Origin of the sequence: Ruegeria hyattellae (assembly GCF_041537925.1) — a bacterium.
Classification (GTDB): Bacteria; Pseudomonadota; Alphaproteobacteria; order Rhodobacterales; family Rhodobacteraceae; genus Ruegeria_C.
The window spans coordinates 1-114,784 of sequence record NZ_JBGOSH010000012.1 but is presented as its reverse complement, the minus strand read 5'-3'; the positions used below and the strand labels follow the sequence as shown (position 1 = coordinate 114,784).

Annotated in this window: 107 protein-coding genes, 1 tRNA gene and 2 pseudogenes (1 of these 110 cut by a window edge); 57 read left to right on the top strand and 53 right to left on the bottom strand. The window is 59.1% G+C overall.

All coding sequences use genetic code 11. The features are described 5' to 3' along the window. A protein-coding gene (locus AB1E33_RS22730) for a LysR family transcriptional regulator (RefSeq protein WP_372579536.1) crosses the window boundary here: on the bottom strand, positions 1–258 show its start. Its footprint begins 654 nt before the window's first position; only the first 258 of its 912 coding nucleotides appear in the window; it begins with the start codon at positions 256–258; its stop codon lies off the left edge, out of view. 139 nt (positions 259–397) lie between these two features. On the opposite strand from AB1E33_RS22730, the gene AB1E33_RS22725 reads away from it, so the two are divergent. The 3 genes from AB1E33_RS22725 to AB1E33_RS22715 all read left to right on the top strand — a co-directional run bounded on the left by AB1E33_RS22725 (position 398) and on the right by AB1E33_RS22715 (position 2,532). Beyond that, a complete protein-coding gene (locus AB1E33_RS22725; protein ID WP_372579535.1) occupies positions 398–700 on the top strand; it encodes a DUF1330 domain-containing protein in 303 nt (100 codons plus the stop codon). A gap of 69 nt (positions 701–769) precedes the next feature. Then, positions 770–1,738, top strand: a complete 969-nt coding sequence (locus AB1E33_RS22720) for an LLM class oxidoreductase (protein WP_372579534.1) — start codon at positions 770–772, stop codon at positions 1,736–1,738. Between the two features lie 11 nt (positions 1,739–1,749). Continuing rightward, positions 1,750–2,532, top strand: a complete 783-nt coding sequence (locus AB1E33_RS22715; RefSeq protein WP_372579533.1) for an SDR family NAD(P)-dependent oxidoreductase — start codon at positions 1,750–1,752, stop codon at positions 2,530–2,532. A 3-nt stretch (positions 2,533–2,535) separates the two neighbouring features. Here the strand turns inward: AB1E33_RS22715 and AB1E33_RS22710 are convergent, their stop codons facing one another. The 5 genes from AB1E33_RS22710 to AB1E33_RS22690 form a co-directional block, all read right to left on the bottom strand. Continuing rightward, entirely contained in the window at positions 2,536–2,736 is a 201-nt protein-coding gene (locus AB1E33_RS22710) for a Trm112 family protein (protein ID WP_372579532.1), read from the bottom strand. Continuing rightward, positions 2,733–3,374, bottom strand: coding sequence for an LON peptidase substrate-binding domain-containing protein (locus tag AB1E33_RS22705; protein WP_372579531.1), 642 nt, complete (start codon positions 3,372–3,374; stop codon positions 2,733–2,735). Before AB1E33_RS22705 ends, AB1E33_RS22710 begins: the two co-directional genes overlap by 4 nt. Before the next feature lie 27 nt (positions 3,375–3,401). Further along, positions 3,402–4,319, bottom strand: coding sequence for a tetratricopeptide repeat protein (locus AB1E33_RS22700; RefSeq protein WP_372579530.1), 918 nt, complete (start codon positions 4,317–4,319; stop codon positions 3,402–3,404). Between the two features lie 96 nt (positions 4,320–4,415). Next, positions 4,416–5,204 (bottom strand): exodeoxyribonuclease III, encoded by a 789-nt coding sequence (locus AB1E33_RS22695; RefSeq protein WP_372579529.1) that lies wholly within the window; start codon positions 5,202–5,204, stop codon positions 4,416–4,418. A gap of 257 nt (positions 5,205–5,461) precedes the next feature. Beyond that, entirely contained in the window at positions 5,462–6,148 is a 687-nt protein-coding gene (locus AB1E33_RS22690) for a response regulator transcription factor (protein ID WP_372579528.1), read from the bottom strand. A 162-nt stretch (positions 6,149–6,310) separates the two neighbouring features. On the opposite strand from AB1E33_RS22690, the gene ribA reads away from it, so the two are divergent. Together ribA and AB1E33_RS22680 are read left to right on the top strand one after the other, a co-directional pair. Beyond that, on the top strand, positions 6,311–7,396 hold the full coding sequence (gene ribA, locus AB1E33_RS22685; protein WP_372579527.1) for a GTP cyclohydrolase II: 1,086 nt from the start codon (positions 6,311–6,313) through the stop codon (positions 7,394–7,396). Beyond that, positions 7,393–7,893 carry a L,D-transpeptidase family protein gene (locus AB1E33_RS22680; RefSeq protein ID WP_372579526.1) on the top strand — a complete coding sequence of 167 codons (501 nt, stop codon included), beginning with the start codon at positions 7,393–7,395 and terminating at the stop codon, positions 7,891–7,893. The genes ribA and AB1E33_RS22680 overlap by 4 nt, the downstream gene beginning before the upstream one ends. Here the strand turns inward: AB1E33_RS22680 and AB1E33_RS22675 are convergent. Together AB1E33_RS22675 and AB1E33_RS22670 are read right to left on the bottom strand one after the other, a co-directional pair. Next, a complete protein-coding gene (locus tag AB1E33_RS22675; protein ID WP_372579524.1) occupies positions 7,877–8,536 on the bottom strand; it encodes a YggS family pyridoxal phosphate-dependent enzyme in 660 nt (219 codons plus the stop codon). The genes AB1E33_RS22680 and AB1E33_RS22675 overlap by 17 nt on opposite strands. Before the next feature lie 106 nt (positions 8,537–8,642). Further along, on the bottom strand, positions 8,643–9,608 hold the full coding sequence (locus AB1E33_RS22670; protein WP_372579523.1) for a porin: 966 nt from the start codon (positions 9,606–9,608) through the stop codon (positions 8,643–8,645). 280 nt (positions 9,609–9,888) lie between these two features. Here AB1E33_RS22670 and AB1E33_RS22665 point away from each other — a divergent pair, with 280 nt between their 5' ends. The 5 genes from AB1E33_RS22665 to AB1E33_RS22645 all read left to right on the top strand — a co-directional run bounded on the left by AB1E33_RS22665 (position 9,889) and on the right by AB1E33_RS22645 (position 15,150). Next, positions 9,889–10,386, top strand: a complete 498-nt coding sequence (locus tag AB1E33_RS22665) for a DUF3576 domain-containing protein (protein WP_372579522.1) — start codon at positions 9,889–9,891, stop codon at positions 10,384–10,386. 75 nt (positions 10,387–10,461) lie between these two features. Then, complete coding sequence (gene leuS, locus AB1E33_RS22660; RefSeq protein ID WP_372579521.1) at positions 10,462–12,996, top strand: leucine--tRNA ligase; 2,535 nt, start codon at positions 10,462–10,464, stop codon at positions 12,994–12,996. Beyond that, the gene (gene lptE / locus AB1E33_RS22655; RefSeq protein WP_372579520.1) at positions 12,983–13,468 is read left to right on the top strand and encodes an LPS assembly lipoprotein LptE; all 486 of its coding nucleotides are present in this window, start codon (positions 12,983–12,985) and stop codon (positions 13,466–13,468) included. Before leuS ends, lptE begins: the two co-directional genes overlap by 14 nt. Continuing rightward, positions 13,465–14,493 (top strand): DNA polymerase III subunit delta, encoded by a 1,029-nt coding sequence (gene holA, locus AB1E33_RS22650; protein WP_372579519.1) that lies wholly within the window; start codon positions 13,465–13,467, stop codon positions 14,491–14,493. Before lptE ends, holA begins: the two co-directional genes overlap by 4 nt. Before the next feature lie 66 nt (positions 14,494–14,559). After that, complete coding sequence (locus AB1E33_RS22645; RefSeq protein ID WP_372579518.1) at positions 14,560–15,150, top strand: glutathione S-transferase family protein; 591 nt, start codon at positions 14,560–14,562, stop codon at positions 15,148–15,150. On the opposite strand, the gene AB1E33_RS22640 is transcribed toward AB1E33_RS22645, so the two are convergent. Next, positions 15,147–16,331, bottom strand: a complete 1,185-nt coding sequence (locus AB1E33_RS22640; RefSeq protein ID WP_372579517.1) for a TIGR03862 family flavoprotein — start codon at positions 16,329–16,331, stop codon at positions 15,147–15,149. The two genes, AB1E33_RS22645 and AB1E33_RS22640, sit on opposite strands and share 4 nt — an antisense overlap. Positions 16,332–16,398: 67 nt before the next feature. On the opposite strand from AB1E33_RS22640, the gene AB1E33_RS22635 reads away from it, so the two are divergent. Beyond that, complete coding sequence (locus AB1E33_RS22635; RefSeq protein WP_372579516.1) at positions 16,399–16,689, top strand: HNH endonuclease; 291 nt, start codon at positions 16,399–16,401, stop codon at positions 16,687–16,689. Here AB1E33_RS22635 and AB1E33_RS22630 read toward each other — a convergent pair whose 3' ends face one another. The 3 genes from AB1E33_RS22630 to AB1E33_RS22620 are packed head-to-tail and all read right to left on the bottom strand — an operon-like array spanning position 16,690 to position 18,766. After that, positions 16,690–17,418, bottom strand: a complete 729-nt coding sequence (locus AB1E33_RS22630) for a VOC family protein (protein WP_372579515.1) — start codon at positions 17,416–17,418, stop codon at positions 16,690–16,692. Continuing rightward, positions 17,415–18,026 (bottom strand): enoyl-CoA hydratase/isomerase family protein, encoded by a 612-nt coding sequence (locus AB1E33_RS22625; RefSeq protein WP_372579514.1) that lies wholly within the window; start codon positions 18,024–18,026, stop codon positions 17,415–17,417. The genes AB1E33_RS22630 and AB1E33_RS22625 overlap by 4 nt, the downstream gene beginning before the upstream one ends. Next, positions 18,023–18,766, bottom strand: a complete 744-nt coding sequence (locus AB1E33_RS22620) for an SDR family oxidoreductase (RefSeq protein ID WP_372579578.1) — start codon at positions 18,764–18,766, stop codon at positions 18,023–18,025. Before AB1E33_RS22620 ends, AB1E33_RS22625 begins: the two co-directional genes overlap by 4 nt. A gap of 141 nt (positions 18,767–18,907) precedes the next feature. On the opposite strand from AB1E33_RS22620, the gene AB1E33_RS22615 reads away from it, so the two are divergent. From AB1E33_RS22615 to lpxK, 6 genes are all read left to right on the top strand, one after another. Then, positions 18,908–20,434 (top strand): DUF2125 domain-containing protein, encoded by a 1,527-nt coding sequence (locus AB1E33_RS22615; RefSeq protein WP_372579513.1) that lies wholly within the window; start codon positions 18,908–18,910, stop codon positions 20,432–20,434. Positions 20,435–20,562: 128 nt separating this feature from the next. Beyond that, on the top strand, positions 20,563–21,909 hold the full coding sequence (locus AB1E33_RS22610) for a TldD/PmbA family protein (RefSeq protein ID WP_372579512.1): 1,347 nt from the start codon (positions 20,563–20,565) through the stop codon (positions 21,907–21,909). Next, positions 21,896–22,693, top strand: coding sequence for an inositol monophosphatase family protein (locus AB1E33_RS22605; RefSeq protein WP_372579511.1), 798 nt, complete (start codon positions 21,896–21,898; stop codon positions 22,691–22,693). Before AB1E33_RS22610 ends, AB1E33_RS22605 begins: the two co-directional genes overlap by 14 nt. Before the next feature lie 81 nt (positions 22,694–22,774). Continuing rightward, positions 22,775–23,017 carry a DUF4170 domain-containing protein gene (locus tag AB1E33_RS22600; RefSeq protein WP_372579510.1) on the top strand — a complete coding sequence of 81 codons (243 nt, stop codon included), beginning with the start codon at positions 22,775–22,777 and terminating at the stop codon, positions 23,015–23,017. 3 nt (positions 23,018–23,020) lie between these two features. Beyond that, a complete protein-coding gene (locus tag AB1E33_RS22595) occupies positions 23,021–24,250 on the top strand; it encodes a 3-deoxy-D-manno-octulosonic acid transferase (RefSeq protein WP_372579509.1) in 1,230 nt (409 codons plus the stop codon). After that, positions 24,237–25,235, top strand: coding sequence for a tetraacyldisaccharide 4'-kinase (gene lpxK / locus AB1E33_RS22590; RefSeq protein WP_372579508.1), 999 nt, complete (start codon positions 24,237–24,239; stop codon positions 25,233–25,235). Before AB1E33_RS22595 ends, lpxK begins: the two co-directional genes overlap by 14 nt. A gap of 57 nt (positions 25,236–25,292) precedes the next feature. Here the strand turns inward: lpxK and AB1E33_RS22585 are convergent, their stop codons facing one another. After that, positions 25,293–25,937, bottom strand: coding sequence for a DsbA family protein (locus AB1E33_RS22585; RefSeq protein ID WP_372579507.1), 645 nt, complete (start codon positions 25,935–25,937; stop codon positions 25,293–25,295). Between the two features lie 13 nt (positions 25,938–25,950). Beyond that, the gene (locus AB1E33_RS22580; protein WP_372579506.1) at positions 25,951–26,457 is read right to left on the bottom strand and encodes a DUF721 domain-containing protein; all 507 of its coding nucleotides are present in this window, start codon (positions 26,455–26,457) and stop codon (positions 25,951–25,953) included. A gap of 81 nt (positions 26,458–26,538) precedes the next feature. Here AB1E33_RS22580 and mutY point away from each other — a divergent pair, with 81 nt between their 5' ends. Together mutY and AB1E33_RS22570 are read left to right on the top strand one after the other, a co-directional pair. Continuing rightward, on the top strand, positions 26,539–27,597 hold the full coding sequence (mutY, locus tag AB1E33_RS22575) for an A/G-specific adenine glycosylase (protein WP_372579505.1): 1,059 nt from the start codon (positions 26,539–26,541) through the stop codon (positions 27,595–27,597). 58 nt (positions 27,598–27,655) lie between these two features. Beyond that, positions 27,656–28,789, top strand: coding sequence for an alkane 1-monooxygenase (locus AB1E33_RS22570; protein ID WP_372579577.1), 1,134 nt, complete (start codon positions 27,656–27,658; stop codon positions 28,787–28,789). A 6-nt stretch (positions 28,790–28,795) separates the two neighbouring features. Here AB1E33_RS22570 and AB1E33_RS22565 read toward each other — a convergent pair whose 3' ends face one another. From AB1E33_RS22565 to AB1E33_RS22550, 4 genes are all read right to left on the bottom strand, one after another. Beyond that, on the bottom strand, positions 28,796–30,178 hold the full coding sequence (locus AB1E33_RS22565; protein WP_372579504.1) for an adenylate/guanylate cyclase domain-containing protein: 1,383 nt from the start codon (positions 30,176–30,178) through the stop codon (positions 28,796–28,798). A 157-nt stretch (positions 30,179–30,335) separates the two neighbouring features. Next, entirely contained in the window at positions 30,336–31,439 is a 1,104-nt protein-coding gene (locus AB1E33_RS22560; protein ID WP_249710769.1) for a site-specific DNA-methyltransferase, read from the bottom strand. Positions 31,440–31,546: 107 nt separating this feature from the next. Continuing rightward, on the bottom strand, positions 31,547–32,164 hold the full coding sequence (gene rnhB, locus AB1E33_RS22555; RefSeq protein ID WP_372579576.1) for a ribonuclease HII: 618 nt from the start codon (positions 32,162–32,164) through the stop codon (positions 31,547–31,549). A gap of 116 nt (positions 32,165–32,280) precedes the next feature. Next, on the bottom strand, positions 32,281–32,736 hold the full coding sequence (locus AB1E33_RS22550) for a hypothetical protein (RefSeq protein WP_372579503.1): 456 nt from the start codon (positions 32,734–32,736) through the stop codon (positions 32,281–32,283). A gap of 175 nt (positions 32,737–32,911) precedes the next feature. Here AB1E33_RS22550 and AB1E33_RS22545 point away from each other — a divergent pair, with 175 nt between their 5' ends. The 3 genes from AB1E33_RS22545 (at position 32,912) to AB1E33_RS22535 (ending at position 35,540) form a co-directional block, all read left to right on the top strand. After that, the gene (locus AB1E33_RS22545) at positions 32,912–33,202 is read left to right on the top strand and encodes a hypothetical protein (RefSeq protein ID WP_372579502.1); all 291 of its coding nucleotides are present in this window, start codon (positions 32,912–32,914) and stop codon (positions 33,200–33,202) included. Further along, positions 33,174–33,875 carry a winged helix-turn-helix domain-containing protein gene (locus AB1E33_RS22540; protein WP_372579501.1) on the top strand — a complete coding sequence of 234 codons (702 nt, stop codon included), beginning with the start codon at positions 33,174–33,176 and terminating at the stop codon, positions 33,873–33,875. Before AB1E33_RS22545 ends, AB1E33_RS22540 begins: the two co-directional genes overlap by 29 nt. A gap of 84 nt (positions 33,876–33,959) precedes the next feature. Beyond that, a complete protein-coding gene (locus AB1E33_RS22535) occupies positions 33,960–35,540 on the top strand; it encodes a DUF427 domain-containing protein (protein WP_372579500.1) in 1,581 nt (526 codons plus the stop codon). 27 nt (positions 35,541–35,567) lie between these two features. Here the strand turns inward: AB1E33_RS22535 and AB1E33_RS22530 are convergent, their stop codons facing one another. The 7 genes from AB1E33_RS22530 to AB1E33_RS22500 form a co-directional block, all read right to left on the bottom strand. Next, a complete protein-coding gene (locus AB1E33_RS22530) occupies positions 35,568–36,359 on the bottom strand; it encodes a DUF1217 domain-containing protein (protein ID WP_372579499.1) in 792 nt (263 codons plus the stop codon). Then, positions 36,356–36,760, bottom strand: a complete 405-nt coding sequence (flbT, locus tag AB1E33_RS22525) for a flagellar biosynthesis repressor FlbT (RefSeq protein ID WP_372579498.1) — start codon at positions 36,758–36,760, stop codon at positions 36,356–36,358. Before flbT ends, AB1E33_RS22530 begins: the two co-directional genes overlap by 4 nt. 1 nt (position 36,761) lies before the next feature. After that, positions 36,762–37,133, bottom strand: a complete 372-nt coding sequence (gene flaF / locus AB1E33_RS22520) for a flagellar biosynthesis regulator FlaF (RefSeq protein WP_372579497.1) — start codon at positions 37,131–37,133, stop codon at positions 36,762–36,764. A gap of 69 nt (positions 37,134–37,202) precedes the next feature. Further along, on the bottom strand, positions 37,203–38,456 hold the full coding sequence (locus tag AB1E33_RS22515) for a flagellin N-terminal helical domain-containing protein (RefSeq protein WP_372579496.1): 1,254 nt from the start codon (positions 38,454–38,456) through the stop codon (positions 37,203–37,205). A 202-nt stretch (positions 38,457–38,658) separates the two neighbouring features. Further along, on the bottom strand, positions 38,659–39,015 hold the full coding sequence (locus tag AB1E33_RS22510; protein WP_372579495.1) for a flagellar biosynthesis protein FlgN: 357 nt from the start codon (positions 39,013–39,015) through the stop codon (positions 38,659–38,661). Further along, entirely contained in the window at positions 39,008–39,412 is a 405-nt protein-coding gene (locus AB1E33_RS22505; protein WP_372579494.1) for a rod-binding protein, read from the bottom strand. Before AB1E33_RS22505 ends, AB1E33_RS22510 begins: the two co-directional genes overlap by 8 nt. Positions 39,413–39,460: 48 nt before the next feature. Next, entirely contained in the window at positions 39,461–39,664 is a 204-nt protein-coding gene (locus AB1E33_RS22500; RefSeq protein WP_372579493.1) for a hypothetical protein, read from the bottom strand. A 559-nt stretch (positions 39,665–40,223) separates the two neighbouring features. Between AB1E33_RS22500 and AB1E33_RS22495 the strand changes: the two genes are divergently transcribed. The 8 genes from AB1E33_RS22495 to AB1E33_RS22460 all read left to right on the top strand — a co-directional run bounded on the left by AB1E33_RS22495 (position 40,224) and on the right by AB1E33_RS22460 (position 47,632). Next, positions 40,224–40,733 (top strand): flagellar hook-length control protein FliK, encoded by a 510-nt coding sequence (locus AB1E33_RS22495; RefSeq protein WP_372579492.1) that lies wholly within the window; start codon positions 40,224–40,226, stop codon positions 40,731–40,733. Next, positions 40,730–41,413 (top strand): flagellar hook capping FlgD N-terminal domain-containing protein, encoded by a 684-nt coding sequence (locus tag AB1E33_RS22490; protein ID WP_372579491.1) that lies wholly within the window; start codon positions 40,730–40,732, stop codon positions 41,411–41,413. The genes AB1E33_RS22495 and AB1E33_RS22490 overlap by 4 nt, the downstream gene beginning before the upstream one ends. 48 nt (positions 41,414–41,461) lie before the next feature. Then, positions 41,462–42,325, top strand: coding sequence for a phosphotransferase (locus AB1E33_RS22485; RefSeq protein WP_372579490.1), 864 nt, complete (start codon positions 41,462–41,464; stop codon positions 42,323–42,325). A gap of 156 nt (positions 42,326–42,481) precedes the next feature. Beyond that, positions 42,482–43,582, top strand: coding sequence for an ABC transporter ATP-binding protein (locus AB1E33_RS22480; protein WP_372579489.1), 1,101 nt, complete (start codon positions 42,482–42,484; stop codon positions 43,580–43,582). A gap of 114 nt (positions 43,583–43,696) precedes the next feature. Then, on the top strand, positions 43,697–44,800 hold the full coding sequence (locus AB1E33_RS22475) for an extracellular solute-binding protein (protein ID WP_372579488.1): 1,104 nt from the start codon (positions 43,697–43,699) through the stop codon (positions 44,798–44,800). 59 nt (positions 44,801–44,859) lie between these two features. Next, positions 44,860–45,150 (top strand): DUF1330 domain-containing protein, encoded by a 291-nt coding sequence (locus AB1E33_RS22470; RefSeq protein WP_249710788.1) that lies wholly within the window; start codon positions 44,860–44,862, stop codon positions 45,148–45,150. Further along, positions 45,147–46,418: an ABC transporter permease gene (locus AB1E33_RS22465; protein WP_372579487.1), complete on the top strand. Its 1,272-nt coding sequence runs from the start codon at positions 45,147–45,149 to the stop codon at positions 46,416–46,418. Before AB1E33_RS22470 ends, AB1E33_RS22465 begins: the two co-directional genes overlap by 4 nt. Positions 46,419–46,423: 5 nt before the next feature. Continuing rightward, the gene (locus AB1E33_RS22460; protein ID WP_372579486.1) at positions 46,424–47,632 is read left to right on the top strand and encodes an ABC transporter permease; all 1,209 of its coding nucleotides are present in this window, start codon (positions 46,424–46,426) and stop codon (positions 47,630–47,632) included. A 59-nt stretch (positions 47,633–47,691) separates the two neighbouring features. Here AB1E33_RS22460 and AB1E33_RS22455 read toward each other — a convergent pair whose 3' ends face one another. Continuing rightward, complete coding sequence (locus AB1E33_RS22455) at positions 47,692–49,002, bottom strand: lytic murein transglycosylase (RefSeq protein ID WP_372579485.1); 1,311 nt, start codon at positions 49,000–49,002, stop codon at positions 47,692–47,694. A 62-nt stretch (positions 49,003–49,064) separates the two neighbouring features. Next, a complete protein-coding gene (locus AB1E33_RS22450; protein ID WP_372579484.1) occupies positions 49,065–49,784 on the bottom strand; it encodes a helix-turn-helix transcriptional regulator in 720 nt (239 codons plus the stop codon). Positions 49,785–49,897: 113 nt separating this feature from the next. On the opposite strand from AB1E33_RS22450, the gene AB1E33_RS22445 reads away from it, so the two are divergent. Both AB1E33_RS22445 and AB1E33_RS22440 read left to right on the top strand, forming a co-directional pair. Next, the gene (locus AB1E33_RS22445; protein WP_372579483.1) at positions 49,898–50,596 is read left to right on the top strand and encodes a glutathione S-transferase family protein; all 699 of its coding nucleotides are present in this window, start codon (positions 49,898–49,900) and stop codon (positions 50,594–50,596) included. Beyond that, a complete protein-coding gene (locus tag AB1E33_RS22440) occupies positions 50,593–50,979 on the top strand; it encodes a DUF1801 domain-containing protein (protein WP_372579482.1) in 387 nt (128 codons plus the stop codon). Before AB1E33_RS22445 ends, AB1E33_RS22440 begins: the two co-directional genes overlap by 4 nt. On the opposite strand, the gene rnr is transcribed toward AB1E33_RS22440, so the two are convergent. The 3 genes from rnr to dapE are packed head-to-tail and all read right to left on the bottom strand — an operon-like array spanning position 50,970 to position 55,044. After that, positions 50,970–53,228 (bottom strand): ribonuclease R, encoded by a 2,259-nt coding sequence (rnr, locus tag AB1E33_RS22435; RefSeq protein WP_372579481.1) that lies wholly within the window; start codon positions 53,226–53,228, stop codon positions 50,970–50,972. The two genes, AB1E33_RS22440 and rnr, sit on opposite strands and share 10 nt — an antisense overlap. A gap of 46 nt (positions 53,229–53,274) precedes the next feature. Beyond that, on the bottom strand, positions 53,275–53,850 hold the full coding sequence (locus AB1E33_RS22430) for a TIGR04282 family arsenosugar biosynthesis glycosyltransferase (RefSeq protein ID WP_372579480.1): 576 nt from the start codon (positions 53,848–53,850) through the stop codon (positions 53,275–53,277). Positions 53,851–53,898: 48 nt separating this feature from the next. After that, positions 53,899–55,044, bottom strand: a complete 1,146-nt coding sequence (dapE, locus tag AB1E33_RS22425; protein WP_372579479.1) for a succinyl-diaminopimelate desuccinylase — start codon at positions 55,042–55,044, stop codon at positions 53,899–53,901. A 275-nt stretch (positions 55,045–55,319) separates the two neighbouring features. On the opposite strand from dapE, the gene AB1E33_RS22420 reads away from it, so the two are divergent. From AB1E33_RS22420 to AB1E33_RS22410, 3 genes are all read left to right on the top strand, one after another. Then, entirely contained in the window at positions 55,320–56,894 is a 1,575-nt protein-coding gene (locus AB1E33_RS22420; protein WP_372579478.1) for a Hint domain-containing protein, read from the top strand. A gap of 1 nt (position 56,895) precedes the next feature. Continuing rightward, positions 56,896–57,990: a Hint domain-containing protein gene (locus AB1E33_RS22415; RefSeq protein WP_372579477.1), complete on the top strand. Its 1,095-nt coding sequence runs from the start codon at positions 56,896–56,898 to the stop codon at positions 57,988–57,990. 71 nt (positions 57,991–58,061) lie between these two features. Continuing rightward, a complete protein-coding gene (locus tag AB1E33_RS22410) occupies positions 58,062–59,120 on the top strand; it encodes a transporter substrate-binding domain-containing protein (protein WP_372579476.1) in 1,059 nt (352 codons plus the stop codon). A 12-nt stretch (positions 59,121–59,132) separates the two neighbouring features. Here AB1E33_RS22410 and AB1E33_RS22405 read toward each other — a convergent pair whose 3' ends face one another. Beyond that, entirely contained in the window at positions 59,133–59,480 is a 348-nt protein-coding gene (locus AB1E33_RS22405) for a DUF8846 family protein (RefSeq protein ID WP_372579475.1), read from the bottom strand. Positions 59,481–59,691: 211 nt separating this feature from the next. Between AB1E33_RS22405 and AB1E33_RS22400 the strand changes: the two genes are divergently transcribed. Further along, positions 59,692–60,597: an ankyrin repeat domain-containing protein gene (locus AB1E33_RS22400; protein ID WP_372579474.1), complete on the top strand. Its 906-nt coding sequence runs from the start codon at positions 59,692–59,694 to the stop codon at positions 60,595–60,597. A 173-nt stretch (positions 60,598–60,770) separates the two neighbouring features. On the opposite strand, the gene dapD is transcribed toward AB1E33_RS22400, so the two are convergent. The 6 genes and pseudogenes from dapD to AB1E33_RS22370 all read right to left on the bottom strand — a co-directional run bounded on the left by dapD (position 60,771) and on the right by AB1E33_RS22370 (position 64,522). Further along, a complete protein-coding gene (dapD, locus tag AB1E33_RS22395; protein ID WP_372579473.1) occupies positions 60,771–61,598 on the bottom strand; it encodes a 2,3,4,5-tetrahydropyridine-2,6-dicarboxylate N-succinyltransferase in 828 nt (275 codons plus the stop codon). Positions 61,599–61,690: 92 nt separating this feature from the next. Further along, positions 61,691–62,535, bottom strand: a pseudogene (locus AB1E33_RS22390) (radical SAM protein). Between the two features lie 17 nt (positions 62,536–62,552). After that, the gene (locus tag AB1E33_RS22385) at positions 62,553–62,729 is read right to left on the bottom strand and encodes a hypothetical protein (protein ID WP_372579472.1); all 177 of its coding nucleotides are present in this window, start codon (positions 62,727–62,729) and stop codon (positions 62,553–62,555) included. Next, complete coding sequence (locus AB1E33_RS22380; protein ID WP_372579471.1) at positions 62,726–62,947, bottom strand: biotin transporter BioY; 222 nt, start codon at positions 62,945–62,947, stop codon at positions 62,726–62,728. Before AB1E33_RS22380 ends, AB1E33_RS22385 begins: the two co-directional genes overlap by 4 nt. Before the next feature lie 8 nt (positions 62,948–62,955). Continuing rightward, positions 62,956–63,555: a GntR family transcriptional regulator gene (locus AB1E33_RS22375; RefSeq protein WP_372579470.1), complete on the bottom strand. Its 600-nt coding sequence runs from the start codon at positions 63,553–63,555 to the stop codon at positions 62,956–62,958. Between the two features lie 31 nt (positions 63,556–63,586). Further along, positions 63,587–64,522 carry a threonine/serine dehydratase gene (locus tag AB1E33_RS22370; protein ID WP_372579469.1) on the bottom strand — a complete coding sequence of 312 codons (936 nt, stop codon included), beginning with the start codon at positions 64,520–64,522 and terminating at the stop codon, positions 63,587–63,589. An 81-nt stretch (positions 64,523–64,603) separates the two neighbouring features. Between AB1E33_RS22370 and AB1E33_RS22365 the strand changes: the two genes are divergently transcribed. The 8 genes from AB1E33_RS22365 (at position 64,604) to AB1E33_RS22330 (ending at position 73,402) form a co-directional block, all read left to right on the top strand. Beyond that, entirely contained in the window at positions 64,604–65,449 is an 846-nt protein-coding gene (locus AB1E33_RS22365; RefSeq protein WP_372579468.1) for an LOG family protein, read from the top strand. A 481-nt stretch (positions 65,450–65,930) separates the two neighbouring features. Beyond that, positions 65,931–67,052 (top strand): aromatic ring-hydroxylating oxygenase subunit alpha, encoded by a 1,122-nt coding sequence (locus AB1E33_RS22360; RefSeq protein WP_372579467.1) that lies wholly within the window; start codon positions 65,931–65,933, stop codon positions 67,050–67,052. Further along, positions 67,049–68,584, top strand: a complete 1,536-nt coding sequence (gene betC, locus AB1E33_RS22355; protein ID WP_372579466.1) for a choline-sulfatase — start codon at positions 67,049–67,051, stop codon at positions 68,582–68,584. Before AB1E33_RS22360 ends, betC begins: the two co-directional genes overlap by 4 nt. Beyond that, the gene (locus AB1E33_RS22350) at positions 68,581–69,375 is read left to right on the top strand and encodes an SDR family NAD(P)-dependent oxidoreductase (RefSeq protein ID WP_372579465.1); all 795 of its coding nucleotides are present in this window, start codon (positions 68,581–68,583) and stop codon (positions 69,373–69,375) included. Before betC ends, AB1E33_RS22350 begins: the two co-directional genes overlap by 4 nt. Continuing rightward, the gene (gene kce / locus AB1E33_RS22345; protein ID WP_372579464.1) at positions 69,375–70,307 is read left to right on the top strand and encodes a 3,5-dioxohexanoate:acetyl-CoA acetone transferase; all 933 of its coding nucleotides are present in this window, start codon (positions 69,375–69,377) and stop codon (positions 70,305–70,307) included. Before AB1E33_RS22350 ends, kce begins: the two co-directional genes overlap by 1 nt. 10 nt (positions 70,308–70,317) lie before the next feature. Beyond that, entirely contained in the window at positions 70,318–71,736 is a 1,419-nt protein-coding gene (locus tag AB1E33_RS22340; RefSeq protein WP_372579463.1) for an aminobutyraldehyde dehydrogenase, read from the top strand. Beyond that, positions 71,736–72,470: an SDR family NAD(P)-dependent oxidoreductase gene (locus AB1E33_RS22335; RefSeq protein WP_372579462.1), complete on the top strand. Its 735-nt coding sequence runs from the start codon at positions 71,736–71,738 to the stop codon at positions 72,468–72,470. The genes AB1E33_RS22340 and AB1E33_RS22335 overlap by 1 nt, the downstream gene beginning before the upstream one ends. After that, a complete protein-coding gene (locus AB1E33_RS22330; protein WP_372579461.1) occupies positions 72,470–73,402 on the top strand; it encodes a 3-hydroxyacyl-CoA dehydrogenase NAD-binding domain-containing protein in 933 nt (310 codons plus the stop codon). The genes AB1E33_RS22335 and AB1E33_RS22330 overlap by 1 nt, the downstream gene beginning before the upstream one ends. On the opposite strand, the gene AB1E33_RS22325 is transcribed toward AB1E33_RS22330, so the two are convergent. Next, positions 73,380–74,411 carry a GlxA family transcriptional regulator gene (locus tag AB1E33_RS22325; RefSeq protein ID WP_372579460.1) on the bottom strand — a complete coding sequence of 344 codons (1,032 nt, stop codon included), beginning with the start codon at positions 74,409–74,411 and terminating at the stop codon, positions 73,380–73,382. The genes AB1E33_RS22330 and AB1E33_RS22325 overlap by 23 nt on opposite strands. 332 nt (positions 74,412–74,743) lie before the next feature. Here AB1E33_RS22325 and AB1E33_RS22320 point away from each other — a divergent pair, with 332 nt between their 5' ends. Together AB1E33_RS22320 and AB1E33_RS22315 are read left to right on the top strand one after the other, a co-directional pair. Continuing rightward, entirely contained in the window at positions 74,744–75,010 is a 267-nt protein-coding gene (locus tag AB1E33_RS22320; RefSeq protein ID WP_372579459.1) for a hypothetical protein, read from the top strand. Positions 75,011–75,312: 302 nt separating this feature from the next. Continuing rightward, positions 75,313–75,702, top strand: coding sequence for a hypothetical protein (locus tag AB1E33_RS22315; RefSeq protein ID WP_372579458.1), 390 nt, complete (start codon positions 75,313–75,315; stop codon positions 75,700–75,702). A 730-nt stretch (positions 75,703–76,432) separates the two neighbouring features. On the opposite strand, the gene AB1E33_RS22310 is transcribed toward AB1E33_RS22315, so the two are convergent. Further along, a complete protein-coding gene (locus AB1E33_RS22310; protein ID WP_372579457.1) occupies positions 76,433–77,497 on the bottom strand; it encodes a hypothetical protein in 1,065 nt (354 codons plus the stop codon). A gap of 233 nt (positions 77,498–77,730) precedes the next feature. On the opposite strand from AB1E33_RS22310, the gene AB1E33_RS22305 reads away from it, so the two are divergent. From AB1E33_RS22305 to AB1E33_RS22290, 4 genes are all read left to right on the top strand, one after another. Beyond that, positions 77,731–78,387 (top strand): PepSY domain-containing protein, encoded by a 657-nt coding sequence (locus AB1E33_RS22305; RefSeq protein ID WP_372579456.1) that lies wholly within the window; start codon positions 77,731–77,733, stop codon positions 78,385–78,387. Positions 78,388–78,425: 38 nt separating this feature from the next. Beyond that, positions 78,426–79,085, top strand: a complete 660-nt coding sequence (locus AB1E33_RS22300; protein WP_372579455.1) for a response regulator transcription factor — start codon at positions 78,426–78,428, stop codon at positions 79,083–79,085. Positions 79,086–79,135: 50 nt separating this feature from the next. After that, complete coding sequence (locus AB1E33_RS22295) at positions 79,136–80,434, top strand: ATP-binding protein (RefSeq protein WP_372579454.1); 1,299 nt, start codon at positions 79,136–79,138, stop codon at positions 80,432–80,434. 331 nt (positions 80,435–80,765) lie between these two features. Beyond that, positions 80,766–81,200 (top strand): RidA family protein, encoded by a 435-nt coding sequence (locus AB1E33_RS22290; RefSeq protein ID WP_372579453.1) that lies wholly within the window; start codon positions 80,766–80,768, stop codon positions 81,198–81,200. Positions 81,201–81,394: 194 nt separating this feature from the next. On the opposite strand, the gene AB1E33_RS22285 is transcribed toward AB1E33_RS22290, so the two are convergent. The 10 genes and pseudogenes from AB1E33_RS22285 to AB1E33_RS22240 all read right to left on the bottom strand — a co-directional run bounded on the left by AB1E33_RS22285 (position 81,395) and on the right by AB1E33_RS22240 (position 104,733). Beyond that, complete coding sequence (locus AB1E33_RS22285) at positions 81,395–81,601, bottom strand: alpha/beta fold hydrolase (protein ID WP_372579452.1); 207 nt, start codon at positions 81,599–81,601, stop codon at positions 81,395–81,397. Positions 81,602–81,854: 253 nt separating this feature from the next. Further along, positions 81,855–83,582: an adenylate/guanylate cyclase domain-containing protein gene (locus AB1E33_RS22280; protein ID WP_372579451.1), complete on the bottom strand. Its 1,728-nt coding sequence runs from the start codon at positions 83,580–83,582 to the stop codon at positions 81,855–81,857. 530 nt (positions 83,583–84,112) lie between these two features. Beyond that, positions 84,113–85,447, bottom strand: a complete 1,335-nt coding sequence (locus AB1E33_RS22275) for a hypothetical protein (RefSeq protein WP_372579450.1) — start codon at positions 85,445–85,447, stop codon at positions 84,113–84,115. Further along, positions 85,444–89,910, bottom strand: a complete 4,467-nt coding sequence (locus AB1E33_RS22270) for a hypothetical protein (RefSeq protein ID WP_372579449.1) — start codon at positions 89,908–89,910, stop codon at positions 85,444–85,446. The genes AB1E33_RS22275 and AB1E33_RS22270 overlap by 4 nt, the downstream gene beginning before the upstream one ends. After that, positions 89,910–92,594: a hypothetical protein gene (locus AB1E33_RS22265; protein WP_372579448.1), complete on the bottom strand. Its 2,685-nt coding sequence runs from the start codon at positions 92,592–92,594 to the stop codon at positions 89,910–89,912. Before AB1E33_RS22265 ends, AB1E33_RS22270 begins: the two co-directional genes overlap by 1 nt. 13 nt (positions 92,595–92,607) lie before the next feature. Further along, on the bottom strand, positions 92,608–96,042 hold the full coding sequence (locus AB1E33_RS22260) for a DUF6603 domain-containing protein (RefSeq protein WP_372579447.1): 3,435 nt from the start codon (positions 96,040–96,042) through the stop codon (positions 92,608–92,610). Next, complete coding sequence (locus AB1E33_RS22255; RefSeq protein ID WP_372579446.1) at positions 96,039–98,159, bottom strand: glycoside hydrolase domain-containing protein; 2,121 nt, start codon at positions 98,157–98,159, stop codon at positions 96,039–96,041. The genes AB1E33_RS22260 and AB1E33_RS22255 overlap by 4 nt, the downstream gene beginning before the upstream one ends. Before the next feature lie 401 nt (positions 98,160–98,560). Then, positions 98,561–98,809 (bottom strand): annotated as a pseudogene (locus AB1E33_RS22250) (IS5/IS1182 family transposase); the annotation flags it as partial. A gap of 148 nt (positions 98,810–98,957) precedes the next feature. After that, positions 98,958–99,637 (bottom strand): IS6 family transposase gene (locus tag AB1E33_RS22245; protein WP_372579445.1). Its coding sequence is split into 2 segments (ribosomal slippage): positions 98,958–99,055 and positions 99,055–99,637, totalling 681 coding nucleotides; the frame shifts between segments, so codons are not numbered across the junction. Between the two features lie 164 nt (positions 99,638–99,801). Beyond that, entirely contained in the window at positions 99,802–104,733 is a 4,932-nt protein-coding gene (locus AB1E33_RS22240; RefSeq protein WP_372579444.1) for a calcium-binding protein, read from the bottom strand. Between the two features lie 753 nt (positions 104,734–105,486). Here AB1E33_RS22240 and AB1E33_RS22235 point away from each other — a divergent pair. The 6 genes from AB1E33_RS22235 (at position 105,487) to AB1E33_RS22210 (ending at position 109,837) form a co-directional block, all read left to right on the top strand. Further along, positions 105,487–106,674, top strand: coding sequence for a site-specific integrase (locus AB1E33_RS22235; protein ID WP_372579443.1), 1,188 nt, complete (start codon positions 105,487–105,489; stop codon positions 106,672–106,674). A gap of 317 nt (positions 106,675–106,991) precedes the next feature. After that, positions 106,992–107,240 (top strand): helix-turn-helix transcriptional regulator, encoded by a 249-nt coding sequence (locus tag AB1E33_RS22230; RefSeq protein ID WP_372579442.1) that lies wholly within the window; start codon positions 106,992–106,994, stop codon positions 107,238–107,240. 124 nt (positions 107,241–107,364) lie between these two features. Beyond that, positions 107,365–107,583, top strand: a complete 219-nt coding sequence (locus AB1E33_RS22225; RefSeq protein ID WP_372579441.1) for a hypothetical protein — start codon at positions 107,365–107,367, stop codon at positions 107,581–107,583. A gap of 176 nt (positions 107,584–107,759) precedes the next feature. Beyond that, complete coding sequence (locus AB1E33_RS22220; protein WP_372579440.1) at positions 107,760–108,908, top strand: hypothetical protein; 1,149 nt, start codon at positions 107,760–107,762, stop codon at positions 108,906–108,908. Between the two features lie 50 nt (positions 108,909–108,958). Beyond that, positions 108,959–109,198, top strand: a complete 240-nt coding sequence (locus tag AB1E33_RS22215; RefSeq protein ID WP_372579439.1) for a hypothetical protein — start codon at positions 108,959–108,961, stop codon at positions 109,196–109,198. A 75-nt stretch (positions 109,199–109,273) separates the two neighbouring features. Continuing rightward, positions 109,274–109,837 carry a hypothetical protein gene (locus tag AB1E33_RS22210; protein WP_372579438.1) on the top strand — a complete coding sequence of 188 codons (564 nt, stop codon included), beginning with the start codon at positions 109,274–109,276 and terminating at the stop codon, positions 109,835–109,837. A 302-nt stretch (positions 109,838–110,139) separates the two neighbouring features. Here the strand turns inward: AB1E33_RS22210 and AB1E33_RS22205 are convergent, their stop codons facing one another. Beyond that, complete coding sequence (locus AB1E33_RS22205; RefSeq protein ID WP_372579437.1) at positions 110,140–110,598, bottom strand: tetratricopeptide repeat protein; 459 nt, start codon at positions 110,596–110,598, stop codon at positions 110,140–110,142. Between the two features lie 892 nt (positions 110,599–111,490). Between AB1E33_RS22205 and AB1E33_RS22200 the strand changes: the two genes are divergently transcribed. Next, complete coding sequence (locus AB1E33_RS22200) at positions 111,491–112,333, top strand: hypothetical protein (RefSeq protein WP_372579436.1); 843 nt, start codon at positions 111,491–111,493, stop codon at positions 112,331–112,333. 306 nt (positions 112,334–112,639) lie between these two features. Here AB1E33_RS22200 and AB1E33_RS22195 read toward each other — a convergent pair whose 3' ends face one another. From AB1E33_RS22195 to AB1E33_RS22185, 3 genes are all read right to left on the bottom strand, one after another. After that, positions 112,640–113,584, bottom strand: a complete 945-nt coding sequence (locus tag AB1E33_RS22195; RefSeq protein ID WP_372579435.1) for an aminotransferase class IV — start codon at positions 113,582–113,584, stop codon at positions 112,640–112,642. A 249-nt stretch (positions 113,585–113,833) separates the two neighbouring features. Continuing rightward, positions 113,834–114,205 carry a hypothetical protein gene (locus tag AB1E33_RS22190; protein WP_372579434.1) on the bottom strand — a complete coding sequence of 124 codons (372 nt, stop codon included), beginning with the start codon at positions 114,203–114,205 and terminating at the stop codon, positions 113,834–113,836. 436 nt (positions 114,206–114,641) lie between these two features. Beyond that, positions 114,642–114,718, bottom strand: a tRNA-Met gene (locus AB1E33_RS22185). Positions 114,719–114,784: the final 66 nt, after the last annotated feature.

Genomic DNA, 114,784 nt, shown 5'->3' with positions numbered 1-114,784 from the left:
CTGACGCAGCCCAAGTGCTGCGCGACCGGCATCCTCCTGCGCCAGCATCTCACGCGCGAAAGGCAGGAATTCGGACCCTTCCAGCGACAGCGATACCTTTCGGGTCGAGCGGTGCAGCAGATCGGCGCCCAGCGCGGTCTCGAGCTTTGCCAGCTTGGCGCTTGCCACCGCAGGGGCCAGCCCCAGCTCACGGCCCGCGGCGCTGATATTCAGTTTTTCTGCTGCAAGAACAAACAGGCGCAGGCCGTCAGTATCCATTTAATTATATCCATAGTCGGAATTCTGATCCAGAATTTGACCTGTTTATCACAAAATCACCGGCAATTATATGGGTTGCAGATGGTAGTGAACATTTCGATGGCGTTCCCCATCCCAATCCAACCAAAGGACACGACAGATGGCTTTCTACTCCGTTCTCGCTGTGACCCCCACAACCGAAGACTGGATTCCCTTCTATATCGGCCCGGCAAACGAACTGGTCGTTGAATATGGCGGCAAGTATCTGGCCCGAACCGCCAGTCATGAGCAACTGGAAGGTGGCGAGCAGCCCTCGGCCCTGCGTATCGTTATCGAATGGCCCACCCGCGAGGCTGCCGCTGGCTTCATGAAAGACACGCGCTATGCCCCGCATCTGCAGGCCCGCACCGCAGGATCGAACAGCGTGCACTTCCTGATCGAAGGCAAGGACGACCTCGCCTGACCGGGTTGCCCGGCATCCCAAAGCATCCGCGACACCAGCTTTGCCGTTCACCATCAGAAAGGAGCAGATATGCTGCAAAAAACCGAAGCGAAAGCGTTCCCAACGATCAACCGGGCCTATAACAGCGTCTTTCGACCGAGTGAGATGAGCCTCGGGCTGGTTGTACCGTTGGAAAGCTACCCGCAAGGCCCGGTTCCCGCGATGCGCGATCATGTCGGGCGCGCCAGACTGGCCGATGCGCTTGGCTTTGCGGCGCTTTGGCTGCGTGACGTGCCCTTCAACGTGCCCTCCTTCGGGGATGCGGGGCAAATCCACGACCCATTTGTCTATCTCGGCCTGCTGGCGGGGCAGACCAGCCAAATTGCGCTTGGGGTTGCCAGTATCGTCCTGCCGCTGCGCCACCCGGCCCACGTCGCCAAGGCGGCGGCCAGCGCCGATGTCCTGTCAGATGGACGGCTGCTGCTGGGCGTTGCCTCGGGTGACCGGCCTGACGAATACCCGGCGCTGAACATAGCCTTCCCGGATCGTGGCGCGCGATTCCGCGACAGTGTCGACTATATTCACGGAATTGCTGGTGATTATCCGGTATTCGCCAACGCCCATGGCGTGCTGGATAGTGGCATCGACATGCTACCCAAACCCTCGGGCGGGCGGCTGCCGATGCTGATCACCGGGGGCAGCCAGCAAAGCCCGGACTGGATCGCAGAGAACGGCGATGGCTGGATGACCTATCCCCGCAACATTGGGGCGCAGGCCAGTGTGGTCGCCGACTACCGTAGCCGAATCGCGTCCTTGGGTTGCGGCGACAAACCGGTCATGCAATCGCTTTATGTGGACCTTACTGACGATCCCGACACCTCGCCGCAACCGATCCATCTGGGCTTTCGCTCGGGCACGAACTACCTGCGGTCCTACCTGAATGAAATCAGGAGCATCGGTGTGAACCATGTCGCCTTGAATCTACGCTTCAATCAGGCGGATATCGAAACAACCATGAAACGTCTGGCCGACGACCTGCTGCCGGATTTCAGCAACTGAGGATCTCACGAATGCAAAAGACAATTCTGATCACCGGATCGACCGACGGCATCGGGCTGGAAGCCGCCAAACGGCTGGCCTCAGAGGGTCATCGCGTGCTGTTGCACGGGCGCAACCCGGCAAAACTCGACGCCGCAGCGGCAGAGGTCGGAGGCGATACCCAACGCTACGTCGCCGACCTGTCGCGCCTGTCCGAAGTCGTGGCGCTGGCAGATGCGATCGCCGACCAGCACGACCGTCTGGACGTGCTAATCAACAACGCTGGTGTCCTCAAGACCCCGCAGCCGGTTACCGAAGATGGGATGGATGTACGCTTTGTAGTCAATACACTGGCGCCTTATGTTCTCGCCCGCCGCCTGCTGCCACTGATGGAGGGCAGCGGCCGTATCATCAACCTGTCCTCGGCGGCGCAGGCCCCTGTCAACCTGCAGGCGCTGGCAGGAACCGCCCGCTTGGCGGATATGGAGGCCTATGCTCAAAGCAAGCTGGCCATCACCATGTGGTCGCGGGAACTGGCAGGCGAACTGACTGAGGGTCCCGTTGTCGTAGCGGTGAATCCCGGTTCTCTGCTGGCGAGCAAAATGGTGAAAGAGGGCTTTGGCGTGGCAGGGAACGATATCGGCATCGGCGCCGACATTCTGCATCGCGCGGCCCTGTCGGACGAGTTTGCAACCGCAACCGGGACCTATTTCGACAATGATTCAGGCCGGTTCGGACTGCCCCATGCCGATGCACTCGATGCGTCGAAATCCGCGGCGGTGATGCAGGCGATCGAGGCCGCTCTGGCAAAATAGGCGCTAATCCAACTCGCGCGCTTCATCGATCAGCATCACCGGGATGCCGTTGCGGATCGGAAAAGCAAGGCCCGCGGGTTTGGACACCAACTCGTGCCGTTCGGCGTCATAATGCAGCGTGGTCTGGGTCTGCGGGCAGACCAGCGCTTCGAGCATGTGGCGGTCGAAACCGGGTTCGGGGTTGGCGGGGTTGGCGTCGCTCATTGGAGAATCTCCTCGCTTGTCCCGCCCCTTAGCGAATATTCAATCAGGGTGACAAGCGTTTCTCTCCGCGTGGTCAGACAGGGCGCCTCCAAAAGGGCCTGTTTGTCCTCGGGGTCGAAATCCAGCAGCATCGATAACGAATTAACCAGCAATTCGTCATCCGCATCCTTCAGCGTATCCCAATCGGTCGACAATTCGCGGGCGATGAAGAAGCGGTGCAGCAGGTTCAGGAATCCGGCGCGGTCGAACTGATCATCCGCTTCGGGTCGGCCCAGATCGCGGTCAAACCCGGTCCAGGCGACCGCGCAACGGCGATAGGGGGTGAAGCCTTCAACCTCTTCGCGGATGCGAAACCGTGAGGCGCCCGACAGCGTGATCATATATCGGCCATCCTCGGTTTCCGAGAATTGCGTCACCCGGCCCGCGCAGCCGATGCTGTGCAGCTTGTCGACGTCGCGGTCGCACGGGTTGGGCTGCACCATGCCGATCACGCGATGCGAGGTTTTGAGCGTATCGTCCAGCATCTGCAGGTAGCGCGGCTCGAAAATATGGAGCGGCAAACGCGAGCGGGGCAACAGAAGCGCCCCGGGAAGCGGGAACACCGCAATCGTGTCAGGCAGGTCAGCGGGTTGAATCATGCCCAGAAGTGTAGCTCTGATACCGCGTCAGGCAAATATCATCGAGCTCAGCTTGCGGCGGCCATTCAGAACCACCGGATCATTGGGCTTGAGCGCGTCGAAAATGGTGAACAGCTGTGCCTTGGCCGCGCCGTCATTCCATTCGCGATCCCGGCGGAACAGGTCCAGCAACTGGTCGACCGCCTCTTGCACCTGCCCGCCCGCATGCAGCGCTTGCGCCAGATCGAACCGGGCCTGATGGTCATCCGGGTTGGCCTCGACCGCGGCCTGCAACTCACCGACCGGGCCGGCATCGGCGGCCTGTTTGGTCAGTTCCAGCTGGGCAAAGGCGGCCTCAAGCTCGGGGCTGGTGGAAATCTCTGCGGGGGCACCGTTCAGGATGGCCTCAGCCTGATCCAGATCGTCCAGCGCAATATGCGCGCGCACCAACCCGCCATAGGCCGCGGCATGGTTAGGGTCTTCGCCCAGAATGGCGGCAAAGGTCTGGGCGGCGTCCACCGCCGCGCCCTGCGCCAGCATCTCTTCAGCGGCCTCGACGGCCTCGTCCAACTGGCCACCGGGGCTTTCACCACCCGCTGCCGCGATCACCTTGTCGACAAAGGCCTTGATCTCGGAGCCGGGCAACGCGCCCTGAAACGCATCAATCGGCTGCCCCTTGTGGAACGCATACACCATCGGAATGGACTGGACCCGCAGTTGCGAGGCGATCATCTGCGCCTCGTCCACGTTGATCTTGACCATCTTCACGGCACCTTTGGCCGCAGTCACCGCCTCTTCCAGCAGGGGCCCTAGCGTCTTGCAGGGGCCGCACCAGGGCGCCCAGAAATCGACGATGACAGGCACTTGCTGCGAGGTTTCGACCACATCCGCCATGAAGGTCGCCTCGGACCCGTCCTTGATCAGATCTCCCGCAGGCGCCACGCCTGCCCCGTTCAGAATATCCATGCCTTAGTGCTCCTGTCCTTGTGCCGCTTCTATATGGAATCAGAACAGCGAAAGCCAAGTGTCGATTTGGCATTTCACCCGATTCACCCGCTGCGTTCAGAGATCGAAGCTGGCAAAGACCGGGGCGTGATCGCTGGGTTTTTCCCACCCACGCGCATCGCGCAGGATGCGGCTGGAATGGGCGGCAGTGCTGATATCGGGCGTGGCCCAGACATGATCCAGCCTGCGGCCCTTGTCGGCAGCATCCCAATCCCGCGCCCGGTAGGACCACCAGCTATAAAGCTTGCCGTCGGGGATATCGCGGCGGGTAATATCGACCCAGCCGCCAGCGTCTTGCGTCTCGGCCAGTTGCTCGACCTCGATCGGTGTGTGCGACACAATCTTGAGCAGTTGTTTGTGCGACCAGACGTCATCTTCTTGCGGGGCGATGTTCAGATCCCCCACGAGGATGGCCTTTTCGGGCCTCTCTGCGCGAAACCAGTCGCGCATATCGGTAAGGTAATCGAGCTTCTGTCCGAATTTTTCATTCACATCGCGATCCGGCACATCACCGCCCGCTGGAACATAGAAATTGTGGATCACGGTGCCGTTCTCCAGCCGCCCGGCCACGTGGCGAGCATGGCCGAGACCGGCGAAATCCTTGTCGCCGATATCCTCAATCGGCAGGCGCGACAGGATCGCGACCCCGTTATAGCCCTTTTGCCCGCGCGCGATCATGTGCGGGTAGCCCAGTTCAGCGAACCCTTCGGTGGGGATCTTGTCGACCGGTGATTTGCATTCCTGCAGGCAGAGCACATCCGGCCCTTCTTCGGTCAACAACTTCTGCACGATCGGTTCGCGCAACCGGACCGAGTTGATGTTCCAGGTGGCAAGAGTAAAGGGCATGGGACAGCTTTCGACAGGACTATTTCGGCGCACCCTATCGCGGCGCCGAAGCACACGCCATCCCCAAGCAGACACTTCCCGTCCGGGTCGGAGGCGCTGGTGAAACGCCACCATCATCCAAAAAAAAAGACCGGGCGCGAGGCCCGGCCAGTCCAACAGGGAGGATGCATGTCATAACCCGGACATGCGCGGGCTGAATTAACATTAACAGATTCGCCGGCCTCTCAATATGACATTTGTCACACAGTGAGCGGAAATCAGGCGACCAGACGATAGCCCCCGGATTCGGTCACCAGCAGACGCGCATTCGATGGATCAGGCTCGATCTTCTGGCGCAGGCGATAGATATGAGTTTCCAGCGTGTGGGTGGTCACCCCGGCATTGTATCCCCAGACCTCGTGCAGCAGCACGTCGCGCGCGACAACACCGTCGGTCGAGCGGTAGAGGAATTTCAGGATGTTGGTTTCCTTCTCGGTCAGCCGGATCTTGCGGTCATCATCGGTGATCAACATCTTCATCGCTGGTTTGAACGTGTAAGGCCCAAGCTGGAACACCGCATCCTCGGATTGTTCATGTTGGCGTAGCTGGGCACGGATGCGAGCCAGAAGAACGGGGAATTTGAAGGGCTTAGTGACGTAGTCATTGGCCCCGGCGTCCAGCCCTAGAATGGTATCGGCATCGCCGTCATGGCCGGTCAGCATCAGAATCGGGCTTTTGACCCCCTGCTTGCGCATCAGGCGGCACAATTCGCGCCCGTCGGTATCAGGCAGCCCCACGTCCAGAATGACGAGATCATAAAGCGCTTCTTTCACCCGCTCCATCGCGTTCTGGCCATCACTGGCCTCGAACACATCGAAATCCTCGGTCATGACCAATTGCTCGCTGAGCGCCTCGCGCAGGTCCTCATCGTCATCGACCAGCAGGATTTTCTTGAGCTGTGCCATCGCGGCGTCCTCCTTGAACTTTCCCTGAACTTGAGCCTGCAGCAGGCCCTCCACAAGATAGGCCGCCTTTTTTTCACGCCCTCGTGTCCGAGGCCGGGGAAATGTTTCACATTTGCAGCAAGCGCGACTAAGCAGGGGGCCGAACGTTACAGGAAACGGCCCATGAGTCTTCTTCCCGATACCACCGAACTGATGGCCCGTGCCCGGGCTGATCTGCGCATGGGTGTGCCGGTGGTGCTGTCCGACCGCGCGCAGGGCAGCGTTCTTGTCGCCTCGACCGAGACGCTGAGCGCCGCACGCCTTGCCGCTTTGCGTGCCCTGGGCGGTGATCTGTGCATTGCCATCACCGCGCGCCGAGCCGAAACGCTCAAGGTGCGTGCCTATGATGGCGATCTGGCGCGGATTGTGGTGCCCGGCGATGTCGATCTGGCCTGGATCGGGGCCATCGCCGACCCTTCCGACGATCTGAACGCGCCGATGAAAGGCCCGTTGCGGTCCCTGCGCGATGGACGGGCCGATCTGCACCGCCTGGCCATCGCGTTAATGAAAGTCGCGCGCCTGTTGCCTGCTGCCGTGATCGCCCCCCTTCCCGGATCTCTTCCCACCGAGGGCCTGACCCGGATCAGCTACGCCGCTGCTGCAACATTCATGACCGCGCGCAGCCCCCTGCAGGAAGTTGTCGCGGCCCGATTGCCCGTCCAGGTGTCCGAGGCTGGGCGGTTGCATATCTTCCGACCCGAAGACGGCGGAGAAGAGCATTATGCCTTCGAAATCGGGCGGCCCGACCGGCAGGCGCCGGTTCTGTCGCGGCTGCATTCGGCCTGTTTCACCGGTGACCTGCTAGGCAGCCTGAAATGCGATTGCGGTCCGCAATTGCGTGGCGCCTTGGCCCAGATGGGGGCCGAAGGGGCGGGTGTGCTGCTCTATCTCAACCAGGAAGGGCGCGGTATCGGGCTGGCCAACAAGATGCGCGCCTATTCGTTGCAGGATCAGGGGTTCGACACGGTCGAGGCCAATCACCGGCTGGGATTCGAAGATGACGAGCGCGATTTCCGGCTGGGTTCGGACATTCTGAAGACGCTGGGGTTTTCGTCGGTACGGCTGCTGACCAATAACCCCGCCAAGATCGCAATGATGGAGCGTACCGGCATCAGCGTCACCGAGCGGGTACCGCTCAAGGTGGGCGAAACCACCCATAACCGAAGCTATCTGGCCACCAAGGCGGCGAAATCCGGACATCTGCTGTGACGCCTCACGACCTTGTGCTGACGCCGACGGCGTTGCGCTATCTTGGGCGCAGGTTTCCCTGCACCATCGGGACGGGCGGGCTCATGGCGCAAAAACGCGAAGGGGACGGGGCGACGCCGATTGGCAACCACAGGATTGTCGGCATGTTCTATCGTCCCGACCGCCTGGCCCCTCCCACACCTTGGGCGCACCCGGTGGGCCCGGGTGATCTATGGTCCGATGACGGCAGTGATCCGGCCTACAACATGTGGGTCCGCGCCCCGCATGGCTACAGCCACGAGGCGCTGCGCCGCGCCGACCCGCTTTATGATTTGGTGATGGTGATGGACTGGAACCTGCCCGACGCCGTGCCCGGACGAGGCTCGGCCATCTTCATCCATCAATGGCGGCGTCCGGGTTACCCTACTGAGGGCTGTATCGCCCTGCGCCGCCAGCATCTGCACTGGATCGCCCGGCGGGTGAGCTATGGAACCCGCGTGATCATCCCTGCGGCTTGACCCTTTCGCCGAAGATCGCAGACCCGACCCGGACATGAGTGGCCCCCAGCGCAATGGCGGTCTCGAAATCGCCGCTCATGCCCATCGACAGACCCTCGAGCCCGTTGCGCGCCGCGATCTTGGCCAGCAAAGCGAAATGCAACGCCGGTTCCTCGTCGACAGGCGGGATGCACATCAGGCCCTGCACCGGCAGGTCGAGCGATTTACAGTCTTTCACGAAATCATCCGCATCGGCGGGCAGCACACCCGCTTTCTGCGCCTCGTTGCCGGTGTTCACCTGAATGAAAAGATCAGGGCATGCGCCCAGGTCCTGCGCCAGCCGCGCTAGGGTGTTGGCCAGTTTCGGGCGGTCGAGCGAATGGATCGCGTGACCCAGTTCCATCGCCTGCCGGACCTTGTTGGTCTGCAACGGGCCGATCAGATGCAGGTCGACATCCGCATACCGTGCCATCAACGCGGGCCACTTACCGGCCGCCTCCTGCACGCGATTTTCGCCAAAGATGCGGTGCCCCAGCCCCAACACCGCCTCGACCCGGTCTATGGGCTGAACCTTGGACACGGCAATCAGCTTGACCGATCCCTCTGCCCGTCCGGCAGCATTTTCGGCCTTGTGAATTCTGTCGGTGATTTCCTGAAGTGACATGCTCTGCCCCGATCCGTTTCTGGATTCGAGAAACACCATGTGAGCGCAAAAGAAAAGGGCAGGTCCGAAGACCTGCCCAAATCTGTAACCGTTAGGTCGTGATCGCTTAGAATGCGAAGTTCACACCCAGGTCGGCAACGGTGTCGCTGGAACCGCCACCTTCTTTGACGCTTGCAACACCGCCTTTGAGAGCAACGCCGCCACCGAGGTCCTGAACGAAGCCAATACCAAAGGCTTGGGTATCGCCGGAACCGGCACCGTCACCATAGGAGAAGTTCAGGTCAGTTGCAGTGCCCAGCTCATAGTTGGCGGACAGACCCCAGAAGGTGTCGAACTCATTGTTCACATCGTTGTCAGCGTCTTCGCTACCAACAAACAGTGTACCAGCGAATGCGCCGAAGGTCGCGCCTGCGGTCAGAACGTAGATATCGGTGTCGCCAATACCATCAGGGTCAGGGCCCGGCTCGTTTGACGCGTAAGCCAGTGCGACCGAGAAGGCATCGTTCGCCCAAGCACCGCTGACACCCCACTGTTCACCAGCGCCGGTTTCTTCAGGCGAGTAGGACCCCGAAATCGCGAAATCATTAATCGCGTACTGAGCGAAGATACCGTTCACGCCTGCGCCAGTCGAGGAGTAGCCATCCAGAGCAAAGTCAACACCAACGTACTGACCGGTGAAGAAGGTCAGACCTTGTTCGTAACCATAGTAGTCGGGAAGGTTGTCGAGCACGCCGGCGATGTTGCCAACGTCAACGCGGAAGCCTTCGTACTGTGTGGTGAAGCGCGCGCCGTTCAGGGACGCCGCGTTCGCGGTGCCGTCCTGGTTTGCGTCAGCCTGCAGACGAACACGTGCGGAGAAGGCAACGCCGCCATCGGTTTCGGCATTGGCGTCGATGTTCAGACGAAAGCGGCTGGTCAGGAAGGTTTCTTTTTCGTCACCTTCTGCGCCACCGTCATATTTCAGACCAAAACGGCCATAACCGCTGAACGCCATGTTTGCGATGTCCGCTGCCGCGAAATCGGCCACTGCCATCGCGGTCAGAGCGGTCGAAGCGAAGAGAATCTTTTTCATCGTTTTTTCCCTCGGGTTTCCTTTAGTGCCTCAAGCGCATCGCATTCACGGCTCTGGCCTGAGCATGGGCATCGTGTCGCCCGTTTCGACCTGATAGCGCAAGTATCGCAGCGCGCGTTCGACCAATTGTTCCCCGACGTGGTGCAAGGATGCCACAGTGATCGCGGCACCCCGGCAACGCCAAAGCAAAAAGAGCGAAATTGGCTCTGAAAATACGGCCTTGTTGCATCGCGGCGGCTTGTCTAAAACTCTGCCAACCGGATTATCAGGACGTAGACCAATGACCAGTGGCCCTTTCCGTTTTGCTGTGCTCGCCGCAAGCCTTGTGGCGCTGGCGTCCTGTAGTGGCCCCTCCGCGCTGAGTTCGGACGCGCCCAGCGACAGCGACCGCCTTGTCGGCGGCAAACCCGATGATGTTTCAAGTGACGACCAGAACCGATCGACAATCTGGGACATTTTCAAGCCGTCCAACACCGAAAACGTTGTTGATGTGAACAAATACCTCTGGGCGGCTTCGCTGGATGTGCTCAATTTCCTGCCCGTCGAAGCTGTTGATCCCTTCACCGGCGTAATCTCGACCGGATATGGAACCCCACCCGGTGGCGGGCGGGCCTATCGCGCGACGGTCCATATCAGCGACCCCGCACTTGAGGCGCGTTCGCTGAACGTGGCGCTTCAGTCCCGCAGCGGCCCGGTCAGCCAGGCCACCGCCCGTGCGGTCGAGGATGCGATTCTGTCGCGGGCGCGGCAGCTACGCATCGCTGATGGCAGGCTCTAGAATCCCGGACCCATAGACAGTATCAACGCGCCGGGCCAAACGCCCGGCGTTTTCATTGACCAAGGACCGCACCACATGTCGCGCTATTCCGCCTACGATATCGAAGCCAAGTGGCAGGACGCCTGGGACAACGCCGGCATCTTCACCGCTAGGCGCAGCGCGGACAAACCCAAGTATTATGTGCTCGAGATGTTCCCCTACCCCTCGGGCCGCATCCATATGGGCCATGTGCGCAACTACACGATGGGCGACGTGATCGCGCGCCACAAGCTGGCCACTGGCCATAACGTGCTCCACCCGATGGGATGGGACGCGTTCGGCATGCCTGCCGAAAACGCCGCAATGGCGATCGGTGGTCACCCCAAGGACTGGACCTATGGCAATATTGCCGACATGCGTGGCCAGATGAAGCCACTGGGCCTGTCCATCGACTGGTCGCGCGAGTTTGCCACCTGCGATCCGGAATATTACGGCCAGCAGCAGGCGCTGTTTCTGGACATGCTCGACGCGGGCCTCGTCTATCGCAAGAATGCCGTGGTGAACTGGGACCCGGTCGATATGACGGTTTTGGCCAACGAACAGGTCGAAAACGGGCGCGGTTGGCGCTCGGGCGCTTTGGTCGAGCGTCGCGAGTTGACGCAATGGTTCTTCAAGATCAGCGACTATTCCGAAGAATTGCTGGATGCGCTGGACACCCTCGACAACTGGCCCGCCAAAGTGCGGCTGATGCAGGAAAACTGGATTGGCAGGTCGCGCGGCCTGCAATTTGCCTTTGAGCGCACAGATGATGGCGACCCGATCACCGTCTACACCACAAGACCCGACACTCTGATGGGCGCAAGCTTTGTCGGCATCTCGCCCGATCATCCTATCGCGCGCGCATTGGAGGCCGAAAACCCCGAAATCGCTGCTTTTGTTGCCGAATGCCGCAAGGGCGGCACCACCGAAGAGGCCATCGAGACCGCCGAAAAACTGGGCTATGACACCGGCATCCTGGTCAAGCACCCTCTGAACCCAGAGTGGGAACTTCCGGTCTGGATCGCCAATTTCATTCTGATGGATTACGGCACCGGCGCGATCTTTGCGTGCCCGGCCCATGATCAGCGCGACCTTGATTTCTGCCGCAAATACGACCTGCCGGTGATCGACACGTTCTTTGCACTGGACGATGACACGCCAGTTGCCGCCGAAGCCTTTGTGCCACCGAAAGAGCAGAAAGTGCGCTGGGTCGATCACTTTACCGGTCTGACCGAGGCCACCGGGCAAGAGGCCATCGACGCTACCATCGACTTTGCCGAAAACGCCGGCTGGGGTGAAGGCGTCACCAAATACCGCCTGCGCGACTGGGGGCTGAGCCGCCAGCGCTACTGGGGCTGCCCGATCCCGGTGGTGCATTGCGGCAGCTGCGGGGTAGTGCCCGAAAAGAAAGAAAACCTCCCCATCCGCCTGCCCGACGATGTGAGCTTTGACAAACCCGGCAACCCGCTGGACCGGCACCTGACCTGGCGCGATTGCACTTGCCCGAGCTGCGGTGCCCCCGCGAAACGCGAAACCGACACGATGGACACCTTCGTCGATTCGTCGTGGTATTTCGCCCGCTTCACCGCCCCGCGGGCCGAAACGCCAACCGTGCTGGAAGACGCCGAATACTGGATGAATGTCGACCAGTATATCGGCGGTATCGAGCATGCGATTCTGCACCTGCTCTATTCCCGCTTCTTCGCGCGGGCGATGCAGATCACCGGGCATTTGCCGAAAAAAGCCATCGAACCCTTCGATGCGCTCTTCACGCAGGGCATGGTGACGCACGAAATCTATCAGACCCGCGACACCAATGGCCGCCCGGTCTATCACCTGCCCGAGGATGTGACCGACGGCAAACTGGCCGACGGCACCGAGGTCGAGATCATCCCCTCGGCCAAGATGTCAAAATCCAAGAAAAACGTCGTCGATCCGGTCAGCATCATCTCGGCCTTTGGCGCTGACACTGCACGCTGGTTCGTGCTGTCCGATTCGCCACCCGAACGCGACGTGGAATGGACCGCCTCGGGTGCTGAGGCGGCGCATAAGCACCTCAGCCGCGTCCACCGGATCGCCTCGGAGATTGCCGAGGCAAACGATCCGGCAAATGATCAGGACGAGGCGCTGCTGCGCGAGATGCACAAGGCGATCCATGATGTGACCGGCGGGGTTGAAAGCTTCGGCTTCAACGCCTCGATCGCCAAGCTCTATGCCTTTACCAACTCGCTGGCCAAATCCAAGGCCGGAACGGGAGCCAAGGCGCAGGCGGCCAAGGTTCTGGCGCAGCTCATGTCCCCCATGACCCCGCATTTGAGCGAGGAAATCTGGCAGATGCTGGGCGGCGACGGGCTGGTCGCCAACGCGCCCTGGCCGGTGGCAGATGCGGCGATGCTGATCGATGACACCGTCACGCTGCCGATTCAGGTCAACGGCAAGCGCCGCGCGGAAATCAGCGTTCCGAAAGATATGGACAAGGCAGAGGTTGAAAAGCGCGCCCTCTCGGAAGATGCTGTGCAACGGGTGCTGGACGGAGCCACGCCCAAAAAGGTGATCGTTGTCCCGGGCCGGATCGTGAATGTCGTCATTTAACCGCAGAACTCTGCTGATGCTGCCGCTGGCGCTTGCCGCCTGCGGTTTCTCTCCTGTCTACGCGCCGGGCGGCAATGCCAACCTGCTGGATGGCAAGATCGAGGTTTCGGCCCCCGATTCACCAAACACCTATCTACTGGTGCGCAACCTCGAGGGTAATCTGGGCCGCGCGGCGAACCCGGAATACCGGCTGAATGTCTCGCTTTCGACTAGAACCCAGGGCCAGGCGATCACCGCCGACAACTCGATCCTGCGCTATGCGATCGTGGGGCGGGTAGAGTATTCGCTGATCCGGGTTGCCAATGGCGAGGTTGTCTCCTCCGGTGATGTGTCGAATTTCGTGGGCTATTCGGCGACCGGCTCGACGGTCGAGACGCTGGCCAGCGAAAAAGACGCCAACAAACGCCTGATGGTGATTCTCGCCGATCAACTGACCACCGAGCTTTACAGCTTGCCGGACCTCGCCGCATGAAGCTGAGCCCGCGCGACGCCGAGGGCTACTTCGCACGTCCTGACGCATCAAAGACCGGCATCCTGATCTATGGCGCTGACGCCATGCGGGTGGCGCTGAAACGGCAGCAGGTCCTGGCCGCGCTGCTGGGCGCCAATGCCGATGAAGAGATACGGCTGACACGGCTTACGGGCTCCGATCTGCGTTCAGACCCGACGTTGCTGCTGGACGCGATCAAGGCGGTAGGGTTCTTCCCCGGCCCGCGTGGCGCGTTCGTCGAGGAGGCAACGGATGCCGCCGCCCCCGCAGTGCTTTCGGCGCTGTCGGACTGGGCCGAGGGCGATGCGCAGATCATCGTCACATCGGGGCAGCTGAAACCATCCTCCAAGCTGCGCAAGGCGTTCGAGAGCCATCCCAACGCCTATGCGGTGGGCATCTATGACGATCCGCCGACGCGCTCCGAGATCGAGCGCATCCTGTCCGAGGCCGGCATTCGCGGCGTTGCGCGTGAGCCGATGTCGGCGCTGGTCGATCTGGCGGGCGACATTGGACCGGGCGATTTCGCCCGCACGGTGGAAAAGCTGGCTCTTTACAAACGCGGCGACGAAGCAGAGTTGTCGCTGGACGACATCCAGACCTGCGCGCCACAATCCAGTGAGGCCGGACTGGACGATGTACTCAATATCGTGGCAGAGGGGCGTCCGGGCGATATCGGCCCACTGATGCGTCGGCTTGTGGCGCAGGGGACCACCGCCGTTTCACTCTGCATCGGGGCAACACGGCATTTCCGCACGCTTTACACCTGCGCCGCCGATCCCGGCGGTCCGGCGCAGGGGATCGGGCGGTTGCGCCCGCCGGTCTATGGCAAGCGCCGCGACCGCATCCTGCGACAGGCGAAGAATTGGGGTGCGCCACGGCTGGAAACCGCGCTGACGCTGCTGACGGACACCGATCTGCAACTGCGCTCGGCCGGGCAGACGGCGCCAGCCATGGCGCTGGTCGAACGTGCGCTGATCCGGCTGGCAATGTTGGCCCGGGCGCGGTAACGCGGTTTTTGCCTTGATCCTCCCCCGGATCGCGGCACATTTAGCCGCAATCGCACAGGAGCTGAGATGTACACTGTTTACGGAAAACCGATGACCAGAACCTTCAGGGTCCTGTGGATGCTGGAAGAGATCGGGGCTGAATACAATCTGGTACCCGCTGCCCCGCGCAGCCCCGAGGTCACGGCGCTGAACGCGTCCGGCAAGGTACCGGTGCTGCAGGTGGAAGGCGATTACGTCACCGATTCCACCGCCATCATGACCTTTCTGGGCGACCGGCATCGCGCATTGACCCACAAGGCGGGCACCGTTGCGCGGGCGCAGCAGGACGCAGCGACGCACTTGCTGCTGGATGAGTTGGACGCGGTTCTGTGGACCGCAGCCCGGCATTCCTTCATCCTGCCCGAGGAGCAGCGGCATCCGGGCGTCAAAGACAGCCTGAAATGGGAATTTGCAGGCAATGCGGCCCGGCTGGCCGAGCGGATCGACGGCCCCTATCTCTGTGGCGGTCAGATGACGATCGCCGACATCATCTGCGTGCATTGTCTGAACTGGGCGATCGGCGCGAAATTCCCATTGGAGAACCAGATACTGGCAGATTACGCAAAGGGCATCCGCGCACGCGAGGCGTTTCAACGGGTTAGGGCCATGGCCTCCTAGGCTTTGGTGTCCAGTCGGGCGGCGGCGGCGCGGCCCGCCCAGCGCCCGGTGGCCAGACAAGCGTTCAACAGATAGCCACCAGTCGGAGCCTCCCAATCCAGCATTTCCCCGGCACAATAGGTGCCGGGCACCGCCGTCAGCATCAGGGCCTCGTCCAGCGCCGCGTGCATCACGCCGCCCGCGGTCGAGATCGCCTGATCCATCGGCCGCAGCCCGGCATGCCGGACCGGCAGCGCCTTGATCAGCCGTGCCAGAGCCAGCGGCGCGTCTGGCAACGGACGGCCGAACTCCATCAACAAGGCGAGCTTCGCTGCATCCAGCCCCAGCCGCTTGCGCAGGTGGTTGCCAAGGCTAGCCTTGCCACGCGGTGCGGATAGCCGCTTGTGAATGGCCTCTTCCGAGGATCCGGCCAGTAGGTCTACGGTCAGCTCCGCGCCCTCGCGCACCGGTTTGCTGACCGTGTAAACGCCGCCGCCTTCCAGTCCCTGCGCGGACAGAACCGCCTCACCACGCGAGGTGATGTCCCCGGCCTTCCACGCCACGCCTTTCAGAGGCTGGCCCAGAACCGCCTCCATATGTACCGACCAGTCTACAAGCAGCCCGACATTTGCCGGAGCAAACGGGCTGAGCGCCACGCCCCGGTCGCGCAGAATTCCGGCCCAGTTCCCGTCGGACCCCAGCCGTGCCCAGCTTGCACCGCCCAGCGCGAGGATCACCGCATCGGTCTGCAGCACGTGCGGCCCGTCGGGGGTATCGAAACCCACCCGGCCCTCCTGCCAATCGGTCCAGCGCCAGCGGGTGCAGCGGGTCACGCCCAAACCGTCGAGCCGCACCAGCCAGGCCCGCAGCAGCGGCGAGGCCTTCATCACGTTCGGAAATACCCGACCGGAAGAGCCGGTAAAGACCTTCTGATCCAGCCCGCGTGCCCAGTCGATCACGTGGGCCGCATCAAACTCGGCGATCATGGGTCGCAGCCATTCGGCGGCCTCACCATAGGCTGCCAAAAACGGTTCGAGCGGCTCATCCTTGGTCAGGTTCAGGCCAGACTTGCCTGCCATCAGGAACTTGCGCCCGAAAGAGGGCTTGGCGTCGGCAAGCAGTACCGCGTGACCCGCGCGCGCCAGTTCCTCGGCCGCCATCAGCCCGGCAGGACCGGCTCCGATCACCACTGCCTCACCCATGCAACACCCTTGCGCGCGGCGATAGGCTCGCGGATGCTGTGCACCTGCTACAAGTCATTCGAGTTCCATGTCCGATCCTGTCTGTCCCCTGTGCGAGCGTCCAATACCTTCCGGCTCCGGTAGCCTGCATCATCTGATCCCAAAACTGAAAGGGGGCAAGGGCAGGCCGACGGTTTTGTTGCATGATATCTGCCACCGAGAGATCCATGCCACCCTGACCGAAGGAGAACTGGCGCAGTCCTTCGATACCATGGCCGCCCTGCGTGCGCATCCAAGGCTGGTGAAATTCATCGCATGGGTTGCAAAGCGACCGCCCGGCTTCCGTTCGAAAGTGCCGGGCAGACGCCGGATGCGGTGATCAGCCCGGTAAAACCGGTATCCCCGAGGGATCGGTACCGTCACGCTCCAGCCCCGCCACCTCGATCCCAAGCAGATCGGGCACCGGCGCAAACACCGCGTTTTCGACATGCTGGAACTCCAGCACCGTATAAGGCCGCCGCCACAGCCATTCACGATTGCCCGCAGACCAAAGATCGGGCAGCGGTGGGTGATCGTCGGTGAAGGCCAGGAAATGCAGGTCGAACCCGTAGGCGCTGACATCCTGCAACGAAAGCAGCCGCATACCTAGGTCTTTCCAATAGACGGTATCGGCCTGAACATCACCGCTGCGCAGGGTGATCTGGCCAATCCTTGCCTCGGCAAACGGTGCCTCGGGATCGCCCGCATCCGACGCCCTGTTGCCCTCGAAATCCCATTGCAGCAATTCGATCGCGAACCCTTCGGGATCGCTCAGATGCGCCATGTAACCAATATCGAGAAACTGTTTGGGATCGCTCACATCGACGCCTTTGTCCCAGAGCACGCGCACCGCATGATCGAGATTGGTCAGCGTGATGCCGATCTTCCAATAGCGCTGGCCGGGGTCATGGGTATAACCGCCGCCGCCGGGATGCAGCACCAGATCGGCATCCTCTCCGGCGTAACCGAAACGCCCGTCACCAAGCGCCCTCATGCCCAGCATATCACCATAGAACCCACCCAGCGTCGCAGGATTGGCGCAGCGCAGATGCAGGCCGGACAGCCTCATGGACAAAGCTCTGCGATGGCTTTGGCGATGGCCGGATCCGCCGCCACGCTGTCAACCACCAGATCCCGCGCGGTTTGCATAAGCGCATCCGGCTCAACGATCCGATCCACAAGACCGAAGGCATACGCCTCTTGCGCAGTGATCTTCTGCCCAGCCATCAGGATCAAGCGGGTGCGGGCCGGGCCAATCAGCGCCGCCATGCGTTTGGGATCAGATGGCTGGGGTCGAAAGCCCAGTTTCATCACCGGGTAGAAGAACTTTGCAGAGGGAACGGCGATACGCAGATCGCAGGCCAGCGCCATCCCGTTCGCCCCTCCCGCCAGCGTCCCGTTGAGCGCCGCGACCGTCAGGCACGGCAGCGCGGCAATCGCGCCCGACAGCTTCTCCCATAGGTCCGAGGTGGCAAGCCCCCCGGTCTTGGCCTCTTCCAGATCGGCACCGGCGCTGAACACCTTGCCCCTGCCGGTCAGGATCAGCGCCCGCGCTTCGGTGGCAGCCGCGGCGATTTCGACCAGATCACTCAGCATCTCGCCGGTCAGCGAGTTGGCTTTCTCGGGCCGGTTCAAGGTCACGGTCCAAAGCCCGTCCTTGCGATCCACTTCGATCATATCAGCCCGACCCTTTTACGGATGGCTTCCTGACGGAGCGAAACTTCGGTGCCGACAAATTCATCGGCATCGGTCGAACACATCCACAGCATCGCGCGCGCGGGCCAGTCCGGCGAGATGTGATCCTCCCAGTCCAGTTGGCTGACCGGGTTGATGCCCGAGGCCTTGATCTCGCGCTGCATCTGGGTGGCTACGGTGCCCGGCGACAAGCCCATGGCACGGATGCCGTTATGACGTTCCTCCAGATCGAGGCAGCCCGTCAGCATCGCGGCGCCCGCTTTCGAGGCGCAGTAATGGCTCCAGGCTTCGATCGGGTTATGGGCCGCGCCAGAACTGACCGTGATGATCGTGCCGCCGCCGGTCTGCCGCATCACTGGAACGGCTGCACGCATCCCGTAGAAGACGCCCTTGAGGTTGATGTCAATCATATGGCCCCAAGCGGCGGGCTCGGCGCCCGCAAGATGCGAGATCGGGTCGATCGCCCCGGCATTGCCGATCAACACATCCAACTGCCCAAAGCTTTGCATGCAGGTGTTCACGGCCATCTCGACCTGCGCGTAATCCGTCACATCGCAGACCACCGGCACTGCCCGGTGACCGATTTTGGCGGCCAGTTCCTCGATATGCTGACCGGTCCGCGCCGCCAGCACCAGATTCGCCCCCGCTTCGGCAAAGATGCGCGCGGTTTGGGCGCCGATGCCCCGGCTGGCCCCGGTAATCAATACTGTTTTTCCCTGCATTTCGGGCACTCTATCCTCCTGGTCGCGGCGCTTGGCAAACACTTAGTTGACCAGCAGGGGGCGGTCCAGCCCCAGCACCCCTTGACGCCCGGTCTCCAAGAACGGACGATGCGCGCAAAATTGATCTGGAAAGGTTCCCCGATGTCTACATTTTTGCGCCGCTCCTGCGGAGCCGCCTTCGTTTATGCCATTGCCGTACAGGGCGCGTCGGCGGATCTGACCGCCCAGGATGTCTGGGCCGACTGGCAGGCCTATATGGGTGGCATGGGGTATGAGGTCAGCGCCTCGGAAGCCACCTCTGGCGCGGTCACCACCATCACGGATCTGGCGATGTCGATGCATTTGCCCGAAGAGGACGGCAACTTCGTCATGACCATCCCGGAAATGACATTGACCGAAAACGGCGACGGTTCGGTTGCCATCGGCCTCCCCGACTCGTTTCCGCTGACCCTCGACTTCAACAGCCCGGACGAGGGCGAATTTCAGGTCGAACTGACCTATTCGCAGGAAAACCTGGAGATGACGGTCTCCGGTGTCCCCGATGACATGACCTATAACTATGCCGCCGATACGGTCACGGTGGAACTGACTTCGCTGACCGACGCGAACGAGGTCATGCCCCCCGACGCGCTCAAGGCGCTGATGACGATTAGCGGCGTCACCGGGTCATCGCAGATGAAAATCGGCGACATGCGCGACGTGGCCCAGACCATGAAGGCGGCGGCGCTGAGCTATGAGATGGCGTTCGACGACCCCGAAAGCGACGAGAAGGCCCTGATTGCCGGTCAAATGGAGGGCTTGGGCTTTACCGGCAGCGGCGTGCTGCCCAAGGAATGGGACGCGGCGGATTATCAGAGCCTGATGGAATCGGGTTTCAACTTCGCGGGCGGGTTCACCTTTGAGAAGGGCAACACCAATGTGAGCGGCAACGCCGAGGAAGGTCCGTTCACGCTTGCCAGCAATTCTCAGGGTGGGACGTTCGACGTCGCGATGACGGACGCGCAGATCAAATATGACGTGATGCAGAACGACACCAAACTTGCGGTGACATCGAGCGATCTGCCCTTCCCGATCGAAATGGCCATGGCCGGGGCCGGGCTGAGTTTTGAATTCCCGGTTCAGGCCGGTGACACTCCGCAGCCCTTTGCGTTTGGGATGGAACTGACCGACTTCACCATGTCCGACATCTTGTGGAGCATGTTCGACCCCGCAGGCGCGCTGCCGCGTGATCCCGCGACCGTGGCGCTGGACACCGAAGGCACCGCGACGGTGCTGGTCAACTTCATGGACCCGGCAGTGGCGGAAACGCTGGAGGCCACCGAAGCGGCACCAGGCCAGCTTGAAACGCTCAACATCAAGCAGTTGCTGGTCTCGATGGTCGGCGCCACGCTCTCGGGCACTGGCGCGTTTGCGTTTGACAACACAAACACCGAGGAATTCGGCGGGATGCCCGCACCTATTGGCGTGGCCAATCTGGAGTTGACTGGCGCCAACGCGTTGATCGACAAGCTGATCGGCATGGGGCTACTGAAGGAACAGGATGCCATGGGCGCCCGGATGATGATGGGTATGCTGGCGGTGCCGGGTGACGCGCCTGATACGCTGAAATCGGAAATCGAGATCAACAATGAGGGCCATATCTCGGCCAATGGGCAGCGGATCAAGTGATCCCCGCGCCATGACACCAGACGGGCCGCCTGCGCGGCCCGTTTCCATTCGGACCATCCCCGTCCCGCCTTGAAGCCGTGCACCTACGGGGCTAGGTCCGGGGAAAGCCAAAGTTGAAAGATCACCGAATGACACAGCATCCCGGAAATATCTGCCATGATCTGCTGAAGGCAGCGCGCGCCGCCGGTGCCGACGCGGCGGATGCGATCGTGCTGCAGGGCAGCTCGGTCTCGGTCGAGGTGCGCAAGGGTGCGCTGGAACATGCCGAGCGTTCCGAGGATGCCGATCTTGGTCTGCGGGTCCTGCTGGGCCAGCGGCAAGCGCTGGTCTCGTCTTCGGACATGCGCCCCGAAGCGCTGCGGATGATGGCCGAACGCGCCGTTGCTATGGCCCGCGAAGCGCCTGCGGACCCGTTTTGCGGGCTGGCAGACGCCAGCAATCTGGCTGCGGATGTCTCGGTCGATGCGTTGGATCTTGCCGACCCTTCCGATCCGCCCTCGCCCGAAGCACTGATGCAGGACGCGCTGGCCGCCGAGGCCGCCGCGATGGCGGTGGATGGGGTGAGCCAGGTCTCGGATGCGGCAGCGGGTTATGGCGAACACCGCGTGCATCTGGCCGCCAGCAACGGGTTTTCGGGCGGCTATACACGTACCGGCAGGTCGCTCTCCTGCGTGGCGATATCGGGCACCGGCACCGGCATGGAGCGCGACTATGACGGCGACAGCCGCACCTATCAAAGCGATCTGCGCAGCGCGGCCGAGATCGGGCGCCTGGCCGCCGAACGCGCCGTCAGCCTGCAAGGTGCGCGCAAACCGCAGACCGGCACGTTTCCGGTCCTGTTCGATGAACGGATTTCATCCTCGCTGATCGGCCATCTGATGGCGGCCTGCAACGGATCTTCGGTCGCGCGCGGCGCGTCCTGGTTGAAGGACGGGCTGGGAAAGCAGGTGTTGCCCGAGGGTCTGTCGCTAATCGAAGACCCACATCGCCCCCGCGTCTCCGGCTCACGCCCCTTTGATGCCGAAGGGCTGCCTACCCGCCGCCGCCTGGTTGTCGAAAACGGCGTGCTGACCGGCTGGACGCTGGATCTGGCCAGCGCCCGCAAACTGGGCATGGCCTCGACCGGGAACGCGACGCGCGGTGTTTCCTCACCGCCCTCACCCAGCAGCTGGAACCTGTCGCTGACGCAAGGGACGGCATCCCGCGCCGATCTGATGCAGGACATGAGCGCCGGTCTACTGGTAACGTCGATGATCGGGTCCACCATCAATCCCAATACCGGCGACTATTCACGTGGCGCGTCGGGCTTCTGGGTCGAAAACGGAGAGATCGCCTATCCTGTCAATGAATGCACCATCGCGGGCAATCTGCGCGACATGTTGTTGCGGATCATTCCGGCCGATGACGCGCGCACCTACCTGTCGCGCGTGGTGCCGTCCCTGCTGATCGAAGGGATGACCCTTGCCGGGAACTGACCTGCCCCTGCTGACCCAAGCCGCCCACGAGGCCGGGCGAATCGCCGTCAGCTATTTCAAACGCGACCATCAAAGCTGGGACAAGCCCGATGGCGCCGGACCGGTGACCGAGGCCGATCTGGCGGTAAACCGAATGCTTGAGGACACACTGCGAGCCGCGCGGCCCAACTATGGCTGGCTAAGCGAAGAGAGCGAGGATAGCGACGCGCGGCTGGACAAATCCCATGTCTTTATCCTCGACCCGATCGACGGCACCCGCAGCTTTACCGAGGGCTCCTCGACCTGGGCGCATTCCTTCGCCGTCGCGCAGGACGGGATCGTCACGGCCGCAGTGATCTATCTGCCGATGCGCGACTTGCTCTATTGTGCCGCCGCTGGTGAGGGGGCGACACTGAATGGCGAACCGATTGCGGTGTCAGAGACCGAAGAGCTTGCGCAAGCCGATATCCTGTCGGCGCGCCCCAACATGGGCGGGCGGCATTGGAAAGCGGGCCAGCCGCCTGGCTTCGAACGCAGCTATCGTCCTTCGCTGGCCTATCGTCTAGCGTTAGTGGCGCAGGGACGTTTCGACGGGATGCTGACCCTGCGCCGCAGCTGGGAATGGGATATCGCGGCGGGCGACCTGATCCTGCGCGAGGCAGGTGGCGGATGCACCGACCGCAACGGCGCGCCGCTCAGGTTCAACAGCCCGTCGGCGCAGGTCGACGGGGTTGTCGCGGGCGGCCTTGCAGTGCATCGAGAGCTGACCGGCGCGCTGATACCGACAGCCGGAAGCGCGGGCTGAAAACCCGCCATCCGCTTGACCCGACGCATGATTTCCTTAGGTTGCCGGGCGACCCCATGACCATGAGACAAGGATTTCCGCATGGCACAGCGACTGCATCTCGTGTTTGGCGGCGAGTTGGTCGACCCGACCAAAAGCGTTTTCAAGGATGTCGACGACATTCATATCGTGGGCATGTACCCCGATTATCAATCCGCTTATGACTCCTGGAAGGCCGAAGCCCAGCGCACCGTGGACAATGCCCATATGCGCTATTTCATCGCCCATATTCACCGCCTGCGTGACGAAGAGGCCGAAGCCTCGTCAACGGAAGAGCTGGGATAGGGTTTGGCCCGCTCACTCAGCCTTGCAGCATATCGCGTCCTGTCATGGCGCGGTGGGCAGGTGCCCGAAGGTGAATTACCGCCCCGGCCCCGAGGCGAGCTGTTATGGGTGCATGTCACGACGCGCAACCGGTTTACAGTGCTGGCTGAGATGTGTCGCAGGCTGCTGGCGCAGCGGCCGGAATTGCATGTGCTGTTTACCGCCCCGACCGAGAACGAGATCCGCGCCTGGGGCGGCGTCGGCGCGAATATGATCGCACTACCTTCAGACCAACCCACGGCAGCGCGCGCGTTTCTGGACCATTGGCAGCCGGATATGTGCCTCTGGGCGGGGGGCGGGTTGCAGCCGAACTTGATCAGCCTGGCCGCCACGCGGCAGGTGGCGTTGGTGCTGCTGGATGTGAACGAGGCCGAACTGACACTGCGCAAGCACCAGTGGCTGCCGGACCTGATGCGCACGACGCTGGATTGTTTTGGCACCGTCCTGGCCAGTGGGGAGCGCGCCGCCCGCGACATTAGGCGGCTGGGCGTCATCAGCTCAAAGGTGTCGGTCTCGGCCGAGCTGCGGGCCAGCCCCAATCCCACCCCGTGGCCCGAAGAAGAGCTGGTCAAGACCACCCAGCTTCTTGCCGGTCGCCCCGTATGGCTGTCGGCCTGGACCCAGAAAAGCGAGTTTCCATATGTCGAAACCGCCCATCGCAATGCGCTGCGCCTATTGCACCGGCTGTTGCTGGTGCTGCATGTGGCCAATCCCAAGGAATCGTCATACCTGCGCGCTCAGCTTGAGGCGGCAGACCTGCGCTGCGCCGATTGGGATGCAGGCGACGAGATCGAGGACAACATACAGGTCATCCTTACGACGGAACCCGACGATCTGGGCCTCTGGTACCGGATCGCGCCACTGACCTTCATGGGCAGTTCTCTGGTGTCGGGCGCGGGCGGCCGCGATCCGCTGACGGCGGTGGCGCTTGGCTCGGCCGTTCTGCATGGTCCCAATATCGGCACCCAGCGCAGCAGCTATGTCAGGCTGGCCGCTGCGGGCGCCGCGCAATCGGTACAGGACGCCACCGCGCTGGCGGATGGGATCGTGCGGCTGCTGTCGCCCGATTACGCCGCCGAGATGGCGCTAGCGGGCTGGCAGGTGGTGACCGAAGGGGCGCAGCTAACCGATCAGCTAATCGACCTGATCCAGGATAAACTGGACGAAAGCAGGCCTGATCATGCGCGCGCCTGAGTTCTGGAACACCGCGCCCGACGCGCTGGATTGGCGGGCGCGACTGCTGTCGCCGTTGGGTGCGATCTATGGCCGGATGACCGCGCGCCGTCTGAAGCAGCGACCCGGCAGTGCGCCCGGTGTTCCGGTGATCTGCGTCGGCAACCTGAATGCAGGCGGAACAGGCAAGACGCCCACTGTGATCTGGGTCGTGGATCAGCTACGCGATGCCGGGCATGAGCCACATGTGGTCAGCCGCGGCTATGGCGGCAGTCTGGTCGGGCCGGTCCGGGTCGAGCCGGCGCGCCATCGCGCAGGCCAGGTAGGCGACGAGCCGTTGCTGCTCGCCGCCTTTGCCGAGGTCTGGGTCGCCCGCGACAGAGAGGCCGGCGCTCAGGCTGCCGCCGCTGAAGGGGCCACCGTGATCGTGCTAGATGACGGGTTCCAGAACCCCGCGCTGGCCAAGGATTTCTCGATCGTGGTGGTAGATGCCGCGATCGGCTTTGGTAACGGTCTCTGCCTGCCCGCCGGGCCACTGCGCGAACCGGTGGATGAGGGGCTGAAGCGGGCTGACCTGGTGATGTCGATTGGCGAACCCGACGTGCAGGACCTCTTCGCTGCCAGTTGGGGCGCGGCATTGTCCGTGCCACATGCGCGCGGCACGCTGAAACCCTTGCAGACCGGAATGGACTGGACCGGGCTGCCGGTGCTGGCCTTTGCGGGCATCGGTCATCCCGAGAAGTTCTTTCGCACCCTGCGCGCGCAAGGTGCCAACCTGAAACGCGGCAAAGAGCTGGACGACCATCAGCCGCTGACCTTGGCGCTGCTTACACGACTGGAAAAAGAGGCGCAGCATCTGGGCGCGCAGCTTGTCACCACCGAAAAGGATGCCGCCCGGCTGCCCACTGCTTTTCGGCGCAAGGTCATCACTCTGCCGGTCCGGCTGCAGGTCGAGGCTGCCGAAGAGATTCGTGACCGGATGCTGAAAAAGGCGCCACCCCCCTGAATGACAAAACCCCGGACAATCGCCGGGGTTTTGCGTGAACAGGCCTGATTGCGGTGATCAGCTGCCCAGTTCTGCCTCAATCAGCGTCTTGAACGCGTCGTAAGAACCGGGGTTCTGCACCATCTCTCCATTGACGATAAAGCTGGGGGTCGCCCGCACATTGTCGCGCTTGAAATTGTCTTCATACCACCCATAAAGCGACTGCGCCTTCTCGCCATCCTGTAGACAGGCCTGCAGCTGTTCATCCTTGATCCCGGCCAGACGCCCGATCTTGGTCAGCTCTTTCACGATCTCCTGGGGGCCATCCGCCCGCGCCCAGCTGGATTGTTTTTCAAAGATCAGATCGGTGACGCCAAAGAACTTATCGGGCCCGCCGCAACGCGCAACCATCGAGGCCCAAAGGCCGGGACGATCAAAATAGGCCTCGCGATAGATGAACCTGACCTTGCCAGTATCAATGAAATCCTTTTTGAGCTGCTTATACGGCCCTTCGTGGAAATTGGCGCAATGCGGGCAGGTATAGGAGGCATATTCGATGATCTCGACCGGCGCATCCTGAGCGCCCTGGACCATATCGACGATGGTTTCTGTCTGTTGCGCCTCGGCGGCGCCGACCAGCGAGACAGTTGATTTCTGACTCAGCCATAGCCCTCCGGCGGCCAGCGCCGCGACGGCGCAGAGTGCGGGTGCAATTCGGGTCATTTCCAGCCCTTTCTTAGCGTTTCTGCCTGGTTAAAACGTTACGCCCCAATCGTTCGAGCGCATTGCGAAGGTCGTCATTCTCGACGCCCTGCGCGGCCTTGCTCGCCTCGGTGACGACCTCGGCGGGGATTTCTTCTTTCTTCGGAGCGGGGCGATGCGCGAAACTGGCCTGCCCTTCGGCAAAGCCGGTCGGAGCAGTTTGAGTAAGGCGGATACGGGCAATCGCGTTATAGCCATAGACCGCATTCACCTTCTCGCGCAGGCGTTCCTTCTGCATTTCCAGCATCGGAGCCTGCGCCCCGGTGGTAAGCAGCGAAAGCGTCGCGCCAAAGCCGCCGCGCCCGTAGCTGACATTCACAGGACGGCAAATCGCGGCGATATCCTGCCCGACGATCTCGGCCCAATGGGTGATCACCCGCGAGACGGCAAAGCCACGACTTTCACCTGCCCGGCGAATCTGGTCGTTGAGCAGGTTCGAAGTGCGTTTGAAGCCACGGGTCGTGGAACGTCTGGCCGGCATCTGGTATCCGCCTCCTTGCAGCCTATTGTAAAGCCCGCGCGAGGGTGCGCCAGCGAAACCGGACAATCGGAGACATAAATCTTGCGTGACTTAAAGCCACAGGCAGAGCTGAACCAAGCGTTGCTGAACTGGTATGACAGCCATGCCCGCGAAATGCCCTGGCGGGTCAGCCCAGCGGACCGGGCGGTGGGTATCCGACCCGATCCCTATCGGGTGTGGCTGTCCGAAGTGATGCTGCAGCAAACCACCGTGGCCGCCGTCACCGACTATTTCCAGCGGTTCACGCGGCGTTGGCCCACCGTGCGAGATCTGGCCGGGGCCGAGGATAGTGAGGTGATGGCACAATGGGCCGGGCTTGGATATTACGCGCGGGCGCGCAATCTGTTGAAATGCGCCCGGGTCGTGGCAGGTGAATTGGATGGGGTGTTCCCGGATAGCTACGGCGATCTGCTGAAACTGCCCGGCATCGGGCCTTATACCGCCGCTGCCATCGCCTCGATCGTATTTGACCGGCCCGAGACAGTGATGGACGGGAATGTGGAACGGGTCATGGCGCGCCTTTATGATCTGCATGACCCTTTACCCGGCTGCAAACCGGCGCTGAAAGCTTACGCGACCGCATTAACTCCCAATGAGCGGCCCGGAGACTACGCGCAGGCGGTGATGGATCTTGGCGCCACAATCTGCACGCCCAGATCTCCGGCCTGCGGCATCTGTCCAGTGATGGGATCCTGCGCTGCCCGCCTTGAAGGAACCGCCGCCGACTTGCCACGCAAATCGCCGAAGAAACCGAAACCCACACGATATGGATACGCCTATCTGGCACGGCTGCGCGACGGATCATGGGTGCTGGAGCGGCGCCCCGACAAGGGGCTGCTGGGCGGCATGTTGGGTTGGCCCGGGCCGGACTGGTCGGATGTGCCAGATGATGCGCCGCCCTTTGCAGGCGCGTGGGTCGACCTGCCCGGCGAGGTCCGCCACACCTTCACGCATTTTCATCTGATCCTGCGCCTGCGTACCACCATGCTGGCGCAGGCCCCGTCTGCCGAGGGGATCGAGGTGGTTGCCAAACACCGATTCCGCCCCGGCGACTTGCCCACCGTGATGCGAAAGGCGCATGCCCTCTGGCAGGCGCAATAGCAGGAGTTGCGGGCCGCAACCAAAACGCTAGGTTTTGCCTATAAGCTTCGAGTCGATGATGATCCCAAACGACACCGTGACGCGCTGGCAAAGCGCCCTGCCCTTCTGGATTTCCTTCCTGCTGATCCCGCTGGTCTGGATTGCGGCGGTTCGGGGCGGATACTGGCTGCTGGCGGTTCCGGTGGCGACCTGGTGGTCATTTGGCATTCTGGACCGCGTTCTCGGCCTCAACCTGGAAAATGCCGACCCCCAAACCGGGGATGGCGACCTGCGTTGGTATATCGTGCTGACCCAGATCTGGTTGCCGTTGCAATTTATCACCCTCTTTGGCCTGATCGCCTACACCGCCCAAAGCGACCATCTGAGCAGTGGCAGCAAGATCGCGCTGTTTTTCGGGGTGGGCGTGATCACCGGCTCGATCGGCATCAACTATGCCCATGAACTGATGCACCAGAAAAGCCGGATCGAGCGCTGGTCCGGCGACCTGCTGCTGGCGATGGTGCTTTATTCGCATTTTCGGTCCGAGCATCTGCTGGTCCACCACCGCCATGTGGGCACCCCGCGCGATCCGGTGACCGCACGCTATAACGAGGGGTTTCACAGGTTCTATCCGCGCGTGCTGCTGCAATCGCTGAAATCTGCCTTTGGTGCCGAAAAGGCGCTGCTGGCGCGCAAGGGGCAGCCTTGGACAAACCGGCGCAACCCGTTCTTTCGCTATTGGGCGCTGCAGGCGGGCATGCTGGCTTTGGCCTTGCTGTTGGGGGGGTGGTCGGGGCTTGGCCTGTTCCTGCTGCAGGCCGGGGTCGCAATCTGGCAGTTGGAGCTGGTAAATTACGTGGAGCATTACGGGCTAACCCGGAAACATCTGGGCGACGGCAAGTATGAGCATGTGAAACCGCGTCATTCCTGGAACGCGGCGCAGAAAGCTTCGAACTGGTTGCTGATCAACCTGCAACGCCATTCGGACCATCACTACAAACCCGACCGGCGCTTTCCGCTGTTGCAAAACCACACCGAGGCCGATGCGCCGCAATTGCCCTATGGCTATCCGGTCATGACCATCGCCGCGATGATCCCACCGCTCTGGCGGCGAGTGATGAACCCACGCGTGCGGGCCTGGCGGCGGCGGTATTACCCCGAGATCACCGACTGGACACCTTACAACAAGGCTCAGAACCCGTTGCCGCGCTAAAGCACTTCAGCGCGCCCAGACCGTCACCGGACCGTCCAACCCCCTGATCGTCTGGCTAGGATATTCCACCAACCCATCGACCGCAGCGGATGCCCCGCCATTTTCCGCCATGATCTGTGCCCGCGCCTCGGTGCTGATCGCGAAGGGTGCGGGCAACTGGCGGGTCAATGCCTCAAGCCGCGAGGCCACGTTCACCGCGGTACCGATCACCGCATATTCCAGCCGGTTCGCGCCGATATCACCCATCACCACCGGGCCGTAGTGCAGCCCGATGCCGATCTCGATGACCGGCAGCCCACTGCGCCGCCGCTGCAGGTTCCAGCGGTCAATTTCCTGCAGCATCGACAGCGCACAGCCATAGGCGTTGGTTGCATCGCGGTCGCCCGCAACCGGAGTGCCGAAGGTCGCCATCAACCCATCGCCCAGATATTTGTCCAGCGTGCCGTGATGGCGGAATACCTCGGTCTCCATCCTTGCGTGAAAGGCGCGCAGCATGTCCACCACTTCATAGGCGTCCCGCGACGCAGCAAATCTGGTGAAGCCGACGATATCGACAAACAGGATCGCGATATCCTCGCTGCGCACCTGTTTCAGCGGCTCGTCATTCTGCGAAAGCTGATCGACCACATTGGGCGAGAAGTAGCGAGACAGATTGGTCCTCTCACGTTCCAGTCCCGCATTGGTCATCAACAATCGGTTCAGCCGCCGCATCGACACCCCGAGTGTCACTGCGACCATCACAAAAACAATGACCTGCTGAATACGCTGAGGGATCATGAAGCTGTTCGGATCGAGCAATTCGACAACGTCAGGAAAGCCCACCAGCGCCTCGTTCACACGGTCGGTCAATCCGGGTATCGGCGTTGCAACCCACCAGGCAATCAACCAGCCAATCGTCCAAATCCCCGCTGTCCACGTCCCGATTGCGACAACCGTACGCCAGGAATAGGCCAGCGTTCCTGCGGCAAGGATAATGAAGAAATATTGAAAGTTATCGAACCGATACTGCATCGCCAACGGCCGGACATCATCGCTGAACGGGTTGGGAACAACCATACCCAGCGTCATGATCAGAAGATCGACAAAAATCAGCAGCAATTCGATTCGCGATTGCCCGACCCGACCCGCACGCCGGATCAGCCAACCATTGGCGCAGATAAGTAACAGGATGAAATGGTAATACAGGACCTCCCAATGCGGATTCAAAAGAACCAGCAACAACGCTGTTAGCCCCATCGCGATCCAGCGGGCGCGCACCGCAAGCTCAAGCCCTTCGCGTTTGTGCTGTTCCAGTGCGGCTTGAGTATACTTGTTATCCAGCTCGATCTCGTCCGGAAGCGAGAAGGAAAAGCGGTTCAAATCCGTTGTGTCCGCGCTGCTCTGGCTCATTTGTCGGGGGTCCTCGTTGCCGGTCGCAATCTAGGTATCATCCTGACAGCCATTGGTCTCTGCGACAAAAGAAAAGGCCCCGCCGGTATCGGCGGGGCAAGGTAGAGTGCCTTGTGTCAGGCCACAGGCACCGGCGGTATTCTGTATATTGGGTGGCTCAGTTCTGCATTTCGGCGCGGATCTGCTGGCGTAGCACGTCGATCGGCACGGTCTTGCCGTCGCGGCGGAAACACCAATAGGTCCAGCCATTGCACGATGGCGCGTTTTCCAGATGCGCCCCGACCTGATGGATCGAGCCCTTGATGTTGTCGCCCACCAGCGTGCCGTCGGCACGCACCTTGGCCTTGTGGCGCTGGTTCATCGAAAACAGCTCTTCGCCCGGACGCAGCATGCCGCGTTCAACCAGCTGGCCGAAGGGCACACGTGGTTCGGCGCGTTTGCTGGCGCTGACCTGCAGGGCGTCACGGTCGAACTTGCGCACTTTGGCGATACGCTTCTCGGCCACCTTGCGATAGGCTTCCTCGCGTTCGATCCCGATGAATTCACGGCCCAGCATCTTGGCCACGGCCCCGGTCGTGCCAGTGCCAAAGAACGGGTCCAGCACGACATCTCCGGGATTGGTAGAACCGACCAGAATTCGGTGCAGCAGGGATTCCGGCTTTTGCGTCGGATGCGCCTTGTCGCCCTTGTCGTCCTTGAGCCGCTCATGCCCGGTACAGATCGGCAGCACCCAGTCGCTGCGCATCTGCACGCCTTCGTTCAGCGCCTTGAGCGCCTCGTAATTGAACGTGTACTTCGCCCCTTCTGCCTTGGAAGCCCAGATCATCGTCTCATGGGCATTGGTATAGCGCTTGCCCCGGAAATTCGGCATCGGGTTCGACTTGCGCCAGACAACGTCGTTCAGAATCCAATAGCCTTCATCCTGAAGGGTCGCGCCAACCCGAAAGATGTTGTGATACGATCCGATCACCCAGATCGCGCCATTGGGTTTCAGCAACCGGCGTGCAGCCTTGAGCCAGGCTTTGGTAAACTGGTCATACGCCTTGAAGCTGGAAAACTGGTCCCAGTGGTCATCCACCGCATCAACCTGGCTGTTGTCGGGGCGATGCAACTGCCCCTTGAGCTGCAGGTTATAAGGGGGATCGGCAAAGATCAGGTCGACACACCCCTCGGGAAGACTGTTCATCACATCGATGCAGTCCCCGGAAATGATCGAGTTTAAAGGGAGCGCAACTGCGCCCTTTGTCTTGGTTTTCGTCATTTTCTGCCTCAAGTTCCGCGGCGCATTTTTGCGCTCATCTGGTTGTGTTCAGGATGAGTCAAAGCGGATTCGGCGTCAAATTCTTTTTTGAATCAAGAGGTTACGATTTACCCTTGATACAAGATATTGTGTACCGGCTTGAAGGAACGTCTATGATGTGGGGTAGGCCCAAGATTTTGGAGCGCCATTCTGTGTTCCAGCGTCGGATATCCCTTGTTTCGCGCCCACCCGTATTCCGGGTGCTGTTGCGCCAAATCCACCATGACCCGATCGCGGTGCATTTTTGCCACGATTGAGGCCGCCGCGATCGACACCGAGCGAGTATCGCCCTTGATCACCGGCTGCGCGGGCAGGGTCAGCCCCTTGGGGATCAGGTTGCCGTCGATCAGCAGAAAGTCAGGTGCCGGGTCGAGCGCCGCGATCGCACGCTCCATCGCCAGATGCGCCGCGAATAGGATGTTGTGAAACTCGATTTCCTCTACGCTGGCCTCTGCAACCGCGACCTGAGCACAATCCAGGAGCAGCGCCTCAAGCGCGGTGCGGCGTTTTTCCGACAGTTTCTTCGAATCGTTCAGCCCGTCGGGAATGTCCGATGGGTCCAGAATTACGGCAGCCGCCATGACTGGCCCAGCCAGTGGCCCGCGCCCGACCTCATCCACGCCTGCGATGCGCGTGTACCCGCGCTCGCGCAGAAACTCTTCCAACTGATAATTCGGCAGTGACATGCCCATGGCAAAGCGCGTTTGCCATCCGGACGCAAGCAAAATGGAGAGAGGGGTCGCCCCCTCTCTCCGCCTGTGCGGCCCGTTCTGCCGGGCCATCACTGCTCGATTACCTGGTATCAGCCCGCGATGCGGTAGCCTTTTCGGCGCAGGCAGCGCGGCTCATAGGCGTTGCGGGTGCGCTCACCGTTCCAATAGGTGATCTGGCATTGCTGCGGCAGCGACTTGGCGTGGTGATAATGGCGCTTCAAGCATTTCCGTTTCATCAGCGGGGCGTTCGCCGGATACCCCCTGACCGGCTTAAGGCACCGACGCGGCAGATCGTACTTTGCCACTTTTGGCGGCAAGGGCCGGACCGAATGGATCTGCGGCGCCTGCGGTACATAGCTCTGCGTTACCTTCGCGCGATCGCGTTTCTTCTTCTTGTTGTTGCGATGCAGGACCACGCCCAGAATGGTCAGCGCAGCCAGCCCGCCCAGAACCTTTGCGGTATCATCGGCGCGCGCAGGCGCTGCAGATATGGCTGTAATGGCGATGGCAAGAGAAACAATCAAAGCGATGAACCTGCGGTGCATGAGAGGGGTCCTTTCTGTCTGTACGTGCCAGCATCGAATGACGCGGGCTGTGATGCCTCGAGATTGGTGTGGGGGTGCCCGGCCAAGCAATATCGCCTGCGTGTTATTGGATATCAGCCAGCCCAGCGCCTTGTTGTTATTGAATAACCGCGCCGCCGCACGCAGGATGGGTCCCATGAAACAGATTGCATTCCTGACCCTCGTTCTGGCTCTGATCACCCTACCCCGCTCTGGCCACGCGGCCGAATGTTACGCGGATTACAAGGCCAAGCAGGACGCGCCCCTGAAACTGCATTACGGTGTGATGCAGGTCAGCGGCGCCTGTTCACAGGCCCAGGCCCAGACCGAATTGTCGCAGCGCCTGTCCGCCAATGGCTGGACGCTGCTCAACGTGATATCCGTATTCGGCCCGGACGGGCTGCAGCAAAGGAAGGCTGATGCCGGACCCTACTATCTCCGTTTCTGAAACAAGGCGGTCCGGCGCGCGCCTCGTCGGCTTCGGCATCGCCGCCATCGTCGTCATCCTTGCCACCGCAGCGGTCTTTCTGGTCCTCACCCTGCCCGATGCCAACGCCTTCAACTCGCGGGTCGAGCGGGTCTTTGTCGAAAACGACTTGACCACGCAGGCCGAGATCAAGCTGCTGGAGATCTTGGCCCAATCCGGCACCGCCTTTGGCGATACGCTGACCAGTTACCGAATGGTCATCTTCGTGCTGCTGGTCTTTGCCAGCGCCATGTTGATCGCCGCTTTGGTGTTCCTTGTCATGCTGACCCAGTTCAACCGCCGCATGGTGCAGATCGAACGTGCGGGCATTCAAGTCAACTCGCTGCTGATCAGCCGTGAGGAAAACACCGTTTACCTCAACAACATGGATTTCAAATTGACTGCAGCGGCGATCGAAACCCTGTCGGTGCTGGCCGAGGCACGACTGGATGACGACGTTCTGTCGGGCGCCGAGATCGAGGCGGTGATCTCGGGCCGAGACGCGAGTGATTGCGAAGAGGCCGCAGGCGCCACCCGCATCAAGCGGCTGCGCGATACGCTGGGCAACCAGATGATCAGCGCGTTGCTGGTCAAGAACATCACCCGTCGCGGCTATATGCTGGCCATCGAAAAAGACGTGATCCAGATGGTCTGAGCGACAAAAAAACGGGCCATCACACTTGGATTCCTTCCGATCTGCCCCCATCCTTATGGGCCTAGGCGACAGGGAGAACGAATTATGAACGTGCATGCCTCGCCACAAGTTGACGGATACCGCATCGAACTGGAAGAACTGTCGGGCCGGGTCACCCTTTGGCGCGACGGCGTCGAGCTGGCGTCGAGCACAAGCGCCAAAGTGATGTATGAGACGCGCCTGCCACCGACGATCTATTTTCCGCGCGAGGATGTGAAGGTACCGCTGAGCGAGGCCACCGATCTGCAAACATTCTGCCCATTCAAAGGGACCGCAACCTATAATAGCATCCTGTTGCCGGGCGAGACCCTGACCAATTCGGTCTGGGCCTACGAGGACGCGCTGCCCGAAAGTCGCGACATTCAGGGCTGTATCGGCTTCATGCCCAACGCCTATACCCACGCCGATTTGGGTGACAACACGCTACGCGACAGTAACGACGGCAATATCAGCGGGCCACTGATCGACTGGCTGATGCGCGGCACCTCATCGCTGAACACTCCCGAAGAATTCACACGCGAACTGGCAGAGAAGATGTGCGAACACGGGATCGCCGTGTCCCGGTTGAGCATTTTGGTCTGGTCGCTGCACCCGCTGATCGCGTGCAAACACTACATCTGGGATAAGGACGAGGATGAAATCTCGACCTATGCACCGACTTACGAAATCTACGATCACCCCGCCTATCAGAACAGCCCGCTGCGCCATGTGTCGAACGGGGCCGGCGGGGTTCGCCAGCGGCTGACCGATACCCATCTGGACAATTCTTTTCCGATCATGGAGGATCTGCGCCGCAAAGGGGCGACCGATTATGTCGCGATGCCGATGCCGTTTTCGGATGGTCGGACCAATGTGCTGACCCTGACCAGCGATCACCCGGACGGTCTAACCACCGCCAATCTCGGGCTTGTCTTCGAATGTTCGACGGTGATCGGGCGCTACTATGAAGTCTTCATGCAACGCGAAAACGCCCAGGCGCTGCTTGAGACCTATGTCGGCAAACGTTCGGGCGCGCGCGTTCTGGGCGGCGAGATTCGGCGCGGCGACGGCGACGAGATCGACGCGGCGATTATGTTCTGCGACCTGCGTGGCTCTGCCCGGCTGGAAGAGCAACTCGACAGGGGTGCCTATATTGCGCTGCTGAACACCTTTTTTGAAACCGTATCTGGTGTGGTTCACGAGCATGGCGGCGAGGTTCTGAAGTTTATCGGCGATGCGGTCCTTGCAGTGTTTCCCGCGGGCGATGATGCCGATCTTGCGCGTCGCGATGCCCTGCGCTCAGCCGCCGAGATAGTCGATTGCATGACCCGTGAGTGCGTTGCGGATACCGGCGTCACCTATGATTGCGCCATCGGGCTGGCCTACGGGCGGGTTACCTATGGCAATGTGGGATCGCGCGAGCGGTTGGATTTCACGGTCATCGGGCAGGCCGCCAATATCGCCGCGCGGCTCGGCGATCACGGCAAGACCATCGGTCACCGCATCGTGGTCGCCGAGGACATGCTGGTGGCGGATGCTGATTGCCTTTCGCTGGGTGCGCTGCAACTGCATAACGTGTCGCAGCCGGTTGCATCATATGCCTATGCGCCAAGTAACGCGGCCATGCATTGCGCGCCAAAAAAATGAGCGATGCCGCTGCTGTCCACGACCTGATCAGGCCTGCAACAGGCTGAGCGCGATGGCAGCCGGGGATTGCTGACTTGCCAAAGATGCGATCTGCGCACGCGCCAGATAGAGATGTGTTGTCTTCTCCATCGCTTCCGGGTCTGAAAGCTCGGACAAGTTCTTCAATCCGGTTGCCGAAGAAAACCGGTCCTGAAACACTTCGACTTGCTTATCGAGATCCACGGAAGCAAAGCTGCGCGGCAAGCCAAGTGCGGTTTCGAACATCGTCCGCAGCGGTGGCAGCCCGATGATATTCAACCATTTTGTCGTATCAGACCCATCATCTGCTGCAATCTCGGCCAGCTCATGCTGTGCGTAAAGCGCGATACGCATGGTTTCGTCGCTTTCCCCAATCGCGGTTTCGAATGTCTGGGTCTGGTATTTTCCCACCATCTCTTCCATGACGGTCGGCAAAGTGGTTTTGGGAGTTGCACTGGGTCCGAATCCAAATGCGTCGCTGAACGCACGATAGCGTTTATCCGCCAGTCGGTTGGCCAGCGCATCCTGGGCCGCAGTTCCATCCTCTAGGATTTTTTGCACGAAAAAACGGTTGTTCAAGTCAGATTCGAGACCAAAGGCCCCAAGCGCAACCTTCAGAAGTGTGCGATCGGCGACCAAGTCCTGCGCCGAAGAAATACTGCCAATTTCTTTCAGAAAATGCTGGGTTTCCCGCTTGATCAGAGGCGAGGCGGCAAGCGCCTCGCGTTGCTGCGTCTGCGTCCTTTGCAGAAACTGCCATCCGGCAATCCCGCCAAGGGGAACAACCGGGCGGAAGCTCACTGATGCCCCAACGCCAGCACGCGGTCTTCACGTGGCAGCAGCGCCCTCAACGCTTTCAGACAGCGGTAGTGATGCGCGCCGATCAACGCATCCGTGGCCTCGGCCAACGCCGAGCGGCTGTCATGGTCGGTGAAGACCTGGCTCAGCTCCTCAATCCGGCGCAAAAGGGCCTGTTTGGCCTCACCCGGATCGCAATCCCCGGACAATACCAGTTGCAGGGCATAGCAGGCTCGCCGGACCGGAGTGGTCGCGTCGGTCGGATGGATCGCATCCCGCAGCCGTAGGATATTTGCATCGGGCGTGACGATGGAGAGGCGCCCGCGCCGGTCCCCATTCTCGATCACGGCACCGTTGATCAGCACCCTTTCCTTGGGCGCAAGCTTCAGAACGAGGCCAGCCATATCAGGACGCCCCGCTGCGCAAACCGCGCAGGATCGAAGTGTTGATTTCAAGCAGTGGTGCAACACTCGCCATTTGGGAAAGGACAAGGCTGGTATGATGATCGACGAACTCGGCAAGGTAAAACAGCCGGGCCCGCAGATCGGCGGGCAGGCCATTCTCGGGGCTGGCCACGTCGGCGGCGAAAATCGTCCAGAGCCGCTTGTTGTCATGCAAGGCATGGGCAAGCTTGGGATAATCCACAGCGTCACCTTCCGCTGAGGCGCGAATGCGGTGCGTGATCCGCGCGAGTGTTTCATATTCCGCATCTCTCGGAGTGCGGGTCGCGGCCGAATTGCTCGAATAGGCCTGTTGGGCAGCTGCAAGCGCGTTCACTGTCGATCCTTACCTGATGATGTTCTGGGAAAGGCGGCCGGGGCGGAAACCACCCCGACCGTCAGAGATTTAGCGGAACAGCGACAGGATCGTCTGCGGCGCCTGGTTTGCGATCGACAGCGATTGAACCGCCAATTGTTGCTGGGTTTGCAACGCCTGTAGCCGGGCAGAGACCTCTTCCATATTGGCATCCACCATAGCGCCGATCCCCGATTTCAGCGAATCGGACAGGTTGCTGATGAAGTCCTTCTGCGTCGAAATCCGGCCCTCGACGGAACCGAAAGCCGCAGATGCGTCGATGGCGGTTCCGATTAGGGTTTCAACCGTGCCAAGTGCCGCATTCGCACCACCCCCTGTCGAGACATCGATCGACGCGAGCGCGCCCAACCCACCAGAACCGGCATTGGTGTACTGCGCGGTGATCACAAGATCCTGATTGGTGTCGTTGGTAAACGAGATCGTGCCAGCGGTACCGGAATCATAATCAACGTCCAGCGTCCCTCCGGCATCCGAAATCCCCAGCGCATCAATCTGGGTCTTCAGCGCGGTGGCAACTATGTCACCGGTGGTTGTCGATGCCGCATCCTCTGCCGTCACGGTATAGGAAACAGAGTGATCATTGATGTTCACCGTGACCTGATCCCCGGCCGCGAAGGTACCGGCCGTCGATGCGGGGGGACCAGTGACAGCACCACCTGCCTCGTCGGTAATAAGATCGGCCGTGCCACCGCCGCCATCGAGGCTGAACGCCGCGACATCGCCCAAAGCCGACACGCCTTGCGAGCCGGCAAAGACGTTCTTGGCCGCATAGCCACCTGTCGACAGGTTCTGTCCGGTCACGTTGATTGACGAGGGTGTGACACCGCCCACCGAGTCACGATCCAAAGACGCGAGGAAAGAAGTGGATGCGGTATTGCCATCGACAAGGTTCAACCCATTGAATTGAGCCGCCCCAACCACTGTTGAGATCTGATCGCGCAGCGCCACCACGTCAGCCTGGATCTTACCGCGATCGACGTTCTCTTCTTGCGCGGCGACGATCTTGCCCTTCATCTGGGTCAGCAGATCGGTAATGGTTTCCGACGCGTTCCGCGCAACGGATACCGAGGATTCACCAAGGCTCAGGCTGTCCTTGATGGCTTTGAAACCCTGAACATCGGATTCCATCACCTTCGAAATCGCCCAGACCGCGGAATTGTCTTTGGCATTGGAGACCGATTTACCGGTCGAGATTGCGTTCTGGGTTGCACCCAGGTTCTTATTGACCATTTTCAGGGTCTGCAGCGCAACCATTGCGCCGTTGTTCGTCAGAATGCTGGACATAGCATATCCTCTCAATGCGGGCATTTGCCCGGTTCACGTCACCCGAAGGGGTGGTTTGAAAACGTCTTTCTGACGGGTGCGGCATCCGGGAACCGAAGTGTCGCGCCACCTTCTGAAGGTGCGCTGCAACTTTCGCCCGCGATGTCCTAATGCTTTGCTAAACGCAGTATCCGGAATGGATCGACTTTGAGACAAACCTGCGTCATGCTCGCTTTTCCAATTTCGAAGCACCGCCCGGTTCATGCTGCAGGCGTTTGCCGGCCCGGTCATAGGTATCAAACCCCGACTGAAGTCGCTTGAGTTCCGACAGGCGCTCGACAACCGACCTCAGACCAGCCAACGCCGCATTAAAAAGGGCGCGATTCTGATTGGCCTTGAACCTGAGGGCATCTAGGTCGCCAACGGTTGCGACATCCTGCGCGACACCATCAAGCAGCGATTCTTTTTTCGACGACAGTGCGGCAACTTGGTCCAGCGCCCCTGAGATCAAAAGCTGCCGCTCCTGATCCAGTAGATCGTTCAGCCTAGAAATGGCGGGAGTCTGGTTTTTCTCACCCATCTTGATCAGCCACCAGTCCTTGCATCAGGATTTCGGTCAAGCCAATCCCGCCTGCGCGCGTGATTTGCAAAGCCTGTTCGCGAACCAGCATCGACGAAAACTGGTCCTCGCCCGCGCCACCGCCAAAGGAACTGCGCGCGGCTCCGAAGCCGGCCGACTTCAACATTTCCGCCAGAAACGTCGCTTCCAATTGAACCGCGGCCTCTTTCGCTGAGGCACGTGAAGGCGACGGCGTGGAAGATCCGATTCGGACGTTGTGCAGGCTTGCAGTAGCCATGATGCATTCCCTCAAATTGACAGCGTTTTTTTCAGACTGGCTTGAAACCGTTAAAAAAAACGCAACCGAATCCAGTTCAGTGTCATCAGCGACAACAATTGTTTGGTGCAACATGCTCATTGAAAACCTGACATCAATTGCCCCTGGCAAACCAGTGGGGACGGGCGACTACAGTTCCGATCCGCCTGTCTTGGACGCTGAGGATTTTGCCGATGTGGTCGCCTCGGTATCGCGCGATGGGGCCAATGCGGACAATGCGAGCGAGGGTGCCGTCCAGAACCAGGACGCGCAGGCCGAAGCGGATAGCGATCCCGAGATGCCGCCGAACGGGCAGGAGGATGCTGCAACGACGCCAGCGTCATTTTCGGTCACTCGAGCGGCGACTCAAGCAGATGATACAGTTCCCGGGCAGCAGATGCGCTCCAACACATTGTCCGGCCTGACCGGCGGGCAAGGCGCTACAGGGTCGGGGTCGAATTCTCCTGCTGGTCAAGTAACTACGACCGAGGCGCCACCCCGGGCGGATGCAATGCCCGACGCTCAGCCTCAGGGTAGGACAAACGTGCGTTTCTCGTGGGCAAATGAGGCCGGACAAGCAGGTCCTGCCAACGGGTCGACGCAAGAGGGGCGCGGCACAAGCCTTATGAATGCGGCAAGTGCGCAATTTGCCGGCTTAATGGGTCCCGCAGCAGGATCGACAAACGCAGCCCGGCCCGCACGGGCAACGAATACATCGCCAGCGCCGGAAGCCGGCGAAACTGGCCAGACAGCATCTGATGGACCTCTGGCGGGAGCGTTGCCTGTAACGGTGCGCCAGGTCCCAGCACTACAGACCACCCAAGGTTTGAACCGGATGAACGCAAACCAATCCGCTTCTGCTCTCCCGGCGCTTGCCGAGAGCTTGGCGGCGGATAGTGAGCAGTCACTCAGATTGTTCTCACTTGCGGGCGAGGACCTCTTTCCGACCCAGACCCGTCTGGAGACCATCAGCCTCGGTATCGATATAGCACGGGATGCGCCGAAACCGGGTCAGGCAGAAACCGCGCGGGCGGTCGCCTCGCAAATCAACGATGTTTTGTTGCGACGGAGTGATGGCAGTTTTGAACTTGCCCTGCACCCGGAGGAGTTGGGACGCGTACGGGTCGCGATGAAACCCGGCGACGGCATTATGACCTTGGCGATTGTCGCGGAACGGCCCGAAACCCTCGATCTGATGCGCCGTCACATAGATCAGCTTGCTTCTGAGTTTCGGGAAATGGGTTATAGTGCCGTACATGTCGATCTGTCCGGGGCGGATGACAGCGATCGCCAACCCGACCAAAGTTCCGAGACCGGCACAGTTATCGCCCGTGACGGTGATATGGACGCGCCCGAACCTGTTGCTGCCGCGCGCACGGCGCTGAGCCGCGGAACTTCGACCGGATTGGATCTGAGGCTGTGATCGAAACCACACCCATTACAAGCGCTACGTCACCCCAGGGCAAAGCAGCGGCTACCACGACGAAAGAACCGTCGGCGTTGACGTCCGACTTCGAGACCTTTCTTAAGATGCTGACGGCACAGGCTCGAAACCAGGACCCGCTGGAGCCGCTAAATTCATCGGAATACGCCGCGCAACTGGCGCAGTTTTCGATGGTCGAGCAGCAGGTTCGCACGAACGAATCACTCTCTGAATTGACTGGGCTGCTGGGGGGACCGAAGATGACCCAGCTATCAGCTTGGATCGGATCAGAGGTTCGCGCGGTCGCTCCGGCATTTTTTGACGGCACGCCGGTGCGGATCTCGACAACCCCAAATGAACTGGCCGACAGCTCCACTCTGGTAGTGCGGAACGGATCGGGAGAGGTTGTCAACCGACAGGCGCTTGCCCAAGGCGGCAGGGCCGCGATCTGGAATGGACTGGACGCTGATGGCGTCCCAATGGCTACCGGGCACTATTCCTTCTCGGTCGAAAACTATCGCGGTTCGGAATTGCTGAGTGAAGACGCTGCCGCAACCTTTAACCGCGTGACTGAAGCGCAGGTCGAAGGCGACGATGTGATCTTGATACTCGAGGGCGGACAGGCGATTTTGGCACAACTGGTCACCGCCGTTCGGTCCGGCGACCCGCAATCTCAATAGGGCCTGTCCAGACCGGGCGCGCCCCTCCCGCCGGAGCTCGCCCGACCCATGGCGCAAGACGACCCGCCCGATGACTTGCAGGCCGATTTGCTCCGCCGTGGGCTGATGGCACCGAGTGGCAAATTTCAGCCCTTGCTTGGGGGACGCACAAACCGGGTATGGAAACTGGTCGGATCCGGGCCGGACCGGGTACTCAAACTCTATCAACGCGCGGTTCCTAATCCACTGTTCGGCAACGACCCGGCGCTTGAAACGCTCTGTCTGAATGCTCTGGCCACGACCGGGTTATGTCCGAAATTCCGCGCCTCGGGCCAGATTCCCAATGCGGACTGGGTACTTTATGAACATACGGTCGGGCAGACCTGGGCCAGGGATACTGGCGCGGTTGCCGGGTTGCTGGGAAAGCTGCATAAGCTAACCCCCCCGCTTGCCCTTCCAAATGGATGCAATGGAAGCGCTGATCTTGAGGTCGCGACACATCGCATTCTATCGCTCTGCCAATCCGACGAGCGTGTGCGATTGAAGAACTTGCGACCTTCCGACACCATACCCCCGACGCAAGCAACGTGTTTGATCCACGGCGACCCGGTTGCTGGAAACATTCTGGTAAACGGCCCATCGCTGGTCCTGATCGACTGGCAATGCCCGGCGTTCGGTGATCCGGCAGAGGATTTGGCGTTGTTCCTGTCACCTGCAATGATGCAGGTTTATCGCGGCGTGCCGCTGGACCCGAACGAAACCCACGCCTTTCTGGCCGCGTATCCGGACCAGCAAACCACCGCGCGGTACGAGGCGCTGAGGCCGTGGTTCGCCTGGCGCATGGCTGCCTATTGCCTTTGGCGCGCTGAGAACGGCTCCGCCGAGTATTCCCATGGCCTGTCGCTTGAACGCGACCTGCTGGAGGCTGGCTGAATCTCAAATGCAAATCCCCCGCAATAGGCTTTGCCCCAAAAGCGATCCAGCGAAACCATCGCCCTGCGTCGCAATTCTGTTGCATTAAGCGGGTTTGCCCGCTTAACCTTGCGGGAAAGGCGGCATAGACCGCACAAAAAAACCGGGGAGTTTGCTTTGGCTGAACCAACCAGCGACGGCGCGTTTGTCGAATTCGAACGCGTTCAGAAAAGCTACGATGGCGAAGTACTTGTCGTCAAAGACCTGAATCTGACCATGCCGAAAGGCGAATTCCTGACAATGCTCGGGCCATCGGGCTCCGGAAAGACTACCTGCCTGATGATGCTGGCAGGATTCGAGACCGCCACCCACGGCGATATCAGATTGGGCGGGATTTCGATCAACAACATCCCGCCGCATAAACGCGGCATCGGAATGGTGTTCCAGAACTATGCCCTGTTCCCCCATATGACCATTGCCGAGAATCTCAGCTTTCCGCTGGAAGTGCGCAAGCTGGGCAAGTCTGAACGCGAAGAAAAGGTGAAACGCGCGCTGGACATGGTCGAAATGGGCGCCTTTGGCGGTCGCAGGCCCGCCCAGCTTTCGGGCGGCCAGCAGCAGCGTGTCGCCCTGGCCCGCGCGCTGGTGTTTGAACCGGAATTGGTTCTGATGGACGAACCGCTGGGCGCGCTGGACAAGCAGCTGCGCGAAAAGATGCAGTTCGAGATCACCCATCTGGCGCACAACCTCGGCATCACTGTGGTCTATGTGACCCATGACCAGACCGAAGCGCTGACCATGTCGGACCGCGTTGCCGTTTTCAACGATGGCGTGATTCAGCAACTGGCCCCGCCCGACCAATTATACGAATCACCCGAAAACAGCTTCGTCGCGCAATTCATCGGCGAGAACAACACGCTCGAAGGTCAGGTCAAGGAAATCACCAACGGAATTGCGGTTGTACAACTCGACGATGGCGGGTTGATCGATTGCAAGCCGGTCAATGTCGACAAGCCCGGCGAGCGGACCCGGGTGTCGATTCGCCCCGAACGCGTTGAATACAACAAGGACCGCCTCACTGAAGGCGCCCATACACTGAAAGCCGAAGTGCTCGAATTCATCTATATGGGCGACATTTTCCGCACTCGGCTGCGGGTCGCCGGCAACGACGAATTCATCATCAAGACGCGCAATGCGCCCGACCAGGTGCGCTTGCAGCCGGGACAGCAGATCGAGATTGGCTGGCTGCCCGAAGATTGTCGCGCGTTGGATGCGTGACGCCCCTTTTGTCGCTTCCGGTCCGCCGGAAGCGATGAGTATGGGAGCCGGAATTCGAGAACCCCGTGCGGCCGGTTCCCCCAGAGCAAAAAACGGGAAAACTGGGAGAGACTAATGACACTCACGAGAACTCTTCTCGCTACCACGGCCCTGAGCATGACCACCGGTCTTGCCTCGGCGCAGGACATGGCGAATGAGATGACGATTGTAAGCTGGGGCGGCGCCTATTCGACGTCGCAGCAGAATGCCTATCACACGCCCTATTCCGAAAATACCGGCGTGACCATCATCAATGACGAAAGCTCTGCCGAAGCGGTCGCCAAGCTGCGCGCGATGAACGAGGCAGGCAATGTGACCTGGGATGTGGTCGATGTTGTTGCCGCTGACGCGATCCGACTCTGCGATGAAGGTCTGGCGCTGGAAATCGACGCCGATACACAGCTTGCTGCCGCACCTGACGGCACCTCCGCTTCGGAAGATTTCGGCGAATTGCTGGTCAGCGACTGCTTCATCCCGCAGATTGTCTATTCGACCACTTTCGGGTATCGCACCGACATGGTTGGAGACAACCCACCGACCGAAATTTGCGCCGTGTTCGACACCGAGACCTATCCGGGCAAGCGCAGCCTGGAAAAGCGCGCCATCAACAACATGGAATGGGCGCTTCTGTGTGACGGTGTGGCCAAGGAAGACGTCTATGATGTGCTGGAAACGCCCGAAGGGCAGGAACAGGCGCTCGCCAAGCTCGATACCATCAAGGACGACGTGATCTGGTGGTCTGCCGGTGCAGATACGCCGCAGCTGCTCGCGGATGGCGAGGTTGTGATGGGATCGACCTATAATGGCCGTCTGTTCAGCGTGATCGAAGAGCAGAAGCAGCCGGTTGCGATGCTCTGGGACGCACAGATCTTCGATCTGGATGGCTGGATCATCCCCGCAGGCCTGAGCCCCGAGCGTCAGGCGCGCGCGCTTGACTACATCATGTTTGCGACCGACACCCAGCGTCTGGCGGATCAGGCCAAGTGGATCTCGTACGGTCCGGCGCGTGCGTCGTCTGCACCGCTTGTCGGTCAACATGCCGATCTGGGCATCGACATGGCGCCGCATATGCCGACCGATCCCGAGAACGCCAAGAATACGTTCCTCTACAACTACGAATTCTGGGCGGATTATCGCGACGACATCGAGGCCAAGTTCCAGGCCTGGCTGGCCAAGTGATCTAGAAAAACATCGAGGCGGGCCTGAGAAGGCCCGCTTTGCCACTCAGGGGAAAGACCATGCCAAAGGGCTACATCATTGCCCATATTACGGTCACGAACCCGGACGCTTATCAGGACTATGTGCGTCTGGATACCCCTATCCTGCTGCGGCATGGAGGGCGGTTCGTGGTGCGTGGCGGGCAGAGTGAAACGCCCGAAGGCAACAGTCTGGATCGCCATGTTGTGGTCGAGTTCCCCTCTTACGAGGCGGCAAAGACGGCCTATAGCGACCCCGAATATCAGAAAGTGGCAGAGATCCGGCGCGCCAATGCAGAGAGTGTAATCATTTTGGTCGAAGGTGCAGAATGAGTGATACCACCCAATCAAGTCCCGTACTTGCCGCCGATGGCAGGCCGCTCAAGCACAGCCTGAACCGGGCACTCAGGCGGCAGAAAATGCGGGCGATGGCCCTGATCCTGCCCTTGTTGGCCTTTGTGCTTCTGACCTTCATCGTTCCGATCGGACAGATGCTGTTCCGCTCGGTCCAGAACGATATCGTGCAAAACACGCTGCCTCAGACTGTGATTGCCATCCAAAGCTGGGACGCGAACAGCGGCGAAGCACCTGATGAGGCCGCATTTGCTGCCCTTGCCGCCGATTTCAAAACCGCCGTTGAAAACAAGACCCACACCCGTGTGGGAAGCCGGTTGAATTATGAGACCCCCGGTATCTCGTCGCTGTTTAGAAAGGCCGGGCGAAAGGCCAAGAGATGGGATCTCGAAACGGACGGTCCCTTCAAGGAACAGTTCCTTGATATCGATGAGGATTGGGGTGACCCCGCAATATGGCGCACGATCCAGAAGTTTTCGCCTCCGATCACAAGCGGGTATTTCCTGAATGCTGCTGACATGCAGTTGGGCGATGACGGGGTCGAGTTCCGGCCCGAGAACCAGCAAATCTATATCACGCTGTTCAAGCGAACGCTGTTCATGTCGCTGGTCATCATGGGGTCGTGCATTCTGTTAGGCTATCCGGTAGCCTGGCTGCTGGCAAACCTGCCTTCTGCCAAAGCCAATGTGCTGCTCATCCTGGTGCTGTTGCCATTCTGGACCTCGCTGCTGGTGCGCACCTCGGCCTGGAAGGTGATGCTGCAGCAACAGGGTGTGATCAACGATACGCTGGTCTGGCTGGGGCTAGTGGCCGACGATTCGCGGTTGGTGATGATCAACAACCAGTTCGGCACCATCGTGGCAATGACCCATATCCTGCTGCCCTTCATGATCCTGCCGATGTATTCGGTGATGCAGACCATCCCGCCCACCTATCTGCGGGCGGCCAAGTCGCTGGGGGCCACCAACTGGACAGCCTTCTGGCGGGTCTATTTCCCGCAATCGGTGCCGGGAATTGGCGCGGGCTCTATCCTGGTCTTCATTCTGGCCATTGGCTATTACATCACACCGGAACTGGTCGGCGGTACGAAGGGTGTCTTCATCTCGAACCGGATCGCCTTCCACATCTCGTCATCGCTGAATTGGGGTTTGGCCGCTGCGCTGGGCACCATCCTGCTGGCTGCGGTCCTGATCCTGTATTGGGCCTATGACAAGATCGTCGGCATTGACAACGTAAAGCTGGGATAACCGGAATGGCACTTACCCCCGTCACACCAAGCTCGACCTCGTTCACCGCCAGCACAACCGCTGCGGCTGGAGCCGTTGCAGGTCTGCTCATCGGCACATCCCAGGGCAATGCTTTCCTTGGCGTCATCATCGGAGCACTGCTGCTGGCGGCAGTCGCCTTTGTGGCACTGCAGATGCGCGACCGGGAAAAACCAATTCGCTGGATCATCCTCGCCGGGTTCGCGCTGGCCGGGTTTCTTATGGGCGGACTGTCCGCCGGGATCATAGGCGCGCTGTTCGGCTGGTTCTTCGGCTGGTTCATCTTCTGGATCGGTGAAACCCGCTACCGCTCAACGCTGGTACCCTACCTCACCCCGGGACAAGTGTTGTGGCATTACGGCTTCCGGGTGATATGCGGCGCGATCTTTGTCTTCCTGATCACGCCCATTTTGGTGGTGCTACCGCTGTCCTTCAACGCGCAGGATTTCTTTACCTTCACGCCAGAAATGCTGCGGCTCGACCCCGATGGCTATTCGCTAAAGCACTACAAGGATTTCTTCACCAGTCAGGACTGGCAGCTATCGTTCCGCAATTCCCTGATCATTGCGCCCATCGCGACCGTGATTTCAGTGACGCTGGGTACGCTGGCCGCCATCGGCCTCAGCCAGAGCCATGTTCCCGGGCGCCGTGCGATCATGGCCATCCTGATCTCACCAATGATCGTGCCCCTGATCATCTCGGCCACGGGGATGTTCTTCTTCTACTCGCAGATCGGTCAGGTGCTTGAGAACAATCTGGGCCTTTCCAAGACTTTTGTCGGTTATGTTAAAGTCGTGCTAGCCCATGCAGTGCTGGGCATTCCCTTCGTGATCATCACCGTGACCGCCACGCTGGTCGGGTTCGACCGGTCGCTGACACGGGCCGCCGCGAACATGGGAGCCGGGCCGGTGACTACTTTCTTCCGGGTGCAGATGCCGCTGATCCTGCCGGGCGTGATCTCGGGCGGGCTGTTTGCCTTCATCACCTCGTTTGACGAAGTGGTCGTGGTCCTGTTTGTCGGCTCTGCCCGGCAAAAGACGCTGCCTTGGCAGATGTTCACCGGCCTGCGCGAGCAAATCTCACCGACCATTCTGGCGGTGGCAACGATCCTTGTCGTGATCTCGATCGCGCTGCTGACCACGGTCGAACTGTTGCGCCGCCGGTCAGAACGGCTGCGTGGGATCAGCCCGACCTGATTGGAAGACAGTTTGAAGGGCGCGCTACCTGTGATGACAGGTCAGCGCCCTTTTTTTGCTTAGCGCAGGCGTTCCAATAGCCGCGGCGAGGCATAGCCATCCGGTACAAGCCCGTTGGCCGTCTGGTAGGACCGGACTGCATTGATGGTCAGTGGCCCGACACGTCCGTCGATTTTCTGCGTGTCGAACCCGGCACCGGTGAGGCGGCGCTGCAACTCCTTGCGTTCAGAGAAGGTCAGCGCGCGGTCGCCACGCGGCCAATCCGCCGCGATCACGAGGCCTCCGCCCAGACGATCGGCAAGATGGCCGACGCCAATTACATAGGCATCCGCCGTATTGTATTTCTCCAGCACCGTAAAATTGTCAAAGATCATAAAGGCTGCGCCCTCTGCCCCTGCAGGCAGCAGGATCGATGCGTCGCCGTGATCCGGAACCGGCTTGCCGGAGGTATCCAGCACACCCGCAGCCGCCCAGTCAGAGGGCGAGCGCGTCAGTTCACGACGCGCAAGGACATAATCGAACCCTTCGGGCAGCCGCACTTCAACGCCCCAGGGCTGACCCGTGGTCCAGCCGAACCCGGCCAGATAAGCGGCGGTCGAAGCCAGCGCATCGCGCGGATCATCCGACCAGATATCGCGCTTGCCATCGCCAGTGAAATCCACCGCGTAGAGATGGTAGGAACTGGGCATGAACTGCGTATGCCCCATCGCCCCGGCCCAACTGCCCTTCATGCCACGGGCCGAAACGTCGCCCGCCTCGAGTATTTGCAGTGCCGCCAGAAGCTCGGCCTCAAAAAACTCGGCGCGTCGCGTGTCATGAGCCAGAGTGGCCAGCGACCGGATCGTGTTGTTACCGCCGCGGAACGCGCCGAAGGAGCTTTCCAGCCCCCAGATCGCGGTCACCACCTCTTTCTCGACACCATAGCGCGCCTCGATCTGGCTGAGCGCGGCGTGGTGTTGTGCCAGCGCCGCCCGCCCATTCCTGACCCGCAGATCCGAGACCGCACTGTCCAGATATTCCCAGATCGTCTTGCTGAACTCCGACTGGTTGCGATCCAGCCGCACAACCTCGGGGTCAATGATCACATCGGCAAAGGCCTGATCCAGCGTAGCGCTGCTGATCCCCTCCTCCTGCGCCCTGTCTCGGAAGGCGGAGAGCCACAACGCGAAGGGCTCGTTTGAAGCAACTACCTGCACGACCTCCTGCCCGGTCTCGGGCACCGGGCGGGCCACCGGCCGCAGCGATGTCGTGACCAAAGCCAATTGAATAGATGCCTGTTTATTTGGATCAGGCGACGATTCCGCCACCGCGCCTGTTGATCCCAATGCCGCCATAAGGGTTCCGACGGCGCCCGACTTCCAGTTTATCATCTGAATTATCCCGACTGCCTGCTCGCCCTGAGTGTACCGCGAAACCGGCCGCGGACAAAGCGTCAGTCTGCGCTATTGCAATCTTCCGCTGTTTTGAACGGCTGGGCACGCAAATGCGTCAGAGCATCACGCAACAACGGAATGCGGCGGGGACGAAAGGACTGGCCGGTCAGGGCCAGATGGCGCATCCGGTCCAGCCGAAAAACCCGAAAGTCCCGACGCAAGTGGCACCATGCGATCAAAACGCTGGAGCGGTCCATATAAACAATCGATAGCGGATCGACGCTACGTTCAGTCTCGCTGCCATGCACATCCGTGTACCCGAATGCTACTGATTGCTCGTCCCAGGTGGCTTGCCGCAAAGCGCTCACATCGATGCTGGGCGGCTCTGGCCGGACGAACCGCGTCGCCGTCAGCACCGCATGGCTCAGCCGGTGGGATTGCCGCGCAGGTAGGCGGCCCTGCAGTTTTTTAAGTGCGTGCGACGCGGCCGAGGACAAGGCGGGATCACCGATCTGTTCTACCTCTCGCAGCCCCAGAACCAGCGCCTCAAGCTCATCATCGGTAAAGCCCAGCGGTGGCAGGGTCGCGTCCTCGATCAGGGTAAAGCCGAATCCCGCCTCACCATCGATCACCGCGCCCAGACCCCGCAGAGCGTCGATGTCGCGATGCACGGTCCGGGGCGACACGTGCAGGTCCTGCGCCAGTTGAACCGAGGTTCTGGGCGCCGGCCCTGAGCGCAGGGCCTGCATCAACTGGAAAAGCCGGGCGGTGCGCGACATCGGGTTTCATGCCTCTTGTTTCCGGGTTGGTCCAGACTACCCTAGCCCTGATGTCAAAAACTGTCATCAGGGCGGCATAATCTGAGCACCGATACCGAAATGGAGTGCTCCTGATGCTGACCCTGCTCACCTACCCCGCCGCGTTTGGCCAGTTCAGCGCCAGTCCGTTCTGTGTCAAGGCGGCCTATATGTTGCACCTGTCGGGGCAACGCTGGCAGCGCTCCGATCTTGTGAACCCAGGCAAGATGCCCCACCGCAAGCTGCCGGTGCTGCGCACGCCAGAACGGCTGCTTCCCGACAGTGACGGTATCCGCGCCTGGCTCGAGGCGCAGGGCACAGTTTTCGACGCCGGGCTAAGCGATGTGCAGAAGGGCCAGTCCCGCGCCCTGTGCCGAATGGCCGAGGATCACCTCTATTTCCATATCGTGCTGGATCGTTGGGGCAACGATCAGGTCTGGCCGGTCCTGCGCGAAGCCTTCTTCCATGAGGTTCCCGCCTTGATCCGGGGGCCTGTATCGCGCGCGATCCGCAAGTCAGTTCTGAAAGGGTTGGACAGTCAGGGCGTTGCCCGCTTCTCCGAGCCGGAGCGGCTGGACCGGGTCGAGCAGGACCTGCGCGCAATCAGCGCATACCTGAAGGATAGCCCGTTTCTGCTGGGTGAGGCACCCACATCCGCCGACCTGAGCGTCGCGCCCATTCTCGCAGCGATGCGGGCCACGCCCACCGACACGAAGCTGCGGTTGCGCATTGCCAACGACCCGCTTCTCACGGGATATATGGATCATGTGGATCAGACGATTGGCTTGCAGTGACGCCCTTTCAAACACCAGAGGTTGAGGCCGCTTTTGCCGCCTTCCCCCCATCGGCGCGGAACGGGCTTCTGCTCTTACGCGATCTGATCTTTTATACTGCATCGGCGTTGCCGACCCCTGCCAAGCTCAGCGAAGAACTGAAATGGGGCCAGCCCGCCTATCTCGCTCGCAAGGGAACAACGATCCGGCTGGGCATCCCGAAACAGGCCCGGTTCGGGCTGTTCGTGCATTGCCAGACTCGGTTGATTTCGGAGTTTTCCGAGATGTTTCCCGGTGCCGACCGGATCGAAGGCACCCGCGCGGTCTTGTTTGACGATCCGGGCGAGGTGTCACGCGAACGGCATGGCTGGTTAATCGCCCGTGCGCTAACCTATCACGTCTGACGACGTTTGCGGGTCAGTTTGCGATCGAGCTTGTCGCGTTTCTTCTTGCCCTTGACCGCCTTGCGCCGCGCGCCACGACGAGCAGGCGCGCGCGAACGGGGCATCACCTGATCTTCAATTGACAGCAGTTCCAACTCCAGCCCGCCGGTCACGGGTGTGGCTTGCGCCAGACGCACGGTCACCCGCTGCCCGATGGCGATGATCAGCCCGGTATCCGAGCCCATCAGCGTCCCCGCCTCGCGGTCGAAATGAAAAAACTCGCGCCCCAGCGAGCGCACCGGCACCAGCCCGTCCGCCGCGGTCTCATCCAGCTTCACGAAAGCGCCAAACCGCGCGATGCCACTGATCCGCCCGGAGAATTCATTGCCCACCCGCTCGCTCAGATATGCGGCCAGATAGCGGTCGGTGGTGTCGCGTTCCGCCATCATCGAGCGGCGCTCGGTATCCGAGATGTGATTGGCGGTGTCCTCCAGCCGATCGACTTCATCGGGCTGCAAGCCGTCCTTGCCCCAGCCATGCGCCGAGATCAGAGAGCGGTGCACAATCAGGTCCGAATAGCGCCGTATCGGTGAAGTGAAATGCGCATAGTTGCGCAGCGCCAAACCAAAATGGCCATAATTTTCAGGGCTGTAATAGGCCTGTGCCATCGACCTCAGCGTGCTGAGATTGATCAATTCCGCATCTTCGGTGCCCGCAGCTGCATTCAGCAGCGCATTCAGATGCCGGGTCTGCAACACCTGCCCCTTGGCCAGATTCAGCCCCGCCGCTTGCGCGGTCTCGCGCAAACTTTCCAGTTTCTCGGGGGCGGGTTCCTCATGCACGCGAAACAGCAGCGGCGAGCGTTTGGCGATCAGCGCTTCGGCGGCGGCCACATTGGCCAAAACCATGAATTCCTCGATCAGCCGATGCGCGTCCAACCGGTCGCGGAAGGCCACGCTTTCCACTTCGCCCGCCTCGTTCAGCACGATCTTGCGTTCGGGCAGGTCCAGATCCAGAGGCTGGCGTGCCTGACGCGCGACAAGCAGCGCCTTGTAGGCGGCATAGAGCGGCTTCAGAACCGGCTCCAACAGCGGTCCGGTGCGGTCATTGGGTTCGCCGTCGATGGCCTCCTGCACTTCGGCATAATGTAGCGAGGCAGCCGAGCGCATCAGGCCACGCACGAACCGGTGCCCGATCTTGTTGCCCTCTGCGTCGATTTGCATCCGGACCGCCAGGCAGGCACGCGGGACGCCTTCGTGCAGGGAACACAGATCGCCCGACAGACGATCGGGCAGCATCGGCACAACGCGGTCGGGGAAATAGCTTGAATTGCCGCGTTTGCGCGCTTCGCGGTCCAGCGCGGTGCCGGGCCGGACATAGGCCGCCACATCGGCGATCGCCACCCAGACCACATGCCCGCCGAGGTTCTTGGGGTCGTCATCGGCATGGGCATAGCACGCATCATCATGGTCGCGCGCATCTGCCGGGTCGATGGTCAGCAGCGGCATGTCGCGCAGGTCCTCGCGCCCGCTCAGACCGACCGGCTTAGCCTTGTCGGCCTCGGCGATCACCGCATCGGGAAAATCATCGGGAATACTATGCTGGTGGATGGCGATCAGCGACACCGCCTTGGGCGCGCTTGGATCACCCAACCGTTCAACGATGCGGGCTTTGGGAAGACCCAACCGCCCCTTTGGTCCGGCCTGTTCGGCCTCGACCAACTCGCCATCCCTGGCGCCCAGCGTTGCGCCTTCTGATACTTGCCAATCGGTGCCAGCGGCCTTGTCAATCGGCACGATCCGCCCGCCTTCGGCGCCTTTGCGAAAAACCCCCAGAACCCGGCGCGGGTTGGCACCGATCCGGCGGATCAGGCGCGCCTCGTAATTGTGATCTTCCTCGTGCACGACGCTCAGCCGTGCCAGGATCCGATCGCCCTCACCCAGCGCCGGATCAGAGGCGCGCGGGATGATCAAGACCACCGGCTCGACCCCCTCGCCATGCCATTCCAGCGGGCGCGCGAACAGGTCGCCATCGTCATTCGGGGCCTTGACCTGCAGCACGCTCACCGGTGGCAGCCGGTCCGGGTCGCGATAGGTCTTTTTGCGCTTTTCCAGATGGCCCTCGGCCTCAAGCTCTTTCAACACGCGCTTGAGATCGATCCGGTCAGACCCCTTGATGCCAAAAGCCTTGGCGATATCGCGTTTCGAGGTGAGGGTCGGATGCGCCGAGATCCAGTCGAGGATCTCCTGCTTGGAGGGAATTCGCGTCATATCCTCGGCCTAGCACGGCCAGTTGGCAACGTCATGGACAAAACGATCAGCCGGTCAGATCAGCCACCGTATCCACATCGCGCAAGCTGTTGATCAGCGCGATACGCTGACCCGGCAGCGTGGCAAGCGTGTCCTGCAACGCATCGGCGCTGGACCAGCGGACACCGTCAAAAACAGTGGGCGGAATTGCCACCACCCGCCGCGCACCAACCAGCCAATAGCCACCATCGGGGGCCGGGCCAAAGACCCAGTCCTGACGGGCAAGCCCCCTGAAGGCTCGGGCGATATGGGCGCGATCTATGCCCGGAATATCCGCCCCGATCACGCAAACCGGACCAGATGGCATCCCGCGCAATATCCGCCCCATCCGCAGGCCAAGATCGCCGCGCCCCTGCGGCGCGCGCGGCAAATCGGCGGGCCAAACCCGGCTCTTCATTCCCTCGCGGTCTGGAGACACGGCCAGTACGATCCGCCAGCGTGGGTCGCGCAGGCGACGGATCAAGGCTCGTGTCTGATGCCGGAACCACCAGGCCGCGCCAACCATGCCGATATCACGGCCCAGCCGGGTCTTGACCCGGCCCGGGCGCGGTTCTTTGACCATGATGACCAGCGTGGGAGTCACGAATGCCCCATCACCTTGAAGCACAGTGCAACGCACGGGGCAGGACCGTCACGCGAAATAGTCCCGCAAGATGCGCGCATAGACCTGTTTGAGCTGTTCGATCTGCCTAACCTCGACGCATTCATCCACCTGATGCATGGTGCGCCCGACCAGACCGAACTCGACCACCGGGCAGTGATCCTTGATGAAACGCGCATCGGAGGTGCCGCCGGTTGTAGACAGAACCGGCGCAACGCCGGTTTCGGCCTCGACCGCACGGGCCACCAGCTCGGAGAGTGGGCCGGGCGGGGTCAGAAAGCTCTCGCCCGAGATCTTCGCACGCATGTCGATCTCAACGCCGAATTTTTCGGCCACTCGATCCGCCTCGGCTTGCAGCCACTCCGTCACACTGGCCCCGCAATGCAGGTCGTTGAAGCGGATATTCACCGCAGCGCCGCATTGTGCCGGAATCACATTCGTGGCCGTGTTGCCGGTGTCGATGGTGACGATCGCCAATGTCGAGGCATCGAAATGATCGCTGCCCCGGTCCAGTTCATGCGTGGCCAGCTGGTCCATCAGCCGCGCCATGGCAGGCAGCGGGTTTCTGGCCCGGTGCGGATAGGCCGCATGTCCCTGCACACCGGTCACCGTGAACCACGCGGTCATCGAGCCGCGGCGTCCGATCTTCATCATCTCACCCATCTGGTCAGGGCAAGTAGGTTCGCCCACAAGGCAGACCGACATGCGCTCGCCCACTTCGGCCATGTGATCCAGCAATGCCGTGGTGCCGTCTGTGGCATCGCCCTCTTCGTCTCCGGTGATCGTCAGAATGACCGCACCATCCGGTGGGCTGTGCCGCACAAGGTCAATCGCTGCGGCGGCAAAGGCCGCAACCCCCGATTTCATGTCCGTCGCACCGCGACCGAAAAGGACGCCGTCCTTCACCTGAGCCCCAAAAGGCGGCATGGTCCAGGCCGCCTTGTCTCCGACCGGCACCACGTCGGTATGACCGTTGAAGCCGAATGTCCGCGCGTGGCCTTTCCGGCCCCACCGCGCGAACAGGTTACAGACACCGCCTCGGTCCACACGCGTGCAGTCAAACCCCTCGGCGGTCAGAAGATCGCCAAGCAATTTCAGTGCCCCGCCTTCAGCGGGCGTAACCGAGGGGCATCGGATCAGATCGGCGGTTAGTTGTACGGCGTCGGTCGTGGTCATGGGCCCTCGCGATGTATGAGTTCGTCCGCTTCGCGTCACAATTGTGACGAAAAAGTCGCGCTGCCAACCCCAAAACGCGGAAATCCGCTTATCAGAAACCCGACACCTGTGTTAACGAAAGGTTAATAATTGACCCGAGGCAGGGCACCGAGCACAAAAAGCCGCAAAAGGCTGCTGACAGACGTAACCGCGCAATTGGCGCGGCATGGATGTATTATGCGCAGGCATGACCTGCGACGGCGCACTGCTTCCAAAACAACGGGTTTGGGCAGTAGATGGCGACCGGGGCAGAACTCGACTATCAGACAAATGCCAGTGCAGTGGCAATGGCGCAGGCGATCTTTGGCGACGGCGCGACAGTGGTCAGCGCCAGCTATACCGGCGACAACCGGTCATCCGCCATATATGGGAACGGTGACGCGCTGGCCCCCGGGGCCACGCCCGGCGACAGCGGTGTGATCCTGTCCACCGGACGGGCCACCAGCTTCACACGGTCCTCTGGCGATCCGAACGTGTCGACCCGGACCACCACCAACTCAAATGGCCCTAACAACGATCCCGATTTCAACGCCGCGGCTGGTGCCAATACCTTTGACGCGTCGTATCTGGATGTCTCGTTTATTCCGACCTCGGAATACATGACGATGCAGTTCGTGTTCTCGTCCGAGGAATACCCCGAATTCCAGAACTCGATCTATCAGGATTTCGTCGGGGTCTGGATCAATGATACCCAGGTCGATCTGAGTATCGCGGGCGACGACGCCGACCCCGGCAATATCAACAGCAATTCCAACCAAAACCTGTTTCTGGACAACAGTGGCGACGACTACAACACCGAGATGGACGGGCTGACCGTTACGTTGTCGCTGACGATGAACGTCATCCCCAATCAGGTAAACACGATCCGCATCGGTATCGCTGACGTGGCCGACAACCGCTACGATTCCAACCTGTTGATCGCCGCCGACAGCATTCAGACCGAACTGGTTGCGATCACCGACACGGTCAATGTGAACCCGGACGGACGAAACACTGTCGACGTTCTGGCAAATGACCATAACCCTTCGGGGTCGACCCTGACGATCACTCATATCAACGGGCAGGCGGTCACCGCAAACAGCACGGTCTTGCTCAGCACCGGGCAGACCCTGCGACTCAACGCAAACGGTACAATCACCGTTTTTGGCGACGGTGATATCGAGGATTTCAACTTCACCTACACGGTGACGAACGGCACCAATCAGGATGTCGGTTTTGTCAATGCCAGCTCGATCCCCTGCTTTGTCGCGGGCACAATGATCGCCACGCCCGAGGGGGACGTACCTGTTGAAACACTGATCCCCGGCGATCTGGTGATGACCCGCGATGACGGCGCGCAACCGCTCAGATGGACTGGCAGCCGCAAAATCGAAGCCTCTGGCAATCTGACCCCGATCCGCATCCGGGCAAACACCTTTGGCAGCCACGGCGATCTGATGGTCTCGCCCCAGCATCGCGTTCTCGTCCGCGACAGCCTGGCAGAGCTGCTATTCGGCGAGGCCGAGGTTCTGGTGGCCGCAAAGGATCTGGTCAATGGCCGGACGGTCACACGCCAACCCGGCGGTACGGTCACATATGTCCACGTGATGTTCGACCGCCATCAGGTGATCTATTCCGAAGGCCTGCCGACCGAGAGTTTCCTGCCCGGCCCGCAGACCACCAACCTGTTCGAGCAACCCTTGATCGATGAGATTTGCACCATCTTCCCGGAACTCGACCCGCTAACCGGCCTCGGCTACAGCACCGCCGTGCGCCGAACGTTGAAAGCCTATGAGGCGCAATTACTGACATCCGCAGAGAGGGCCGCGTGACATGACCTGGATTGCACTTGCCGACACTGAAACGCAGCTTTTCTCACCTGCCGGTCTTGGGGCCGACCCGACCGCGCCCGACCTGATTGGGCACGACGACGACGATTTGCTGGCCCGTGGCACTTTGGTGCTGGAAACCGGTCTGCCGGATACCGGTCAGGCCCATACCCTGTTTCACTACAACCGCGACGGCGACTGGCCTTTTCACCTGTCGGTACAGGCGATCCCCGGCCGGGGGCTGATCTTTGTTCTCAATCAGGGCGGCGCGGTGATCCACCAGACGATGACCCTGCCCGATACCGGACGCATCGACCTGCTGCGCCTGTCCTATAGCTGGGACGCACCGGCGCGCCGGGCACAACTCGCTCTGGAACAGCATGACAGGGAACAGGTGCTGATACAGGACATCGCGGGCCCCTGCCCGCTGCGCGTCGGCGACCTGCGCGCGCTGTTCCGGCACGGGTCGCACCGCTTTGCCGCGCCCGAGACCATCTTTGCCGCGCTGTCCGACACGGTCGAGCCTGTGGGGGCCCTGCCCTCGATGCACCCTGAAACGCCAATTGCCACGCCAATGGGGTATCGCCCGCTGCGCACGCTGCGGCGCGGGGATACGGTGATCAACGCGCGTGGTGAGGTCGTGCCGGTGCTGCACCGCCTGACACGGACGGTGCCAGCGCGCGGCAGTTTCAGCCCCCTCTCCATCCGCAGCCCCTATTTCGGGCTGGATCGGGATATCGTAGTGGCCCCCTCTCAGCGGCTGCTGCTATCGGGCACCGAGGTGGAGTATCTTTTTGGCAAGCATTCAGTTCTTGCCCTGGCCCATCATCTGACCCGGGGCCGCGCGGTGACACCGGTTCCCTGGGGACCGCTGGTGACCTACTCACAGCTGCTGCTACCAGGTCACGAGGCTGTGCTTGCCGCCGGATCGGCGCTGGAAAGCCAGTTCATCGGCAGACTGCACAACAAGCCGCGCCTGCTGGCGGCCAGCCTGCTGTCCGGGTTGGAACGCAGCCGGCTGCCCGACCACGGAGCCTCGCGCATTCCGGTCCTCGGCGCATTTGACGCCCGCGTTTTGGCCGAACGCCGCGCGGCATGACCCGGCGACGCATCTTGTGCCAAACCCGTGACCTGCGCTAGGGAGCGCAGCAGCATAACCGTCTGGAATCAATGTCGCGGCGTCTTTATATCATTCTGTCTCTAGTCGCGTGCTTCTGCGCGACGGTGGGCTCGGCACAGGAGCTTGACGTTTCAACCGTGACGCGTCGGCCCTTTTCGATGGTCGAAGATGGCGATCAGACCGGGTTCTCGATGGATCTTCTGGCGGCGTTGGCCGAAGATCTCGGCTGGAACTATGACGTCCAGCGCAACGCGCAATTCGCCGATATGCTCAACTCGGTCACCGATGGCACCGCCGCTCTGGCCATCGCCAATATCTCGATCACCGCACAGCGCGAAACGCTGATGGATTTCAGCCAGCCGATCTTTGAATCCGGGCTGCAAATCATGATACCGGCGGACAATCAGGGGTCCCCCTCGCTGATGCGCGCGCTGCTGTCGCGCGAGCTGTTCATGGCGATTGGAATCGCCTTCGCGCTGTTGCTGACCGGTGGCATGCTGATGTGGTATTTCGAGCGCCGCGCACAGCCCTATTTTGACCGCAAGCTGAACGACGCCTGGTTCCCCTCGTTCTGGTGGGCGCTGAACCTGGTGGTCAATGGCGGATTCGAGGAGCGTGTGCCTCGCTCCGCCTTCGGCAAGGTCTTTGGCGTGATCCTGGTGATCTCATCGCTGTTCGTCGTATCGGTCTTCACCGCCCGGATCACTTCGGTCATGACGGTCGAGGCGATCACCAACTCGGTAAATTCCGTCAACGACCTTTACGGCAGGCGGATCGCCACGATCGAAGGCTCGACCTCCGCGACCTTTCTGAACCGACGCGATGTGAACTATACCGGTTATGACGGGCTGGAGGCAATGCTGGTCGATTTCGAGGCCGGAAACATCGACGCCGTCGTCTTCGATGCACCGATCCTGTCCTATTACTCCAGTCATCAAGGCAAGGGCGTGGGGGTTATGACCGGCACGGTGTTTCTGCGTGAAAACTATGGGATCGCCTTCCCTACCGGCTCGCCGCTGGTCGAGGATGTCAACCAGGCACTGCTGACCCTGCGCGAAAACGGCACCTACGACACGATCTACCGCAAGTGGTTCGGATCGCGGAACTAAAGCGGTGACGCGTCAGGCTTCCTTGGTTCCGTCGTCGAAAAACGGTGTCATCTGGGCGACGATCACCGCGTTTTCCTCAAGCGCGCGCTGCATCAGATCGCGTTCTTCGCCGCTGATCTCATGCCCCTCGGCCTCGCGCTCAGCCAGGGTGCCATAGCCGGTCACGTCCAGCGGCGCGGTATCGGCCTGCTTCAGGATCGCCACCGTCTCGCGCACGGCCTCGGCCTCGTCCACACCGCTGGCAAAACACATCAGAGCCGCGCCCGAGGCCCCCTCGGGCAGGCCATCGCCCTCCCTGCGTCCTATCTGAACGACAAGGGTATAGACCTGTTGGCGGGAGGGTTTTTTTGTCTTTTCCATGGGCGTCGCCATACTCACGCATCCAACGATGGTCAACCTTGGGGGATTTGATGGCTAGACTAAGAATGTCTGGATTGAGCCCAGAGCGGACCTGACCATTGAGCAGTCTAAGTCAACTGGTTTTGTAGAAACAGTAAAGTAAGGGCAGGGCGGCGAACTGCAGCGAGTTATGATATAGTTGGCGCAGCTACGACTGACGGAGGATTTCTTGATGCTACGTTTCAGTATCGCCAATTTGTTCCTTTTCCCGGTTCTAACGGTGGCTCTATTTTCGCAGGTTGCTCAGGCAGACGATATTTTGCAGGCGGCCAGTAATGGTGATGCCGAGGCGCTGGAGGCGTCGCTCGCTGCCGAAGGAAGCGTTGATCCCACCTTTTTGGAGCGGCCTTTGTTCTTCGCCGCTCAATCCGGCCATACCGACATTGTTGCAATCCTTCTCGAACATGGCGCAGACGCCAACACAATGCTCGACTTTGGTAGTCCTTTGCAAAAGGCTGCCCGTGGCAACCATAAAAAGACAGTTGAACTTTTACTGAAGGCGGGAGCCGACCCAAGCGCACAGGCCGGCGATAAAGACTATACGCCGCTTCATGATGCCGCCGAAAGGGGCGCACTGGACGCCGCCAAAGTTCTTGTCGCTTATGGTGCAAACGTTAATGCACGAGAGTTTTGGGGGGTGCCGCCAATCCATCTGGCCACAAAAAAAGATAGGGCAGAGATGATTTCGTTTCTCTCGGAAAGCGGTGCACAACCAATCGAACCGCCGCCCATTTCCGAAACTGAATTAGCGACTGCCGACCTGGAGCTCGGGCGGATTTCAGCGATTGGTTGCACGCAATGCCATATCATCGAAGAAGGAACCGCTCCAACCGGAGCGCACAATCACGGTCCGTCGCTCATAGGTGTGGTCGGACGCACCAAAGCCGGTGTTGAAGGTTACAAATACTCAAACGCAATGGCATCCCTATCTGGTGATTGGAACGTCTCAGAACTCAATCAATTCATCGCCGATCCCGCAGGGCGTGTTCCCGGGACAGAGATGGCATTGATGCCTGATCTGTCGGACGCCGAAAGGGTCGCTTTGATTGCGTTCCTTAGCACGCTTCGAGTGCAGTGAGCCAATATCAGTCAGTGCGCCAGTACAGGCAGTCGGGCTGAGGTCCGCTTTGTCTGCGCTGCCGACATTTGGCCAATTCAGATTGGCCGGAAGCAGAAGCCTCAGACCAAGGGCATGCCAAAACCTCAGGCTGCGGAGTTAAACTCCACAGCCCATCAGAGCGGTCTGTCAAGTCAGTCCCGCAGCAACTCGTTGATGCCAGTTTTCGAGCGGGTCTTTTCGTCCACGCGCTTCACGATCACTGCGCAATAGAGGCTGATGTTATTCTTCGACGGCATCGAGCCTGCGACGACCACCGAATAGGGTGGCACCTCGCCATAACTGACTTCGCCGGTCTCGCGGTCTACGATCTTGGTGGACTTGCCGATGAAAACACCCATGCCCAGAACCGAGCCTTCGCGCACGATGCAGCCCTCGACCACTTCGGAGCGGGCGCCGATGAAACAATTGTCCTCGATGATGGTCGGGCCCGCCTGCATCGGCTCCAGCACGCCGCCGATTCCAACGCCGCCCGAGAGGTGCACACTCTTGCCGATCTGCGCGCAGGACCCGACGGTGGCCCAGGTGTCGACCATGGTGCCTTCGTCGACGTAAGCCCCGAGGTTAACGAAAGACGGCATCAGCACAACACCGGGCGCGATATAGGCCGATTTGCGCACCACGCAGTTTGGCACCGCGCGGAAGCCCGCATCGCGCCACTGGTTGTCACCCCATCCTGCGAATTTGCTGTCGACCTTGTCCCACCAGCCGCCGATTTGCGGCCCGCCCTGCTGATGCTCCATATCCTTGATGCGGAAGCCCAGCAGTACGGCTTTCTTAGCCCATTGGTTCACGTGCCAGGACCCGTCGCCCTGTTTCTCGGCCACACGCAGAGAGCCGCTGTCGAGCGCGTTCAGCGTATCTTCGATCGCCTCGCGCTGTTCACCACCGGTGGCCGGGGTGATGGTTTCGCGCGCGTCCCACGCGGCTTCGATGGCCGTTTCCAGTTGCGTGTTGGACATCAGCTTACTCCCTGCAATATCTGGTCATGTCGATGTCGCCTATATTCAAACGGCAGCCATTGCGCAATGCGACGTGACACCGGCGCCTTGCGTCAGTCGCCAGTCAGGGCGCCGATCAACTCGAACATATCGCGGTCCTGACCGGTTCCGGCATTCGGCGCGGTCAGCAATACGTCGCCATAGAAAACCGAGTTCGCCCCGACCAGAAAACACAAGACTTGCTCCGCCGCCAAGAAATCCGAGCGCCCTGCCGACAGCCTGATACGGGTTTTCGGCATAATGGTCCGGGCCGTGGATCGAATCCGGCAAGCACCTGCAGCATCGACGCCCGGTCCCGAAGGTTTTCACCCATCCCGATGATGCCGCCGCAGCACAGGTCGATACCGGCATCCCGGCAGTAGGAGAGCGTTTCCAACCGGTCCTAATAGGTCCACGTTCCAATGATCTTGGCGTAGAATTCAGGCGATGTATCGAGGTTGTGATTATAGGCTGTCAGCCCCACATCCGCCAGTTTCCGGGCCTGCTGTGGTTGGAGCATTCTTAGCGTGACGCAGGCCTCCATCCCCAGTTCGCGCACGCCAGAGACCATCTCGAGGACGTTGTCGAACTTCTGCCCATCACGCACCTGCCGCAAAGCCGCGCCCATGCAGAACCGTTTGGCACACGCGGCCTTTGCTCGCTTTGCAAGCGACAGCACATGCGCCGGGTTCATTAGCTTGTCCTTGGTCAGTTTCAGCTTGCGGTGATGCACCGATTGCGGGCAATAGGCGCAATCTTCGGTGCTGCCACCCGTCTTGATCGACAGAAGGTTGGCCTGTTGGATGTCTTCGGGATCATGGTGTGACCGGTGACTTGCATTGGCCTGACCGACGAAATCCAGCAAGGGGAGGCCCAGCAGTGCCTCCATCTCGCTGACCGTCCAGTCGCTGCGCAGCACCTTGGAGGCGTCAAGCATCAGATCGGGTTCCACGGATGCGCGAAAGCAGCCCCGGCGGGCTGGCCCAGTACAACAACAATCGGCAGAGTGATCTTGACCAGATCCCCGAAAATGAACGGTGTGAACCCATAGGCGAGCACCTTGTCGCCCGGCACGAATTGCGCGAGCAAGCCAAGGCCAAGCGCATAGATCATCGCAATGCCCAGCAGGTATCCCCCGCGCCACCAACCATATAGGTAAGTCCGACACCTTTTTCAGGCGTTCCCGCAAAGACCGGGAAGCCAACGGCACCCACCATCAGATACCCAAGCACGGTCGCGGTTCCCAGACGCAGGCTGTAGGCGGCGGCAAGGGCCATGACGGCGCCTAGCTGCAGGGTCACCGGAACTGGCCAGAACGGGACCTTAACCATGGCGAGAGTCAGAGCATTCGACGGATGTGGCGTGCGAGAATTCCGCTGGCGGCCGCTGCGTTCCGGCCTTTCAGCGCCTGAAGGATGGCAGCGTGATCTGCATCGGTCCGCTGCACCCATTTCCGTTGCCAATGGGCAAAGAAATGGCGGGCGCTTGCGATGTGCAGATCGTCAATCGCATGCAGCAGGCGTGGCATGACGCACGGGGTGAGGATGACACGGTGAAAGACCCGGTTTCGGCCCTCCCAGGTGGGCATGTCCTCGGCGGCGTCACATTGCGCAAGCGCCTCTGCCGCAAGTTTGATATCCCTTGGCGTGAGGTTCTGAACCGCATGCTGCAACGCCAGTGTTTCCAGAACTACCCGCATTTCGATCACTTCGCGCACCTCTGACGGATCAAGGGCGGCGACACGCATACCACGCCGCGGCTCGCTAATCGCCAACCCGTGCGCCTCGAGTCGCAACAGCGCCTCGCGCACCGGAACATGGCTGGTCTCATGGGCGCGCGCTATGTGGTCCTGCCGCAGCTTCTCACCCGCTGGCAGGGCACCGGTGATGATCTGCTGGCTAAGGCTTTCGTAAATCGTGTCGGCAATCGTTGCTGTCATGGATTATGGATAAAACCCGCTTCGGCTGCCCTCAAGCGGAATTGTCCGGGTTGAGCGGGTCCGGTGCGATATTTGCGCCGCAGACCAGAACTGCCAGTTTCTCGCCCGGCTCAGGGCGATAAGCGCCCGACATCAGAGCCGCGAGGGCGGTGGCTCCTGCTGGTTCAACCAGAATGCGCCGTTCCTCCCAAAGTGCGGTCTGCGCCGACCGGATCGCCGCGTCTGAGACTAGCACGGCCTGCGTTTCGTTCTGCGTCGCAAGATCAAAGCAAATATCGCCGATCCGCCGCGCACCCAGCGCATTGGCTGCGATGCCCGAGACTTCGACATCAACCGGGTAACCTGCCACGCGCGCGGCATGCAACGCGCAGGAGGTTTCAGGCTCGACCGCCACCACCTTACGCGCGCCCTGCAGCCAGGCCAGAACCCCTGCGATCAGACCACCACCGCCCACCGCGATCAATACGGTGTCAGCCTGTAGCCCCTGCCGTTCCCATTCGCGCATCAGGGTGCCCTGCCCCGCGACCGTGGCAGGGGCGTCATAGGCGTGGATCTGCATTGCGCCCGAGCGCGCCTCGTGCTGTTGTGCCATGGCCAGCGCATTGGCGTATTCGCCGGGTACAACCGTCAGGTCAGCGCCGACACGCTCGATCAGGGAGATTTTGGAGGGGCCTGCCATTTCCGGCACGAAAATATGCGCGGGATACCCTAGCGCCTGTGCCGCGAAGGCCGCCGCAGCACCGTGATTGCCGCCTGAGGCCGCGACCACGCCTGCATCGGGCACGTCGCTGCAGAGCAACGTGTTGAACGCCCCGCGCGCCTTAAAACTGCCGGTATGCTGAAGCTGCTCAAGCTTCATCTCGACCGGGAAATCCAGGCCGAACCCCTCGCATGTCATCACAGGTGTTTCCACCACATGACCCGCGATCCGGCCCGCCGCCGCCTCGATCTGTTGCGTCCAACCCATTGCGATCATCCCGTCTCTGGCGCTCTGCCCACGAACCCTATAGCTGTTGGACAGACACGCAAGCCGGGACGAGACATCGCAATGAAAGAAGACCACCGCCTGAGCCCCTTCCGAGACGCCCATACTGACCGCAGCACTGCCCGCGAGGTGCCGGATACGCCGCAGACACGGTCACCGTCCTACCGGCTAGCCTTTGCGGATGACGATTTCCTGTGCCGTGACGAGCTGCGCCCGGTGCGCTTGCAGCTTGAGCTGTTGAAACCGCAGATGATGCTGGACGCACATGGCATCACCTCGACCATCGTGATGTTCGGCGGTGCGCGCATTCCCGAACCGTCGCAAAAGCACACCGCGCGCACCCAGACGCTGGCGGATCTGTCGGAATTTTATGACGAAGCCCGCACCTTTGCCCGGCTGATGACCGAGAAATCGAAAGAAAGCGGTTGCCGCGAGAACGTGATCGTCACCGGCGGCGGGCCCGGCGTGATGGAGGCCGGAAACCGCGGCGCCGAGGATGCGGGCGGATGCTCGATCGGGCTGAACATCGTGCTACCCCACGAACAGGCGCCGAACCTGCATGTGACGCCGGAGCTGGCCTTCAACTTCCACTATTTCGCGATCCGCAAGATGCATTTCCTGATGCGCGCCCGCGCCATCACAATCTTTCCCGGCGGTTTCGGCACGATGGACGAACTGTTCGAGGCGCTGACCCTGATCCAGACCGGGCGAATGGACCGCGTGCCGTTCCTGCTTTTCGGTCGCGCCTTCTGGGAAAAGGTCATCAATTGGGAGGCGCTGGCCGATGCGGGCACGATCTCGGACGAAGATCTGGGCCTGTTCCGCTTCGTGGACACGGCACAGGACGCGGTGGATCTGATCGAACGCTGGGAACCCGCCCCTCCCCGCGATGATATCCCCGGTCGCTGAACGACGGCGGGTCAGCATGTTGGTGCGGGGCAGTGCATCCGCATGGCTGATCATGCCAGACACCAGCCGAGGTCGCTAGGTGTTGATGCACTTCTTCATTATGAGCCCTCAAAGACGCTCCAAGACCGATGCAAACGGTCAGGCGCAGTGGGAGTGTTCCCTCGGGCGATGGACGGGTTGACGCTGAAGACACGGATCACATGGCAACCATGGTTGGCGCACTCAAACTCATTGCGCATCGCTGGACCGCCAAACTGCCGTTGAAGTTCGCAGAGCGAGAAAACGATTCTGCAGGTCGTTTTCCCGACAGGCGGGGCATGGATGACTGATCCGGTGCCCAGCAGTGCATTGAAGAGCGATGTGCGTTCGAAGCTTCGGGTTGACGTATCCCGACCATGCCAAAAAAGTTAAATATCCGGCGAAAATTGTATAGAGAGTATTCTGCGTGAGCGTAACCTTTGCCGATATCGGGAGGGGAACAATGACGAAGACAGACGCAATCAATTCAGGTTACGATCCTGACCCATCACGCTCAACTTCGTTGCATGCAACCGCATATACCAACGACAAATGGTATGATGTTGATCTCAAGTCGATCATCTCGAAAAATTGGCAATGGGTGTGCCATGTCGAGAAGACCCGAAAGCCAGGCTCATACACAACCGTTGATATCGCCGGTCACCCCATTGCGGTTGTTCGGGATAAGGACGGTGTCCTGAGAGCCTTCTACAACGTATGCAAGCACCGTGCGCACGCGTTGCTTTCGGGCGACGGCAATACCACCCGGATTATGTGCCCCTATCATGCTTGGGTCTACAAGTTGGATGGGCGGCTGGCCCGCGCGCCACACACTGAAAACCTGCACGACTTCAGTACGGATGAAATCTGTCTGGACAAAGTGCTAGTCGAAGAGTTTTGCGGATTTGTCTTCGTAAATCTGGACCGAAGCGCCGTTTCACTTTCTGAACTTTCTGATGATCTTGAGACTGAGGTGCGGCACTGGGCTCCTGATGTCGATCAACTTACCTTTGGCCATCGCCTTACATACGATATCAAGTCGAATTGGAAAAACGTCGTTGATAACTTTCTTGAGTGCTACCATTGCCCGACGGCGCACAAGGATTTCTGCGATCTTGTGGATATGGATACCTACAAGGTCACAACTTTTAGCATTTATTCCAGCCACATGGCGGATGCGGGAAAATCATCCAACAGTGCCTATGACGTGTCCAATGCAACCATAAAAACCCATGCGGTCTGGTGGCTCTGGCCTACGACCTGCCTAATGCGGTATCCGGGTCGTTCCAGCATGATTGTTCTGAACATCATCCCGGTCGGTCCGGACCGGACACTGGAAACCTACGATTTCTTCCTGGAAACACCCGAGCCGGACGCGATGGAGCTTGATGCGATCCGCTACCTGGATGAAGTGCTTCAGGTCGAAGACATCAATCTGGTCGAAAGTGTACAGCGTGGGATGAACACACCCGCCTTCACCCAGGGCCGGATCGTCAATGATCCGGACGGGTCTGGCAAATCCGAACATGCCGTGCATCACTTTCACGGGCTCGTCCTGGATGCCTATGCCAAAGGTGCTACGTGACGCCGCCCAACATCCTTGTAATCATGGCGGACCAGTTGGCGCCGCAGTTCATAGGGGCGTATGGGCACAGCATTGCAAAGACACCGCACCTCGATGCGCTGGCGATACGCGGCATGCGGTTCGATGCCGCCTATTGCAATTCACCGCTCTGCGCACCGTCGCGCTTTGCATTCATGTCGGGGCAGTTGATCAGCCGGATCGCCGCCTATGACAATGCGTCCGAGTTCAAGGCATCCGTGCCGACCTTTGCGCATTATCTCAAATCGCTGGGCTACCGAACCTGTCTGTCGGGCAAGATGCATTTTATCGGCCCGGACCAGATGCACGGATTCGAGGACCGGGTGACCACCGATATCTACCCTGCAGATTTCGCATGGACCCCCGATTGGGAAGCCCCCGACGAGCGGATCGACAAGTGGTATCACAACATGCAGACGGTCAAGGAAAGTGGCCTGGCGCAGGCGACGTTCCAGATCGACTATGATGATGAAGTTGCCTTTGCGGCAAAGCGCTGGTTGTTCGATACGGCCCGCGACAATGCACTTGGAAACCTGTCGCCCTTTGCGATGGTCGCCAGCTTTATCCACCCTCATGACCCATATGTCGCAAGGCCCGAATGGTGGAACCTGTATACCGATGATGAAATCAACCTGCCCGACTTCGTTCCCGCGCTTGAGTTGCAGGATCCTTTTTCACGCCGATTGATGGATGGGATCGAAGCGTCTTTTGTGCCGCTCTCTGAAGACGAGGTGCGCAGAGCCCGCCGCGCCTATCTAGCCAATGTCAGCTATTTCGATAGCAAGATCGGTGAGCTGGTTCAAACCCTTGATGAGATTGATGCGTTGGACAATACCATCATCATCGTCACCGCGGATCACGGTGACATGCTGGGGGAACGCGGTCTTTGGTACAAGATGAACTTTTTCGAGCATTCCGCCCGCGTGCCGCTTGTGATGGCCGGACCGGGGATCACAAGCGGTAGCGCGAGCAACGCCGTTTCCCTTGTTGATCTGCTGCCGACCCTTATCGACGTCGCAGGCGGTGACATCAGCATGGTTGGCGAGCCTATTGATGGGAGGAGCCTCATGCCGCTCGCGCGTGGCGAGGATGATCCGGTTGACGAGGCAATCGGGGAATACTGCGCCGAAATGACAGGATATCCTGTGATCATGATCCGGCGTGGATCGCTCAAGTTCGTTCATTGTGACAGCGATCCCCCACAGCTTTACGACCTCGTGTCTGACCCGCTTGAAACCACCAATCTCGCAACAGACCCGCATTACGCTGAGGCCGTAGCCGCGTTTGCGAAAGAAGTCGAGGATCGCTGGGACGGTGAGGATTTGCGGCAGAAGATCATCGCCACTCAGAAATCCAGGCGCGCCCTGCACGCGGCGATGGAGGCCGGGGCCAGCGAGTCCTGGGATTATGACCCACCCTCGAATGCCAGCCAGAAATATGTGCGAAACCACATGGATTGGACATTGGCTGCCAAGCGGTACCGTTACCCACCTTTGAAGGATCAAGGCCAATGATGCTCAACAATAAAGTCGCCCTTGTCACGGGCGCAAGAGGCGGGATCGGACGGGCCATTGTCACCCGCTTCCTGAAAGAAGGCGCCACGGTTTATGCCGCCGACCTCACCCCGGAAGGCACACTGGACAAGTACGACGATGATGGCAGTCATTTCGTGACGCTGGACGTGACGAAAGAGACGGATGCAATCGCCGCAATGGAGCGTGTCCGCGATGCGCATGGCAGCTTGGACATTCTCGTGAATGCAGCGGGCATTGAGATCGAAAAAACGGTCGAGGAAACCACTCTGGACGAGTGGAACCGGAGTTTTGCCGTCAACGCGACAGGTACCTTCCTGACCTCGAAATATGCGATCCCGCTGATGCGCGAAGCGGCGAATTCAGGACGCAGCGCCAGCCTGATCAATTTCGGCTCGTATGACGGGTTCATCGCGGATCCCGGACTCGCGGCCTATTGCGCGACAAAAGGTGCCGTTCACGCCCTGACGCGAGCCATGGCCTGTGACCACGGACCAGACGGCATCCGCGTCAACGCGATCTGCCCCGGATACATCGACACGCCGATGTTGCAAAGCTTCTTCAACGGCGACGGATCCGGCGGTGCTGGCGGCGATATCAAGACGCTGCAAAAGGCGGTGCGCGACGTGCATCCGATGCGGACCTACGGAACACCCGAGGATATTGCCAATCTGGTGAACTGGCTGGCCTCGGACGAAGCACGTTACGCATCGGGTCAGTTGTGGGTTTTGGATGGCGGCCTGTCGGCGCAAGTACAGCAGATGAAACTCTGATGTCCAAATCCGTCATCATCACCTGCGCACCAACGGGCGGTATCCATACGCCTTCGATGTCGCCTCATTTGCCGATCACACCCGCCCAGATCGCAACCGCAAGTATCGAGGCGGCAGAGGCCGGGGCCTCCATCATCCATCTTCATGCCCGTCACCCGGAAACCGGCAAGCCTGATCCTCGACCGGACCTGTTTGGCCAGTTCTTGCCGGTCATCAAACAGTCCACAGACGCCGTGATCAACGTCTCGACCGGTGGCGGACTTGGCATGTCGATCGACGACCGGCTGCAGGCCGCGACCGCGACCAGCCCCGAAATGGCGTCGCTAAACATGGGGTCGATGAATTTCGGCATCTTCCCGATGCTTCAGAAATACACCGAATTTCAACATGACTGGGAACGTCCGTTCCTGGAGATGACGGAAGATTTCATCTTCCCCAACACCTTCAAGACCATTCGTCACGCCATCGATAAGCTCGGTGGCGATCATGGCACGAAGTTCGAATTTGAATGCTACGATCTCGGGCATCTCTACAATGTCAAATGGTTCGTGGATCAGGGGCTGATCAAGCCCCCGTTCTTCATCCAGATGGTCTTTGGAATCTTGGGTGGGGTTGGTGCTGACCCCGATCACCTGACGCATATGCACAACACCGCGGACAAGCTATTCGGCGCAGAAAATTATGAATGGTCTGTTCTCGCTGCCGGGCGGCACCAGATACCTTTTGCCACGCAAAGCGCCCTGCTTGGTGGCAACCTACGTGTGGGGTTGGAAGACAGCCTGTTCATCGGAAAAGGCGAATTGGCAAAGTCCAATGCTGAGCAAGTTACCCGAATCCGGGCAATCATTGAAAATCTCGGCCTCACCGTGGCCACACCTTCGGAAGCGAGGGAACGCCTCGCCTTGAAGGGTGGCGATCTTGTTGGGTTCTAGGGAGGGGCGAATGCAGACAAAAATGTTAATCAATGGGGAAATGGTTGAAGGAACGGGCGAACCGCTGGATGTGATGAACCCGGCAACTGGCGAAGTTCTCGAATCAGTGAGCGAGGCAAGCCAAGAACAAATCGACGCGGCGGTTCGCGGCGCGGCCGAAGCCTTTGAGGCCTTCTCGACCACGACGCCTGCAGAGCGCGCGGCGATGCTGCTGCAAATCGCTGACGTGATCGAGGCCAACAGCCAGGAACTTGCCGGGTTGGAAAGCCTTGATGTCGGCAAACCTTGGCCGTCCGCCCATGATGATGAAATGCCGCTGACGATAGATGTGTTCCGCTTTTTTGCAGGCGCAACACGGACGATGATGAGCTCTGCCGCAGGTGAATACGTTGCGGGCCATACCTCCATGATCCGGCGTGATCCGGTTGGCCCTGTGGCTGCAATCGCCCCGTGGAACTACCCGCTGATGATGGCGTCGTGGAAACTCGCCGCCCCTATTGCAGCCGGGTGTTCCGTGGTGTTGAAACCGTCCGAGATTACGCCTCTGTCCACCTTGCGGCTGGCCGAGCTATTGCAGGATGTGCTGCCCAAAGGGGTTCTGAACGTCATCCATGGCCGCGGCTCCGGTGTCGGGAGTACATTGATCAACAGCCCTCAGATGGAAGCCATCAGCGTCACCGGCTCGCCCGCCACGGGCATGGCCGCGATGCGAGCAGCGTCACATCAAATCAGACTTGTGCATCTGGAACTGGGTGGCAAGGCACCCGTAATCGTTTTTGACGATGCAGACCTAAAGGCCGTGGCCGAGACGATCCGCTATGGCAGCTATTTCAACGCAGGTCAGGATTGCGCCCAGCCGTGCCGCATCATGGTTGCGGACCGCGCCTACGACAAGCTCGTCGATGCAATCTCTGACCAGATTGGCCAAATCCGGATTGGTGCACCCAAGGCCGACGGCACGGAAATGGGCCCGCTGGTATCTGCTGCCCAAAAAGATCGTGTCGCAGGTTTTGTCGACCGGGCGCGTGGCACGGCTCAAGTCGTTTCTGGTGGCGCGCCGGGCAAAGGAAGCGGGTACTTCTATCAGCCCACACTCATCGCCAATGTGGACAACACCGCCGAGATTGCCTGCAACGAGGTCTTTGGCCCGGTGGTTACAGTGTCGCGCTTCTCGGACGCGGAAGAAGCTCTAAACATTGCCAATGCGGGACCTTACGGGCTGGCATCTTCGGTCTGGACCCGCGATGTCGGGCGCGCCATGCAGATGACCTCGAGGCTGCGCTACGGATTCACCTGGGTGAACACGCATGGGGTCGCAACACCCGAAATGCCATGGGCCGCAATGAAGGGGTCCGGCACCGGCAGCGACATGTCCGTTTATGCTTTGGACGCCTATACCGCGATCCGCCATGTCATGGTTGCGCACTGATGCGGCTGGTTGGAAAAAAGGCTTTCGTCACTGGCGGTAGGCAGGGAATCGGACGCGGTATCGTGGATACATTCATCGCTGAAGGCGCTGAGGTCGTCACATGTGGCCGGGGTGCCGCCCCGGACGGCATTCAAGCCGGATGGCTGGCGCTGGATGTCTCTGACACGGATGCCGTCGCCAATGCTGCTGGTAAGCTTGGCGCAGTGGACATCGTCGTGAACAATGCCGGTGTGCAGGTCGAAAAGACCGTTGTGGACAGCACAGATGCTGATTGGAACCTGGTAATGGGTGCCAATGCCAAGGGGGTATTCAACGTCTGCCGCGCCCTGATCCCGCAGATGCGCGAGGGCGGCTCGATCATCAATATCGGATCGATCTCGGGGAGCGTCGCCGACCCGTCCATGGCTCTGTACAACGCCTCGAAAGCCTTTGTTCATGGCCTTACAAGGTCGATCGCGGTGGATCACGGGCCAGGACTACGCTGCAACGCCATCTGCCCGGGCTGGATTGAAACCGGCATGTTGGATGCTGGCTTTGACCTCGCCGATGATCCGGCGGCGGCCAAGGGCGATGCCCTGGCGCGTCACGCCGTCAGGCGCTTTGGCACCGCCGCCGATATCGCGTCGATGGCCGTGTGGCTGGCCTCTGACGAGGCGTCTTTTGCCACAGGTCAACTCTTCACGGTAGACGGGGGCATGACTGCCGCCTCGCCGCTTAATCCGGGACTGTTTTGATGTCGGCAATCGAACGGACCGCCATTTTGGGTGCAGGTGTTATCGGCGCAAGCTGGGCGGCCTTGTTTCTGGCGTCAGGTCGTCACGTGGTCGTGTTTGACCCTGATCCCAATGTCGAAACCGCCGTGCGCGGGTTTGTTGAAAAAGCCTGGCCTGCTTTGGAAGAGCTGAACCTCACCAAACGCGCCACACCGGATGCCATTGAGTTTGTCCAAACAGCCGCGAAAGCTGTGAGTAATGCGCAGTTTATCCAGGAAAACGTCCCAGAGCGACTGCCCATAAAACATGCAACCTATCAAGAGATCGAACCCGTCCTGGCAAAAGACGCGATCGTATCGAGTTCGACTTCGGGGCTAACCCTCGAGGCCTTGCAGGAGGGCTGGCATGATTCAGCCAGATTGATTCTGGGGCATCCGTTCAACCCTCCGCATTTGATCCCACTCGTGGAATTGACTGCAAATGCCGCCACGGCTCCAACCGTTCTGGATCGCACCGAAACCTTCTACAAAGACATCGGCAAAGTCACGATACGGATCAACAAGGGCTTACCCGGGCATGTAGCGAACCGTTTGCAGGCTGCGGTCTGGCGTGAAGCCGTCCATATGGCGGTCGAAGGCATTGCCAGCGTTGAAGACATCGACAAGGCGATGTGGGCGGGGCCTGGGCTGAGGTGGGCTGCAATGGGACCAACGACACTGTTTCACCTCGGGGCGGGAGAAGGTGGGCTTCAGGCGTTCTGCGATCACTTCAAGGACACGTTCAACGGTTGGTGGGATGATTTGGGTGACCCGCGGCTCGACGATGCTGTGATAAGACAACTGGTCGAAGGGATGGCCGAACAGGCACGCGGCCGGAACACAGAAGAGCTTTCAGCTGAAAGAGACAAAATGCTGACCGCCATGCAGACAGCTACACGGAGCCTTCGCTCTTGATATGCGGATCGAACATTGGCCAAGCGCGGAATTCGAACGGAACACGTCCTTCAATGCGATCTTCTCTGGGCGAAAGCCCAAACCGCTGCTTGTAAGCCCGACTAAAGTGAGCCTGACCATTGAAACCGGAAGCAGCGGCAATCTCGCTAAACTTCAATTCGGTTTGCGTCACCAGACCCCTTGCGCGATCAAGCCGGATTTTGCGGTAGTATTCGACCGGCGACTTGTGAACATATTGCCTGAACAATCGGCTGAGTTGTCTTTGTGAGATGCCCAGCCGCCTTGAGATCTCAGGGATCGAGACGACCGCTTCCAGATTTGCCTCCATCAGATCGATCGCTTCCCGAACCGCAGCCGATGTTGCATATCCCATCGGTTCAATTCCTTTGGGGTTCTGAGAGCGATCCTCTCCGCGTACATCGTGGTGGAACAGGTATCGTGCCGCGGCATTCGCAATGCTCTCTCCAGCAACTGAATGCACGAACCGCAACCCAAGGTCTGTCGCGGCCGTGCCGCCGCAACAGGTGAAAACTCTGCCTTCTAAAACAAACATTTGCTCCGATACGTTGGTCTCCGGTGCGATTTCGATAAAAGCATCGATGTGTTCATAATGAACTGTTGCGGTTTTGCCCTTCAGCAGACCGGCGTTTGCCAAGACAATTGCTCCGGTGTCCAGACCGCCAACAATTGTTCCTGCCGCCGCCCATTTCCGAAGCGCTGCCCTGAGCGAGGGCGACATGTGCCGCTCGGGCGTCCAGCTTGTGCTGACGAGGACGAGCCAGGGTTTATGGTGGGCAACCGTTTCGATCGTTTTCGTCTGAATAAGCAAACCGCTGCTCGATTCTACAATTCCGCCTGTTTCCGATGCGTAGGTCCAGGTGAAGCGCGCTGATCCCGACAGGTAGTTTGCCACTCTGAAAGGGTCGACAAAAGATGTCGTCGCCGAAACGTTAAAATGCGGGGCAACTAAGACAACGATTTCGAGGTTGTGCAGAGAATTTTCGGGCATGGCCAAATTTTTATAATTGTGGCCGGAACTGTCAATTCATTGGATTTGTATGAAAGCTAGCAGATGAGCGCCGTATGGCTGATCAGCCCCGGCTAAGTGGTCCAATTTGATTGTTAGTGCATTGTCGGTCCTGTTCCCATTGGGATAATGGTTTTGCGGGGCTGGCGGGCGGTAGCCCAATGCACTGGGGCTCTTGTAACTCCCCCCTCCACGAATATGAAAGCGAAGGCCAGAGCAAATGGATGCACCGATCCTGCATTTCGGATTTGTCCGCCACAGCCAGCAACCGCGCCCGCTGGCCCATTCGTAAGCTCCGGCATCAGGTTGAGGCCGTGATCGGCAACGATCTCTTGCATAACTGCGCGGGCGTTCTTCCCAGCGACGTCACCCAAGCCAACCGTACCGCAAAGATGCAGGAACTGGATACGCAGCTCGCCGGGTTGTTTGTCACTCGCGCGGCAATCTCTAATGTACCTGCGGACACATTCGATGACTTCTTGGAACTACATGTTGAAGCGCTGTCGTGGATAGCGAGGGAAAACGCAACGCCGATAGAAGAGCGGCTTGCACGGGTTCGAGCAAGGTATAGGCTAATCTAACAACTGAGAGATCACAGGCGGTGGACTGCCCCCAGAAGCTCCCTCATTCATTATGAGAGTTTATGGGCCTGAGTTTCATGGTTTTCGTCGCCCGCTTGGGCAAGCGCGTCGTGCACGGGCCCCTCAAATTGATCAAGCGCTCGACGTGCTTATGCGGGTGGCTTGATTGAGGCGTGTTCGGGCAGGCGGCAGTTTCAAGCGACATCCTGCCACTTCTGGCATGCAAGGGCTTAAATTCCATCGCCAACGGGCTAAGTCAGTCCTGCAGACGGATGGGCCAACGATCATTGGGGACGGGATAGATGAGACTTTTGGTTTCGATGCTGGCTGTGGTCACATTAGTGATGGCTCCGGCTGCCTTTGCAAATAACGGCAAGGGCAAAGGAAACAACAAAGCCAAGAGTCACAAAGAACATGCAGTGCAGTTGCCTGCGACGGTCAATCCTGGCCGTGCGCACTGTCCACCTGGGCTAGCGAAAAAGGCCGTTCCATGTGTCCCGCCCGGGCAGCTTAAGCGCTATGGGATCGGCGACTATATCTACAACGACTACTCCGCTCTCAGCGATCCGCGCCGATGGGGTTTACGACCGAATGGCTACTACGTGCAGGCTGGCGGCTATGTCTATGAGGTCAGCCGCGATTCCCACCAGGTTTTGAATCTGATAGGCGCGGTTGCGGACATCCTGAACTGACTCGTGAACAATGAATGCCATTGCTTGAGGTCTTGGCGGGTCAGCCGTCTAGGTTGCCGAAGCCCATGCGCGGGCATCAGCAGGATTGCGTCTTTCGGAATTTGAGTCTGCGTTGAGGATAGACCGTCGTGCTCATTCGAGGTGTTAACCAATACCGTCGATGCGTGAACAGCAATATTAACAGAACGTGAACGAAGTGTTCTGTGAGCGTTCAAGCAATTTCGAGCATACTGATATTCGTTGGGCCGGGTGAACCACCAAATGCTCGACTTCATGGAAGGGGAAACGCATGAACAAGAGCGCCATTGAGCTTCCGATGCAACGCACTCCCGCAGAACCACATCCCTCAAAGTCTGCGCTGTGCAGCGGAGTCTCAAAAACTACAAATTTGAGCAGTAGTCGCTTCCCTCCTATCGAAATCTCTCTCTCGGAAATCATTAAGAACAAGCGACTTGATGAGGCAAAAAGGGACGGCTGAGTTTGCGACGCAAGAATCTCAGTGTTCCCCGACTACTTTCTACTCGGGAAACCGCAGTGGCCAGAGCCCGCTCCTGATCGGAGCGGGCTGTTTCATGTATATTCAGGTGTAGTGGATCAGCCTGTCACCTATCCCACTTGAACTGACCAGGGTCGAACAAAAAAGGCCGGGTCAGCCGCGCTAATTCGTCATTGCTTGGCTGACCCGACCCGCTACGCCTCTGTGAGTGGCAGGGCGGATGGTATTGAGCGGCTAGAGGCCCAAAATTGATTTTACGGTGGCTTCAACCTCGTCGGTCACCGGCTTGTTTGCCGCGTTTTCGAGCGCCTCGCGTTCGATATCTGCCTGATCTTCTGCCAATTCGGTTAGGTCCTCGACCTCGGCCACCTTATCCTCGTATTCGACAGCAGATTTCCGTTCAGCGTTCAGGTCTTTGGCGGTATCAATGGAGTCCTCCAGATCAGCGTTGGCGGCATTGAGCTCTGCTTCGATCTCTGGATCAGAACCACCGGCATCGGCGAGTGCGTCTTCCAGCTCGGTTACTCTTTCCTTGTTCTGTTGGACATCGTTCAGCGCTGTTTCAAGATCGTCCTCGACTTCACTTGATGGCCGCTCAGGCGGTTCCAGGCTGTCGAGATGATCTTCGGCTTCCTGCAAGTCTTCGCGCAGTTCGTCCCCCTCAAGCACCGTATCGCGGTACGTCGCAATGCGGCCGACGCGTGAATTGGGAGACGCGTTCCGCAGTGCGGTTTCGCTGGCATTGGCGGCGTTCAGCGCGCCCAGTTCCGAGGGGTGCGCTCCAAGAAGCTCGGCCATTGTGTCTCCGGATGCCCGGGCTGCAGGTCGAATTGATTTGGTGACCGTGGCGGTTCTTGCGGTTTTTTGGATTGTACGAGTGGTTCTCTGGCTGGATTTCGCTTTCGTGGTGCGGGTCTTCTGGCCGCCAAACAAGCCCTTCAGAGAGAACCCCTTCCGCTTGGAGGATTTCGAGCCAGACCCTTTCGACTTGGAGCTTTTGCGGTCAGACCGTCCCGCGGTTTTTTGTCCATCACTCTTACCCGCAGCCGATCCGCCACTCTTAGCGCCTTTGCCGACGCCACTATTGCCCTTGCCGCCGCCCTTATCGCCACTGTTGCCTTTGCCACCGCCCTTATCACCACCGTTGCCTTTGCCACCGCCTTTGCCGCCACCATTCCCTTTACCCTCTTTTGCATATGCAAAATCGGGAACCGCGACCGTCGCGACAATCGCTGTTGACCCCAGAAGGGCAATTGCGATGGCGGAAGCTTTCAACGCGCTGGTTTTGGTGGTCTTCATAACAGGCCTCACATATCACGGGCTATATTTGGCGTTCCGGACCCCGCCAAAATCGGGTGTCGGGCGCAGAAGGCTGGCGTTCGAATCAGTGAACACCGCCATTTGAACGCATGCTCGTTGAACTGAGGCGGAACTGGCTGTTCATCGACAGTTCACATTGAAATCGGTAGCTTCGGGAGAGTTTTGCGCAGTAAAGAGTGTCAACGATGAGGAAGCTCTTGGCGATGATATGTATGGCCACTCTTCTCCTGGCCGGAGAGGGGAACGCTGCTGCTCGCGAACTGAAGCAATCCGAGCTGCGCAAGGCGACCACATCGGGTGGTGCCATCCGCTTGAAGAAAGTCATCAAAGGCGTCGAGAAGGTCTTTGGCGGAACCCCCGTCGACGCACGGGCCTTCAAGACAGACAAAGTTTATTATCGAATTCTGGTTAAGAAGCCGAACGGCAAAATCATCAGCGTCATCGTCAACGCGCAAACCGGCGCTGTTGTACCAAACCGGTCACGTGTCGGTCGCCAGATATCAGAGGCTGCACGTTCAAATCCCGGACACTCGGCCAACGCCAAATCCAACGGGAAAGCCAGCAACAAAGGCATCAAAGGCAATGGCGGAAATCGTAGCGCCAACGGGAACGGTGGCGGCAATGGCGGCGGAAACTCCGGTGGCAATGGCGGCGGAAACTCCGGTGGCAACGGTGGCGGCAACGGAGGTGGAAACTCCGGCGGCAACGGCGGCGGCAACGGAGGTGGAAACTCCGGAGGCAATGGCGGCGGCAACGGAGGTGGAAATTCCGGAGGCAATGGCGGCGGCAACGGAGGTGGAAACTCCGGAGGCAATGACGGCGGCAACGGTGGTGGAAACGGCGGCGGTAAGGGCGGAGGCAAAAAATGATAGAAATGCCCCCATCCGAGCCTCTATGATTTCATGGCATGAGACTATTACTGGCAGAAGATGAACCGCACCTTTGCGAGCAGATCAAAAAGCTCTTAAATGCTGAAGGTCGGGTCGTAGACGTTGTCCATAGCGGTGTTGAGGCCCTGCATCTGGGGTCGACCGAGCCATACGACATGATCATCCTCGACATTGGCCTGCCGGAACGCGATGGCATATCCGTTTTGCGCGAATGGCGCAGCGCTGGCATAAGAACTCCGGTGTTGATCCTGACCGCACGAGAGGGGTGGAGCGAGCGGGTAGATGGTTTGGATGCGGGTGCTGATGACTACATGACGAAGCCATTTCACATGCCTGAACTGGCGGCGCGCGTGCGTGCCATCTTGCGTCGCCAAAGCGGGCAGCTAAACTCGGTGATCGAGATGGGGAATGTCATTTTGGACACTCGAAATGGTCGGGTGACCGTAGACGGAATTCCAGTTGATCTGACCGCACAAGAAATTGCTGTGCTCACCTATCTGGCTCATAACGCCGGGCGCATGATTTCGAGAACTGAACTTTCCGAACACATTTACGAGTATGACGGGGATCGCGACTCGAATACCATCGCCGTCTTCATAACCCGCTTGCGCAAGAAACTGGGATCCAATCTCATCACAACGGCTCGCGGTCGTGGATATATGATAGATTCAGCCTGATGTTATCCCTGCGTCAACGGGCATTGTTAGGCGGGATAGCATCCGGGGCTTTGTCCGTTGGGGTAGGCACGCTCGCGGTATTCTCGTACATTGATACAAGGGTTTCAGACCGGTTTGACACCACGCTGCTGGATCGCCACACGCAGCTCGTCGTGGGGCTGAATGTGGCAACCGACAACCCCGAGGCGCTACGTGACCTGATGTTCGATCCGGCATATGGCGCGCCATATTCTGGGCGGTATTGGCAGGTTTCCAGCCGTGACGGCGAGATATTTGCATCCGCCTCGCTCTTTGGCGAAACCATAGCCGAGCCACGGGGTTCCCCGGACACGCCGACCATTTGGAACACTCTGGGCCCCGAAAACGAAGCAGTTCGCAGCGTCTATCAGCTAATCACCTATGAGGATGGAACGGTTTGGGGCGTAAGTGTAGCCGAAAGCCAAGACCAGCTGGTTGAGGAACGGCGTGTCACACAGCAGAGCCTGTTGCCGGTATTCGCACTGGTTGGGTTGATTGGCGTCGCCGGATCGCTGCTTCTGACGTCTGTAATCCTGAGGCCACTTCGAAAGCTGCGAAGCGATGTGGCCCACCGCTGGGACAGGGATGAAGACCTCAAGCCTTCAGACTACCCTGAGGAAGTGTCTCCTCTGGTTCGAGATCTGAATCAACTCCTGGGCCGCAATCGGGACATCGTATCTGGGTCCCGACGACAAGCCGCCGACCTGGCGCATGCGCTCAAGACCCCAACCGCGATTTTGCGCAATGAATTGGTGGCCTTATCCGATACCGGCACCCCGATCGACACCGCGCAAGAGGCCCTTGATCGGATCGACGCACAGCTTGCTCGGTCGCTTGCACGAATGCGGGCGATGAACACTGCGGAATTGACCCATTCCCGAACAGATCTGTCAAATTCCATCAACCGGCTGACGCGGCTGTTTTCCATAATGGCTGAACGGGAAAGCAAGACTCTGGGTGTCAGCTGTGATCCGGATCTGTGGATTCGCATGGACACGCAGGACATTGAGGAGGTCTTGGGAAACTTGCTGGATAATGCGGTGAAATGGTGCCGCAATTCCGTAAGATTAGCCGCCATTCAACAAGAGGGTAACATCGAAATTCGCATCGAGGACGACGGACCAGGAATTCCCGAAGCCGCACGACGGGAAGCCCTGCGATCCGGAGGGCGGCTGGACACCTCTGTCACTGGAAGCGGATTGGGGCTGGCAATTGCGGTCGATTTGCTGAACGCCTACGGGGCTAAGCTCGACTTGGGCAGATCAGGCGCACTCGGCGGGCTGGAATGCAAGGTGGTGATCCAGTCCGTGATCAACACCATGCCAGCATAGTTAATCGCATTTCACCCACTGATTGGAATTGCTACAGAGCGCAGCCCTTGATGGTTCACAGCGAGCAATTTCTGTTGCGCTTCCGCCACGGTCTGACTTCGTTCCATGAGCAGCCCAAGTCCAATACCTGTTCTGGACTACAACCGGTCAGCTAACCAAAACAGTCGGATGTCCGTTGCGGAACCCAAAGCGCAGGATAATACGCTGAGCATGAAGGTCGACTTTTCTGATTAAGCTGTATTAGGACATACCTTGCTTGGACGGATTTCGAGGGTCGAAGTAGTCTGAGAGTATTCAACCAAGTAGAATTTCAGGACTTGAAGGGCGCGACATGGCAAAGAGCTTCGATCCACCGAATGTCTGGCGTCCTTTCGGGGCTTTCTCCCAATCTGTCATTTCAGGCAATGGGCAAACGATTTATCTCAAAGGGCAAGTTGCGCTTGGACTAGACTGCCAGATTGTCGGCGTCGGCGACATGGAGACTCAAGTCGGTCAAGTCTTGCAGAATATATCCAGCATTCTTGGCGCGATGGGCGGAAGGATGAGCGACGTCGTATCGCTTCAGCAATTCACAACAGATATTCAGAAATTCATGCGCTGTGGCGAAGTACGAACGAGCTTCTTTGAAGCACCATATCCTGTAACGACCACTCTAGAAGTTTCATCGCTATACGATCCCAGGTTGCTGATCGAGATCACCGCCATTGCGGAGATCCCTTTGGACCGCTTCGCCATGCCAGAAACTGCTCAGGAGAAACATCAGTAATTCGAAAGGGGTGCCGGATGTCCGGATTGAGCCCAACTGCGACATTGGAAAACGCCGCAACATCTTCCAGTCAGGAGGTTAAGCGGCTTGTTCAAACAGGATTTCATCGGCAATCCGCAACATATCGCATAGAAACCCGTCGAAATTCTCGCGCTGGCTGCGGTGGTAACTAAGAACGCAGCGAAGCCCATGCTCTAATCAGGCCCAAAGGTGCTGATCCCGGACACATCCTCTATATGCGTGGCCAGATCGGTTTCGTCACTCACGAGGTGAGCACGTTCACCCAACCCTGTCAGTGTAGGGGTAAAAACGTCTTGGCCTTCCCTGCGCAGAAGCGCGGCTACGCGAGCCCAGCACCATCCCCCTTGCCACGCTCCATGGACCAATACAAATGTCGCCATAACCCGCCCAACTCCGCCGATACTGTAATGACATTAGATTCAACAGGGCCACCTCGTCCACAGCATCGATTGGACGTTCAGCACGAGCATCTGCAAAAGTACACTTCTGAAATGAGCCCAGAGTCACCATTATCTGCAATCCGTTCGATTGGCTTGGCGCAGCCCGAAGCGGACATTCAAATCCGTGCTTTGCATTTACTAAGATGCGCGATCAAGCTGCCGGTTTTGTCAGCGCGACTTGCTTCCGGCACCGTTATTCTGGCAACCCTGCCTGGCGAAGTGCCTCAAAGTAGCGTTCAGCGCCTTCAGAGCCGCCATAGTCCACGTTGCTACGCCACTTCGAAATCGTTTCACTAGGTTCCATTTGCAGCATTTGCGCCAAAGCCACGGACGCTTTCTCAGGTTCCCCAAGCATTGCGTGAGCAGCGGCCCTCGTGCTGTGGAGCGCGGCATAGTTTTTCGAGAAGCGCAGACCTGCTTCTGCAAAGGCGATAGCATCATGGTCTCGACCAAGCATTACGCAAGAGGTGGCGGCACCTCCGGAAGCACCCACGAAAACGGCTCCATATCGGCCCAACCGAAGCGCCGTCTGAAAGCAACTCAATGCCATCTTAGGAAACCCGGCCCAGTTGTATCCCCAACCCATAAACAAATGCAGGCGGGCATCTAATGGCGCTCGTTGCCGGATTTGCTCCAGCGCCACGGAAAGTCGATCCACATCCCCATCCACATTGTAGTCAGCCACTGCAACACTCAGATCAAGCGTTGGGCTTTGCCCTGCCATCTGCCGTCCGGCCTCGATCCAGCGTGGCAATTTCTCATAGTAAGATGACAGCTCGCGACGAAGATCATAGGTTCTTGCGCCATTCATTGTCCAAATGGCTTCGGCATAGGCGGCAGCGAGGGTTGGTTTGGCTTTGATGGCCCTGGCGTGGTACGACAATGTCTCTTCATAGCTGTCGATGCCGGCATCAGACCATGCGATCATGCCCATCAGGACGCACTGCTCGGCGGTCAGTTCGTCTTCTGGCAATGCGGAGAGTTTTGCGGTCTCAGACTGGATCAAGATCCCACTAACGGCATCCAACAGCTTTTCTACGACCTCGTCCTGCCAATCGAAGATAGCTTCGACCAAACCGTCGAACTTCTGAGTCCAGATTTCAGAACCAGAAGGATCATTTAAGCGGGCTTCCAAACGCAATCGGTCACCGTGTCCACGCAGCATGCCGCGAAGCGTATATCCCTCTGGTGGCTCCGTGGAGGATATCGCCGCGTTTAGCCAGTTGATCGTTCGTAAATAAGAACCGAAATCTGAAGTGAGAGCTGCGGCCATTTCCTTTAGTTCAGTGCGTTGGTCGCTGCACGTCACAGGATGGATGGAGAGCTTTGGCAAGCTCGTCTCTGTGAAAGAATGCGAGCTTTGCGATGCGCCCTGGTGCGGTCCATCGTGAATCCACACATCCAGGCTGCGCTCGATGTTCTTGAGCTTCTTCTTCCCTACAGCTTTAAACGCGTCTGCCAGAGTGTGTTCAATGTTCAAGTGTACGGGTTCAGAAATAGCGATGCCACCGGTTGGCGCAATGCTCTCAAGGCGCGCGGCAATGTTTACACCGTCACCCAAAATGTCGTCACCTTTTTCTGTGATGTCACCCACATGAACACCGATCCGCATGTTCATTAACGAGTGTTCAGCCAACTGCTCTTGTAGCTGCATTGCTGCGGTCACAGCTTGCGCCGCGCTGTCAAATCGCGCCAACCAACCATCACCCATGCTCTTCACGACCCGACCTGATTGGCCCGCTATTGTTGGGGTGACAATGTCACTTTCCAGGTGATCAAGCATTAGAAGTGTAGCTTGCTCATCTTTGTGCATGAGCGCCGAATACCCAACGACATCCGCGGCCAGTATTGCCGCCAATTTTCGTTGCAATTGTTGTCCCTTGCTCGACATGCTTTGACAATAGTAGATGCGGCTCTTCACTCCAACTGGCTGATTACGAAGCCCGCTCAGGGCTCTAGGACACCGTTCGCAACCCATAGCTGCCATTCGTGCAGCAACCGGAGAATGTATGTTCCGAGCCCGTTTTGGTCATAGTTTGATCGCAGCGATCGCCTCGTAATACGAACTTCCTAAGAGACGATCATGTAGTACTTCCGCAATTTTTCTGTGATCTCCCAGATCAACCTGCTCCCTTTTTTGATGAAAAACGTATCGCCAGCCGTGAAGGTCTGCGATAACCCCTGTCCGGTTCGCCGGATTGCAAGTCCCCAGCGCGCCCCGGTGGCAGGCGAAAGCCTAAACCGCAGCGACGCAGCGCGACCGCTTAACCCTTCCTCAATCAACTTTTGAGACCGCGCCCGAAGCGCATCCGGCAAAGGTGCTGACATGATCCATCCTCCCAAACAGGATGAATCACAAATCAGAACCAATGGGAATCCCAACGATTCAGGTTTTCGGCAGGACGCTTTAAATTGCCGCCCCTCAGGGTCCGCGGCGTGCATATCCCCAGCTCACTTATCGGCAGTGACCGGTAGGAGATCGTCGAAGGTCAGCTTCGGCTTTTTGGTTGGACCGGCGATATTCCGGTCGCGGCCAATCCAGAAGTATACCTCGTCATCGCTTCCTCGTGCAAAGCGATGGAGGCGCCGCACCCTGACTCCTGACCGTGGAACGTCTTCCTCGTTCAAATATAGGCTCTCGGCAATTATCTCGCCCCGGTATTGGGGATTTTTTGACGAGTAAGCCTCGCTCGACCGCGCCCTGCGAAGCGCGATGTCGCCATCGACCGCAGGGACACCGGCTGTCTGTCGCGGCAGGTACGGGATAAACGACCGGGCTGTTTCGGACTTCAACCGGAATCTAAGATCTGCGGTTGAGGCCAGCGCGTCAGCTTCATCCGCATGGATCGCCTCCCCGGGCTCCAGGACGGTTGCAAAGAGCCCGTCCGAGCCAGTCAGTTGCCGTTCCCAACCCCAGATCAAATTCGCGGCCTCGTCCCGCAGGAAGCGTACCTCTTCGATAAGATCATTTTCACCGACTCGCGCTGCAGTGTTGAGACACAACAGCGTCGAGGAATTTGTCCGCTCCTCGTCGCCCAGATTCATAGCGTAGATCGACCATGGATCGTCTCTGGGCGCTGACTGGGCTCCGACGGGGTCGACCGACGACACAACGCCAAAGCTGTCGACGACACGAACGTCTTCAATCTCGCGCACAGCGCCTGACGGCATTGGCGCGGGGATTGTGTACCAGTTTTTCATGTCGGTGTAGAAAAACTCCGGCAGCAGAAGGGAGAGTATGTTTGGTTCCGCACCCTCTCCTGAATCGAAGTAGGCTTCGCGATCCTCGATCTCCCAGAATCGTGGTTCGGGCACCCCTCGAATCTGAAGCTGACCGGGAACCATCTCTAGCCTTTGTTCTTCACCCGGCGACCCGCCCTGGAGCGTCAGGCTGAAATCATGCCAATCCATCGCGCGGCCATCGTAGCCCCGCGCCTCCATTTTGTGCCGATCGGTTGAGAGGCTAAAACCATACTCAAGCGCAGACGGCTTCCAGCCGTCGGGCCGCACCGTCTGGCCGGTTGGTTCGGATTCTACAAGGTATTCTAGCGGAGCGTGCGCCGAAACATCCACACTTCGGCCGCCAACCTGGCAGGTCTCCAGCGGATATATGCGGGCCTCTACGTGAATCTGCATCGGCAAACCGCCGGTTTCAGCCTCAAATTCCCCCAGCTGCCACTGCCGGGCCAGGTACCAGAGCGGGTCCTTGGTGCGCGCCTCCAAAGCCGTGTTCAGATCAGCCGATACATTGGTGCTGAAGAGCTGCTGTGATCCCGAGGCGCTCATGATCCCTGCTTCCTATTGCGGCCAAAGCGATTTGTTTGGTTCCAGTTCTCACCCATGGTATGCAGATTGCTCACGTCAACCACGTTGTGCACGCCGGGCGCAGAGAACCATTCGTGCAACACGGACTTGAATTTCGCCTCCGGAATGCGCGGGCGTTCGTTAGCACCGCTGCCGACATGGGCCACGAGGTTGGAGAGCGGAAGAATCGTGTCGGTCAGAGGTGTCGACTGCGTGGTGAGGGCGCGGATGCGCAAGAGGTCAATCATCTCGCCAACCATTGCAGCGGCGTGTGAAGTGTCCCAGCGCGGGGCAAATGGATCTTCTGGGACGGCGAGCACCAGTGCATTGGGCGCCTCCGCTTGCGGCGTGTCATAGTTGATTGCGATGGCGGCGTCCTGCTGGGTGCTGGGTCGTTTCTCGACCCATTCATCAACGACAAGTCCGCTGATCGTCGCCGCGCCCAGATCATCTGTTTTCGACAGAAAAATACCACGGTGGTAAGCGCGTGGTGCAAGGGACTCGTCGCGCGTATCACTCAACTCGTCGTCGGCGTCGTCCGCAGTCGCGCCAGCACTCACCGCATAGCCGGAATGGCTTTGACCAACCTCTTCAAGAAGCCCCGCAAGTCGTGCGCGGTACTGCGGCCAGGGACCAAGCGCATCACTCGCCGCCTGCTGTGCCTCCAGCAGCGGGCTCAACGGCGCGCTTTTGCCAAAAACCGGGAACAGCGCCAACGTCTCGACACCAGTGATCAAGCGCACTGCTGCCATCGAGGCGTTCAGTTCGGCCCGCGCCTCGGACAGGGTCGCTGCCGAGCCGGCCCGGCCTTTGCGTGCTTTTGACAGGTCGCGAAGCCGCGCATCGAGCGCTGACAAATTCTGCCTTAGGGCTGTTTCCCAACCGACCATGTCCTCGGTCAGACGTTCCGGTGCCGGACGCTGGCCGGCGCCGTTAACAGACCATCGTTCAAGCGCGGCGAGAGACCTATGCAGCTTTACCACCTGCAGGCGTAAACGCCGATCGTTCGACCGGGATTCGCCCCACGCCGATCCCGGCTTCTCGTAGCGCTCGGCAATAGCGAGAAACATGCGTTTCAGCAGCGAGGCATATTTTCTCCGTTCTACCCTCAGGGCCGTTTCCAACCGCTCGGCGCGCGCCCACATATCGACCGCAGCGCCCATCAGCGCAGAACTATGCTGAGTTTCGTCCAGCGGATGCGCGGGATCAGCGGCGTTGGACAGGTCGCCGGGCGATAGTGGCTGGCCTGCATGTGCCATGCGCCAGAGCCCCGCTGCCTTTTCCGTTGCCTCGGCCGCCTTGCCCAGTTCGGTTTCGATTACGATGCCTGCCGCCACGAAGCCCGGACGATCAGGCATCCAACCCTGTTTGTACATCACTTCGACCCGGGTATTTGCCACATAGTGAGCAATTGCATACGCCTCGATACGCCGTCGCAGTGCGTCCACGCCCAGCTTGCCCAGATGGACACCATCGAGTTCCAAGTGCTTGCCGATCGAAACGCTGACCTTGTGCAGAACCTCGCCATCCCGAATGAGCGATGCGGTGGCAAGGATCTCTTCCAGCCTCGGAACCGCTTGGTTGATCATCGTCGCCAGACCGTATTCCGCCATGGCCAGTGGCGGGCCCATCTTCGCCGGCGCCGTCTGTGGCAGAAGTAGTGAAACCCGGTAGTCTGATGCGTGACCGCTGCGTCGTGTCCGCAGAAATTCGGGTCGGTGCGGGATCGGTCCACCGGACAAGACGCGCAACCATGCCGCAGCGACCTCAGCCGAGCCGCCGGCACGGGCGTGCACGGCCTCGGCCACAACCACGTCCGAAAGCGCATCCAGATCATTTGCAAGCCGGATCTTGACATCTCTTTGCTCTGGCGTGAGCTCGCCTGTAGCCTCGACCAGAGCAAGACCGTCAAAGCACCGCCGCCCGATCGGGCCACGCTTGCCCTTTCCGTCCGCGTCGACATTTTCCAAGGGGAACTTCTCGCGCAGCTCGTAAGTCACCGGCGTCTTGCCTCGGTCGCGCAGGAAACGCTCGCCCCGCAGGCCAAGTGCTTCGGGCAGCGGCACGCCGTGACGGATGTGGTCCATCAGCTTCAGCGCAGACCGCGTGCGTCGGGCGCTGAGGTCAATCTCGAACGCTCCCTCTGCCCGGTTGCGCAGATATGCGGATCGCAGGATCGCCGCGCTCACGGCCTGCGCCTGCCCCGGCGCCTGAATGTAGCCGTCGCTGCCGCCGGTGGCCGAGGTTTCGCGCAACTTCCCGAGCATACCGTACCAGCCGAGTTTCAGCCCTGCCTCTGGATGATCGTCGCGCAGGTGCTTGAGCCGGATCGAAGCCAAACCGGTGATCCACGCGTCCAGGCGATGCTGGAACAAGTCCACCACCTCCATCATCAGTGTCTCGAGCTCTGCCGCACCATCATTGCGCGCCGCGACCCCCCGCAGAGTCAACAGCGCATCACCGAAGCGGGCATTCACCGAGCGCAACTGCGGCAAAATCGCACTCGGGATTGTATGCAGTGTCTGGTTTGAAGCCTGCCTGAAACTCGCAACCGAATGGCTCAGCGACGTGTTCACGGCGGCACGCTGCGAGGGGCTCAGGCCAGATTTCCAGCCACCCTGGACCTGGCGCAGATTGCCGCGCCCGACAAATCTGGTGGTGCCTTTCACCACTTCAAGTACGCGATTGCGCATCGCACTCAGATGCGCCAGTCGATAGAGCAGAGGCCACGTCGTGTCGTTTTCATCAGGCTCGGGCAGATCGTCCAGCCTCTCTTCGCCAAGATCGCGCAGATATGCGGATGGCTTGTGATCGTCGCCGACACCCTCCACATAGGGACAACCCAGGCCGCTCACCTCGTGCTCACCCTCGTCGGCCACGTCAAGCCGCCGCGACACCCGAGAGGTCTGGAGGATATCCGTCAGTTTTTCCGAAGCGTCCGGATCATCCGGTTCAATCCGCAGCGTCACCCCGTCCGAGGCCCGCATCAGCAGGGTTTTGACACCCTCTGCGTATTGTCGGATGAACTCTTGATACGCCTCTTCGGCGCTCGTCAGTTCGTAGTTGCCCGCCGGGCTTACGAGACTGTCGGTCACCGGCTGCACGCCATAGGCACCATTGCCCACTTTCAGGCTGGGAAGGAGGCCACGAACGTGAACGTGCTGCGCCAGAAGCTCAATAAAGCTCGTATCGGTCACGTCGTTCATTGTCGAAGTTGCGGCGAGCGCACCATCCACTAACGCCGGGCCGATGACGCGGATCATTGCCGCAGCCTCGGCGTGGCCGTCCTCGTCAGCGCCCCTGGCTTGCATCGCGGCGCTTTCCTCAATGCCGAGCGCGTCCGCGAGCAAGGACGCGCCAAGCCTTTCTTTTTGTAAGAGTCCGAGTTCCCACCTCGTGTGGGGGCTCAGTTTAGCGTAGGCGCTTTCGCCATCATCAGGACCCGCCAGCGCGTTCGGTGTGTTATTGGTGGGCGTGTCCTGCGGCAGGTAGCTGATCCCGCCACCAGCGACGCGGTCGGCCAGCCACTGGGTGATCGTCTCGGTTCCGCTTTCGTCGCTGAGGCCGACGCATACAAGCCAGCTCGCCTCAAACGCCTGTTTGATCGCGCTTGGATCGCGCAGCTTGACCCCCATACCAAGCGCCACGGCAGCTTCGAAATCCGATACCCAGCTTGCAGTACCGAGAGCGGCCGGAGAGTAGGACACCTGGCCTGTGCCCCAGTCCTTGTTTGGCGAGATCTCCGCTCCTTCGCCCAGCTGGATCATATCGCCCTGGATCATCGCGAACACCGCCACCCGGTTGGGTAACGCAGGAATGCGGCCGATCCGGCTTGTCCACAATGGATCGCCGCCTTGGCCCTGCGTGCGCATCAAATGTACGGCGCGCGCCATTCCGGTCATCGCGACCAGCTCTGACCAGACAGCCACCAGTCCGGGATCGTCGACCTTCGGCCAATCACCGACACGCGGATGGTCCAACACCGCCTGTAGCGCAGTCTTTTCGTCTTCGGAAATCGGCGCGATGCCAGCCTCGGCGAAATTGTCGTCCGGGTACCAGCGTATCCACAATTCGCGCTCGCCTTGAAGCTTGGCAGGCTCAATAACTGGCTTCGCCTCGCTGATCGCCGCCGAGAGCTCGGCGATATCCGCGCTCATTGCGTCCATCGCTTTCTCGTCCCTCGGATCCGTCAGGCTGAGATTCTCGCGCATCTCCATCAGCCTCTTAGCTTCAGGGTGCGGGCTCAGCACGTTCAGATTGTCCTGCTCGCTCACCAGCCGGTACTCGAGACGCATCGGCATCAGCATCAGAGGCGCCTTGACCAGTTCGGGTCCGTTGCCCCCGGGTTTGCGCTCGTCACCTGACAGCAATACGCCGCCTGTGGTTTTTCCGCCGGTCTGGGCTGGCTTTTTTGGGGAGTTCTGTTTGCGGTTCGGTCGTTTCATCACAAAACCCTCCCGAGCGGCAGCAGGGCGGCCAGCGGCTTTTGCCAGAACGAGCGCGCCAATCCGGCCGATTGCTTGCTCTGGTTCCAGTAGTTCTTCGTCTCTTGCGCTGGCTTTGTCAGCCTCTTGCTGAAATCCACGTAATCCGCGTCGGTGATCCGCATATGTGCCCAGGACATGTCATCCCAGGTTTCAAGCGCCGGCGGGGTCTCCATGGCAAGCACCTCGTCCGGAACCAGCGGACGAGAGGCGCGGATGCCTGTGTTGCCAACGTCGAGGCCGAAACGCAGCCTGGCTGGGGGTTCGTAGATGGCAAAATAGGCGCGGTCCCTGATCGAGTCGGACGTAATGAAGTCGCGGCTGACGTCGAACCCGTAATAGACGCAATCGCGCCCGATCTTTCCGAAAAAGACTGGGTCGTAATCCTCCGCCGTGTTCGGATCCCATTCGTCACCAGCCGCAATGCTGATCACGACCAGCGGGTCTTTAAGCTTGCGCACGACTTCGCCCTTGATAGCGGCGACCAGGTTGGCTTTGCCGTCGGCGTCCGCCGGGTTCGAGTGCGTGCCAAGTTTCTTGCTCCACTCCCGGATTTCGATGATGTCGTCCATTCCGGCATCTTCAGGCGCTGCGCCTCGGTTCCAGAACCGGGAAAATACGGTGCCGCGCATGTCTGTGGGGTACTCGCGCCAGCGCAGCTCTTCGTTCATCGCATGGTTCGCACCGACCATCAGCGCCTCGACGAAATGACGGTTTTCTTCGTAGAACGACACGGTGTTTTCGGGCAATGCCGCTGCGTTCGACAGCACACCGTCGCGGCTGATGCGCATCAGGTAGTCGATCAATGGCTCCGGCACGCGCGGCGCACGCCAGATAATGCCTCCGACCTCTTCCTCCGCCGCCGTGCGGCCGGCGATCAGGTGGTCGGCCTTCTGCCGGGGCAGGGCGACCAGTTTGTCGCCGACCAGCTTTGCCATCTCAGCCGACGCGTAGCTGCCGACCACAGCTCCAGGTACTTGCGGCCGCGGCTTTTGGCCAAGCGTTTCGGGGTTGAAGATCCCCTCCATCGCCTTCGCCACCTCGCCGCGTTCACCGCCCTCTGCCAGCCGTTGCTCGCGACGCCACAATGCGCCATCCTCGCGCGGCTTGGCGCTGGCGCTGGGGGTTTCATCGCCCGGCATCGCAGCCATCGGCACAACCCGTCCGCCCCCGTCACTGCGCTGGGGCTTGCGGGAGAGCGTGCGGCGCATCGACAGCGAGGTGAAGCCCTCGGGCAGCCGCATTTGCTCAAAACGCATCCTGACCGAAGGCGCGGTGTCATCTGACGGGTCCACCCGTACGAACGCCGTCAACGGCTGGGAAAGCTGGACCGCCGTCTCGGACGCCAGACGGCTGAAATGCTTGGCGTCCAGTCGCCTGGCCAGAATGCTTGCCACCTGTAACTGCTGCAAGGCCTGATTGGCGGCCAGGATTTCGTCGTACTGCTCCCAGCAGAGTTGTGCGAAATGCTCGTCATTGGCGCGAACGATGTCGTGACCCAGCCCTGCTGCGGCACGGAACTTGAGGTCCAGATTGACTCGGTCAAACCAAAACCCCAGCCTTGCCCGCTGTTTCGATACTTCTTCGGCTGCTGCGTAACGTGCGCCGTAGGCCGGGAAGGTCAGCAAAGGGTCCTCACCCTTGCCGTCGACATCTCCATCGCGATCTGCCAGTACGGTGGCAAGCGTGGCGACCATCCGATCCTCAAGATTGTCCGGCGTATCCGTCTTGGGCACGACCGCATCCGGCTGGCGCAGCGCCGCTTGGGCGGGAAAGATGTAGCCCGCCGAGACAAGCCCCTCATAATACCCAACATTCTCGCCAGAGACCCAGAGCGGTGCGCCCGCTTCGTCGGCCTCATCGGCACGGATGGCTCGGAGTTTGCGCAGCAGCGCCTCCAGATCCTGGCCGCCTTCGGTCTTGAACGTGTGTCGGTAGTAGTAGGGCAGGATCACCGCGTTACCACTCGCGTGATTCCAGGCCAGAGCGGCGCCATCACCGGGGTCGGGCTCTGCTCCAAGCGCCGCTTCGAGGCCGACCTTGTAGCTGGGAACCAGAAACAGCGTGTAGGCCGTGCTTTGTTCCAGCTTGCGGCAGGCCAAGAGCCGCGAAAACCCGCGCCCGGAATCGTCGTGCAACACTTCTCCCGGAGTACCGCTGACCCCGTCCATTTCCACCTGCACATGTGCTGTGGCCCAGGCATGGTCCAGATTGGGCAGGCTCGCCTCGGCGGACGTCACTTCGATCCGCGGACACAAGGCAGAACCCTGATCGAGATAACTGAACTCATCGCGTTTCAACACAATGGCCACCAGCCAGGGGGTCAGGCGGTTCACCGCGCCACTGTCCAGTGTGTAGCGCCAGGGCAGGTCTGCGTCCTTCAGCTGTACGAATGGGAAATAGTTGGGCTCAAAGCCTTTGTTGGCATCCTCAGGCTCAACCCGCATGATCTGTCCTGGGTCGAGGCCTATCACGTCGCCCGGCCCCATCAAGTCTGATGAAACCGGAACGGCGGATCCCCGGACGCTGCCATTGCCGAGAATTTCCAGATCATAGCTCAGGCGGGGCCGGATACCGGCCAGATCGGCACCCGCCGCCGCGCCGCTGCGGAGGTTGGGAAGAAAGGCGAATTTTCCAACGCTCATATTCCTCTCCCTCTTACGCTGCTATGTAACTGGCGACCGGTATGTCACCCGCCGTTTCCCGTTGCACGGTCAGGCTTGGGCTTGCAGCGTCAGCTTCCCGGATCAGTTTGCTTAGGCTGTCGCCCCGAGTGACCTTCGATTGGAGGCCAGCCACCACGTCCTCTGTCACAAACGATGTCTGGGCCACCGTCACCGGCGCCGATGAAGCAAGTTGCGCCTTCTGCGCTGTCATCCCGCGCAGGTCGCGGTGCAGCGTTCCGGCAGCCACCCTGGTAAACGTTGCCGACGACAGCGCCGCCTGGTGAACGCGTGCGGGTTGGTCGCTGTCATGGAGCGGTATTTCAATGATTTCATACGCATATTCATCCTCGACCAATGCCGGACCGCTAACCATTGCGTCGTCAGAGAACTGAAAACCCGCCTTGTGGAATTCAAAGACCGGGTCCGACAGCCGCTGCGCGTCGCTGATCGAAAAGAAGTGACCGCGGACAAATTCCGTCTCTGCCGGCACCATGTCCAGCGCGGTACCGTTGTTCAGCACGCGAATATCGACCTCCGCCGGACCGGACACATCTGCCTCGCCGATTTTCTGCAGGGTAATCTGCAACGGCACGGCCGATTGCATGAACCGAAGGCCGCCCAGCGGGTCGACGGGTTTGTTCTCATCCGCCAGGGTGCGGAAGCTCACCGCAGGCCCTGCGCCCGACTGCTCGACCGGCTGAAACCCTTCGGAGCGCTCCACTGCGTCGCGCAACAGATCAACGGCGCTGGCCACAAAGGTTTCGATGGTCTCGCGCTGACCCCAGCGATGCTCCACCGCGAAACGCACCTTGATGCCCAGGACTTTCACCCAGACCTCGCCGTTGATGTACCAGGTGTTGGGTCCGTGCAGCTCGATCGAGAAGTAGAGGCTGGCCTTGTCCTTGCCATCGACCAGAATGCGCAGACTGCCGCGCAGCGAAACCTGGAAGCTGAACGGGTTGAAATAGATCAGCGCATCGAAAGCCACATACCCGTCGGCCGCCACCCGACCCAACAGCGGCACCTTGGGACCTTGCGCGTACATATCCGCCCGGGCGCCCACCTGCAGGGAGTTATATGTCGTCGCCTGGTAGGCCGAAAACGTCAAACGCGGGTTGTTACCGCCAAAGCTGATCGACAGCCGCGCCAGATCTGGCAGGTTGTCAGGCTTGGGATAGTCCGGGTGCAGACCCCCGAAACTTGCCACCTGCTTGATGTTCTTGCCCCAACCGGTGCGGATCGCCACGTCGCCGTCCACTGCGAACGTCAGCACACGGGACCCTTCCAGTGTCGCGTCAAAGTCAATGGTGCCGGCGGTGAAGTCGATCTCGCCCATGAACTGCAGCTTGAGCGATACCAGGACCTTGTCCTCGTCCGGCAGGATCATCGACACCCCGCCCAGGATCACGATCCGAACGTCCTGACCGAACTCCAGAAGCACGCCCATGGTGATATGGATGAGGCTCGGCTGCCCCCAACTGATCCGCACACAGGGGCCCACGATGTGCTGGCCTTCCTCTGCCGGCATGATTAGCGCCATGTCGTCCAGGATTTGTCCCGCACTTTCGACTGGGTCCGGCGGGAACAGCAACCCGTCCAGCCGTCCGTCGAACAACACCTCGCGCATCGCGTCGGTGTCGATGGTACGGTTGATGCCGATAAAGCCGCCGACTCCGGTGAGGAAAAACCCAAACGCCAACGGCACTGTGAATTCGGCAAAGATCGACCCGACAAAGCTGAAACCCGGTTCGCCTTCGGGCATCTGAGTGGTCAGGATCGCGAAGGCGGAAAAGCCGAAATTCTCGAACTGAAGCGCCATCGCGCCGCGGTATTCGTGATCGGAAACCGAGATATACCCGCCGCCGGTGATGGGATCAGCGTTCAGTGACAGCGCATAGCCGGATGGTGGCTGAAATCCAAAGTCGATCTGTGCCGAACCTAGGTTGCCCGGATCAGCGGTGCTGCGCGGCGTGACAGTGGCCTTGACACCAACGCCTTCCGCTCCGGCAAAGAGCGGCCCCAGCTGCAGCGATCCATCGACCGTTGCCGTCATCACCGTGGCTTGCTCGGTCAGATCGCCATAAAGCGAGATGTTGACCTGATCGAGTGTCAGCACGTTGGCGAGGGTCTTGTCGATGGGAATGACAAAGCTCAGGCCCAAACCGCCGCTGATCTCGAGCCCGCTTTTGCTGCTCCAATTCAGGCCTGCCTCGAAGGGGATTTCCAGCTCGATCGCTTCTAGAATCTTGTTGAGCAGACCGTCGCCTTCGCCCGCGCCGAGATATATGACAGCTTCCTCAATCTCCCCGTGCAGGGTGAATTCGGGATCGTTCAGCGCGCCGGCAATACCCAAACCGAGACCCGCGCCCCCCAATTCCAGCCGAGTGGCCTCGGGTCTGCCCAGGACAAGGATCGGCGCGTCGACCGTGTCCCAGACGATGTCGGCGATGACATTGATGTCGGTGCGGCTGCTCAGCATGCGAACACCGTCCGGTGAGACCCCGACTCGCAACGGAGCGGTCGCAAAGTCACCTGCCAGCGCCAGTGTCACCGGGCTGTCGTTGTCGGGGATGCCGATACTGGCCGCTGCGCCGCCGAAGACCGTCGGCGACAGGGCAAAACCGGTTGGCGCGCCGCTTGGCTGGCTGTCCGGAGGCAACGGTGTCATCAGGATCGCAGGTTTGATCTGGGTTCCATCGCCGGGCCGAAAGGTGATCGGTGGCATGGCCGTCAGCAGTTTCATGTCAATGGCATGCGGGTTATCCGCCGTCACCTCCGGACGCAGCACGTCCGGACCGGCGCGGCTGACGCTCGCGGTTGCCCCCAGTCCACTCAGCGCGCCTTCAAGGGCATCGAGGAAAGTCGCGTGATCAAAAGTGCCGCCCCAGCCATAGACTTCAGGCAAGATCTGGTCAGGGGCCGAAAGCGCGCGCGCGAGCGCGCCCCAATCGACTATGCGCTTGTCATAGACTAGGCGTCCGGTTGTGGCATCCGCTGGCTCCGGCTTGCGCTGCAGGACACCGAGGAATGTCAGAATGCCGAAGAAGCCTGGGGTTTCCTCGGCCAGGCCTTCGAAGAGCAGGAGGGCAAGAACATCCTCAGGTAGGCTTTGCCAGAATGCGGCCTCGTCAAACGGATGGTCCATTTGGCCCATGGGCGGCAGGTCGCCCAGATTGTGCAGCGCCGCCACTGCGCTTTGCAGAGCAACCATCTGACCCTCACCGTCGCTGACGGCATCAGAAAGCCCATCCACAGCGGAGCCGACCGCCGTAAAGCGGCCCAAAACCGCGTCGTCAATTGCAGCGGCCCGCCAGCCGAAGTCATCCAGGAAAGCGCGCAACGAAGTGGTGCTTTGCACAGCGTCCGACAACGGCGACAAAATCCGCGAAGCCAGCGCCAGCATATCGTCCAAGAACTGGTCGCTCATGCCGCGCCACCCACACCATCACCCGGCAGCAGCGGAATTGCGACCGAGGCTGGCTCCCAGCCGCCGGGGTTGCCCCAGGCGACATTGATGTCGCACCAGGATGCAGCTTCATCGTCCTGCGGGAAAGGCGGTGCAGCCAGAACCGCGTTTTTTGGCCAAGTCCAGAATCCGGTGGGGCCGGCGGAGGCCAGCCGGATTTGCCAGAGGTTCGCCTGCGGCCAGGCACGAAGGCCAGGAGATGTGAAGAACCAGCGGTCGGCCTGGTTTCCTGATTTGGGAACCCCAACCGGACGTCCAAAGGTATGGGCCATGGACTGCCAGAAATGCGTCGCCAACCCAGCGCGGTAGACCGCGTGGAGAACCTTCACAGGCGCATAGGCTCCGATGTAATAGGGCAGGGCACCGTCCTGGACGATGTAGTCGCGAAAATAGACCCGGCGGATCGTGCGATAGAATCCAAGCACCGCAGCGAAGTCGGGCCCGATTTTGCTGAGGACGTTTCCGGCATCATCTTTGAGCCATTCCGCCTCCTTCCAATTGTCGCCGTCAACGTCGACATCGACCGCAAAATAGATTGGAGTAAATGGAGGTTGGCCAACTGCCATGGCATTTTCAAAGGCTTGGCGCATGGAGCTTTCTCTCATCCGGTGCGCAGGATCAGCCGAGCCCAGCGGGTCAGCGGCTTGTTGGTACAAGCTCACCACCTGTAGGCCACCCGCAGCGATGTCCTTGGCTTCCTGAGCGGACAAGTCAGGCCCGCCCCTTGGCGGTAAATACCGGCCCGTGAACGTTGGTTTATGAACGATCGGGTCATGCTCGAAATCGGTGCCGCCATCGGAGTTTTCGCGTGGGGTCCGAGCCGTGAAGACGTCTTGCAGGAAGCGTATCTCCACTTCTGTGTCACTGGCACGCTCGTAGTCCGCCCGGCTCGCCGGGTCGAGATGGTCCAATCCGATCTGCGTGGGCGGCGTGTTGATGTCTTCCGACGCAATGTTGGTATCGGTGAACCAAAAGACGTTTGGCACGCCATCGGACCTGGTGAAATTGTAATCCCCCTCCGGCTCCGGCCCGTTGATCTGATAGCTTTTCTGTGGGCGCAAAGCCCAGTCCAACGGGTCCGGACCGTCAGTGACCGGTGGCGACTCATCAATCGTCACGAGCCTAAGCATGTCGATCTCGTTGTCGGTCAGGGCCGGATCATCCGTCGGAATGGTGTCCAGAGCGCAATCCCAGACGCGCCGGAAATGCACTGGCAAGTCCGTGGTACTGCTGAACCATCCGATTGACATCAGCGGAACGACCTCCGCCGCCTCCGGCATTCTGCGCGCCCAGATGCTGATGGGCGCGGGCTGAAGCCAGGTTTTGATCGGGCGGTTGTCCTCCTGCCCGTCCTCTGGCTCAGGTCCGACCGGTCCTTCGGTTGCAAGTGCGCCTAGGGCGTTGCGGACAGCGGTCTCTGGCCAATAGGTGTCCGTCACGCCGTCCGGTGCGGTGCCATAGAGTTCGAAGTCGCAAATGATCCCTGGATAAAACGGATGGGCCGTTGACTCGGCAGAATCTAAATAGCCGTAATTCATGACTGCCTTTGACCAGTGCCTCCAATAGTGAGGCGAAAGCTTCCCCGGCGCTGTTTCCAGATAGACGACCAGTGTGTTTCCCTGTGCGATCAGGTCGCCGACCTTCAAAGCCGCCGCGATGGCATTTAGGGTAGATTCGGCCTCGAGCTTCGCCAGAATTCTGGCGTCGCGCCCGGTGGCCGCCTGCCACTTTGCATTCGCGCGCTGGATGGGAAAAATCTTTTCGGGGACTTCCGCGTCACCTCCCTCTCCGTGGGCCCAGAGGCAAAACGCCTCATCAACGGCGACCTCGTCATCGGTAGCATGGCCGTGAAAGTAGCGTCCGGCGAACGCCGCCATGTCGCTGCTGGTCATGAACGGCGGAAGGACAAACCAATTGATCTCGCGGTTGCCTTGCGTCTTGTCATCAAGCAGATCGAGCTCCGCCGCAAACCCCGGCGTCGGATTGGTGCCCGCAAAACCCGGGATTGCGGCGTCGCCCTCATACATCATCTGCAGCTTGTTTAGATGGGCGCGGCCTGTCGTAATTCCGTAGCGCATCGCGAGTTCACTTCTAGGCTAGATTCATATGTACATCCGGAACAGCGGTTTCGAACCCGATCCGCTCAACTAAAATCTACTGTTAGAAACCCGGCTTTTTCAAAGCTCTAGACCTAGTGTCGAGGCTCTCGTATTTGCTTGTATATTTCAACGCTGCGCTCGCATGGCCCCGATTTCAGCGCTTTCTTGCCTGCGCGTCTCCTTCCCAGCGCTGCGGAGGGACATTAAAGAAGCAGCCGTTCGCGAGGCACAGAAACGGAAGGCCAACACTGCGGAATCCTGGCGCATGGATGGGACCTTATCTCAAGGTTCGTTGGGAGTGGATTTACCTATATGGTGTCGTAGATGGCTTTGTTGCACAAATCGCGGCGTGAACGCACTTCCCCTTTGCCCGGACGGACTTAGCCTACGGCTTCAGTGACAGGTATGCCAAGAGCGGTGTAGCGGTTGAGCACCGCGACACGGACTTGGATTTCCGCGACCTGTCGGTCGAAATCTCGGGCCATGAGGCCTTGGCCAAGCAGTTTGACGCAGTTCATCTTTGTCTCTGCGCGGCTTCGGCGGTGAAATCCTGTCAGCCGCCGCCACTGCGCTCGCCCAAGATATTTGCAGGCTCGTAGCGCTTCGTTCCGCGCGACAGCACCCGCGGTGGGTAGTGTCGCAAAGTTTCAGATTTCGGTTGCTTTGCCGGGCGAGCCAAGCCAGACCCGCCGCCTTCCCGAGGCTCATTCAGGATCAAAGAGTGGCTTTGTCGCAAATTTTTTCATGGATCAGAGCGACTGATCTGTCTGGACGGATTTATCCCGCGAGCTCAGCAAACTGACGAAAGCCACACTTCAGCTGGCCAAGCTGCCCCTTGCGTATCATGTTGGCGGCCTCGATCCCGGCAAGTGTCGCTGCACGGAGGCGAAGCTTTTGAACCCCAACATCGGTGTCGTGAGCCTTTTGATGAAACGGTGATCCTGTTCTATCATGTTGTTGAGATACTTTGATCTGACGGTGTCGATCTTTACAGGTATCCGCAGCCGCTTGAAGATCTTGTTGACCTCTTTGGTCCCGGCCGCATTGCTTCTGCTTTTGTCAATGGTGATCCGTTTCGGGATACCATTGTTGTACAGAGCATTGGCGAAGAATTTCTTTGCAGCCTTCGTGTCTCGCTTCTCGGAAAGCATGAAATCAAGGGTTTGCCCGTCGCGATCTACCGCACGATACAGATACACCCATTCGCCACGGACTTTGATATACGTCTCATCCATACGCCAAGATTCGGCGGTGTTGGCCTTCCGTTTCTGTGCCTCGCGAGCGGCCTCGGGTGAGTATTTCACGACCCAGCGGTTCAGAGTAGAATGATCAACCGACACACCACGTTCTGCCATGATCTCTTCCAGGTCGCGGTATGAGACGCCATAGCGAACGTAGAAATAGACTGCGAACAGGATCACAGATTGTGGGTAGTGCGCACCTTTGAAGTCGATCATCGGACACTCCTAGACGTTGTCACAGACAAACCACCAGTTGGATCAAACCGCGCGAAGGTGCAACATGCCGGCCAAAGTTTGCGACAAAGCCCCTGATCTATCGTCAGCATCGTCAGCAACACCAAACGCTGACGATGCTGACGATCAAATGTAGAGTTCTGAAGTCAGAAGATGAAGTCTCCCGCGTCGAGCGTTCCGGCGCCGGTGCCGACCAGCGTCATGGTGTTGCCCGCCCCGTCGGCGATCACCGCATCCACCGGTCCCGACAGGTGGTTGGCCTGTAGGTCGGCGAAATCCGTGATCGCGGCGACGCCGGAAAGATCGATCCGGTCTCCCGGACCGAAACCGATCACCTGGTCGGCGCCTGCCGAGAACACCAGCACATCCGCATCCGCCCCGCCGCGCAGCGTGTCGTTGCCGCCGCCGCCATTGAGCAGATCCGTCCCGTTGCCGCCCCAGAGCTCATCATTGCCCGCCGCACCCAGCACCGTGTCGGCCCCGTTCGCGCCATAGGCCACATCATTGTCCTCGCCCAGCCACAGCTCGTCACTGCCGCCGCCGCCGGCCAGCGTGTCATTGCCCGCCCCGCCAAAGGCGGTGTCGTTGCCGGTACCGCCCCAGATCCGGTCATTGCCGTTGCCGCCGCCCAGCTCGTCATTGTTGCCGCCGCCGCCCAGCGTGTCATTGCCCTCGCCGCCATAGGCGGTGTCATTGCCGGTGCTGCCCCAGAGCTGGTCCTGCCCGACGGCCCCGAGCAGCAGATCCGCGCCCGCGCCGCCGCCCAGCGTGTCATTGCCGGTCTCGCCCAGCAACTCGTCATTGCCATCGCCGCCATAGACCTCGTCATTGCCCTCTTCGCCCAGCAGCGTGTCATTGCCGCCGCGCCCGTTGAGCGTGTCGTTACCGCCGCGCCCCTCAAGCTGCTCGCCGACCCCGTCCTGGCCGGTGATCGTGTCATCGCCATCGCGCGAGCCGTGCACCTCTTCGACATTGCTGATCGTGTGGGTAAAGGCCTCACCCCGCCACATGCCCGTCGCCGTCCCGGTCTGCAGGTTGACATTGACCACCTCGACCTCATTGCGGTCATAGCGCAGCAGGTCGAACCCACCACCCCCATCAACCGTGTCATCGCCGGCCTCAAGAATGAATTCGTTGTCATGGTCGTTGCCCAGCACCGAGTCCGAGAGCATCGTTGTGTGTACCGAGTTCAGGTTTTCGACACCGGTTATCATGTCTATATTGCCATGCCCGTCATCGCTGACTGTGCCGGTGGTCAGGTTGACTGTAACGCCGTTGGTGATTTGCCAGTCGCTAAATCTCAGCCTTAAATAGCCGTCGCTTGGGTTCAGGTTAAAAATGTCATTGCCCGCATATGTCCGGATGACGATGAAACCTCCGGCCCCTGCCGTGACCGTATAGGTGTCGTCGTGGACGGTGCCATCGATCACAAGACCACCGATTTCGGTCGGAAGCGGCACGCTCACATCCACCAGCTTGGCCGAGCCATTGGCACCCTTGTCGATGAACCCGGTATTTGCGGTGCCGTTGATCCAGACCGTGACACCCGCATCCAGATCCCAGAGTGCGATGGAACCCTGACCGGTGACCATGTCGGAGAAGACGATCGTGTCCTGACCCGTACCGGGCCGGATCGCATCCACGTCGGAATTGTCGCCCGGGTTGAGATAGTCGTTCCCGGAACCGCCAACGATTATGTCGTTTCCAAGCCCGCCGCGAAGCGTGTCATTGCCATCGCCGCCATACAGTTCGTTGTCGTGAGGGCTACCGATCAAGAGATCGTCTCCCACACCGCTTTCTGCGTTTTCGATCACACTGCCCGGCGCAATGGCCAAGTTGAGACGCAACCCGGCAATGCTCGAAAACTCACCTTCACGCAGATCGATGACCTGGTCTGCGTCGGTGTCATAAAATGAGAACCAGTCAATACCGCCGCTATCCTGAACCGTAAAGAAACGCGGCACATCTTCATGGCTGACCTTGACGTCGCCCGACTGCCACCAGAACACATACTCGGTATCGCCGGGATTGCGGACAGGGTCCGGACCATAGAGCGCATTGATTGCTTCGACATCTGCGACTTGCGGAGAAAGGATATAGGCATTGGTTCCCGGCGCGTATTCATGGTCGCCTGGAAAGAAATACGACATGATTGTATATTGAGTGCTGTCATTGAGAAACAGGTTATCAACGCCATATGTCGCTGTGAAATTGTAGTTTCCGGGGTGGCCCAATCCCAGTGCATGCCCAATTTCGTGCAAATAGACTTCAAATGCAAACCCCCACGGCTGAAGTGGGTCGCCGGCGGATATGCTCGAATGTACGTTGATATAGGCAGTATCAATATAGGGTCCGGCAAGATCAAAGTCGGCGTGGGCACCTTGCTCTTCATCGTCAAAAACGATCTGTGCATTCGCGGCAGTTTCGACAAACACCAGACCCGAGGCTTCGGACCACGCATCCAAGGCCGCGCGCGCGAAATAGGCACCCTTTGCGTCCAGATCCGCGACTGAATAGGTGATTTGCCTGGAAGCGTCGATATCAAAACTGCGCCGCGCCCCTCCGATACTCTCCCAATACCCATCGGTGAGTTGTTCAGCGAATTGTTCTACGGTCGCTCCATCTAGATTGCCATATTTCACCAAATCGCTCAAATCGCCGAAGTCCCAGACTGTTCCGTCTGAAAACCGCACCTCGTCGATTCGATAGGATCTGCTCCAGAAGTGGTTTTCGATCTCGATAGTATCACCACTTACATGAACTAATATCAGATCGTCGCCGTCGCGACGCGCAGTTATATCAATGGCAGTAATGCCTGAACTAAATTTTATCTTATCCGAATCCTCAGGAAGAAAATCATTATCGTTATTGTAAATCGTGTCCTGACCCCAGCCGAGTTCAAATAAATACTGATCACCCCCATCGCCACCGCCTAACTCGTCATTCCCATTACCGCCGCGCAAAGTGTCTTTGCCGTCATGACCAAAGATCGTATCATCGTCATCACCCCCATCTAGAGAATCGTTGCCGCCGAAACCCAAAATGCGATCATCTCCCTGAAGACCCCGCAAATAATCTCGAGAATCAACGCCACGGAGGATGTCGTCGGAATTTGTTTCGACATTTGTCAGAAGCTGCAGGTCATCCAGGTCCCAGACATTTCCATTTTCGAACCAGACTTTGTCGATCTGCTGGGAGCTTGTCTGAAAGTGGTTTCTGATCGTTACGCTATCGCCGTCGACATGGGTCAAGACCAAATCACCACCGACCCACTGACCTTTAATGTCGTTGGCACGTATTCCAGCGCCAAATTTGATCCCATCGGGACTGTTAGCGCCCCCTCCGGTATTGTAAATTATGTCCTGACCCCACCCAAGATCAAATACATACAGGTCTTCGCCACCGCCGCCGCCGCTTAGATAGTCATTTCCGGTGCCTCCGCTCAGAGTGTCACTTCCGTCATTACCAAATATGCTGTCGTCGCCCGCCCCCCCGTCCAAGAGGTCATCACCACGATTGCCAGTGATTCTGTCATCTCCTTGTAGGCCTAATAAGGTGTCACCGGAATTGGTGCCGACGAGTTCGTCTGCCAACTCTGTCCCTGCATTGGAGAGCACCTGTAATTCGTCGGGATCCCAGATTGATCCATCTGAAAATTGGACGTCAAATCGTCTCGCAACATCAAAATAGCCCGAAATAAGAATACTATCACCATTGACATGGGTTAGAAGCAAATCATTGAACCCAATTCTGCTTGCACCAAAGTCTTCAACTTCAATACCCGCACCAAATTCAATCTTACTAGCAGTACTTAAGATCGGACTTCCGATCGTGTCCTGCCCCCAGCCATAGTAAAAAATGAAGGTGTTGGATCCTTCGCCACCGTTTAAGTAGTCGTCTCCGGCACCACCCCCAAGACTATCATCTCCGTCATAGCCTAATATCGTGTCATTTCCCGAGAAACCGAATATGGTGTCGTCAACATCCAAGCCAATCAGGAAATCATCCCCTTCGGTCGCGGTATTCGCTAAAGTTTGTAATTGATCGAGGTTCCAAACTGTGCCGTCATCGAACCTTACCTCAGCAATTGGTTGGCGTTTCTGCGATTGTGAGTAATGCTCGCTAAACTCCAGCGTGTCGCCGTTCGCGTGTGTCAGTATCAGATGCGTACCAGCTCTCCGAACGCTGATATCGTTGGATGTAACACCCGATCCGAACTGAACTGTGTCTTGGGGCAGATTACCGGCGAAGACCACGGGCAAATATCCGATTCGATCATGCCCCCAGCCAGCGTAAAAAACAAAAAGATCGTCGCCTTGGCCGCCCTCTAAGTAATCATCCCCAGAGCCACCGCGCAATGTGTCATTACCTTCGCCGGCAATGAGCGAATCATCGCCGCTGCCGCCAGCCAGTTCGTCATTTCCTCCATTTCCCAGGATACTGTCATTTCCCTGAAGGCCGGATAATGTGTCATCAGAATTGAACCCAGTCAGGATATCGTCCGATTCAGTTCCCGTATTCGCCAGTGCCTGCAACTCGTCTGTTTCCCAGACCGTGCCATCGGCGAACCTCACCTCGGCAATTGGGTTGTGGTATCTATGAAATTGGTCGATGAATTTCAAACTATCGCCATTAGCGTGCGTCATGATCAAGTCATCACCGACTCTGCGCGCGCTCAAGTCGCGGGCCTCAACACCCGTTCCAAATTGAATCGCATCTTGAGCCTGTGGACTGCCCTGAAACACCCGGTCAGTTTTAATTGCATCCCGCCCCCAGCCTAGGTCGAAAAAGTACAGGTCCTCGCCATCACCGCCGCCCAGGGTATCATCCCCGAATCCGCCCCGTAGGGTGTCATCGCCGTCATGGCCATAGATGTAGTCATCGCCGGCGCCCCCAACCAGAATGTCACTGCCGTCAAAGCCATAGATAAGGTCGTCATCTACGCCTCCATCAAGGCTGTCACCGCCATCTGTGCCGCGCAAAGTATCGTTGCCAGCGAGACCCAGCAGCGTATTTCCCGCCGCATCCGCTGTGAGATCATCTGCACCTTCCGTGCCCGAAACCACCAATCCGCTCATTTTGCCTGCCCCCAAACGGCCCTTCGGGCCGAATTCGCTTCATCAATCATGTGTTTTCTTACTCTTAGAACTGGTCAAGGAGCTTTGTTTTACCGCAACCGTTCAGGTCTAATTCCGATCTTCCCCAATTGAACACAATCCTAATCTGTCTTCGAATGCAACGCTCAACCGGCGCACTGCATCTAATCTTAATTCTAAATGGACCAGGGTTTCCGCTCACGAACAGGTGCCGCTCAAAAGGTAGATTTGGTTCGTGCTTCGCATGAGATCAGATACCGCCTGAATCGGATGATCTCAGATATTTCTGATCAAGCGTTCGCGCTTAAACCAAGAGGTATACGAAAGCCAAGGGCAGTAACGCGTGTGTGTCATCACACTCGCCTAAGCGACATAGCTAAGTGGAGTTCTGCTCTTTCAATGCAGAGCGTAGTCCACCCCCAAACGTAGCACAGTTGTAGCACCGTGCGTTTGGGCAGAAACGCAAGAAGCGCCCCGCGGGGCACTAAGTGCTTGTATGTGTTTTGTAAAGTTGGTTGCGGGAGTAGGATTTGAACCTACGACCTTCAGGTTATGAGATAGCCTAAGCGGGGTCGCACGGGTTACGCCTGATTTTGCCCACTTACCCTATCTTATTGTAATCGCTTATCTTTCCTTGACGGCGGCTGCGCCCAGCTTCTACGCCTTACTCCATGATTTGCTTCCAGTTGCTTCCACAATGCTTCCACGGGGCGAAAGAAGGGAAAGGAATGAGCCATGCCAAAACTGACCAAACGCATTGTCGAAGCGCTGCCAATTGAGGCTAAAGACTACTTTGTCTGGGACAGTCAGATTGCCGGGTTTGGCGTGCGAGTAATGCCATCGGGGGCCAGAACCTATCAGGCGCAATATCGCAAAGGCGGGCGCACGCGGCGTGTCTCGATTGGGCGGCATGGCAAGATCACCGTGGACGAGGCGCACAAGCTGGCAAAAGAAATCATGGGCGACGTGGCAAAGGGTGAAAACCCCGCCGAAGAGATCGCCCAGCACCGCCGCGCGCCAACCGTTGCCGCGCTTTGTGAGCGGTTCTTTGACAGCCATGTCAAGGAACGCTGCAAGCCCTCCACGCAGGGCGAGTATCGCCGCGCCATCGATCTCTTTATCAACCCTGCGTTGGGCAGTTTTAAAGTGGTGGATGTGGAACGGAAAGACATTGCCGATCTGCATCATAAGTTCCGGGACAAACCTTATCAGGCGAACCGGACACTTGGGGTCTTGTCCAAGATGTTCAATCTGGCGGAAATCTGGGGCTTGCGGCCTGATGGGTCTAACCCGTGCCGCCATGTGCCGAAATACCGCGAGGTGAAACGCGAACGCTTCCTGAGCCAGCATGAATTGCAGCGCTTGGGGCAGGTCTTGGCGGAAGTGGAACGCAATGGCACGGAAACACCCTTTGTTGTTGCCGCCTTCCGCCTGTTGATCCTGACCGGCTGCCGCTTGGGGGAAATCCAGACCCTGAAATGGGAATACATCACCCCGCACGGCATGGAATTGCCGGACAGCAAGACCGGTGCGCGGCGCATTCCCTTGCCGCAAGCCGCGCGCGATGTTCTGGCCGCCCTGCCCCGCACACCCGGCAATCCTTACGTGATCGAAGGCAAGCTTGAGCGGAAATACGCAACCGATCTTCAACACCCATGGCGGCGCATTCGCGATCAAGCCCGGTTATCAGATGTACGCATTCACGATCTTAGGCACACTTATGCGTCCAATGCGGTGTCTTCCGGCATGCCGATACAGATGGTCGGGCGATTGCTGGGTCACACGCAGTTACAGACCACGATGCGTTACGCACACCTAGCCGATGATCCGGTTCGGCAGGCGGCAGAGAAAAACGCGGAAATGCTCGGAAATGCGCTGAATGTAACTGAGAATGACGCCCGTAAGTTCCGTGTGGTTTCCTGACATTTCCGCACATCTTGGAACCTTCGTTGAGGTCACGAACCCTAACGAAAGGTTCTTTCTGAATGTAGTGGCAATCCGAGTTGGTCGGATTTCGGACCGCAAATGTCCTCACTTCTAACATTCCGCCAATCTGCTCTGTCGCGAGAATCAGAGTGAAGCTGATCGCACAACAACCGGGTCAAGGGGGAACCAGCGCATCGCGATAGAACAAAAGGTAATGCAATGTAATGTAACGTAACCACTTGTAATCTTAACATTTAGTTCGGCTTCGCGCATCACTAGGTCATCGAAAGTTCCAAACCCGGAAGGAAATCTAAATGACCAAGGCGCTATCCAACACTGAAACACAGAACAGTCCAGCCAACGACCATCTCGACGGCTTCATTGATGAGACAATGGCAGCGAAATTGCTCTGCCAAAGCGTGCGCACCTTGCAAAAATGGCGCGTGACCGGCTTCGGCCCGAAATTCTACAAACCGGGCCGTTCCGTCCGTTATCGCCGCCGCGATCTGAACGAATGGGCCGAAACCCGCTGCCACAGCAACACCAGCTATAGCGGGCTTTGAGTTTTGCCCGTGCGGGGCTGGCAGCGCCGTGCGGGATTTTGGGGCCGGATGGCTCTTTGGGGCGCGGGCGAAACGGTCCCGCGCCCTTCCCACACCAACGAACAACTCGAAAGAGGTAATGAAAATGGCAAACCAGCCAGCACATAAATTCAAGATCGGCCTACTGACGGCCACCATCTGGGACAATGACGGTTTCTATTCCATCGACCTGTCCCGGGCCTACAAATCCGATACCGGAGAATGGCGGAACACTAATAGCTTCCATCACTCAGACCTGCTCAACCTGGCTAAATGCGCGGAGCGCGCCGAAATCTGGATTGGCCGTCAGGTAAATGCCAAGTGATGGCAGCGCCGGGCGTCCGCGCCCGGCCCCAAAACACAAGCTGCCCCGCCGGAGGCACAGGTTCCGGCACATGACCAAACATTCCCTCAAATCTCACATGCAATGGCGGCACTGCCGCAAAGAGGGGGGTCTTGTAACACCCCCCTCCACGAATACGAAAGCGTAGGCCAGAGTAGATGGACGCACCAATCCTATATTTCGGCTTTGATGGGCTCAAATTCACCATTCAGGCCGATATCCCGGAGGCCTTCCGCGAAGAACTAGCCTCCGCCAAGAAACACGCACAAGAGACCCATGGGGAGTGCGTCTTGCAGCTTGGTCCAATTGCCCTGAATGTCACCAACAAGGGCGCACGTGGATTTACCGCCCATACCGGTGATCACGGAGCGGTCTGGCTGTTCCAAGACCCTCAGGACCGTATTCCCAACAATCCCGGTATCACAGTGGATTTCCGCGCCTTCGGTCTGGCAACAGGCGGCCTTGAGGGGGCGGAGAAACACTTCCGTACCTGCATGGACGCTTTCCGGATCAACTATGTTGAAACGCAGCTGCGCGTGGCGCGTGCGGATTTTGCCGTCGATCTGCTGGCCCCATGGTTCGAACCGGATCGTGAGGCTCTAGTCGTGCCGCCCGGAACCAAGGTCACGGAATACACTGGCGTCGATGAGACTGCGACCGTTTCAAGCGGGGCGCGCGTTGTTGGCCTGCGTGCCGGTGCCGTCGCCAATCGACAGTTGGCCATCTATGACAAACGCGGCGAGATCATCCAACAGAACAAGATGGGCTGGCTGACGATCTGGAACGCTTCACTCGCAGCTATTGGGAGGCCACCCCTCGATCTGAGCGACCGGGCAACAAGCCAAGTCTGGCGCTTTGAGATGCGTCTTGGCTCCAAGCAACTCCGCAACAAGTTCGAAATGAGAAGCTGGCAAGACGTGCATGATACGATCGGAGACGCATTTACAGACGCTCTGAGACGCATCCGCTATTGCATGCCCACCACCGACAGCAACCGCGCCCGCTGGCCCACCCACCAACTCTGGCAGCAATTCGAGGCCGTGATTGGCAATGACCTCTTGCACAACTGCGCGGGCGTTCTGCCCAGCGAAGTCATCCAAGCCAACCGCACCGCCAAGATGCGGGAACTGGATGCGCAACTCTCCGGGCTTTTCGTTACGCGAGCGGCGATATCCGACGTATCTGCGGACGATTTTGATGACTTCTTGGAACGGCACGTTGAAGCGTTGGCACGGATTGCGAGGGAGCATGCCTCGCCGATTGCAGATCGGCTGTCCAAGGTTCGAGCAAGATATAGGCTACTCTGACAACAACAATGATCACCTGATGGAGCCATCGTTCGCGACTGTCGGAGCCAATGGCGGTTATGCGCAGATTCCAGACTTTGCAAAGCCAGCCGTTTGACCCGATCCGCCACAATTTCATGCTGCGGTGCCGCCCTCAGGAGCAGACGTTCGCCGCAAGTGCAGCATGCTTGCCCGGTCAACTGGCGGCAATGCGGACAATGCTGCCATTCCTGGCAAGCTACCTGAAACTATTCGAAGATGGGCAATTGATGAGCCATCAAGACCAGCTTGCAAAACTCAATGGCATGTGACTTGTTGCGCCTGATCGGCGGCTCTACTTACCAAAGTGTAACTCCGAACCTGACAATAAGTAGTGGCTATATCTCGTGCTAAATAAAATTCGATCAAGCTTAGTGGTTGCTCTGACCATTGCACTCCTCCCGATTGGTGCATCTGGGAATACGAGCGCAAATTTTCCGGAATACGCTTGGCAGGAGCATCCAAGTTGCGCCTTGATATGGAAACTGGGCGACTATGAATCCAACGAAATCGTCTGCAATGAAGATTTTCACATACTAACGCGAAACTTCAAAGGCGGCGTTCATTTTGAAACAGTTATGAAGGGGCATGTATCCGGGAACCTTCCGGACGAACACGTGGAAGTACCCGAAAGTATACCGCCGGAAATTGTAGACTTGTTTGAGGATATGAGAAAGTGCCGTGATTCCGATAGCTGCAGTATTAGTGAAGAAGTAGCCTTTCAATTCAGCTCGGTTGACCTAGATGAAACAGCATGGATTTTGTACCCGTTGGGTAAAAACGTAGGCGGTCCAGTTGTTTATTTTTTTAGATCTGCGGGAAAATTGATAGCAATTAGCGGTACCAAAAATCTACCCTGGGTTCATGACGACCTTGGTATATTTGAATTTTTCATTATTGAGTTGGTGTGAGAATGGCTTGCTTGTTGATCTGTCATTTTGGGCTCGAAGCGGACCTCGGGCCACGCTAGACTGCGCAGCCGGTGAGTCCAACAAAGAGAATTCTACCGCGCCCGACTTCCTCGGTGCGCGGAGATAGGGGTAGGTGCATGATGGGAGCTCTGGCCTACCCCACAATCCAACAAAGGAACGAAGGGCGGCTGTGCGGACTAAGCAGACCTGCGCGACAAAAGCGAAGCAGCCGCCTCAAAGAACGCTTTCAGAACCAGTCGTTGTTGCAGTTGGGAGAAGAAATTAGACCGACTGATAGAGGGCTACTCACCATCGGTCAAAAGTGAATTCCATAGAATTGTGGGCTGACGCGCATCGAACTCTTGTATCCTTGATTGAAGCTCTTGTTCCCAGGGACCCGGCTTTGCCCGCGCAGCCTCTATTGCTCGTTCAAAGGCGGTCAGAGCTTCTTCTTCGCGCCCAATTTGCGATAGGGCGATCCCGCGCTCAAGGTGGATTGCAGCACTTCTTGCAAACATAAGAGGCAAAAAGTCTAACCAAGTGCGTGTAGCCAGTGAAATGTTGCAATAGCGAAGCTTCTTGCTCCCTTCGTAGTTATCATTCCTGCATGCCATGGCCATCGAGTCGGATAGCAGGCCCAATGGCAAGAGGAGCAAAAACGAAAAAACAATCCAGACGCGAACTGCCCTCCCAAACCGCTTGGAAATAGCAGCAATCCACTTCCACCTTAGCGAGGCGGCATTCTCTGATGATGTACTCATACCGGTTGTTAGCAAAGAGGATTGCTCTTGGGAACGATGTCGCTAACCAAAGTCAACACTTCCATGACACCGAATACCGATTGTGGCATAGGTCAAAGGAATGTTGTTAAGGGCTCACAGCCGTCATCTGACAACTTCTGTCAGGCATCAATGGCCTCCCAACGCGCCAGAGGTCGGCTGTGCGGACAAAGCGCATAGTCATTTGAGTCGATTGGCTACCAGTTTTGTGCATTACGTTGCATAAGAACCGCAAAAGGCTGGCGATTGGTTCAAAGAAGATGTGGGCAGTATCTCTTATATGTTTCGAACATGTGGCACTTGGCCAAGGAGCTCAACGCTGCTTTGGTCTTTGCAGCCTGTATTGTCATGTCTTTCCTACTGTTTTTTCTGCTGGCCTGTCTCCACCAAGCGCAGCTCTTAGGGATTATAGGATTTGTCATTTTGACAACCATACCTAGTCTCGTATTTTTACTTGGCTTCTTCCGCGTTCTTCATGCATTTTCTGTAGTATTCCGGAAGTAAGCGATGGGCTGCTAAGGGCTCACAGCCGCCTTGCGGCAGCGCAGCACCCGATTTTTTGACTGCTGAGCGCCATCCCCGGTTTTCTGAAATCTTCAGATGACCGTGGGCAGCCCTTTGCTGCCATTGGTGTATCTGCCACTGATAGGCTATTCGGTCCAAAATTCGGAGCAAGTACGTGTCAAACTCAGTACCTAGTGCAGAAGCGCGGTCACTCGTAAGGCAAGCCTTAGAGAACGCTGCGGATCAACGCCGTTTTGAATCTCGACGGAACGCGTGTCCATTACTCACCAAGCTGGGGTGTTTGCCATCATGTCTCGACGGAATTCTGATCGACAGTGGCCCGTCGGTCTTTCACAGCTTGGCGTTTCGAATGGCGACGTACAACGGGGAGAGTTTATTCCGTCGATGGGAGCAACTTTTGTCGCAAGCTTATGAAGCTGAAGGCTGGGAATGCGAGTACTCAAATTGGAATTCTGAGCAAGACCATTGGGCTAAGAAATGGAATAAATTTAATCAGTTTTTGTGGATGCTGCAATGCTATGAGTATTTTGCCGACAAAGGTGGCAATGTATCATTCCCATACTCGAAGACAAAGGCAAAGCCAGACATCCATGTGAAGTATGGCGATGGTTCGGAACTTTATGTTGAATGCTATCACTACACGAAGTGGTGGGGAACCGAACAGTTGGTTGAAGGCCTACTATCTGCTTTGGACCAGAATTTGCATATCGAACGCATGCACAATCTCACATACGATAACAACCGTTTTGCTGATAACCCCGATGAAGCTGTTATAGAAGTGTTGGCTAAGCTGCGCGGGCACCTGAATCCAGACAGGCTCGCAGACCTAAGAGAGCAAGCGCGCATCGAAACACCTGTTGAAGTATGCGAACTCGGAGAATTTGTCGTGCTTCTTGATGGGTCCGGCACCTATTCCGCTCGGCCCAACAGGCACGGCGACCCAAACGATTCCTGGCCCGTGTTCAGAGATGAGATTTTGCGCAGCAAATTTGAAAGTAACGGTTTGCCAAATCACAAACCAAACCTTTTGTTGGTCAACTGTTTAGGAACAGATTTTCAGACTAGTTTGAATGAAAACTCTGAGGTTTCAAGTCTGCCGTCGTCATTAGACGAAGTCTGGTTTTGCACATGTGGTATTGACGATAAAATAGAGACAAGTCGTCGGTTGAGGGTTCATAAGCCAAGTTGTTAGGTCTTCATTGTCTGCAACTTTACAAAGCCCGCTATCTGCGCACTGCTGTCGTCGGTACAGCTTGCAGCAAGAGTGACGGTGCATGTAAGGCCGTGAATGTCCGCTTCTATCTGCCTGAGCATGTGACCTCGCAAGCGCAGCGAACCAAAATTTTCTGCCCGAGGTTCTGGAGAGTCATGTCTGCTTTTGGGCTGAGACCGGTCACAGAAAAGCTCTGTTTTGGTCCGCTATTTTGGCGTGTCTTGCCGGGGTCCGTCTTGCAGAAAAGCTTCAGTTTTTCCGAGCCAACCAGACACCGACTGAAGGCTATTTGTCATCCAAGTATCTGACAACCATCCTTTTGTTCTCTTCTTTGTGCAGTTCCCAATAACTCATGGTAATCTGATTTGTGATTTGGCCGGGGGTTCCAGAACCGATGCTTTGTCCATTCACTTTGGTCACTGGCATGATCCCACCGGCAGTTGAAGATATGAAAATCTCGTCTGCACCTAAGAGTTGGTCTTGAGGTATGTCGACGGCTGAGCAGTCGATTTCTAGGTTCGTGCAAATGTCGAAGACCGTTTGACGTGTGATCCCGAGAAGCACACCGAACCTTGGTGTTAAAACTCTTCCATTGATGACGGCAAAAATATTGAACCCGGGTCCTTCAGACACGTTACCATTTTCATCAATGAGGATAGCCGTGTCAGCACCGCGGTCGTAGGCCTCATAGAGGCCTTTCACCAGATCCAACCAATGATAGTTCTTCACTGTCGGATCGACTGACTTTGGAGGAATGCGCACCAAGGATGATATTGCTGCATTTAGTCCATGCTTCATCTGCTCTGGATTGGCCACCGATCCAAACGGGATTGCGAACGCGATGAACTGGTTGACGGCATGACGTGGATCCCGGCTGAATGTTGGAGACATGCCGCGCGTACAGATAAACTCGACGTATGAGTTCTTTAATCCGGATAGTGCGACGCAGTTGTGCAGTATCTCGATGACCTGGCCTCGATCATACTCAATCGACATATGCAGCTTTTCCAAACCTGCGAAGAACCGATCAAGGTGATTTTCTAGTCGAAAGAAGGCTCCGTTCCAAACATGAACTACATCATACGTTGCGTCGGAATGAAGCAACCCATAGTCCAGCACCGAAATCTTGGCTTCAGAAATCGGCAAATACTGCCCGTCCAGGAAAGCCACGCCTGGAGGATATGTTTTAGGGTCTGTGTAATGCTCGGAGAGGCTGGGTAGTACATTCATAATGTGAAAGCTACCGGAGTAGGGACTGCAATCGCAATGTCTGTTTTGGGCTGCCCACGGTCATCTGAAGATGCCAGAAAACCGGGGATGGCGCTCAGCAGTGAAAAATCGGGTGCTGCGCTGCAGCGAGGCGGCTATGAGCCCATTTAACTGGATGCTGCGTTCGTTACAAATGTCAGCTATGCGCAGAATTCGGAGACTTTAATGCTCTCTAAATTAGGAAATTTGGACGGGCTATTTTCCGCGTTACTAATACATCCTTTCGCGGCGGTATGCCTCTGGATCATCGACAACATCAATATGTGCCTCTTGATAATCAATCATTGCGAACATGAAAGATTCAATTTCCGGCTGCTCTCCGAATTTAACAATGAGCTGGGATGCACCAAGGCGTGCATACGAGATGATCCCCATGCACGCCCGCTGCATTATTACGTCATCGCTAAATCCTGACTCACGCTCATGCACCGCTCTTTGTTCAAATTCTTTCTCTAGGTCTGAGAAGTTGATCCCCAGCTCCGTCAGCGCGGTTTTGAAGAGACGGCGATCAACACCCATTTCCAGGGACAACCGGTCCATAAACTTATCGCTCGAACGGAAATTTTTGAAAAACTTCAACATAGGTTTACACTTATCTGTGTCTCAAGCGCGGCTCAACCAATCGTCTACTGGAAAAATGCGTAGAAGAACAGGTGCGTTTGGATTGAGCGGCTCCGCGCAACAGTAGCGACAGGCGACCGGAATCCCTAAAATCGGTCGCTCGGCAATTCCAACGTAATGCTCCGCTCTAAACCGCTATGCCATTCCCGCAATGGAAGCTTAGGGCTGGGAGCGGGCACCACGTGTTCCGATACAAAGGTCCGCTCCGTCCGCGAAGCCGACCTTGATGTTACTTCGCTGGGGAAGAGATCGCAGTAGGTGCTCGGCAATGCCTGTTGCGTTTCCGCCACGGCCTGACTTCGCCCTTGTTGCTTCCACAGTGCTTCCAGTTGGTTTGGGGCAAATGGAGACACCGCCCTTGGGCGGTGCGTAACGTGTTGTATATGTTTGTTTAAGTTGGTTGCGGGAGTAGGATTTGAACCTACGACCTTCAGGTTATGAGCCTGACGAGCTACCGGGCTGCTCCATCCCGCGACACTTTATGTGACCTATCGCTTACGCTACTTGAGGTCTTTGATTGGTCTACCGGCTGTTGGGCTG

Excerpts from the sequence above, each read along its gene's own strand:
- AB1E33_RS22725 (WP_372579535.1), top strand. The coding sequence starts at position 398 with ATGGCTTTCTACTCCGTTCTCGCTGTGACCCCCACAACCGAAGACTGG.
- AB1E33_RS22720 (WP_372579534.1), top strand. The coding sequence starts at position 770 with ATGCTGCAAAAAACCGAAGCGAAAGCGTTCCCAACGATCAACCGGGCC.
- AB1E33_RS22715 (WP_372579533.1), top strand. The coding sequence starts at position 1,750 with ATGCAAAAGACAATTCTGATCACCGGATCGACCGACGGCATCGGGCTG.
- AB1E33_RS22710 (WP_372579532.1), bottom strand. The coding sequence starts at position 2,736 with ATGAGCGACGCCAACCCCGCCAACCCCGAACCCGGTTTCGACCGCCAC.
- AB1E33_RS22705 (WP_372579531.1), bottom strand. The coding sequence starts at position 3,374 with ATGATTCAACCCGCTGACCTGCCTGACACGATTGCGGTGTTCCCGCTT.
- AB1E33_RS22700 (WP_372579530.1), bottom strand. The coding sequence starts at position 4,319 with ATGGATATTCTGAACGGGGCAGGCGTGGCGCCTGCGGGAGATCTGATC.
- AB1E33_RS22695 (WP_372579529.1), bottom strand. The coding sequence starts at position 5,204 with ATGCCCTTTACTCTTGCCACCTGGAACATCAACTCGGTCCGGTTGCGC.
- AB1E33_RS22690 (WP_372579528.1), bottom strand. The coding sequence starts at position 6,148 with ATGGCACAGCTCAAGAAAATCCTGCTGGTCGATGACGATGAGGACCTG.
- ribA (WP_372579527.1), top strand. The coding sequence starts at position 6,311 with ATGAGTCTTCTTCCCGATACCACCGAACTGATGGCCCGTGCCCGGGCT.
- AB1E33_RS22675 (WP_372579524.1), bottom strand. The coding sequence starts at position 8,536 with ATGTCACTTCAGGAAATCACCGACAGAATTCACAAGGCCGAAAATGCT.
- AB1E33_RS22670 (WP_372579523.1), bottom strand. The coding sequence starts at position 9,608 with ATGAAAAAGATTCTCTTCGCTTCGACCGCTCTGACCGCGATGGCAGTG.
- AB1E33_RS22665 (WP_372579522.1), top strand. The coding sequence starts at position 9,889 with ATGACCAGTGGCCCTTTCCGTTTTGCTGTGCTCGCCGCAAGCCTTGTG.
- leuS (WP_372579521.1), top strand. The coding sequence starts at position 10,462 with ATGTCGCGCTATTCCGCCTACGATATCGAAGCCAAGTGGCAGGACGCC.
- lptE (WP_372579520.1), top strand. The coding sequence starts at position 12,983 with ATGTCGTCATTTAACCGCAGAACTCTGCTGATGCTGCCGCTGGCGCTT.
- holA (WP_372579519.1), top strand. The coding sequence starts at position 13,465 with ATGAAGCTGAGCCCGCGCGACGCCGAGGGCTACTTCGCACGTCCTGAC.
- AB1E33_RS22645 (WP_372579518.1), top strand. The coding sequence starts at position 14,560 with ATGTACACTGTTTACGGAAAACCGATGACCAGAACCTTCAGGGTCCTG.
- AB1E33_RS22640 (WP_372579517.1), bottom strand. The coding sequence starts at position 16,331 with ATGGGTGAGGCAGTGGTGATCGGAGCCGGTCCTGCCGGGCTGATGGCG.
- AB1E33_RS22635 (WP_372579516.1), top strand. The coding sequence starts at position 16,399 with ATGTCCGATCCTGTCTGTCCCCTGTGCGAGCGTCCAATACCTTCCGGC.
- AB1E33_RS22630 (WP_372579515.1), bottom strand. The coding sequence starts at position 17,418 with ATGAGGCTGTCCGGCCTGCATCTGCGCTGCGCCAATCCTGCGACGCTG.
- AB1E33_RS22625 (WP_372579514.1), bottom strand. The coding sequence starts at position 18,026 with ATGATCGAAGTGGATCGCAAGGACGGGCTTTGGACCGTGACCTTGAAC.
- AB1E33_RS22620 (WP_372579578.1), bottom strand. The coding sequence starts at position 18,766 with ATGCAGGGAAAAACAGTATTGATTACCGGGGCCAGCCGGGGCATCGGC.
- AB1E33_RS22615 (WP_372579513.1), top strand. The coding sequence starts at position 18,908 with ATGTCTACATTTTTGCGCCGCTCCTGCGGAGCCGCCTTCGTTTATGCC.
- AB1E33_RS22610 (WP_372579512.1), top strand. The coding sequence starts at position 20,563 with ATGACACAGCATCCCGGAAATATCTGCCATGATCTGCTGAAGGCAGCG.
- AB1E33_RS22600 (WP_372579510.1), top strand. The coding sequence starts at position 22,775 with ATGGCACAGCGACTGCATCTCGTGTTTGGCGGCGAGTTGGTCGACCCG.
- lpxK (WP_372579508.1), top strand. The coding sequence starts at position 24,237 with ATGCGCGCGCCTGAGTTCTGGAACACCGCGCCCGACGCGCTGGATTGG.
- AB1E33_RS22585 (WP_372579507.1), bottom strand. The coding sequence starts at position 25,937 with ATGACCCGAATTGCACCCGCACTCTGCGCCGTCGCGGCGCTGGCCGCC.
- AB1E33_RS22580 (WP_372579506.1), bottom strand. The coding sequence starts at position 26,457 with ATGCCGGCCAGACGTTCCACGACCCGTGGCTTCAAACGCACTTCGAAC.
- AB1E33_RS22570 (WP_372579577.1), top strand. The coding sequence starts at position 27,656 with ATGATCCCAAACGACACCGTGACGCGCTGGCAAAGCGCCCTGCCCTTC.
- AB1E33_RS22565 (WP_372579504.1), bottom strand. The coding sequence starts at position 30,178 with ATGAGCCAGAGCAGCGCGGACACAACGGATTTGAACCGCTTTTCCTTC.
- AB1E33_RS22560 (WP_249710769.1), bottom strand. The coding sequence starts at position 31,439 with ATGACGAAAACCAAGACAAAGGGCGCAGTTGCGCTCCCTTTAAACTCG.
- rnhB (WP_372579576.1), bottom strand. The coding sequence starts at position 32,164 with ATGTCACTGCCGAATTATCAGTTGGAAGAGTTTCTGCGCGAGCGCGGG.
- AB1E33_RS22550 (WP_372579503.1), bottom strand. The coding sequence starts at position 32,736 with ATGCACCGCAGGTTCATCGCTTTGATTGTTTCTCTTGCCATCGCCATT.
- AB1E33_RS22545 (WP_372579502.1), top strand. The coding sequence starts at position 32,912 with ATGAAACAGATTGCATTCCTGACCCTCGTTCTGGCTCTGATCACCCTA.
- AB1E33_RS22540 (WP_372579501.1), top strand. The coding sequence starts at position 33,174 with ATGCCGGACCCTACTATCTCCGTTTCTGAAACAAGGCGGTCCGGCGCG.
- AB1E33_RS22535 (WP_372579500.1), top strand. The coding sequence starts at position 33,960 with ATGAACGTGCATGCCTCGCCACAAGTTGACGGATACCGCATCGAACTG.
- flbT (WP_372579498.1), bottom strand. The coding sequence starts at position 36,760 with ATGGCTGGCCTCGTTCTGAAGCTTGCGCCCAAGGAAAGGGTGCTGATC.
- AB1E33_RS22515 (WP_372579496.1), bottom strand. The coding sequence starts at position 38,456 with ATGTCCAGCATTCTGACGAACAACGGCGCAATGGTTGCGCTGCAGACC.
- AB1E33_RS22510 (WP_372579495.1), bottom strand. The coding sequence starts at position 39,015 with ATGGGTGAGAAAAACCAGACTCCCGCCATTTCTAGGCTGAACGATCTA.
- AB1E33_RS22505 (WP_372579494.1), bottom strand. The coding sequence starts at position 39,412 with ATGAGCATGTTGCACCAAACAATTGTTGTCGCTGATGACACTGAACTG.
- AB1E33_RS22485 (WP_372579490.1), top strand. The coding sequence starts at position 41,462 with ATGGCGCAAGACGACCCGCCCGATGACTTGCAGGCCGATTTGCTCCGC.
- AB1E33_RS22475 (WP_372579488.1), top strand. The coding sequence starts at position 43,697 with ATGACACTCACGAGAACTCTTCTCGCTACCACGGCCCTGAGCATGACC.
- AB1E33_RS22470 (WP_249710788.1), top strand. The coding sequence starts at position 44,860 with ATGCCAAAGGGCTACATCATTGCCCATATTACGGTCACGAACCCGGAC.
- AB1E33_RS22465 (WP_372579487.1), top strand. The coding sequence starts at position 45,147 with ATGAGTGATACCACCCAATCAAGTCCCGTACTTGCCGCCGATGGCAGG.
- AB1E33_RS22460 (WP_372579486.1), top strand. The coding sequence starts at position 46,424 with ATGGCACTTACCCCCGTCACACCAAGCTCGACCTCGTTCACCGCCAGC.
- AB1E33_RS22455 (WP_372579485.1), bottom strand. The coding sequence starts at position 49,002 with ATGATAAACTGGAAGTCGGGCGCCGTCGGAACCCTTATGGCGGCATTG.
- AB1E33_RS22450 (WP_372579484.1), bottom strand. The coding sequence starts at position 49,784 with ATGTCGCGCACCGCCCGGCTTTTCCAGTTGATGCAGGCCCTGCGCTCA.
- AB1E33_RS22445 (WP_372579483.1), top strand. The coding sequence starts at position 49,898 with ATGCTGACCCTGCTCACCTACCCCGCCGCGTTTGGCCAGTTCAGCGCC.
- rnr (WP_372579481.1), bottom strand. The coding sequence starts at position 53,228 with ATGACGCGAATTCCCTCCAAGCAGGAGATCCTCGACTGGATCTCGGCG.
- dapE (WP_372579479.1), bottom strand. The coding sequence starts at position 55,044 with ATGACCACGACCGACGCCGTACAACTAACCGCCGATCTGATCCGATGC.
- AB1E33_RS22420 (WP_372579478.1), top strand. The coding sequence starts at position 55,320 with ATGGCGACCGGGGCAGAACTCGACTATCAGACAAATGCCAGTGCAGTG.
- AB1E33_RS22415 (WP_372579477.1), top strand. The coding sequence starts at position 56,896 with ATGACCTGGATTGCACTTGCCGACACTGAAACGCAGCTTTTCTCACCT.
- AB1E33_RS22410 (WP_372579476.1), top strand. The coding sequence starts at position 58,062 with ATGTCGCGGCGTCTTTATATCATTCTGTCTCTAGTCGCGTGCTTCTGC.
- AB1E33_RS22405 (WP_372579475.1), bottom strand. The coding sequence starts at position 59,480 with ATGGAAAAGACAAAAAAACCCTCCCGCCAACAGGTCTATACCCTTGTC.
- AB1E33_RS22400 (WP_372579474.1), top strand. The coding sequence starts at position 59,692 with ATGCTACGTTTCAGTATCGCCAATTTGTTCCTTTTCCCGGTTCTAACG.
- dapD (WP_372579473.1), bottom strand. The coding sequence starts at position 61,598 with ATGTCCAACACGCAACTGGAAACGGCCATCGAAGCCGCGTGGGACGCG.
- AB1E33_RS22385 (WP_372579472.1), bottom strand. The coding sequence starts at position 62,729 with ATGATCTATGCGCTTGGCCTTGGCTTGCTCGCGCAATTCGTGCCGGGC.
- AB1E33_RS22380 (WP_372579471.1), bottom strand. The coding sequence starts at position 62,947 with ATGGTTAAGGTCCCGTTCTGGCCAGTTCCGGTGACCCTGCAGCTAGGC.
- AB1E33_RS22375 (WP_372579470.1), bottom strand. The coding sequence starts at position 63,555 with ATGACAGCAACGATTGCCGACACGATTTACGAAAGCCTTAGCCAGCAG.
- AB1E33_RS22370 (WP_372579469.1), bottom strand. The coding sequence starts at position 64,522 with ATGGGTTGGACGCAACAGATCGAGGCGGCGGCGGGCCGGATCGCGGGT.
- AB1E33_RS22365 (WP_372579468.1), top strand. The coding sequence starts at position 64,604 with ATGAAAGAAGACCACCGCCTGAGCCCCTTCCGAGACGCCCATACTGAC.
- AB1E33_RS22360 (WP_372579467.1), top strand. The coding sequence starts at position 65,931 with ATGACGAAGACAGACGCAATCAATTCAGGTTACGATCCTGACCCATCA.
- AB1E33_RS22350 (WP_372579465.1), top strand. The coding sequence starts at position 68,581 with ATGATGCTCAACAATAAAGTCGCCCTTGTCACGGGCGCAAGAGGCGGG.
- kce (WP_372579464.1), top strand. The coding sequence starts at position 69,375 with ATGTCCAAATCCGTCATCATCACCTGCGCACCAACGGGCGGTATCCAT.
- AB1E33_RS22340 (WP_372579463.1), top strand. The coding sequence starts at position 70,318 with ATGCAGACAAAAATGTTAATCAATGGGGAAATGGTTGAAGGAACGGGC.
- AB1E33_RS22335 (WP_372579462.1), top strand. The coding sequence starts at position 71,736 with ATGCGGCTGGTTGGAAAAAAGGCTTTCGTCACTGGCGGTAGGCAGGGA.
- AB1E33_RS22330 (WP_372579461.1), top strand. The coding sequence starts at position 72,470 with ATGTCGGCAATCGAACGGACCGCCATTTTGGGTGCAGGTGTTATCGGC.
- AB1E33_RS22325 (WP_372579460.1), bottom strand. The coding sequence starts at position 74,411 with ATGCCCGAAAATTCTCTGCACAACCTCGAAATCGTTGTCTTAGTTGCC.
- AB1E33_RS22315 (WP_372579458.1), top strand. The coding sequence starts at position 75,313 with ATGAGACTTTTGGTTTCGATGCTGGCTGTGGTCACATTAGTGATGGCT.
- AB1E33_RS22310 (WP_372579457.1), bottom strand. The coding sequence starts at position 77,497 with ATGAAGACCACCAAAACCAGCGCGTTGAAAGCTTCCGCCATCGCAATT.
- AB1E33_RS22305 (WP_372579456.1), top strand. The coding sequence starts at position 77,731 with ATGGCCACTCTTCTCCTGGCCGGAGAGGGGAACGCTGCTGCTCGCGAA.
- AB1E33_RS22300 (WP_372579455.1), top strand. The coding sequence starts at position 78,426 with ATGAGACTATTACTGGCAGAAGATGAACCGCACCTTTGCGAGCAGATC.
- AB1E33_RS22290 (WP_372579453.1), top strand. The coding sequence starts at position 80,766 with ATGGCAAAGAGCTTCGATCCACCGAATGTCTGGCGTCCTTTCGGGGCT.
- AB1E33_RS22285 (WP_372579452.1), bottom strand. The coding sequence starts at position 81,601 with ATGGCGACATTTGTATTGGTCCATGGAGCGTGGCAAGGGGGATGGTGC.
- AB1E33_RS22275 (WP_372579450.1), bottom strand. The coding sequence starts at position 85,447 with ATGAGCGCCTCGGGATCACAGCAGCTCTTCAGCACCAATGTATCGGCT.
- AB1E33_RS22270 (WP_372579449.1), bottom strand. The coding sequence starts at position 89,910 with ATGAAACGACCGAACCGCAAACAGAACTCCCCAAAAAAGCCAGCCCAG.
- AB1E33_RS22265 (WP_372579448.1), bottom strand. The coding sequence starts at position 92,594 with ATGAGCGTTGGAAAATTCGCCTTTCTTCCCAACCTCCGCAGCGGCGCG.
- AB1E33_RS22260 (WP_372579447.1), bottom strand. The coding sequence starts at position 96,042 with ATGAGCGACCAGTTCTTGGACGATATGCTGGCGCTGGCTTCGCGGATT.
- AB1E33_RS22255 (WP_372579446.1), bottom strand. The coding sequence starts at position 98,159 with ATGCGCTACGGAATTACGACAGGCCGCGCCCATCTAAACAAGCTGCAG.
- AB1E33_RS22240 (WP_372579444.1), bottom strand. The coding sequence starts at position 104,733 with ATGAGCGGATTGGTGGTTTCGGGCACGGAAGGTGCAGATGATCTCACA.
- AB1E33_RS22235 (WP_372579443.1), top strand. The coding sequence starts at position 105,487 with ATGCCAAAACTGACCAAACGCATTGTCGAAGCGCTGCCAATTGAGGCT.
- AB1E33_RS22230 (WP_372579442.1), top strand. The coding sequence starts at position 106,992 with ATGACCAAGGCGCTATCCAACACTGAAACACAGAACAGTCCAGCCAAC.
- AB1E33_RS22225 (WP_372579441.1), top strand. The coding sequence starts at position 107,365 with ATGGCAAACCAGCCAGCACATAAATTCAAGATCGGCCTACTGACGGCC.
- AB1E33_RS22220 (WP_372579440.1), top strand. The coding sequence starts at position 107,760 with ATGGACGCACCAATCCTATATTTCGGCTTTGATGGGCTCAAATTCACC.
- AB1E33_RS22215 (WP_372579439.1), top strand. The coding sequence starts at position 108,959 with ATGGCGGTTATGCGCAGATTCCAGACTTTGCAAAGCCAGCCGTTTGAC.
- AB1E33_RS22205 (WP_372579437.1), bottom strand. The coding sequence starts at position 110,598 with ATGAGTACATCATCAGAGAATGCCGCCTCGCTAAGGTGGAAGTGGATT.
- AB1E33_RS22200 (WP_372579436.1), top strand. The coding sequence starts at position 111,491 with ATGGCGACGTACAACGGGGAGAGTTTATTCCGTCGATGGGAGCAACTT.
- AB1E33_RS22195 (WP_372579435.1), bottom strand. The coding sequence starts at position 113,584 with ATGAATGTACTACCCAGCCTCTCCGAGCATTACACAGACCCTAAAACA.
- AB1E33_RS22190 (WP_372579434.1), bottom strand. The coding sequence starts at position 114,205 with ATGTTGAAGTTTTTCAAAAATTTCCGTTCGAGCGATAAGTTTATGGAC.